The following is a 114,392-nucleotide window of genomic DNA, read 5'->3' on the forward strand; positions in this document are numbered from 1 at the left end:
CAGCTTCTTTCTGTCCCTCAACCATGAATTTGTTTCGAAGGTTCGGCTGCTGAATCAAGGTCGATACATCTCGAAACAAGTTATTTTCATGCCGGTAAGATAACAGGCAGTTCTCCCCGCTTCTGCAATAGTCCATGTTTCCACCAGAGTAAACCGTTGCAAGTGCCGCACCACACTTCATGGCTTCTAATCCTGGAAGAGAGGCGGTGTCGTAAGTAGACGAGCTCACGAATATGTCCGCTTGATTCAAGAATAGATTGAGCTGTTGATCATTTTGCGGAGTTAACGATTGAAACAGTTGATTTGCATGCATTTGCCTCAACCACCGTGATGAGTTTAATTCTGAAGGTGGTGTGATCAAATTGATTTTCAAATCAGGGTACGTTTGTTTCAACCGAGTGAAAACAGAAATCAAATACTCTTGCTCTCTATGCCAGGAATAGCCTCCTTCTGGGATTCGAAGGATGCCGCTCACCTCTAACTTCTTGTTGTTTCGGATGTTCATATTCCTGAACACATCACTGACTCCGACAGGTACAATTTTGCCTTCAATCCCATGATTTAAGTTGATGAGCTGTTTTTGCCAGTTTGAGAGAACAATAAGGTTCTTACTAATGTGATAGCTTTTAAAAGACGCTTCATGATCATCTAGAAAAACCGGTTCATAGCAGAGGCTAATCCGAACATGAATTCCTTTCCCTTCCTGACTCGCTTGCTGACACACGTTCGTAAGTGTGTAGAAGTTCGAAACGATCACGTCGCTTACTGGAAAATCATCTGATTTGATCCCTGTACCCTTTGTCCTGATAACCGTTACTTTGTTCGGATATTCGATAACGCCGCCAGGAGGCATAACAAAAGAAACGTCATGCCCCTTGTTTGCCAAACCATTGGCTAGTTCAACCAACATCCTTTGTGCCCCTCCCTTACAGAGAGTTAATGCAGCAAATGTAATTTTCATAGCATTGTTTTCCTTTCACTCAATTTGTCTTACAGCTTCTTTAAGCGATCAAAGCACTCTAGAAAACGCGTAAACTCTTTTTTGTTCCCCACTGTTTGAAGTTCTTCATGCAACGCTGCAACTTGTTCTTCACTCAGATGTTTAGGAATCAATTCTGTTAACGGTTCATTAAAAGCACGTCGCTTTCCGATACCTCTCAACATCTCATGAAACACTTTCTTCGTTAGCGAATAATCGTTCGGGTACGTTTCACATAGCTTGTGGTAATCTATCAATATTTGATTCACTTCATGCAAATTGAAAGGAACTGGTAAAAACGTAAGGCTAATGATCATACATTCGATCGACCGATACGTTTCTTGAAATCGGTAGTAGTTCTTTTTTGAATCGTCAGTATTATGAATCGAAACAGGATGTTCCTGGTGATAACTCACAAGCCTTGGATCCGTAACGTATTTAGCGCCTTTTTTATACAGTCTGAAGCCCATCTCGCAATCATCCCACCCATAGCCTGGGTATTCAGAGAACAGCCCTACCCGATCGAGCATTCCTTTAGACACAGAAACATGTCCGGTTCCAAATAACTGCCACGGAATACGGTAGTCTTGTAATTGATAACCGTAATTGTTGATTAAAATACGTTTATAAAATTCTTCGTAATGTGTAGGCATAGTCATGGATTGGTACGATTGATTTATGATATCTGCTCGAGTAATCAACGGTTTTCGTCCTTTGTTCACCTCAAACTCCTTAAACTTTTTTACCAGTGTTGGATTACATTTTGCTAGTTCATAACACTCTTCGATCTGTTCAGGTGTGAAGTCATTAAATAGTACAGAGTACAGTCGCTTTATAAAAATGATCCCTGTTACGACCGCATTTTTATTTTCTTTGTGATAGGTGTGATGGATCGTCAAAAAATCCGGTCTCACTAGTATTTCTGCGTCAAGAAAGATAATAACTTTTCCTTTCGCTTCTATAAGACCTTTATTTCGTGCAGCCGCTCTTCCGATATTTCCCCCACAATCGATGTACTTTAGATCGAATGTAAATGAATGACGATTCATGATTTGAGCTGTTTCATCTGTAGAACCATCATCGATCAAAATCACCTCGACCTTTGATAAATCAAACGTTTGATTCTGGAGGGAGTAAAGCGTGAATAAGTTTTGAGGGAATTTATTATAGGTCGGGATAATGATACTGATTTCTTTCTCAGTCTTGCTGCCATGCATGGAATCACCTCGCTCTCATAACCTTCATGTTTCTAGGATTCTTCTTTGCTCTTCTATAATCAGTTCATCGAGCATTCGTTCATACCGTTTTTTTAATGACGCGATTTCATTTTGTTGTTCATCACTATGGACAACGGATCCCATCTTCCTATGCTTTCGATAGTATAGTAAGGTTTCTTCCATACTTTCGATTCGTGCATATCTTGCCATCCTCATCCACATATCATAATCCTGGGTGTATTTCAGCTTCGGGTTAAACATTCCAGTTTTCTCGAATAACGCTTTCTTAACCAATACCGTACTTCCATTGATTGGACAGCTATTTTGTAAATGCTTTAAAAAGGCGAGCCTTGTTTTTAACCTTGTCCCTACATGCTCTCTAAAAACAACATTGTTCTCATCGATCAAGCTGAAGTTTGTATAGACGAGATCCGCTCCTGAGTGCTTCATATGCGAAACTTGTTTTGCTATCTTGTCTGGTAAAAACAGATCATCTGAGCTTAACCATGCGATGAACTCACCAGTAGCTAAACCGACCCCTCGATTAAGTGCAGTGGCTGTACCCCCGTTTCTTTTATAAACGTATTTTACAAGAGGGAGATAAGGGTCGATCAGCTGTTTGTGCATGGAAGAACCATCGTCTACCACAATGATTTCTATATGTTGATACGTTTGATTCAGTGCACTTTCAATCGCTTGATTAACGTACTCACAGTTATAAAATGGAATGATGATACTAATTTTCGGACGATCACTCACTGGATCCCTCCTCATATTTAAGTCGTTAACGTGTAAACTATCTTACCTATCACTAGTTTATGAATAAGACGAAACGCCGACTAGATACACACCCACAACTTTCCATAAACCAACTAAAAAACGGCACTTGTCTACCATGCCGTTTTCGATTACCAATCTGGAGTTTTTTCATAGCCTAACGATGTTAAAAGGTTACCACTCTCTTTTTTAAATAGACTCTTTAAATCAGAATCGAACTCTCCTTGCCAGCCGCCTATCGTACCTTTTCGGAACGTTGGTGATGTAGAAGGATCGATGTTCTTAAGCATATTTCCTACCATCCAAGAACGCGATTTAGGAACAGAATCGTCTTTCCATAGAAACTTAACGAGATGGTGAAGAACGAGAATTCGATTTCGTTCTGATGAAATTAAGTCTTCAAACCTGATCGTAAAAACATTCGGACGGTCCTTCCATTTTGAAAAACTTGTATACCATTCTTCAATGTTCGGCTGATAAGGCTTTTGAGGCGTAATCGGTTGACCGCCTTCAATTAAGAACTTCATGCGATCACGATGGGTAAATCCTTCTTGGGTAAATGTTTCGTACAGCGGGTGGATTGGTAAAGCCGGAATAAAATACGCATAAGAAACAACAACGTCTCGCGGGTCTCTCATGACAAATATCTTCTTCATATTCAACTTCGTAAAAAACGCATCCCATTCATCCGTACAGAACAAATGACCATTCACAAACTCATTTTTTTCTAGGTTCTCTGTTCTAGAAAGCTGTAGCTTCGGTTGATTATTGAAGTGACCAAACATCCCTTTATCAGGGAAGTGTTTCATTCCAGGGATGCCAAGCAGAATTTGCTTTACCAAATGTGTGCCGCTCTTTGGAATTGAAATCATGATAAAGGGATCCAATTCATTTGATTTAGACAATGTCGTTCCTCACTTTCTCGTAATAAAATACTAAGGCTCACGCCTGCTCATGGTTTCTATAGTACTCTAGAGAATCTTCTAGACTCTGCCGAAGGGAGTATGTCGGATTCCAACCAAGGTTTTTAATGTTCGACACATCCATCGGATTAACCGTTCCTTTCTCACCAAGTTTCTTGTCGACTACGAAATCGGAGACCTCTGTTAACGTCTCAAGCTCCCTCACTACCTCTTGCAGTGCGACAAGCCTTCCAGTAGCAAGATCATAAGTTCGTGTTCTTTCTCCGGTAACGAATAACTTCTCATAAGCACGTACTGCATCACGGACGTCAAGGAAATCCCGTTTCACCTGTAGATCCGAAATAGAAAACGCCTCGGACGTACGTTTTCGTTCCATATCAACGATGTGTTTGGTAAGCAGTGCACATATCCCAGAGGAATTTCCTGGACCTATTAGGTTTGTTGGCTTAGCTAATACAACGTGAAGGTTATACAATTCTGCCAAGTGAAGAGCGACCTGCGACTGCATCGTTTTACTCAGCGCATAGGGGTGGCTGGGTTTTCCATTAGCAGGAACATATTGAAGTGCAGAGCCAACCATCACGACTTTTGTCGAAGGAGTCGTAGTTCGTATCGCATCGAGCAAATAAACCGTCGATAACACATTTGCTTCCAACGTACTCACCGGATTTTCCCATGACGTCTGAACTGCGTTTACCCCTGCGAGGTGGAGCACATATGTTGGCTGTTCTTCTTTTATCAAACGATCGATAGCATTCTTGTCTGTTAAATCACACTGGACCGAACGCAAACCTTCTAAGCAAGTTTTTCGAACGACAGCAGTAACCTTCAGATCAGTCTTAAGAAAGTGTCTGCACGCATGCTGGCCCGTAAAACCAGACGCGCCCGTGATTAGAATGGAGTCATCACTCATCTTCCATCCAATCCTTAAGTTCCTTCAGCATCGTTTCATAATTAGGTGGTGTATAAATAAAGTCTTTCCGCGTATTCACGATCGTACGATCTAGCACGACTTCTTCATCAGGTGTGATGCGTACGTCATCTTTATTAAATGCATCTTTAAACAAGTGTAGGAGCTCGTATTTCGATACCTTCTCACCAACGCATAGGTGATAGAGTCCTGTTACGTTGTTTAAAAGCAAACAATCGATCGCCTTCGCTAGCTCAAGCGTTGTTACGCCATTCCACATCATGTTCTTATACCCTTTTATTTCTCCTTTTTGCTGCATAAACCACAGTAGCAATCCGATACCGTCCTTCTTCAGTTCTGGACCGACAATCGACGTTCGGATCGTTAACGCACTGTCATCGTTCACCTCGCCCATCGCTTTTGTTTTTGCGTAAACAGACGTTCCATCCTTGGAATCAAACTCTGTATAATCACCCTTCTCACCTGAAAATACACAGTCTGTGCTGATATGAACAAGCTTCCCGCCATACCGCTTCGTTAACTTTGCAAGCTGATGAGGGAGTAAGCTGTTGACTTGAAAGGCTTCTGTTTTATTTCGCTCGGCGTGCTGATTCAAAATTCCAATTGCGTTGATCACGATGTCCGGTTTCATCTGGTCGATCAACTCTTCTACCTGGCTCGGTATTAGTACGTCTAAATAGATTCCACCACTATTGCTGTCCCGGCAAGTATAGGAGACATCCCAGCCGTCTTTTCGCTGGAAATAATCCACGATCATATGCCCGGCCATTCCTTTTCCACCTAAGACAAGTAACTTCATGAGATGAATCCACCTTTTTGAAGGAGATTCTTCAACTCATCTCTCGACATCAAATTCTCACTAGAATTATAGTTTTCTAGTTCTACTTGCTTAAAGTCAGCGTAATATTCCTGAAGCCCGTCTACTGTAATTGATGGTAAGATCACGAAGTATTCTTTGTCATAATACACCGTGCTCTGACTTTCATACTCTGAAAATAGGAGCTCGTGCAACTTTTCCCCTGGTCGAATGCCAAGCACTTCGATGTCTACATTCTCCTTACCAGACGCTTCGATCAGCACATCTGCAAGGTCTACAATCTTACATGTAGGCATCTTCATAACGAAAATCTCGCCACCTTTGCTTTCGTACGTTGCTTTAAAAAGAAGCTTGATCGCATCTTCAAGCGTTAAGAAGAATCGTGTCATCCTCATATCTGTTATACCGATTTTACCGTGTTCTTCTATCTGGTTCTTGAATACATGGATAACGCTCCCGTTCGTGCCTAACACGTTCCCGCCACGCACGCATACGAACGTTGTATTCGATTTGAGAACATTCGCATGAATGATCAAACGCTCACCCATCGCTTTTGTGAATCCATAAAAATTCGATGGATTTGCTGCTTTATCCGTCGAAATATAAATCACTTTTTCAACATTATTAAGAATAGCCGCATCGATCACGTTTTGGGTCCCGATGACATTTGTCTTCATCGCTTCTAAAGGCTGATCCTCACATACCGGAACATGCTTAAGAGCTGCAAGATGAAAAACAAAGTCTACCCCTTTCGTTGCCTCGATCAGACCGTCCTTTTCTTTAATATCTCCAATAATAAATTTAAGCTTTTTCTCTTGATGAAAAGCTCGTTTCATCGCGACTTGACTGGACTCATTTCTCGAGAAAACTCTTATTTCGCTCGGCTGTTTTTCAAGCAATTGCTTTACAAGTTCATTTCCCCATGATCCAGTTCCCCCAGTTACCAGTATCGTTTTATTGTGGAACAACATGTAGCCCTCCCATTAAAAATTTCACCACTTTATCTGAAACTGCATCATCTGCATAGCCTTCTGGAAGATCCCATTCCGAAGGTTGATTCACCATCACGTTCACTGCTCGCAAAATATTCATCGCATTTAAACCTGAAACAATGTTGCTTCCACATGCAACGGTTTCTGGACGTTCCGTTGTTTTTCGTATCGTAACTGTAGGAATATAGAACAAACAACATTCTTCCTGGACAGTACCGCTATCTGTTAGAACACACTTTGCATTCTGTTCAAGCTTCACGAAGTCAAAAAATCCGAACGGTTCATGAAATTCAATGAGGGGATCTAATTCGATTCCATTCAATTGTGACAAACGTGATCTCGTACGCGGGTGAACACTACAGATCATCCGTTTACCATGTGTTTTAACAACATGATTCATTCCTTGAAGGATTTCCTTAAGGTTCTCATCATGATCAACGTTTTCAGCTCTATGAGCCGTAACTAGGAAATAATCCTTTTTTGTCAGGTTAAGATCCTCAAGAATCGAGCTTTCATTGATTTTAGTTTGATTATGTTTCAATACTTCATTGATCGGATTTCCAGAAACATAAACCCGATTGGTCGCAATGCCTTCCCGTAAGAGGTTTTCTTTACTTTGAGGCGTATACGGAAGATTGAATGTTGAGATCGCATCGATGACACGTCGGTTTTTCTCTTCAGGTACAGACCAATCAAAGCATCGGTTTCCAGCTTCCATGTGCACGACAGGAATTCCCATCCGCTCTGCTAAAATGGCACTTAACGCACTGTTTGTATCTCCTAACACAAGAACCTTATCAGGCATTTCTTTTTTAAATATGATTTCAAGCTCTCGATACATGGTCGCGAGCTGTTCTCCTAGCGATTGTTGCTGATTGAATAACATATAATCAGGCTCTCTTATACCGAGCTCCTTAAAAAAGATGCTGCTGAGGGTTTTCGTGAAGTTTTGTCCTGTATGGATAAGTACATGCTTATCTGCTAGATGATCGAGCTTATCGATGATCAAGCTCAACCGTATGATTTCAGGTCTAGTACCTAAAACGGTAATGATTTTCATGGTTCCTTCCCCTCCTGCTAGATTTCTAGGACAGCTTACTGATAGGTTATGTAAGTTATTAACAGTTTGATATGGTTAGCACACTATATTTGTAAAAAAACGGCATTCCGATTTGAATATTTATTTAAATAAATTGGAGGCTTGTCTATTCAAATTTTTTCCAAATACATAATATGAGTAATACAAGAAAGCAGGTGATAACTTGATCAAGCAAACAATATATGATTTTAAAAGAAGTATCCCAACTACAGGAAGTGGAACGTTAAATCGAAACATTCCGACGTCTCCTTCTTCAATAAGACTTGCACAATTTGGTTTGTATGTACCTGAACAAGCAGATTATGTTCAGCTTAATGCTACGGTCGGGGTACGAGCTACCGCGTTAAACCCAACTGTTCTATTTAAAGTTTTCAGAGATACAGGCGTAATCTTTTCTACTAGACAATCATTAGACTTAGATCTTTTCGACCTACAAACCGTTTCATTTCAAATCATTGATGATAATCCACCTGCAGGAGCCTATTCGTACTACGTTACTGCTGAACTAGATGAATCGATTGTTCTAGATAGTGCTTCTGTCGTCGGACCAATCACGTTCACTGGCTTTTCAATCGGCAAATCTTAACACAACAAAAAGACGCTGAAGCGGTCCTTACCTTCGCGTCTTTTCTTTATCTATGATCACTTTTTCGATGTGTTCGATCAGCTCATCTGCTCGTTTCGATGTAGAATGATTCGTAATCACCATCTGATGACCTGCTCTTGCTATTTGAAGTCGTTCTTTTTCATGTTTCAAATAATACGAAGCTTTCTGAAGCACATTCTGTTCATTAACAGCCACAAAGGTTTTCCCATCAACGAACCCGAGATCTGTTAATTCTTTCGATGATGAAGCTAAAAGGAGACTATTGCATGCTGGCACTTCAAAATATTTTAGTACTGGATAATGATAGATTGAGTCACACGTAAAAAACATTTTCGCACGATTTAATTCCATTGCGTAAGCTTCCCCTGCTAAATGACCTTTGCCAATTCGTTTATATCCAGGATGTTCATGGTATTTAAAATTCGTCGAAGCCTTCAATTGGTTGTACATACTCGCACGCAGTGGATAAAAGCTTGGAAAGAGTGCACCAAGCATTAAATAATCAGTACTTTTACCTAGCTTATAATCTTTGAAGACCGATGTGTCGACATGATGAGGAAACCAAATGAAGCGGTCCTGAAATTCCGGATACCATTTTAAAAACGCATCTCGATAGTGAGCAAAGATTACAGACACGTTCCCTTTCTCGATAAACCGTTTACGGTGCTGCTTTTTATAATGAAGGTCATGCATAAAGATTCCGACCGGTATGTCTGTTTCATTGATTCCTCTTATATATGGACAATATGTTGGGTGTTGATCATTCAGTAATATAAAATCTGGACGTACTTGAATCTTGGCCAGGATTTCAGGTAACAAGCCATGATCATACCAGAGGATGACGTTTGCTCGTTTTTGTAACTCTTTCACTAAAAAGTAACTGCTTCGCTCTACGTGATTCGATAAGTCTTTTGTAATAAACAGTATCGTTCGTTTACGCCTCATGCTCCCCCACCTTTCTTATAAGTAGAATATAAAAAAGGTTTCACACATGTGAAACCTTCCTTCATGAGAACAGTATTACATTTCGATTGATACAATCTGAGGAGTACAAACTAAAATTTCATTAGCCTGTCCTGAAGCTCCTACAGGAGTGAAGATCACATAGTCTGCACCAATTTCTTTGATTGTCACACCCGCAAGGTCTGGTGTCCCATCCCCGTTTTGAGAATTCTCAACATAAACCATCTCAAGAACTGCATTCGAATTTTTAAGCTGGTAAAGCTTAGAGATAAATGTTCGCATACCATAACTCCTCTCACAATATATTCTAGGTTTATTCAACCTACTTTAATATAAATATGTATCCAAAAAATGGTTGTTTGGACAAATATCATTTTTTATAAAAATTATTTATACAATCTATGAAAACGAGCAGTTAGATAACTATTTTGTAAAAAAATGGTTGTATTGCTCATACACTTTGTACCAACTTCTAATACATTATGGTAAGCCTGAAAAATGTCAGGTTGATCTTTTGATAAGGAGGAAATAATATGAGAAGAAGTCTTTTTGACGATTCTTGTTGTGGTAGCGTAAGACCTACTTCACATTGTAAAGGCTGCGTATGTCATGTATTGCAACGTCTGGCTAATGGCAACAACTGCGACATTTGGGAAGATACAATGACTGAAGTATATCTATTGCCTAAAGGGCAAACAGGATATTTGTTTGTGGATGGTCAAGACGATCCAACACCGTTTACTTTTATGGGGTTCGAATCACATAGTTGTTGTGCAAGGTTCCGATATGCTCCAGCAGACTCTACTATGCCACCTAGAACAATTATCATCGACTGCAGCACGCTTGCTGGTATTTCCCGCGTTACACCAAACGGACAATAATAGATTTTCTTCATCGATGAAGGTTGCTGAAAAGCAGCCTTTTTTAATTGAAAAAAGCCTCTAATCAATAGAAGCTTTTCATTCTTTTCACTCATGTTCGATAAATAGCCTGAATCAACTTGATATACTCCTCTTCTTTCCCAATATCAAACCGTTCACCTGAAGAAATTCTGGCGAGACATCGCTCTTCTGTAAGAATATCCTTTATTGCATCTGTCAGTTGAATTTCGCCCCCTTTACCAGGATTCAGCTTATTCAACTTTTCATAGATGTTCTTGGTAAATATATATCTTCCTGTTACTGCGAGGTTTGAAGGCGGATTGGAAGCAGGTTTTTCTACTAGATCTGAAATCTCGTAAATTCCTTCAGACGTTTGCTTTCCTTTTATTACTCCATAGTCTTTAAGGTGCTGTTCTGCTACCTCTTTCACTGCGATCACATTTGCTCGGCTCTTATTATATACCTCGATCAACTCAGATAGAGCTGGCGTTCCAAGGAAGATGTCATCTGGAAGTAGTACAGCAAATGGGTCTTCACCAGTAAACGACTTTGCGAGAGAGATCGCATCACCCAACCCCTTTGCATGAGACTGCCTTACATATTGGATGGAGACGTTTGGGACCTCCGTTTTCTTTAATAAGTGTGTTTTATTTACACGCTCTAGAAACGCTTCAAGTTCTAATGAGTGATCAAAGTAATCCATGATAAGGTTTTTTGTTCGTGAGATGATGATCAATATTTCTTCTATACCAGAAGCAACTGCTTCTTCTACTACATAGTGGATCGCCGGTTTACCACAGATTGGGAACATCTCTTTTGGTATTACTTTTGTGATCGGTAGGCTTCTTGTACCATAACCGGCTGCAGGAATCACTGCTTTCTTTATCATACGTGCTCCCCTTCCTCTGTTCTCTATTTTAATACTTTATTCAAGGGTTAAATCACAGTAACTTGTCTATTGAAAAACAGGCGAATAAGCATTACGGATGAATGCCTATTTATTACCAACTAATGCAATTTCATCACACCAACGCCTTCAAGCCTAATACGATATAAAGTAATGTGATTGTTATTGGAGGGAACACCGGATGGATATATGTATCGTTGGTGCAGGCTATGTTGGTCTAACGACAGCCGTTTTGCTTGCTGAACTTGGACACAACGTCCATTGCATCGATAAAGATATCGATAAGATCGAGAAATTAAACCAAGGGATTTGCCCTATACACGAGCCGGAGCTCGAGGATTTAATAAAAAAGAACACCAAGAATGGACGATTGATCTTCTCTGATGATCGTGAAGCATGTATGCTTCATTCTCCTACCATACTCATCGCTGTCGGTACCCCGCCGAAACCGAACGGCGATTCTGATTTAACAGCTTTTAAGAAAGTGTTCCAACACATCTCGCAAAAAATCTCCACACACAAAACGATCATTATTAAAAGCACCGTCCCTCCTGGTACAAATGAGTGGGCACACAACTACCTCATCGAGAAAGGAGTCGACCAAAACCTGTTCGATGTCGTCTCAAACCCTGAATTTTTAAGAGAGGGCTCTGCCATTTACGATTCGTTTCATCCGGATAAGATTGTGATCGGCTCACGATCTACAAAAGCAAGAAAACGGGTGAAAGAACTATACGCGCAGTTATCAGCTCCCGTTATCGAGACGACCTTAACAGGAGCAGAGATGATGAAATACGCTTCAAATGCATTTCTTGCTACAAAAATATCGTTCATCAATGAATTCGCAAGAGTTTGCGACAAGTATCACGTCGATGTTACTGACGTAGCCTCGTCACTAGGAATCGATCCGCGAATCGGACCGCACTTTTTACAGTCCGGACTTGGTTATGGCGGTTCGTGTTTTCCGAAAGACCTCGATGCACTTTGTTATGCTGCAAGAAAAAAGCGGATTTCAACTCAGCTATTAAAGGCTGTAAAGCAAGTTAACAGTGAACAAGTCGATTATTACATCAGGAAGTTAGAAAAGAAATTACGAGGACTAGAAGGAAAGCGTATTTCAGTATGGGGGCTTTCTTTTAAACCTAACACAGATGATATTCGTGATTCGCAGTCGATAAAACTCTGCGAAAAACTCATTAAAAGCGGGTGTTCAGTCTTTTCTTTCGATCCAGAAGCACATGCTGAAAACCTATTTATCCATCAAACGAACGATATGTATGATGCGCTATCAGGTTCCGACGCGTTGATCGTCGCAACCGACTGGGCACTATTCAAATCACCTGATTGGGAACGAGTGAGGAATGAATTGAAAGGAAGGATTGTATTGGATGGTCGGAACTTTCTTGATCCAGAAGAAGTAAAACATGCTGGTTTAACTTATCTTGGGGTTGGTCGAGCATGACGATTCTCGTAACGGGTGCTGCTGGCTTTGTTGGCTCGCACCTATGTGAGCAGCTTCTTAATACGTCCGAAACCGACGTGATTGGCATCGACCTCAACATCGAGGGAAATGAAACTAAAATAAGAAACATAAAGCAGCTGCTCAAACGGCCGAAATTCAAGCTCTACGACATTGACCTTTTAAAGCAAGACCTCTCTGGCTTGTTAAAAAATGTGGATGTGATCTACCACCTTGCTGGGATACCTGGTGTAAGATCAAGTTTCGGCAGCGACTTTGAACGCTACATCCTCAACAATGGCCTGGTCACTCAAAAACTACTAGAAGCAAGTAGAAATCACTCAATCACAAAATTCATCTATGTCTCCACCTCCTCAGTCTATGGGGAGAAGGTTGGAAAGGTTTCAGAAGATATGAAAACGGTTCCCCTCTCACCCTACGGAGTAACAAAGCTCACAGGAGAACAGCTTTGTCATATTTATCATCTTTATTTTGGGGTGCCTGTCGTCATTTTGCGTTACTTCACAGTGTATGGCCCAAGACAACGCCCTGATATGGCATTCCATCGATTCATCATGCAAATGCTTCAAAATAAACCGATAACGGTATATGGAGACGGGCTTCAATCAAGAGATTTCACCTATGTGAGCGACTGTGTTCAGGCGACGGCAGCTGTAAAAGATGCAGACAACGTCGTTGGGGAAACGATCAACATAGGTGGAAAAGAACGTGCTACCGTCCTAGATGTGATTTCCATACTAGAAGAACTTCTTTCTAAGGAAGCCAAAATCAATTTCGTACCGAAAGCAACAGGTGAGCCGATGCACACATGGGCTGATATTTCAAAAGCTGAAAACCTGTTAAACTATCGACCAAGCGTGTTGCTAAGGGAAGGGTTAATGAATGAAATTATAGATTTAACCAAGTTATACGGTAGAAAGGATTGAGGATAGTGAATATCGCCTACGTTTGCACAGAAAAACTTCCATCTCCCGCTGTAAAAGGTGGGGCGATTCAGATGATGATCGATGGGGTGCTTCCTTATCTCACAGAACACCACTCCATGACTGTATTCTCTGTTCAAGACCCAGAATTACCTGACTATGAAGAGATAGACTCAGTTACGTATATACGAGTCCCTCGTGAAAATTACAGCGAAAATGTTGCAGAAGTACTTACTGAGATGACACCTTTTGACCTCATCCATGTTTTTAACAGACCCAAAGCTGTCATTCTGTATAAGAGCGTCATGCCAGAAAGCCAGATTGTCCTGAGTCTTCATAACGATATGTTTAAAGAGCGAAAACTAAGTGATGAAGAAGGCATGAAAGCGATCGAGTGCGCATCCCAAATCATGACAGTTAGCAATTATATTAGAGGAACGATATTAAATCGGTTTCCAGAAGCCGATGAGAAGATTCAAGTCGTCTATTCTGGTGTCGATCTAACCCAGTTTCAACCTTCGTGGACGGATGAGGGAAACAAGGTCAAACAAAAGTTAAAACAGAAGTACCAACTAACGAACCGAAAAGTGATCCTGTTCATCGGAAGACTCAGTAAGACAAAAGGACCACATCTTTTGATCAAAGCGATGCCAGCCATTTTAAAAGAACACCCCGACGCGGTACTCGTTATTTGTGGAGGAAAATGGTTTAGCGACAACCGTTTGAATGAATACGTCTCATACCTCTACAAACTTGCTAAACCGTTAGGAGATCATGTGCTCTTTACAAAATACATTCCTCACGAGGACATACCAAGAACCTTCTTAATCGGTGATGTTTTTGTCTGCAGTTCACAGTGGCAAGAGCCCCTCGCTCGTGTCCATTATGAAGCGATGGCTGCTGGTGTTCCACTCATCACAACGAAACGAGGAGGAAACGCTGAGGTTGTAACGCATCTGCACAATGGTCTTGTGGTAGGAGCATACCGGCAGCCCTCATCTTTCGCAAGGGCAGTATGTGACTTGTTAAACCACCCTGAGAAAGCGATAGAATTGAGCTTAAATGGACGTAAAGTAGTAGAAGCGAATCATACGTTTCAACACGTCGCAAACCGCTTAGAACGCGTATATCGTAAGGCATGTCCTTTAGAAACCATTCTACCCGCCATAGAACAATCGCTTGAACCAGTTGAGGAAGTTGAAGATTTTGACGATGACACGTTTATATTTCCCGAACGTTCACCTACCCCGGTACAAGAAACGAGGCAGTCTAAATTAGAGGAACCCTGGATCTTCGATAGAACTTACAGACAAAAAAAGAAATAGAACCGGTCGTGACCGGTTCTATTTCTTTTTACTCGTCTTCTTCGTCCTCTTCGTCAAACTCTTCTTCCTCTTCATCATCAAGGATTTGAGTATCTTCAATAGCTGCTGCTTCCTCTTCTTCCTCTTCTTCCTCTGCTACTTCCTCTTCCTCTTCCTCGTCATCGTCTAAGTCAAACTCGAATGAGAGCTCTTCTCCACTCACCATTTCAAACGCTAGTTCCACTTCTTCGACTTCTCCTCCTGCAAGCATTTCTTGCAGCTTTTTCAATACTTCTTCGTGCTTATCGTGATGCGCCATCATAATTCCCCTTTTTCGTTAATTTGCATTGTATTCTCGTTAAAGAATTCTTTATAGGGTATGAACATTTTGATTTTTTGTATAGGACAAATGGTGCGATTTACCTTCCACTGATGAACCTATTTTTCGATCAAGCTGGTACCCAGATTGAAGAAGCCTTCATTGGGCGATCGATTACTCTCACTTTCTTTACGCATTTTTCATCTTCATCTTCATCTTCGTCCTCTTCATCTTCATCTTCATCTTCATCTTCGTCTTCATCTTCGTCTTCATCTTCTTTAATCACGTGTCCTTCTAATTTGACCTCTTCTTCAATCGGTAACTCATCCTCTACTTCTTCAACCTCTAGCTCATCGGTTACATCTTCAGTCGTTTCCTCAACCTCCAGCACGTCTTCAACTTCTAACTCCTCATCTTCTACAATAGGTTCTTCACAGCCACAATCTTCTTGGAAGAATGATTGCTGATTCATAACTGGGCAACGATATCTGCTTTTACCTAAATTACGAGGTCGACCGATCGTTCTCACCGTAAGTGCATACTTCTCTTCAAGTTCTCCATGTGTCTTTTCTGCTACCGGGGCTTCTTCAACGTTCTGTACAACTTCTTCTATCTCGCTTAATTCCATAGTCGGTTCTTCTATTGGAGCACTACTAGTTTCAGGCTCCTCACTAACACTTTCGGGGCTAAGCTCTTCTGAAGAAACAAGGGGTATGTTGACCGTTCCATCGCCTGGAGGCAATTCTTTCAAGTTTGTCGTTGGAATCGGAGGTGTATGAAGTGAAGATGTGGTGTCTACTTCTAACTCCGCTTGCCCATCAAGGATTTTTTCATATTCTGCATAACTCCACCCCATCGAACCAGGAGGAGAGAATCGAAACTCTTCAAGCTCTAACTTAGGAATCGCTTTCTGCTGTGAAACTTGTTCCATCGCTTATGACACCTCCTTTTATTCCTTTGAAAATTCCATCAAAATTCGATAGAAACTCTTCCTTTGAATTTTCTACAGCGATAATGTTCCGAATGTGCATCAAATATTTTTCATCTGACCAGGATCTTTTCTGACTGAGATAGTATTTATGAGCGATGGCACAGAATAAATGAGGAAATTTCAAATCTGTCCATAGAACCCGATATTGCCCTTCTGTTAGGGGATGGACCTGGTCATAATGGATGAGCATCTCCTCTGCTAGCTCATGATCCCAAACCGCAAGCTTCTTCATTACTTTATTCATCAGAATACGAATATCTCGAGATGGTAAATCAGCATTCACTGAATGAAGATCTCTCATGAAGGCAGCCCCATCTTTCTCGATCAAACGAGCCATCGTGAAATCTTGCTGACAGAACATTTTTGACTCAAAAACTTCATTCGTCCATGAAGAAAAGTTTGGATTGTCTAGTTCAGCTAAAGCTTCTTTTGCACGGGCGAGCATCAAATCGACCTGTTGTAAAAACAGAATTGAGAATTGATCCGTTGTGTAGTCGTTCGCAAGCTTTTTATAGCCTTCTAGCTCTTGAATCTTCCAGCGATATAGCTTATGCCACTTGTCTATTCGACTTCGCTTCTTGCTTCCTTCAGGTTGAACGTATCCTTTCGAGGCATTGTGGAATTGTCCGATAAACGCCATCGTTTTCTTCGTCTGTTCTTTATCGTAATACAGCATCGTTTCGCCTTCTACATCTTCATACAGAACATAAGCATGGTCTTCACCCGCAAGGATCAATCCATTGTTTCGAGTTCGAATCAACTTTGCGATCGGCATGCCTTTTTCTTGGAGATGCCAATGTGCACCTGCAATGTAAAGCATCCGATCGGGTCTGATGAACTCTTGCCTCAACATCATCGTTCCTTGCTTCGTATGCACACGCCATTTTGTTCGTCCTTGTCTACTGAAGATCAAATGAACCGCTGTCGGTTCAACGGGATAATAACGGAGTACTTGGTTCAATTCAGCAAGATTGGCTGTTTCATGCACAAGAGAATAATCTCCGTCGTCAGCTAGATCTTCCATGTCTTCATTCAAATCATCGATCTCTTCACCGTCTATGTCTTCACTTACGTCTTCAGCCTCTTCAGCATGTTCCAAATCTTCTAACTCCTGCTCAAGATTCCTTTCTTCTTCCACGATCGTTTCCCTCTCTTCCTCTACCGTCTAGAAGCAGCTTCATAAACGGATTTTAAGTTAGACGCTACTCGATTCCAGCCAAACTTCTCCTCGACATACGCACGGCCGAATTTACCGTAGCGATCTCGAGTTCCTTCACTTGAAAGAAACTTGCCAATCATATCTGCATAGGCAGTAGGCTCATCAAATTGATGGATCACGTTCCCGTTCTTTCCCTCTACAATCACTTCGGGGTTCCCTCCACGGTCACTTGTTAATACAGGTAATCCAGCAGCCATCGCTTCGTAATGAACGCGTGCGAGCGGCTCTTGCCACTGTGAACAACATACGAAAACATCCGCCATCGAGTAGAGCTTTGGAATGTCCTTCGGCTCAACAAATTTAATGAACGTAATGTTGTCAGGATACATGGCACCTAGTGTATAAAGGTGCTTTACATAGTTGTTTACATCGTTCTCACCAAACCATTTAGATCCAATGAAAACCATGTGTGCATCTGGATGTTGTTCGATAATTTTTGGCAGCGCATGAAGCAGAATATGAGGCCCTTTTACTTTACTCAGTCTTCCAACGAACAAGATGACCTTCTTATTTTCAATATTCAATTGAGACTTGATCGAATTTCGTAGTTCTCTGCCTTTCGATGTCCATCTCGGATGATAGGTGTTTAAGTCCACACCAGAATAAACCGTTTGCACTTTTCCTCGCGCTGAAGGAAAACGATCTGTGATCGTTCGCCCGATATAATCACTCACCGTAACGATTTTCGAAACGAGGGAGATACACGTCTCTCCTTCTTCGTCCTCCATCTTTCCTTGTGCGAACATTTCGTTATGGACGCTCAAGATAAACTTACTCGTAGGTGACGCCTTCTTTAATGGTTCGATCCAAGCTGGACGATTACAAACATGGATAACGTCGAACCTGTTATCACTGATCTCTTGGATAAGCCCTTCTAAATAATCTTCTTGATTGATGCGAATGTACTGCACTCCATTGCTTCTTTCTCTTGATTCCAAATTTGGATCATCAATCGATATGACAGTCACATCATGATGATTTGCTAGAAGTTTTGAAACGGCTTCTAAATAAATTTGAATCGCACCGCCCCGTATTGCTGGAACAGGCAACTTCTCTGTTGCGACTAAGGCAATTTTCATGTTCACCCTCCTTTAATTCTTTAAGACTCCGTATGCGAACGCCGTATGACGTTGATAAATTTTAGAACGTTAAGCAGAATACCACTTAAAATTCTGTTTATAAGCATGATACGGAGGAAAAGGAAGGTTGTGCGAAATCCTATACTTAAAACATAAAAAGGGCTTTACCACCTGTTAAATATACCTATTTTTGAATAGATTGGTCGAAAATGGTGACATGACTATCTCATTCTCCATAACGTATTAGGAACAGATATGATAGGTAGGTGAACTTATGGAAACTTGGCACAATAAAGATGGAGCCTCAGAAGAATTCAGAGGATCCAATCAGGTAGTGTTTCGCTCTTCAGACATTGCCGATGAAAGTGATGTTGAGGTAACCATCGACGCGCCCGTAAGCGATTCGTTTCACAGCATGGATTTAAGCAACCTTGTTGACCCGGAAGAGGAAGAAGCCGGTACAGAACTTACACCAGAAATGCAGGAAAAGCTAACGAAGCTTGCGGAACTTTTACTCCCTAATTGGGAATTTAACGTATTAAGTATCGAAGTCATACAAGGTGGCCAAATGGCTCTTGTATGGAAGTTTATGACTGACGAAGGACCTAAGTGTTTAAAGAGGATACATCGTCCGGAAAAGAAAGCACTCTTTTCCATTCATGCGCAGGATTATTTAGCAAAGAAGGGTATGCGCGTGCCTGGAATTATTCCGAACAAAGATGGCAGTCTTTATACGAAGCATGGTCCATTCCTGTTTGTTGTCTATGAATGGATTGAAGGAAGACCGTTTAACTTGACCGTTCCAGAAGACTTGCAGTGGATGATGAGAGGCCTTGGGGACTATCATACACAGTCAGTTGGCTATGTTCCTCCTCCAGCCACACCAATTTTCTCAAAACTTGGTAAATGGCCTAAGCACTACATTAAGAGATGCCAGCAGATGGAAACTTGGAAACTGATCGCAAAACGTTTTCCAGAAGACCCTTTTTGCCAGCTATATTTAGCAGAAATCGATCCATTCATCGTGAAAGGAAGAGAAATTCTAGACCAACTTCGTGCTTCTCATTATCCAGAATGGGTAGCGGCTTGTAAGAAGAGACCAAGTCTTTGTCACCAAGATTATGGAACTGGAAACACACTTCTTTCAGAAGAACAGATCTGGATCATTGACCTTGATACTACTACTTTCGACTTGCCGATTCGTGATTTGCGTAAGGTAATCATTCCCTTGATGGGTGATACGGGTGTATGGGACCATCAGCTGTTTGAACTGATGTTATCCGCTTATGAAGAAGTTGCACCGTTAACGCCAGAACAAAAGAATGTGATGTACATCGACATGCTATTCCCTTATGAACTTTACGAAACGGTCAGCGAGCGGTTTGGAAGAAAGAATGACATTATGCCAGAGGAATTGATGGCAGCGTTTGAATATGAAAAACGCAAAACAGAACAGCTTTCTCAGCTGCTATAAGAAAAACGCCCCGGCATGTGCCGAGGCGTTTCCCTTATGTTGCGATAATGTTGTAGCCGCTATCGACGTGAATCATTTCTCCGGTGATACCACCTGAAAGATCACTCATCAAGAAGAGTGCAGTATTTCCTACATCTTCTTTCGTTACTGTTCGACGAAGAGGTGATTTCTCTTCAATTTCTTTTAAGACAGAGTTGAAGTCTCCTATGCCTTTTGCAGCAAGGGTACGAATTGGTCCAGCTGAAATGGCATTTACGCGAATGCCATCTTTTCCAAGGTCATTCGCAAGGTACTTCATGCTTGCGTCTAGTGAGGCTTTTGCAACACCCATCACATTATAGTTGTTCACGACACGTTCTCCACCAAGATACGTCATCGTTAAGATGCTTCCACCTTCTGTCATCAACGGACGAGCAGCCTTTGATACAGCTGTCAGTGAGTATGAGCTGATGTTGTGAGCAAGCATAAAGCCTTCTCTCGTTGTTTCAAGGTACTCTCCCTTTAGCTCCTCTGTTTTCGCAAACGCAATACAATGCGCTAGTCCATGAATCACACCGACTTCTTCTTTGATCTTTGCAAAAGTCGACTCGATCTCATGATCGTCTGTTATGTCACAAGGTAAAATAACAGAATCATCACGATCAAGCGTAGCAGCAAGATCGCGTACGTTTTTCTCTAAACGGTCGCCAGCATATGTAAAAACAAGTCTTGCTCCAGCGTTACTTAGTGCTTGAGCAATTCCCCAAGCGATGCTGCGTTTATTCGCAACACCCATTACGACGTATGTACGATTTTCAAGAGACAGGTTCATATCCATGCTCCTCCTCGATTTTTTATTATTAGTTCTTAGCACCACGTGCTAATTATAACATGATTGATGGAACCTGTACCATGTAGAATTCATTACCCTTTGCTCGTTTCGATATTTCTTTTTTCATAACCGCAATGAGGGCATACAAAGATAATGTTCTGATTAGATTGAGCGGTAATCGTATGTTCTAGTTCACTCTTCTTATGACAAGCCGGACACACAACTTCAAGTTCAGGGTTCAAATCCATGACCTCCTTCAACTGCTAGTAGTATCACCTCGAAGGAATTTTCTATACGAAAAAAGGCCCCGGCATGATGCCGGGAGCCTTTCCTAATAACTCAATAATGTTCTTACTTCTTCTACACTCTCACTGCTACCTGTTACGATCAAACGATCACCAATCCGTAGTTCCGTGTCTCCGTGTGGTACGATCGAGTCTTTACCGCGGAAAATACGAACGATGATCGTATCTCCTAAGTAAGGGAAGTTGCGGAGTGGCACGCCGTTATATTCAACATTGTTCATATTGATCTGGTAGAGCGCATTTTCTTCTTTAGTGAAGATATTTACGACTCCAGGTGATTCGATCAGAGCTTTGAGTAACGCTTTTGTAGAGAAGAATACTGAGAACACATCGATGTTCAGATCACGTAATTGATCAGCGACTTCAGTTAATTCAATTCTCGCAATGACACGTTCAGTTCCATACTCTCTAGCGAATACAGCGATATCTGCGTTCGTTTCATCGTCACCTGTTGAAATCAATAGGATATCTGCATCGAATACTTCACTGTTTCGGAGCGTATCGATTCGATAATCAGAAAGTTCAGTAACGCTGAAGTGACTACTTTGCTTATCTGAGTCAACCTTCTCTTGCTTCGTATGATAAATCGACGTTTGGTAATTCGCAGGATTCAGCTCTAAGGAAATCGGTAGCGTGATCTGGTTTGCACCAATAATCGCAAGCTTTTTAGCGTTGGATCGTTCTTCAGGTTTCGGCATTACTTTCCTAAACAAGATCGGTGCAACGATACAGCTGATGACGGCTACTAATATCAAAGCAGATGACAATTGTTCATCGATGATATCGATTCGTTCCCCGATTTCTGCTGCTGCGATCACGAGAGAAAGCGTTGACGTTAATAGAATTCCACTTCCGAGGACCGTTTTGATGTCATACCATCTTTTTAGCACTAATACTGGAACTAGCTTTGAAATAAATAGTGCAAGCAATAGTAATGGAATCAAGACAAGTACTCTAGGGTCTTGGAACAATGACCAAACATCTAGCTCGACCCCTACCATCACAAAGAAGATCGGGATCAAAAAGCCATATCCAAATGAGTCGAGCTTTTGTACAAGTTCTGTATTTGGTGATAGAAGCGATACGAGCGCTCCTGCCAAGAATGCACCAAGGATATTTTCCGCTCCAACCGTTTCTGAAATACCAACAAGTACGATGATCAGTGTAAATACTGCTCTCGTACCAATCTGTATCGTCCCTTTTGACATCGTTTCAATAAAGGAAAGATGTCTGAAATAAGCACCCATGAAATACAGAAGGATACCCGCTCCAAAAAGAACTAACAAGAGCCACATGTTTCCTTCTCCACCTGAATGAAGAGAAACAAAGATCGCTAACAAGATCATCGTAGCAAGGTCAGCGATAACAGCTATCAAAAGAATCGTTTGTCCGATACTCGTTTTAAGCACATTTGCATCTTTTAATGTTGGCACAACGACGCCAAGTGAGATCGTCGAGATGATTAACGTCATGAAAAAGGCATTGTCTGTATAGCCGAGTACGACGAATAATATGGATAATCCATACGACACAAGAAATACGAAGACGAAGACGATGAATGAAACCAGAACACGGTTCGGTTCGATTTTTCCAGTCGGCAGCTTCACTTTCTTCTTTTTACTGGCAAACACAGAGAAATCGATCTCAAGTCCACTTAGGAACATTAAAAAGATGAACCCAAGCGTTGAAAGTGTGTCTAGCCAGGTATCAGCTTCGACCAAATTGAATCCACTCTGCCCGATAATGATACCAGCGATAATCTCAGCTACTACCACAGGAAGAATGTTCAACTTAAATCTGTGTAGAATGAATGGAATTAAAAATGCAATAACAACTACAATAACTAAGGATGATACTGATGCGCCGTGTTCCATGTCTTTCCTCCTTCAAACCCCAACGATATCCTACTAAATGAGATAGCTCATAAATGCAGTAGCCATACCAAAGTAGATGAGAATACTGATAATATCGTTGATCGTCGTAATGAACGGCCCTGAGGCCACTGCAGGGTCAATGTTTAATTTATGCATAAGTAGTGGTACAAGCGCACCTGCAAGCGTTGCGACTATCAGAGTACATAATAGCGAAAATCCAACTAAAATTCCAAGAAAAAAGGTTCCTTGCCATAAGAAAATAATAATTGTCACAAGGATCCCGCATGTTGCTCCCGTTATTAATCCTGTACCAGCTTCTCGTAAAATTAAGTTCCATTTACTATGTTCTTCAAAATCCCCTGTTGCAATCCCTCGGACGACAACTGCTAGTGCCTGTGTACCTGTATTTCCCGCCATCCCTGCGATCAACGGGATAAATACGGCAAGGAGAGCCACTTTATCGAGGGTTTCTTCAAATTGTCCGATTAAACTAGCGGTCATCATACCAAGAAACAATAAGATAACGAGCCAGGGCAATCGTTTTCGTGCTGAAGCAAATGGGTTTCGATCAAGCGTCCCATCGTCTGAGATTGCGGCAAGCTTGGAGTAGTCTTCTGAAGCTTCTTCTTCAATAACATCAACGATATCATCGTGCGTGATGATTCCAAGTAGGTGCTGTTGAAAATCCAGTACGGGTAGCGCCAGGAAGTCATAATCTCTCATCAACCTAGCCGCTTCTTCCTGGTCTTCTCCAACTGAAATCGATACAACACGTTCATTCATGATGTCTTCGATCAGGACATCTTCTTCAGCTATGATCAAATCTCTTAAAGATATGACGCCTACCAGCCTTTTTTGCTGGTCCACTACGAATACATAGTAGATGGTTTCTGCCTCGGGGGCTTCACGTCTAAGAATTTGCATCGCACGTTTCACCGTTTGGTGAGCTCGTATCGACACAAATTCAGTCGTCATGATACTTCCGGCAGTCTTCTCTTCATAATGAAGCAGTTCTTTGATCTCGTCAGCTGCATCATCGTCCATGATTGTTAAATAACTTGCAATCTGTTCTGGGTTAAGCTCGTTCAAGACGTCAACAGCATCATCGGCATACATCTCAGCAAGCATTTCAGCAGCATATGGAGGTTCCATTTCAGAAATAAAATCTTCCTGCTCTTCTATTTCAAAGTTTTGAAAGATCTCTGCCATTTCTTTTGGAGACAAATACGTATATACCAATAGTCGAACGTCTTCTTCAACAGTAAGGAAGAATTTTGCCTGGTCATAAGGATGTATATCGAGAAATAGGTCACGAAATGCCTCTATTTTTTCTTCAGATAAAGATTCGATAAGGGCATCGTAAATAAGTTGGATCTCTTGTTCTGGATGTGCCACCAAGCACTCCCTCCTTCCTACTCTTTACTAAGCGCGTCATGCGTTATCGTAATAAAATAGACATAAATTGCATGTGAGGTCTTGTTTATTTCTTTAAGTAGCGTACAATCTCATTTATAATATAATAAGTAAAATTACCTTCCTATCTTAGTCGGAACATAGTAATTTTGTCAAAACAAATTCCTTTTTCAGATTTGCAAAAAGAGTTTTTTCAGATAAGATAGGTGATGTGCTTTGAGCACGTCTCCAACGCTTTTCTTTAGAAAGGATTATATCATGAACAATGACAATCAAACACCTTGGCAGCAGATCGATTATACGCTTCTGTTCTTTATCTTTTTACTGATGTGTGTCAGTACAGTTGCCATTTATTCTGCACAAGCTTCACTTCCTGGAGAGTTAAAAAACGTAAACTTCGCTGGAAAACAGCTAACTTGGTATTTCATTGGAACGTTTGTATTATCACTCACGATGGTCATCGACTTTGATCGCTTCAAACAGCTCTCGTGGTACCTTTACGGTTTCGGTATTTTCCTTTTACTACTGCTCATGATCATGCCAGAATACATAGGAAGCTATCAGATTGCCCCAATTCGAAACGGAGCAAAAAGTTGGTTCGTATTACCTGGGCTTGGAAGCGTGCAGCCATCAGAGTTTATGAAGATCTTTATGATCATCACAATCAGTTCTTCTGTCGTGAAGCACCATGAAAAATACGGAGAAAAAACGATTCAAACCGATTTGATCTTACTAGGTAAAATCTTTGCGATCGCTGCTCTTCCACTTGCGATCGTTATGAAACAGCCCGATCTAGGTACCGCGATGGTTTTTACCGCGATCGTCGTAAGTATTACGCTCGTATCAGGCGTTCGATGGCGTTTGCTCGCATTGCTCACGCTAACGGGAGTTGCAGGTATTGCTGCAGTAGTATTCACATTCTTTAAATTCCCAACCTTTTTCAAAAGTTACATTCTAGATGAATACCAGCTTGCCCGTTTTTATGGCTGGCTCGCACCAGAAGAATATACGGATGCAGGCTATCAAGCAACGAAAGCAATCCTAGCCATCGGGTCAGGAAAGCTTGAAGGAAAAGGCTATGCAGATGGTACCGTCTACTTCCCTGAAGCCCATACCGACTTCATTTTTGCAGTGATCGGTGAAGAGTTTGGTTTCATTGGAGCGAGTATCACCATCTCGATCTTCTTCCTTCTCATTTACCGCATGATTCATACTGCATTAGAAAGCAATGAATCGTTCGGTAGCTATTTATGTGCCGGTGTAATCGGTATGTTGACTTTCCAAGTATTTCAAAACATCGGTATGACCGTACGATTATTACCGATTACTGGAATCCCTCTTCCTTTTGTAAGTTACGGAGGAAGTGCCTTGCTCACATATATGATTGCAGTTGGACTTGTATTGAACGTTAGATCACGAACAAAAACATACATGTTTGAATAACCTGCCCAAGCGGCAGGTTATTTTTACATCACTTTCAAGAATGTGAACCATGAAAGTAGGGAATGGATAATCGCATAAAGGAGGAAGTACAATGTTCGATATTATTGGTGACATACACGGCTGTTATGATGAATTCGTATCCCTTACTCATCAGTTAGGCTACGAATGGAAAAACGAGACCCCTATTCATCCTGAAAACAGAAAGCTTGTCTTCCTCGGAGACCTTACGGATAGAGGTCCACAATCCCTAAACGTTATTGAAGTCGTTGCAAAGCTCGTTGAAAAACGAGAAGCCTATTATTGCCCCGGCAATCATTGTAATAAGCTCTACCGCTACATGATCGGTAGAAACGTCCAGCAAAAGCATGGGTTAGAAACAACCGTAGAGGAACTTTCACAGCTATCAAGTGCAAAGAGAGAAGACATCATCGACAAGTTTACTACTCTCTATGAAGAGTCTCCTCTCTATTTAACACTCGATAATGGAAGTCTCATTGTCGCGCACGCAGGGCTGCCAGAAAAGTATATCGGCCAATCAGGAAAGAAGGTTAAAACCTTTGTCTTATATGGAGATGTGACGGGAGAAACCCACGCGAACGGCATGCCTGTAAGAAGAGATTGGGCAGCTACTTACAAGGCTTCCCCTCTCATCGTGTATGGTCATACGCCTGTCGAGGAGCCACGACGGATCAACAGAACCGTCAATATCGATACAGGTTGCGTGTTTGGAGGTAAGTTAACAGCACTTCAATATCCTGAACTCACAACCGTTTCCGTTCCTTCTTCCTTACCACTTGTTAAAGAGAAGTTCCGCGCATTTCCATAACATTTCTCATATCTTCTTCCAATTCAGCAGTAAACGTAAGTGTTTTTTCAAGAAAGGGGTGATAGAACGCAATGCTCTTACTATGAAGAGCTTGTCGGTTTATCTCTCCTTTTTCTCCGCCGTAAAGATCATCTCCTAATAAAGGATGACCGATCGAAGACAAGTGGACTCGGATTTGATGTGTCCTTCCGGTTAATAACTTGATTTCAAGGAGGCTTTTGGTAGAACTCGCTCGAATCGTTCGATAGTGAGTAACGGCTTTCTGTCCACCCTCTCTTACAGCCCTCTCGATGATGCTGCCTTCTTTTCGACCAATCGGTTGATCGATCACACCCTCTTTTTGTTCAATAACCCCATGAATGATTGCATAATACGTTCGCTTCATCGTTTTGTTTTTTTGTTGTCGCGAAAGCAGGTCGTGCGCGTAGCGATGTTTTGCAAAGAGAACGAGACCGGATGTGTCACGATCGAGTCGATTGACCGCGTGTACGGTTCTGTTTAAATCATGCTTTTGATAGTAAGCGAGTACACCTTGAGCAAGGGAGCTTTCTGAATGCCTAGATGGAATCGTAGGCAGGTTTGACGGCTTATTGATAAGTAAGAAATGGTCATCTTCAAACGTAATCCTTAAATTCATCTCGATAGGCTTCATAGTCTCACTAACCTTTTCTTCTGGAAACGTTAATGAAACGAGATCTCCTGTATGCAAAGTCGTCCGAACATTCCTAATTTCTCCGTTCACCCGAATGCTGCCACCTTTAAACTTAATATCCGTCAGCATACTTCTTGAAAGGCTTTTCTCTCTTAACAAAAATTCTCTCACTAAAGTTCCGTCGTTGCGTTCTTCTACCTTCCAGTTAAACTGTAAGCCGCTCATGATGCACCACCTCCTTTACTAGATAGAAAAGCAGTCCAGCTCTTCAGATGAACTGGACTGCTTCTGTACTTATTCATCATCGACGAACGATTCCTTCACGCGCTTCCAGAATGGGAAAGGTCTAAACCTAGCAAACCGGATCTTTTCTTCTGCAACACGATATTGAATCGATTTGACATCTTTTTGAAGTAAGAAAAGGTGGTCGACCGTAATCTGAAAATCCACGTCATTAACAGGTCTTAATAAACAAGTGTGATGCTGCGGCAAAACGAGCGGTGAGCCAACCGTTCGAAATACCCGATTATTGATCGATGCCATCTCGGAGAGCTGAATCGACGGCAGGGCTGGATGAATAATCGCTCCACCAAGCGCTTTGTTATAAGCTGTGCTCCCTGAAGGAGTAGAAATACAAAGGCCGTCTCCTCTAAATGTTTCAAAAAGATCACCTTTGATATCAACATTCATTACTAGTGAGCCCTCGACGCTTTTTACCGTACATTCGTTCAAAGCGAGATACCTATTTTCTTTCGAGCTATCAAGGTAACGAACCGTTACTTCAAGAAGAGGGTATTCAACGATTTGGAATGGCGTCCTCGCAATATGAATCACAAGTTTCTCAACTTCCTCAGGCACCCAATCTGCATAAAACCCAAGGTGTCCAGTATGTACACCGACAAATGCGGTATCGTCCAATCGATCTTGATAATGATGAAAAGCATGCAGCAACGTACCATCGCCACCAACAGAGATCACGATATCTGGTTCTGCTTCATCGTACTCTAGATCAAAATCACGCAAATAGTTCTTTATGCGCTGCTGTAGCTGATTCGACGTTTGATCCCCTTTCGACTTTATAGCAAATTTCACTTTCGGCACCTCATCTACTTTAGTTTTCTTTCTCTTCCTTTTCTTTCTTTTGCATAAACACTTTTTGGGCTTCTTTTATTTCTCCCCTAATCTCCGACATTTCATCATCTAACCTTGAGGCGGCTTCTGCTGCTCGTTGAAGTCGCCTTTGGATGTTGCTCGGAATCTTCTTATTATATTTGTAGTTAAGGGAGTGCTCGATCGTTGCCCAAAAGTTCATTGCGAGCGTACGGATCTGAATTTCAACGAGAAGCATCTGTTCACCGTGAATCGTTTGAACAGGGTAACGGACAACGACATGATAAGAGCGGTACCCGCTCTCTTTTTGATTCGTTACATAATCACGCTCTTCAACGATTTCAAAATCTTTTCTGTTGCGTAAATGCTGAATCACACGGTTAATATCTTCAACGAACTGACACATCACGCGTAACCCAGCGATATCATGCATCTCTTCCTGTAGCTTATTCGTTGGAATATCTTTTCTTTTCGCTTTATCCATAATACTTGGAATCGGCTTTACTCTTCCTGTAACAAATTCTACAGGCGTATGATCATCCGCCTTTTCAAACTGATCTCTGATGCCTTTAAGCTTCACCTTCAGCTCGTTTACAGCCTGCTTATATGGCGCCAAAAACTCTTCCCAATTCATCCTACCACCACCAACGACAATATCTATGAAGTAGCTGTTAGAAATACGCTCTCAACAGCTTCATTCATTTCATTTCCATAGTTAGAATTCCCTTTGATATTCTCAACTAAATAAGCGAGCTCTTCTTTTATTTCGACAAGCTCGAGCTTATCCCCTGTCTCATCGACTAGCAAAACAGGTAAACCTTTATCTAGAATGCCTTTTAAAGAAGACCACACGTCCTTGTTAAAACGAATATATGTATACCCTTCATCACCATCAAGTAGATAAACAAATGAGAGGTTGTCTGAATCTACAAGCATATTCCCAGTTGCAGAATAACTAGTTAGATCCACTTTCTCATCGATATAAAAGATTGTATTCTCCTCGTTCATTTCTCCTCTTGTTACCTGGTATTGTAATGCCACAAATACCTCTCCTTCCTTGCAAATGCTATATGTACCACCATATAGTTTATCATATTGAATGGGGTGATTTCAGTTGTGTTGTCCTAAAAACCTACTTATGACATAATTTCGATAGATAAGATATTTCCTTAATGGAGGCTCAACAAATGGCTCAAGAAATCGAGATCGAATTTAAAAATATGCTAACTGAAGAAGAATATGACGCATTATTAGCTTCTTATGAGCTATCACATGACGATATAAATACACAAACAAACGATTACTTTGATTCTGATCAATTTATTCTTCGGGACAAAGGCGCAGCCCTACGTGTAAGGAAAAAGAAAAATAGGCTTGTACTTACCTTGAAAGAGCCAGCACAACAGGGATTATTAGAGACACATCAAAATATCACTGAAGAAACATTCCAATCGATCAAAGAAACTGGACAATTACCAAACGGAGACGTGTACCAACAAGTAGCGAAGCTCGGTCTTGCTGAAAACCTTTTCCATCTCGGGTCATTAACGACTCATCGTGCAGAAGTGAAGCTTCCTACTGGCCTCCTCGTTCTAGATCACAGTGAATATCTTGGATGTGAAGATTACGAATTGGAATTTGAAGTGACCGACTTTGAAGAAGGAGAACGTGCTTTCTACCAATTATTAGATAAACATGGAATTGAAATTAGAAAAGCTAAGAACAAAATACAGCGATTCTTCATTGAAAAACAGAAGCAACTGTAGCGCTTCTGTTTTTTTATGGGAATCATTGCAAACCAGATTATTTGCTGTTACATATAGAGGTTGCTAAAATAAAACTGTAATAAGGTTCTAATTTCCAAAGGGGAAGAGCAATATGAAACAAAACATGTATGATTTAATTGGACGTTCAAAGTTAGATGAACTTGTGAACGCGTTCTATAACAGAGTTTCACAACATCCGAAACTTAAACCGATCTTTCCTGCTGACTTGGACGAGACAGCACGAAAGCAAAAACAATTTTTAACACAATTTCTAGGAGGTCCTCCTCTATATTCTGAAGAACATGGGCATCCTATGTTAAGAGCAAGACATCTACCATTTGAAATCACACCAGAACGAGCTACAGCCTGGCTAACTTGTATGGAAGATGCTATGGACGAAGTTGAATTAGAGATTGAACTTAAAGAACATTTATTAAACAGACTTACATTCACAGCCCACCATATGGTCAACACGGGTAATCCGGAAGAGAAAGGAGAATCGAATTGACACCGAAAGAGACAGGTTCCTTTTGCGATTCTTACAATCCAAACGGAGATACCGACACTTGTTCAACGCTATCCCAGAAAAGCAAGCCGATCGAGATCTACTCTTTCGTCGATCCGTTATGCCCTGATTGCTGGGGTCTTGAACCCGTCATAAAAAAGCTCCATCTTGAATATGGACATACATTTCGAATAAGGCACCTTGTGGGTGGTAATGTTGAAACGTTCAATTCCTTTAAAAGGAAAACAGAAGGCATTAAAACCCACGCAGATGTTGCGAAACGCTGGGAGCGCACTGCTACACGATCTGGCATGTCATGCGATGGGGACCTCTGGTTTGAGGATCCGATCGATACACCTTACATCGCTTCGATCGCGATCAAAGCAGCAGAGCTTCAAGGAAAGCTGCAGGGTCTTCGATTCCTTCGTAAAATGAGAGAACTTCTCTTCATCGAAAAGCAGAACATGACGAAAGAAGAGAACCTCGTCAATGCAGCTAAAGATACTGGCCTAGATGTGGAAGAGTTTAAAAAAGACCTCCACTCTCAAGCATCGATCAGAGCCTTTCAATGTGACTTGAAGATATCAGCTGAAATGGAAGTGAATGAACTTCCAACGCTCGTTTTCTTTAACGAAAACATTGAAGAAGAAGGGCTGAAGATTACGGGTCTTTACGATTACGAAGTGTACGTTAGCATTTTACATGAAATGCTGAAAAAAGAACCGGAACCTGAGCCTCTACCTTCCATCGAACATTTCTTGCAGCGTTATCAGTTCGTTGCAACGAAAGAGGTTGCAGTTGTTTATGATTTGAGCCTTGAAGAAGCAAATGCCGAAATGAAAAAACTCGCACTGAAACAAAAAGCCGCACAAGTACCAGTGAAACATGGTTGCTTCTGGCGATCGACTTCTCAATCTTAAGGAACGGGGAAAATTCCCCCGTTCCTTTTTTACGGTCTAAAAACAAAAAGGTTTCATATTTATTTTATTGAGGAGGAGAAAGTATGTCTTATACTGTACTATTCGGTCTGATACTAGTGGCTTTGAGTTTTGGAGTTTTTTTAATGGGGCTTCTTAAGTTCATCCCTTCTATCGTAGGGATTCTTCTTCTGTTCTTCTCAATTTTATTTACAGTAAGCATGTTCAACAAGCGCAACCAATTTAAAGGCTTTCACTAAAAAACCCGCCTGTAGTTAGGCGGGTTTAGTACTGATAAAGTGGGGATTTCCGCTCCAGGATACTCGCTTTCCGCGGGGCGGGAAGTGAGCCTCCTCGGCTTCGCCTGTGGGGTCTCACCTGTCCTGCTGATCCCACAGGAGTCGAGTATCCTTCCGCTCCAATCCTAATATAAATTTTATTGGAAGCGTAAACCTCCTAAAGAAGCCGGAAAGAAAAACCTTTTTTTCACAATAGATTCAAATGTTTCATTCGATTTGAAATTAATTTTGTGAAGTGAATAACTCTTCCTTCATATGATTAACGGAGTTCATCCATAGAAAGACAGACCATAATACACTAGATTTTTGAACAAGCAAAAACCCGCCTGTAGTTAGGCGGGTTTGCATTGTTATGAGAAGAGCAGGTTTTCCATTTCATCTAGGATGGATTCAAACACATCTAAAGCGTCGCTGATCGGTTTTGATGATGTCATATCTACACCAGCTTTTTTCAATACTTCGATCGGATAGTCAGAGCTTCCCGCTTTTAAGAAGTCAATATAGCGTGAAACAGCTGGCTCGCCTTCATCAAGGATTTGCTTTGATAAGGATGCCGCTGCACTAAATCCTGTGGCATATTGGAATACATAATAGTTGTAGTAGAAATGTGGGATCCTTGCCCATTCAAGTGCAATATCTTCATCGATCACTAGGTTTTCACCGAAATACTTTTTGTTCAACTCATAATACAACTTTGAAAGCAGGTCTGGAGTCAATGGCTCGCCTTCTTGAGCTTTCTTATGGATCATGTGCTCGAATTCAGCAAACATCGTTTGACGGAACACAGTTCCACGGAATCCTTCAAGATAATGATTTAACAAATACAGCTTTTCTTGCTTATCTGTTGTATTTTTTAATAAGTAGTCATTCAGAAGAGATTCATTCGTCGTCGACGCCACTTCTGCTACAAAGATCGAATAATTAGCGTATGGATATGGCTGGTTCTCTCTCGTGTAATAAGAGTGTACGGAATGACCAAACTCATGTGCAAGCGTGAAAAGATTGTTCACGTTATCTTGCCAGTTCATCAAAATATATGGTCGCGTACCATAGCTGCCTGATGAATACGCTCCGCTGCGCTTCCCAACGTTTTCTTGAACGTCTACCCAGCGATTTTCAAATCCTTCTTTTAAGATGTTTTCATATTCTTCGCCTAGTGGCGTTAATCCCTTTAGAATATAATCCTTCGCTTCCTCATACTTCACTTCCATCTTTACATCTGGAACTAAAGGTGTATAGAGATCATACATATGAAGTTCATCTAATCCTAACGCTTTTTTACGAATATCTACGTAACGATGCAACAAATCTAAGCGACTATTTACGGTTTTGACGAGATTATCATACACTTCTTCAGGAATATTGTTATTGTCGAGTGCTGCTTGACGAGCAGAATCGTAGTTACGAACGGATGCATAGTAGTTATCACGCTTGACCGTTCCACTCAGCGTACTCGCGAATGTGTTTTTAAATTTATCATACGTATCATAGACGGCTTTAAAGGCATCCTTCCTTACTCTACGGTCACTGCTTTCAAGGAAACGGATCAATCTACCATGAGTGACTTCAACCTCATCACCGTTCTCATCTTCAATCGTAGGGAATTTCATATCAGCATTGTTTAACATCCCGAACGTGTTGCTCGAACTATTCGTAACATCACTAATGCCAGCGAGAATCGCTTCTTCTTCTTTTGAAAGAACATGTGGACGCTGACGGTTAATTTCGTCGAGTGCTTGAGCATACAACTGAAGATCTTTGTTTTCTTTCAAATAAGTTTCGATTTCCTTCTCAGGGATACTTAAGATTTCTGGTACTACGAACGCAAGCGCGCTGCTGACTTGTGTCGCAAGATTTGATGCTCGATCATTCAAACCTTGATACGTTGAGTTTGTCGTATCCTGGTCGTATCTCATGTGTGCGTATGTAAAAAGCTTTCCTAGTTTTTTGGTAATTTCATCTTGCTTTTGTAGTCCAGCATAAAGCGTATCAGCTGATTCGCTCAGTTTCCCTTTATACGTTTCCATCTCAGGGATTAGCGCTTTAATTTCTTTGAATTCTTCTTCCCATTTCTGATCATTCTCATAAATCGCTTCTAAATCCCACGTATCTTCTACCGGAATATCTTCACGTTTTGGTAATGCATTTTTTGTTTTGTTCTCCATCTATCAGACACCTCCATCATATTTTCATATACATTAATTATCCTATCATATTTCTCTTATTATTCTTACATTTTCGCTCGACAATACTCGCATGTTAGCTAAGATTTGAAAGTACTCTTTCATCTGATTTTAAAGCGATTTCGACAGAATGATGCATGGCGGGTTGATGTATTTTTTCATACCGATCTCCTCTTTTTTTGAGGACGGATAACGTGATGAGTTGCGAGAGGTAACCTCTTAAAGAGAGTTCGATCCCTTCTTCGAATGATTGGGTTCGTACTTTGATAATGCCACGAGAAATGAGTTCTTTAAAGGAAGTAGAAAGATGATGAAGTGTAAACGTTGATTTGGGACGTAGGTTTTGAAGGAAAACTAACGAAATCCAAGATTGCCATAAATACGCTGGGGTTTCGATCCAATAATTTGAGGATGAGGGGATGCCTGCTTCTGAAGGGAACAGTCTGAGTGTCCCTCCTTTTTTGTATAAAAGTTTCCTCATATAAAAATAGGCATAACTTTTTTCGCCATGAGGATTCATTCGCCAGATTCGTTTTTGTTTAAGCCAGATCCAATTGAGGTGAGAGTGAGAGAGTGTTGTTACGTGAGGCTGAAAAAGAGAAGTGATCGAAGTGGTTTCAAGAGAGATTACGTGTGAAGTACAAACGATTTTTGTAGGGGTCAAACTATACTGGGGTGCAACGAGGGAAAATAGTTTTTCAAATGGACAGTAATAAAAGAGAACTGGTGTATGGTTTATCAGTTTAACAGCTGCCCACTCCATGGAACTTACCGAGTGGATAAAAGGATACTTACTTCTGAGCCGACTCTTACCTAAGATCCACCATACGTCGAGCCCACTTTGATAATAACTGTCTGAGCGGTGCTGTAAGAGTGTTTCTTCTATGGGAGAGCATTGGTATTCGATAGCAAGATTACGTGACTTTAAAAAGAGATCTGGCCGTTTTCTAGGCTCTGATAAGTATGTTTCTACTTCAACGTCAGCGTGCTCATTTCTTAACCAGCGGTAAAGCTGCTCTTTGCCCGAAAGATGATAGCTAGACTCAACCTCCCACGGATCAACACAAGGGGCATGGGCACGGTGGGCAAAATGCCAAACTTTTTTCTGACCGAGTCTCATGACGACTGATCCATTACAACTTGGGCAGTAAAAGTCAGTAGTCTTACGAAGCTTTATCAGAGAATCTAACCCCTCTTTATTCTCAGCAAAATTCAAGATTGATCCAACGCTTGATACAGCTTTTAACATCTGTTCACCTCGATTTTAATTAGATGCGATAGTATTCTCTTCTCTCTCACAATTTTCCTCTTTTTATAAAAATAAAAAAAGCCGATTTCCTATTGAAATCGGCAATGGTTTATAAGAGTGGGAAGTGAACACGGAGCTGTTCAAGAGCCTGTTCAGAGAGAATTTCCTTACCGTATTCTTGCATCCTGTGAACTGTTAGATCTGACTCATATCCGTACTCTAACAACTGGCTCAAGCGGTTATCCTGATCATCTTCGCTCAATGCTTCGTCAAAAACAACGTGGAGGTAATATCTGTCTTCGAAATTGTACAGCCCGTTTTCAACTCCATCTGCATCAAATCCATGAGCTAAAGAGATAACATCTTCAAAATCTTTAAATCCAATTGTGAAGGTGAGTTCTTCTTCTTCAAGCTGTTCTGCTTCCTCTGTCTCATGACTACTTTGAATCGTGAATTTGTCGTCTAAAATTTTATCAATATTCTCATCGATTGGAAGATCCAATTGTTTATCTTCAGAGATCGGTAATTCAAGTTTAGAGCCGTCGTTAGACATCTGCGCACGTGTAACGATGATTTCCAAACCTTTTTCTAAGGCCTGTACTTGTATCCAGAGCGGACCTTCCAGTGAAAATTGCTCTCGTTGATGCGCTTCATCCATCATTTCCCAGAACAGCTCTTCTCCTCTTTCTCGATCGTACCAAATTTCTTCTCGATCAAATCCTCTATTTTCAATGTCCCTATACGTGATAAAGAATTTTAATGTATTAGCGTTGACTCGTTCTATTTCCATCCGTTTTCTCTCCCTCCTGTTTGTTTAACCGGAAGGCTATTCCCTCTGGGATACTCCTTATTGTTTCATTCCCTCAAGCGATTAAACCAAACCGCTTTTCTCTTGTAATACCATTCTATGATAAAACTTCAAAGAATGGAAATAAAAAAACGTTTGTTTTTCACTCATATTACAGCATATACACGATATAAATATTTATGTGTATAGCTTGCCCCTGTATGCTCCTGTCATGATTGTAAAATTTAACTAAATCCGGGAGTTGGCGCCATTGTTCGAAACAGAAATCATCACTTCGATTTTGTTCATTATCGGTATCGATATCGTACTCGGAGGTGATAATGCAGTCGTCATTGCTCTTGCCTGTCGAAATTTGCCTGAATCCAACAGAGGTAAAGCGATTTTAATCGGTACAGCACTCGCTGTAGGTCTAAGAATAGCACTAACCATTGTTGCCGTCTATTTATTGACTCTTCCTTACTTGTTGATCATCGGAAGTCTGTTCTTACTTCTGATATCACTCAAGCTTCTGAAGGATGATGAGAGTACAGAAACGATCGATTCTAAGTTTTCCTTCTGGGGTGCGATCAGGACGATTGTCATTGCTGACCTGATCATGGGGCTTGATAATGTTCTCGCTATTGCAGGAGCAGCCCACGGAAAGCTGTATCTGGTCGTCTTCGGCTTACTGATCTCTATCCCCATCATCGTATGGGGGAGCAGAATGATTCTACATGCACTAAACCGCTTCCCTTTTCTCATTTACGTTGGAGCAGGGATACTCGCATTAACTGCAGGAAAAATGCTAACGAATGCTCCTGAACTCAAAGCATTTTATTACACGTACCCGTCATTAGAATATCCTACCCACTGGTTATTCTTATTAATAATTATCATCGGAGGATGGTATTATAAAAGGAAAGCTAACAAAACAGTTCGTAACTAAAAAAACTTCTACAGGAATCTCCTGTAGAAGTTTTTATTAATTTACAAGACGCTGTGTAGCTTCTTGAAGTTGAAATGTACGAACTTTACGTGGAAGGAATCGACGAATTTCATCTTCGTTGTAACCCACTTGTAGACGCTTCTCATCTAAGATGATCGGACGACGAAGCAATCCAGGGTATTCACTAATTAGCTCAAACAATTCCTGAAGTGAAACGTTGTCTAAATTCAAGCCCAATTCCTGGAATGTTTTTGAGCGAGTTGATATAATTTCATCTGTTCCGTCCTCAGTCATACGAAGAATTTCTTTAACCTCTTCAATCGTGAGGGGTTCAGCAAATATGTTACGTTCTGTGAATGGAATGTCGTGCTCCTGTAGCCATGCTTTTGCTTTTCGACAAGATGTGCAGCTTGGAGATGTATAGAGTGTTACCATAAGGATTGGCTCCTTTCTATAAATGAACATTATTCTTTATTTAGAAACATTATCTTCTCACAATTTATATTATACTACACTGTGAAAAAAATAACTAGGGTGATGACAAAAGTTACAATTTAGTTGTACAATTCTTATACATGTAATCCTGATTCTATCTTCTACTTCCCCCATCGTTGCCCTTCTAAACATAAATTGTTTCAAAATGTTTTATTTTATTTAAGCACCACACTTTTCCACATGATAGTATTCGTACAAGAGACACTACTTTTGAGGTGAACATAATGAAGAAAGCGATTTATTTAGCAGGAGTGCTTGTACTCACAAGCGCATGTACCACTCCTGAAATAACGAGTACCGAAACAAAGGATCAACCGATCCCTGTAGAGGTTGCAGACGTTAAGAAGACCGAATTATCTGATGAGCTCGAATTAACAGGACAAGCTATCCCTGGCACTACGATTCCACTCGTAGCTCCTTCTCCTTTAGAAATCGTCGAACTGAACGTTAAAGTAGGAAGTTCTGTTGAAAAAGGAGATCTCATCGCAACGTTGGATGATACAGCTGCAAGGCGAAACGTTGCCAACCTTTCAAATGCAGTCGATGAACTTGAAAAAGCAGTTGCTCAAGCAAAACAATTATCAAGTGAAGCAGAGAAAAATGCGAAAGAGTTAAAAGCGATGCAAGAAGAATTGAACGCATCGTTAGAGCGATCTCAAACGCTACTTAACCAAATCGATACGGAAGAAGTAACTGCTTCAGACGTTTTGAAAGAAAGTTTAGAAGTCGCGATTAAGCAAGCGGAGCTATCGCAAGCTGCAGCCTCTCTCCCGTCTATGTCGGCTGGAAACGTCACTCAGCTCGAGTCTCAGCTTGCCGAAACACGCGCAAGTCTGAACCAGGCTAGAGATGTTCTTAATGCCACAACGATCGAGTCACCGATCACAGGCGTTATCTCTCAAATCAACGCAGAGGAAAATGCCACTGCAGTCCCTAACTCTCCACTCGCTGTCGTGGTCAATATGGACCCGGTCGTGGCATCATTTCAAGTAAACAGCTTTCAAATCAGCAAACTTTCTAAAGGGCAGAAAGTCTCCATTACTTTCGATGGAATCGATGGTTCCTTTTCTGGAGAACTTAGCGAAATTCCACCGACAGCAAATGAACAAACCGGCTCGTTTGTGATCGATATCGAACTTGAAAACAAAGACAATAAAATCAAAGGCGGCATGAAAGCAACGGCTTTTATTAAAACGGATGTGGTCGAAGATGCGCTGGTCGTACCAAAAGAATCGATTGTATATGGAGAAGACGACACCTACGTCTTTGTCTCACAAGGAAAGAAAGTGAAAAAAGTTTCGGTCAAATTAGGTGCAGAATCTAATGAGGCTATCCAAATAACAGATGGGCTAACAACTGAAGATGATGTCGTTACGAATGGTAAAGACCGTCTATCCGAATCATCTGAAATACAGGTACAGAATTGAGTTGAAACGAAATGAATATTGCTAAACTTTCTGTTTTTCGTCCGATCGCTATGGGAATGGTCATCGTTTTCATTCTCATCATCGGTACGGTTTCCTTACGAAATATGCCTGTTGACCTTTTTCCGGATTTAACTTTCCCCGTTGCAGCCGTAACGGTTACATATGAAGGCGCAGGACCTGAAGAAGTAGAAAACCTACTCGCATCTCCTTTAGAAAACGTGATGGGTACGCTTCCAAACGTTGAAAGCATCTCATCCATCTCCCGAAACGGCGGCGCATTGATATTGGTCTCGTTTGAATGGGGGACAGATATGGATTTTGCCACCCTCAATATGCGTGAGCAAATCGATGCTGTCCGGGACTCTCTTCCTTCAGATGTTCCGATTCCGAAAGTGTTACGGTTCAATCCTAGTGACATCCCTATCATGCAGTTAGGTGTTGCAGGATCTGAAGAAGAACTAACCGATATCAAACAAACGATTGAAGATCAGATTAAGCCTGCACTCGATTCCGTACCTGGCGTTGCAGCCGTTACGATAGAAGGGCAGTTAGAAAAAGAAATTCGTCTTACAGCTGATCCAGACAGACTCAGTCAATATGGCGTTACGCTAACGAACCTTCAACAGCTCATCGGGTCAGAAAACCTGAATATCCCGAGTGGCTCGATCGAAACTGAGAATAAGAACCTGCCGCTTCGGGTCACCGGGGAATTTGAATCGGTCGATGACTTGAAAAATTTATCGGTCCCAACTGAAAGTGGTCCGGTCAAATTGAATCAACTCGTAACGATTGAAGAAACAATGAAGCCTTCCGCACAGGAAAGCTATTTAAACGGAGAACCAGCGATAGGCTTTTCCATACAGAAACAGTCTGGCTCTAACACGGTTCAAGTTGTTAGTCAGATCAATGAAAAGATAGAGGAAATCGAGCCTTCCCTTCCTTCTGATATGGAGATCAAGACCGTTTTTGACCAGGCAAAATTTATTAATCAATCCATTCGCGCCGTTGTTTGGAACATCATCATCGGGAGTATTCTTGCAGCAGCTGTGCTCTATCTCTTCTTAAGAAACATACGAAGCACGCTGATCATCGGCCTCTCGATTCCAATCTCCATCGTAGGCGCATTCATCTTGATGTATTTTTCAGGTCAAACGATCAACTTACTTACACTCGGTGGATTAGCCCTTGGGGTCGGTATGATGGTGGATAACTCGATCGTCATACTCGAGAATATTTACAGGTTAAGGCAAGAAGGAAAATCGATAAAAGATGCAGCTGTAGAAGGTACGAAAGAAGTAGGAAGTGCGATCATAGCATCAACGACCACCACTGTTGTCGTATTTTTACCGATCGTATTCGTTACTGGCCTAGCAGCGCAGCTCTTTAAGCCATTAGCACTCGCAGTGACGTTCTCTCTTCTTGCGTCGTTGTTTACAGCATTGATCATCGTACCGTTACTATCGTCTCTCTTAATGAACCGAAACTCATCAAAATCAGGGTTTCAACTGAGATTCGAACGATTGAACGGATGGTACAAACGCTTGTTAGATAAATCTCTAAGGCATCCAAAGAAAACTGTTGGGTTAACGATTGGCTTATTGGTCTTATCTACTGCAGGAACACCGTTTATCGGCACAGAATTCTTACCTGCTCAAGACCAGAGCTTCGTGAATATTTCTGCAAAACTACCAGCAGGAAGTTCATTAGATGCGACAACCAATGTGACAGAAGAAATCGATAACGTATTAGAAGAAATACCAGAAGTAAATCTTTCATACCTTACAGCTGGTGGTACAGATAATTTCAGCGTAGGCGCAGGCAGCCAAACGAACCGGGCCACATACAGTGTATTGCTCGTCCCGATCAGTGAACGAAACTCGTCTGACCTCGAGGTTGCTGAAAAGATTCGAACTCAGCTGAAAGACATTCCGAACGCAGAAATTATGGTTTCGGCAAGTGATTCTGGTTTCAATGCGGATCCGATCGCGATCAACATCATCGGACCAGACCTAGATGTCTTGAAAGAACTATCAGAAGATGTCGTCAAGAGTATCTCAGAAGTTGACGGCGTCAGGGAGCCTACCTCTAGTATCGAGTCGAACAACCCTGAAGTACAAATCTTGATCGATCGCGAAAAAGCGGCGAGCTATGGTGTAGGAAGCACTCAAATCTCAACTGCCATTTCGAACGCAACTCAAGGGTTAGTAGCAAGTAACCTTGCAAGAGATGGAAAACAGCTTGATATCCGGTTAACGGTAGAAGAAAAGTATACCGATTCTCTAGATTCGCTTTCGAGCTTATTGATCGAAACGCAAACAGGGCAAAAGATTCCTTTATCTGCAGTGGCTGAGATCAAGCGAGGATTGGGCCCATCTGAAATTACTCGAAGTGATCGGTTACGCCAGGTCGAGATAACGGCAAGCCTCCTAAACCGAGATCTAGGGACCGTAACAGACGAGATCCGGGAGAAGCTAGTCGAAGACGTGCCTCTTCCAAGCAATGCGTACAAAATTACCTTTGGTGGACAGGACGAACAGATGAACGATGCTTTCTTCAAGCTTTCAGGGGCACTAGCGCTCGCCATTTTGCTCGTCTATATGGTAATGGCAGGTCAGTTTGAATCATTCCTTTACCCATTTATCATCATGTTCTCCGTTCCTTTAACGGCAATTGGAATCATCGTAGGCTTGCTCATTACGTTCCAGCCCCTTGGAGTCGGTTCACTCGTCGGAATGCTGATATTAACCGGGATCGTCGTAAACAACGCGATCGTACTAGTGGATTACATCAACCAGCTGCGCGCAACTGGGATGGACACGAAGTCAGCTATCCTAGAAGCTGGTCCTGTTCGACTACGACCGATTCTAATGACGGCTCTCACAACGATACTTGGTCTCGTACCACTCTCTCTTGGATTTGGAGAAGGTACTGAGATTCAACAACCAATGGCGATCGTCATCGTATTTGGATTAACTGTTGCAACATTTATTACATTGATTTTCATACCTGTCGTTTATTACTTGATCGATATGAGAAAACAAAAACGTATTGATAAAAAGCGAGAAATAGCAGAATAATAAAAAAGGAAAGCCGGGTGGCTTTCCTTTTTTGGTGTTCAATTCTTTATCTCTAAATATCAAACTCTCAACCCCAGTTTTGCACTCAAGTCCAATCAAAAACAATTTTTATGATTAGAATATTCTATAATTACTAGTTTATAGTATGAAAAGGGGGTTTTCTGATATGGAAGATACATTCTTAAGAATTCGTCTACTGAACTATTTAGAGGAAAATAATATGTCTGACTTAATTTATCTATTAGATAGTGAAAATAAACTTCAAGAAATTATCCCTCTAATTGAACAGAGAATTTTAAAGGAAAATAAGTTTTATATAGATGTTTTAAAGAGAGCAATAATGTCTAGATTCAATGAGACATTGGTGCAAGAGACTCAATTTTTTAAAGAACGAGCTTTGATGCAGTTTCGCTTTATTATTAATGCAGACAATATTGAAAATCAAAATATGGTTCAAACAGACTGTGGATGTAACTAAACTAAATAGGTGGCGTTAAAATGGGTAATACAAAAGTTAATGTTAATTGTGATAATCAGCAATCTTGTTTAAATAATCAAACAGGTATTTTTTCTAATATCATTCAACCCTGTGATGGTACTACAAGAATATATTATGAAGACCTTTCATCTACTAAAGGTGAATATCAGTTAAGAATTAATAGCAACACTAGTCCTCCTTGCATTATGACTGCAATACTTGAATTTGATAGTGGAGAAATAATTGAACGTGTCATTCCTTTAAATACAGATTACAATATTTTTACAGACGATATCAAAAGAATTTCTATTAGATGTGAAGGAGATTCTGCTGGAACATGCAGAGGTTTTATATCTGGAACTAAGTTCTTTTGCTTTTGTTGCTCTGATAACAATGATAAGAAGAAGTGCAGAAATTGTTCCGATAAGAGTTATGATCCATGCTACAAAAATTGTAAATGTCAAAAATGTAGTTCATCAAGGAGTTTATTTTATTAATCCTTAGGATTAGTAAAATAAATGGAAAATATTACAGGAAGCGAAAAGCAACAATTTACCTCTCAAGATAAACAAGAATCTTTTACTACTTCTCAATCTATTTTTGAAAGTATTTTTGAACCCTGTTCTGTAATACAAGAGCTTACATCGATAATTTCAAAAATGAATAAAGTGAATTTTTGTTAAAAATTATAAATTTTACAAACCTTCCTTGTTTAATGACAGCAATCATTCAGCTACAAGATGGTAATACATTCGAGGGAAAATAGGTGTTAACTCTGAGTGATTCTCGCTCACTTCTATGAAAAAAGACCGAAAGCACTTAGCTTTTCGGTCCTTTCTTTTTATGCAGACGTTTTTGTATTTGAGGCAGGTGACTTTGCAGGACGTGGATTCCATTTATTCACACGTTTTTTCAACATATCCTTAAGCATCTCACGCTTCTTTTTCTTTTTCTTATCCCGGTTTTTCATAGAAGCTTCCTCCTCGTTGAAAAACAGTCTTCTCAGTCCTCTACAAGCTCTTTGTCAACTTTCAAACTTAGTACTTCATCTACTGGCATGTACGATTCGCCGTATAATTGCTTGTCCTTATAAGTATGAATTTCTTGGTACGTATGCTTCATCGCTTCAAATATTTCTTTCTCACCTGCTTCTTCAGGTGACCAGTACAGTATTTCCATTTCATTAATTTCGTTTGTTGCGAGTGAACGTCTCCGGTAACCGATCGATTTAGCGTGTTTAAATCCTTCACGTTTATAAAAGCGCTGTCTTTTCTCTGTATCGGTATCTTCGTAATCTACAGGTTCAACTTCTAGAATAATCGGCTTCTTCTTTTCTTTTAATCCATTGATCAGCTTTTTCCCAAGTCCCTGACCTCTGGCATCACCGGAAACAAAGATATAATCCACAAAGATGAAATCTGGCAAGTTGGCATACATTAGTACGTGATTTGGCCCCTCATCCTTGATGTAAGTGTCGCTTTTTTCTTCAAGCAACAGGTCCATATGTTCCTTTGATTTCATTTCTTGAATTGGAAAATATTGCTTCAATTTCTCATACCAGTTCATTGATCTACTCCTTTTAGTAAATTGATCACTATTAGTATAACATATTTATACAGTTGTGGCTGAGACTTGACAGGGCTTGCAAACAATAATATTCCCTCTTTTCAAAAAACTAAACATTCGCTAAACTGATAGAAACGGGACTTGGAGGGATTGAAATGCCTCTTTTGGTAGAGTTCACATTGTTCGCTTTGTCCATTATTGGATTAACCGCCTTCCTCGCCGTCATCATGCATGCATTCGGAACAAACTTTTCTAAACAAAGCAAATCATTCAGTCAGCACCTGAATAAAAGTAAGAGCACCTGGCGCGGAATCGAACGAGATAACCTTTAAAATGAAACAAGACCGCCAATGTGAGGCGGTCTTGTTTTTATGGTGTGTAATCAACGTTATTCGTATACGTGTTTCCTGCATTCCAAAGCAAGAATTCGTTGATATTGTTCTTTTTAAGTGCTTTTATTTGTGCTTCTACTTCAGCTTTACCATAATTTAAGTAATTTCCGCTTCCAAGGTAACTCGCAGTGAAGTCTTGAATCCATGGTCTGCTCGTAGGTGGTGTGTCTAATGCAGCTAGCACTTTATTCTCCACTTGAGCATACTCATCGATGAGCTTGAATGGCTCTAGGTCCGGTTTAGAAATACCGAAGTATGGACCCCAATGACTCGGATAGATCATGGATGAGATTACGTCAACGTTCTCAGAGATCTTCGAGAAGTTTTGCCCAATGCCAGGCGCTTCTGGAATCGTTGCAGAATAGCCAAAGATATCGACAGACACATCCACTCCATAAGGCTCTAGCTTAGAGTTTGCGTATGCTACGAAGTCTGTAACTGCAGCAACTCGTTTCTGAACGTTTTCCATTTCGAGATCTTTGTAATCGCCCATTGTGTACGTAAGAGAAGTGTCACGCTTTTCGAACCCTTCAGGGAATCGAACATAATCAAACTGAATTTCCTTAAAGCCCATTTTCGCAGCTTCGATCGCGATCTCCACATTGTAATCCCATACCTCTTTACTGAATGGGTTTACGAATGCTTCTCCTCTTCCATTCTTCCAAATAGCGTTACCATCTTTATAGGAGAGCTCCGGACGTGCTTCTGCTAGTACACTATCTTTAAAAACTACTACTCTAGCAATCGGATAGATTTCATTCTTCTCTAGCTCTTCAAGTACCTTACGCGGTTCTTTCATGAAAGGTTTGCCGATATCCAACTTAGCTAGTGGAGAATCTTCCTTTGGTTCATATGTAAGATTACCAAAATCATCTTTAATATCGATAACCATCGAATTCAATTCGGTCGAATTCACAAAATCGATCAGCTTATCGAATTTTGCTCCACCGGCTGAATGTCCTGTAAGATAAATACCTCTTACAGCATCAGGATATTCAAAACTTAATCCTGAATCATACACGAATCGAGGAAGTGTATCTGGAAGCTTCAACACTTTCCCTTCAACTTTGATTCCATCATGATCTTTAGCTTCTAGAGCTGATTCTTCTGCGAGAGCTGGTTGCCCAATAACAGAAAAAATCAAAACCGTTGCCACTAGGTTTCTCAACCCAACTTTGAAAATACGCACAGCTTCTCTCTCCTTTATTGTTATGCCTCCTCTATTATAAGACGTTTATTAACACTTTGAAAGAACTTCCAGTAAATTTCACGAAGTCTTTTTTTGTCTTTTTAGTGAACGGTATCAGTTGCGTTCATTTTGAGTACATGGTATGATTTTTAGAAAAACATTTAGGATAGCGAGGAGGCAGTTAACCATGAGAAACGTTACACTTACAGATATTTTTCAATTACCATTTGCTAGAAAGTACTTGAAAAGAGCTGGACTAGCTCATGCGGTTACAGTCGCTCAAAAGGCTTACGACCTTGCCTGCCAGAAGGGAGTTAATGCAGATTTAGCTACAAAAGCTGCACTTCTACACGATATCGGACATTATACTTGGTATCGAAATGGAGAATGGGACTTTGAGCTTTATAAACAAAATGACATCCATGCGATCAAAGGCGCAGAACGTGCACACAAGATGCTCATTCGATTAGGAGAAGATCCAGAGGCAGCAAAAGAAATTGCAGTTGCAATCTTGTTTCACACGGACTCTTACTTTAAGGGAACTGTACAACGTACTTCTCTTCAAGAAGTGGTCGCAATGGCAGATGAAGCTGATGAAGAACCAAACGGAAATCACCATTACAAAGTTATCTCAGAGGCAGAAGCTGCAGAACGTTTATCAGAATTAGATGATTTGATCGCACAGGATTCTCGCCTTCAGCAAAGTGGCTAACTCATGTATTAATTTGGAAAGGAATCTTCACAATGCTCTCTTCTTTCTTCCTTTCCATCACCTTCCCTCCCCACTTCATCATAAATTCTTCTTGTCTTTCTCCACTAGGAAGCTTCATAATTAAACTTGTCTTTCCTTGTTTTTTTGATGTGCGAACAACGAAATCGTATAGTGCCCACTTCTTTTCATGATGACCATTAAAGTAAAATTCAAAAAGCTCAGCTTGATCATCCTTTATTTCAATCCAAATATAACCAACAGGGGCATCGTTTGCTTCGAGGATATAAATAATCGAATCATTAGATGGTTCACCTGAACACGCTTCTTGATTATGACTTCTTAATGATTGTAATGACTCTTTATCGAACTCGGGATTATACGAATAAAAAATCATCTTCATCCCCCTTTTATCTTTTACATAAGGAGTTTTAAACCATGGCAATAAGACTCATACTGCTAGGCTCTACACTAATACTCATAACAGCGATTTTAATAGACTATTCTACTTCATTGAACTTATCCCTTTTTATTCAAGCAATCCTTTTCGTAACAATTGCGATTTATCTAATCTACATTGTAAAATACAAGATTAAAAACAAAAAATAAAAGGCTGCATTTCAAATGAAATGCAGCCTTTTTCTAATTATACCGTTACGGTTTTCTTTAGTTTGTTGTACTCTTCTTCCGTACAAGCAACCCAGTGGCCATCTGATACCTCACGAAGAATTCTTTCTTCGCCGTTCTCAGGCAAATTCTTCTCTGGATCGTACACCATACGCTGTCTTGAACGCTCATACTCAGGATCCGGTAGTGGAATCGCAGATAGAAGCGATTGCGTATAAGAATGAAGAGGATTACGATAAAGCTCTTCACTCTCTGCCAACTCAACGATTTGTCCACGATACATTACACCGATACGATCACTAATGTATTTAACCATGGAAAGATCGTGTGCGATGAAAAGGTATGTTAAGCCTTTTTCACGCTGAAGCTTTTTCATCAAGTTAACAACCTGTGCCTGAATCGAAACGTCAAGAGCTGAAATCGGCTCATCGGCAATGATAAATTCAGGATCTACGGCTAGTGCGCGAGCGATACCGATACGCTGTCTTTGTCCACCACTAAATTCGTGAGGGTAACGGTTAGCGTGCTCTTTGTTAAGACCTACCGTTTCAAGCAGCTCATGTACTTTATCCATTCTAGCTTGCTTTGATTCTGCTAGGTTATGAATATCGATTCCTTCTGCAATGATATCAGCTACTGTCATTCTTGGGTTAAGTGACGCGTACGGATCTTGGAAGATCATCTGCATCTTACGATTGAATTTCTTCAGATCTTTAGCAGACTTTTTGCCGTGAACGTCTTCCCCTTTAAAGATAACTTCGCCGTCAGTTGCATCATATAGACGGATGATCGTACGACCTGTTGTTGATTTACCACAACCAGACTCTCCAACAAGGCCGAACGTTTCACCTTTTTTAATATCAAATGTTAATCCATCAACAGCTTTCACAGTACTCTTACCCACTTTGAAATGCTGTTTTAGGTTTTTAATTTCGAGTAGTTTTTCTTGGTTAGACATTTCTTTCACCATCTTTCGTGGCAATGATCGGCTCGTCTGGAGCCATGCCGCGTAGGCGTTTCTTAATCGCTGCTGGCGGTTCTACTTTTGGTGCTTTTTCGTGCAACAACCACGTTGCTGCGTAATGAGTATCAGATACTTTGAAAAGAGGTGGCTCCATCTCAGTATCGATTTTCATCGCGTATGGGTTACGAGGAGCGAATGCGTCTCCTTTCGGTGGATCTAGTAAGTCTGGAGGAGACCCAGGAATTGCGATCAAGTCCTCTTCAGTAGCTTCTAGACTTGGCATTGAACCAAGAAGACCCCATGTATATGGATGTTGAGGGTTGTAGAAGATCTCATCTACTGTACCTGTCTCAACGATTTTACCAGCATACATAACTGCTACGCGATCAGCGATGTTTGCTACAACGCCTAGATCGTGAGTGATAAAGATGATAGAAGTTCCCATCTTTTCTTGAAGATCTTTCAAAAGCTCAAGAATTTGAGCTTGAATCGTTACATCAAGTGCCGTAGTAGGCTCATCGGCAATAAGAACTCTTGGGTTACAAGCAAGTGCGATTGCGATAACAACACGCTGACGCATACCACCAGAGAATTGGTGAGGGTACTGTGTTACTCGACCCTCGGCATCTGGGATACCTACTAGTTTCAGTAACTCAATCGCACGTTCCTTTGCTTCAGATTTGTTCATGTTTTGGTGCTTGATCAAACCTTCCATGATCTGCTTACCTACTGTCATCGTAGGATTAAGAGATGTCATCGGATCCTGGAAGATCATCGAAATTTCTGAACCGCGGATCTTTTGCATTTCCCTCTCAGAAAGCTTAGAAAGGTCACGGTCACCGAATTTAATTTCACCTTGCTTAATTCGTCCAGGAGGATCAGGAATCAAACGCATTACGGCTTTTGATGTTACGGACTTACCAGAGCCTGATTCTCCTACAATTGCTAATGTTTCACCTTTATTTAAATGGAAGTTTACTCCTCGAACTGCTTTAACTTCTCCAGCAAACGTATCAAAGGAGACATGCAGATCATTTACGTCTAGAATTCTTTCCATCATAATCCCCCCTATTTACGTAGCTTTGGATCAAATGCATCTCGAAGCCCATCACCTACAAGGTTAAAGGCAATCATGATCAATGAAATGATGATCGATGGCCATAACACTAAGTGAGGATAAATCTGTAGGCTTGAGAAACCGTTGTTAATGATTGAACCTAGTGAAGCTTCTGGTGGTCTGATACCTAGACCGATAAAGCTTAAGAATGCTTCAAAGAATATTGCTCCAGGGATCGTAAACATCGTCGTGATGATAATCTGACCAAGTACGTTTGGAATCAAGTGCTTACCGATAACACGACCACTTGTCGCTCCAAGAGTACGTGAAGCTAGAACGAATTCTTGTGTTTTTAACTTTAGAACCTGTCCACGAACGATACGCGACATTCCGACCCACCCTGTTATCGATAGGGCAACGATGATCGAGAATATGCCAGGCTCAAATATTAGAATCGCTAAGATGATCAAAATCAAGTTTGGAATTCCTACAAGCACCTCGATGATACGCTGTAGAACGTTATCTACTCGTCCACCGTAGTATGCTGAGATACCTCCGTAAGCAACCCCAATTACAAAGTCAATGAATGCTGCCGCTGCAGCAATGAATAGTGAAATACGTGTACCTTGCCAAACACGAGTCCACTGGTCACGACCGAATTCATCCGTACCGAACCAGAAATATTCATTCTCATAGCCTTTCGCTTCATATTGATCAACGCCACGAATATCGACTCCATTTAATCCAAGGAACCCTACATTTTCTAACACGGGTACTTTAGCAGGCAACTTTGCTCTAGTTAGCTCCTGCGTACGATAGTCATGTTCGTTCATATAGGGCCCAAAGATAGCCAAGAAAGTGATTACAAAGATAATTACCAACCCAATGATTGCACCTGGGTTTTTCTTCAAACGTCTCCAAGCATCTTTCCAAAAGCCAGTACTCTCACCGGCAATCAATTCATTCTCAGAATCATCGATATTAGCGGGCTGAAACATGTCATCTGTAAGGTCGTGTAGTTTTTCTTGTTTCATACTCATTACTCTTTCCCTCCCGCTAAACGAATTCGAGGGTCAACAATTCCATATAAGATGTCAACCAACAAGATAACAAGGATAAATAACAAACTAAAGAACAATGTCGTTCCCATGATAATTGGGAAATCATTTGTCAAAATTGAGTTAACAAATTTCTCACCGAGACCAGGAATAACAAAAATCTTCTCAATAACGAGAGTACCTGTCATTAGACCTACAACCAGTGGTCCCATAATTGTAATGATAGGTATTGAAGCATTACGGATTGTATGTCTAATAACAACCGCTGTACTGCTCAAGCCCTTTGCTTTCGCTGTTACGATATAATCTTGCCCAAGAACCTCTAGCATCTCTGTTCTCATGAAACGAGCGATCGTCGCAACAACAATTGAAGCAATCGCAATTGTTGGCATGATGGTATATGCGAAGCCATCCCAGTATGCTACTGGTAGAAGCTGCCATTTAACACCTAACCAATACTGCATAAGGCCAGCGATAACAAAGCTTGGTATTGAGATACCGAGTACTGCTATAACCATTGTTCCATAATCTAAGAATGAATTATGTCTTAGTGCTGCGATTATGCCTAGGAATAATCCAATAATTGTACCAACAACTAACGACTGGAATCCTAAGTATGCTGATGGCCCAATACGTTCACCAATGATAGTAGATACTTGACGGCCGTCCTGCTGGAAGGAGACACCAAGATCACCTTTGAATAAGTTTGTCATGTAAGTAAAGTACTGAACTGCTACAGGGTCATTAAGTCCATATTTTTCATTAAGCTGTACGATTTGTGCATCACTTAGCTTTTCCTGGTTATTAAAAGGTGTACCAGGGAGAAGCTTCATTAGGAAAAACGTTAGTGAAGCAATAATTAGAAAGGTAATGATCATTGAAACTACCCTTCCACCGATATAACGTCCCACTACAACCAACCTCCTCGAGAAATACCTGCTTTTTAATTATAAGTCGAAAAACAGTGAATAACCAGATATTATTTTTATCTTTCTGATAATTTAGCTATCATTCGACATTTTTTTTAATACAGGTAAAAAGAGAGTATATGTCAGGATGACATATACTCTCCTGAAAAGCTTTAATTATTTTTCAATCTTAATCCACTTGTAAGATGCGTCAGCACCGAATGGGTGTACATAGTAGTTCTTAACGTAATCCTGTTGAAGGATTGCAAGACCACGTTGGTAAGTAGGAACGATCGCAACGTCCTCTTCCATTAGTACAGTTTCAGCTTCTTGCATCATTTCCCAACGCTTAGCAGCGTCAGTTTCAGTTTTAGCGTTTGAAACTAGCTCATCATACTTCTCGCTTGAGTAAGCCATACGGTTGTAAGCACCGTCAGTTTCAAACATGTAAAGGAATGTCATTGGATCTGGATAGTCAGGACCCCAACCACCAGTTGAGATATCAAAGTCTCCGCTATCTTCAAGCTCAAGGAATTGCTTCCATGGCTGCTTGTTGATTGTAAGAGTAAGTCCGTCAAGCTTAGACTCATACTGCTCTTTTGCATATTCTGCAATCTTAGAAGCAAGCTCAGAGTCAGTTGTTAAGAATTCAAGTTCTACAGAATCCATACCAAGCTCTTCAAGTCCAGTTTTCCAAGCTTCTTTCGCTTCTTCTTCACCCATGTCAGCGTGGAAACCATCCGGAGCGTGATCACGGAAGTCGTCGCCATTTGGTCCGCTTACAAAGTCTGAAGGTACGAAGTATTTAGCAGCAATTGAACCGTTGTTAAGAAGAACGTTTACAAGTCCTTCACGGTCATATGCAAGGAATAGTGCTTTACGTACGTTTTTGTTAGCAAGAGCTTCGTTCTCCTGGTTCATACGAAGGAAGAACATTGTTGGCTCAAGGATAGTAGAGAAATCTTCTCTATCTTGGAACTGATCTACGAAGTCAGAGCTAAGACCAGCGCGGTCAATCTTTCCAGTTTCATAAAGGTTTACTGCAGTAGCAACGTCTTGTACTACTTTTACAGAGATGTTTTCAAGACTTACAACATCTGCATCCCAGTATTCAGTGTTCTTCTTGTAGTTCCAGCCTTCACCGTGGTTCCACTCAGAGAATACGAATGGTCCGTTGTAAAGCATAGTGTCTGCTTCAAGAGCGTACTTGTCGCCTTGCTCTTCAGCAAAACCTTTAGGTTGTGGATAGAATGTTGCGAATGTTAAAAGAGACTTGAAGTAAGGAGTCTTGCTTTCAACTGTGATTTCAAGAGTTTTTTCGTCAACAGCTTTAGCACCTAGTTCTTCAACCTTACCGTACATAGGATCGCCTTCAGTAACGATAGCGTTACCGTTCTTGATTCCTGCAGTTCCAAACATGGAAGCGTAAGGAGAAAGAGTGTCTGGGTGTAGAGCTTTGTGCCAAGCGTAGATGAAGTCTTCTGCAGTTACTTGAGAACCGTCAGACCATTTTGCATCTTCGCGAAGTGTAAAAGTATAAACAGTTTCACCGTCTTTTTCTTCTACTTCTGGCTCATCAGCCGCAACACCAAGTGTTGGTTCATTGTTTTTGTCTAGGCGGTATAGGCCTTCAAAAACTTGGTTCATTGCTTTGAATGAAGTTGTATCTGTTGCCTGAGTAGTGTCCATTGAAGGAATTTCTGCACTATCAGTTAGATTCAGCTCTTGTTTAGCTGATTCAGATCCGCTGTCGTCTCCTCCAGCATTTCCATTACCTTCGTTTGAGCCGCCACCGCCGCAAGCGGAAAGGAACATGCTCAAAACTAGCACAAGAGATAGGACAAGAGTCCATCTTGATTTCTTCATGCTGTGTGACCTCCCTTAAATTATGTAGCTATAAAAGCCATTTTCTTGTGAAACGAAATTCATCAAATTATCTAAAAATTTGACTCGTTCCTTCCCACAACTCGTATTATACAAGTTTTCTAACTATTTTGCATATGTAATTTTAACGAGAATTTACAAAAACCGCGTCAGCATTACGTTTGCATAACAAAAGATAGTCCAAAAGGCCTAGTATGTAATTGGGGGTTTTGGGTATATATTTGTACTTTTGCATGCTTCTGCATGAAAATCTAACTAGTGCCATGTATCTAAAAGTATGTAGTGCTTTAAAGTGAATAACCTATGCATGAAACATAATTTTCTAACAAATTACTTTTGTGTAATTAACTATAAGTTATTGTTCTTATCGTTTACATTTTTTATACTTATGAATGACAAACAAAGACGGGGGTTCCAATGAAATCACTATTAAAACGTACTGTAGTATTAATCGTAATTGCTTTACTCGCTGCAGTCATCACTTCTATCCTATCCGATGATGGGTTTTCTTTCCAGGGTGCATCTGATATTTTATTTATGATATCTCTCGCGATGCTATTGATCGGTGCTGCACTTCATGTCATACAAACTGGATTTTTTGATGGCATTGTTTATTCCTTCAAGAGGTTTTTAAGAACAACAACGAAACATCAAATGATTGAAGAGGACAATTCAGAGATTTCATATAAGCTAGAATATGATAATCCCATCACGTACCCGATATTGATTGCAGGTGGTTTTTGGATGATCATCACCATTATTATCGCTGTGATTATCACAAGTAGTTGAATTGTTGCATGAGTAGGTATCGTTAAGATATACTTATTGTACGAATAGGATACGGAAAACCGCTATGACAAAGAGTAGTACATTCAGCCGTGATATATAGAGAGCCTGTGGATGGTGTAAACAGGCATCACACTGTTTGGAATGGACTTTCGAGCACCTTTACTGAATGGTTCAGTAGGTAAAGGCGTGAGCATTCACGTTATCACCAGGTTTAATGATTAAACCAACAAGTGATCCATTAATATGGATAAGCAGGGTGGCACCACGGTCCATTCGTCCCTAGCAATAAGGGATGAATGGGCCTTTTTTGTATTCTATCGATAAAGAACTTTTTTGGAGGGAAAACAATGAGCGTTATTTTTTCAGGTATACAACCGAGTGGAACATTAACAATTGGAAACTATCTTGGAGCAATGAAGCATTTCACAGAGTTGCAAGAAGATAACGAATGTTACTTTTGTGTCGTTAACCAGCATGCGATTACAGTACCACAGGAAAAGAAAGCTTTAAAAACAAACACGAAAAGCTTGGCAGCTCTCTACCTAGCATCTGGAATCGATCCAGAAAAATCTACCTTGTTCATTCAATCTGAAGTGCCAGCGCACGCGCAGTTAGGCTGGATGTTACAATGCGTCTCTTATATAGGAGAACTAGAGAGAATGACGCAATTTAAAGATAAATCGTCTGGAAAAGATGCAGTTAGTGCAGGTCTACTCACGTATCCTCCACTTATGGCTGCTGACATTTTGCTTTATGGAACAGAGATCGTACCGGTTGGGGACGATCAAAAGCAGCATATCGAGCTCACACGAAATCTCGCTGAACGATTTAACCGCAAATATAACGATATCTTTGCAATGCCAGAACCACGCATTCCAAAAGTTGGCGCACGGATCATGTCTCTTCAAGACCCAACGAGAAAGATGAGCAAATCTGACGAAAATAAGAATGCATTCATCTCTATGTTGGATGAACCGAATACAATCATTAAGAAAATCAAGCGCGCTGTGAGTGATTCTGATGGTGTCGTTCGATTCGATAAAGAAAATAAACCAGCCATTTCGAACTTGCTGACCATCTACTCCCTATGTTCTGGAAAATCGATCGAAGAAATTGAAACAATGTATGAAGGTAAAGGATACGGAGATTTCAAAGCAGAACTTGGTGAAGTCGTCGCCGAAACACTACGTCCGATCCAAGAACGCTACAACGACTTGATCAGCTCAGAAGAACTGGATAACATCCTCGACCTCGGAGCTGAAAAAGCAAACCGCAAAGCAAATAAAATGCTAGCAAAAGCGGAAAGAGCGATGGGACTGGAAAGAAGAAAGAGGTAGACATGAAAGGCGTAGGTGGCCGGGTAGGCTCGACAAGCGCTGGAAGAAGTATAGATGAACACGCTCTTTGTGTTCAACTATACTTCTGAAGCAACTCGAGAGCCTGGCCACCGCAGCTAGACATGAAAGGCGAAGATGAGCGTTTAGAAACGGCGATATTGGAAGCATTTCAATTGAACACGCTTTTTGTGTTCGGTTGAAATGGTGAAATATCAGAGTTTCTGCGAGCTGCAGCTAGACAAGAAAGGCGGAGGTGGCCGGGTAGGCTCGACAAGCGCTGGAACCATTACGAATGAACACGCTTTTTGTGTTCAATCGTAATGGTAAGCGACTCGAGAGCCTGGCCACCGCTGCTAGACAAGAAAGGCGGAAGTAAGCCGCTCAGAATTCCTTTTCGCAGATATATTCTCATTTTCGCGGATAAGTAGTACAATTTCGCGGATAAATTAAAATTTCCGCGGATATCTAGAACCTTTTCGCGGATATCCATCATCTAGCAACTGAAACAGCCCTCTCCAATACCCGGAGAGGGCTATTTTATTATCCAAAATTCACTTTTATTAGCTAAATTCTTATTTTATTGTCCAAAATAGCTAGTTTATTATCCAAAATCTCATTTTATTGTCTAACAGAAGACTCACATCTACGCAACCACCTCAGCATATCGAAACACAAAAAAGACTGCCTCCCTGGCAGCCTTCTTCTTAATTCACATGAGTACCCTTCTCAAGCTCCCATATCTTTTCAAAATAGGGTTGGCCTTTGATGATTCGTTCGCAGATCTGTTCATGCTTAGGGGACCAGCCTGCTTTTACTTCACGATAAAGCCCTTCCCAGGCCTCGTCCATTTCCATATGTTGAATCGCCATGTATTTCTTTGGCTGGCATTCTGTTAACCAGTATCTGATTTCTGCTGAATTTCCAGTTGTGTAGAGCTGATCGAGTGCCATGAATAAAAGCTGCTTAAGCTGACGTTCTTTCCTGGTCAAGCCTCTCATGACATCAGGACCTGGTGATAGAATGTGATGCTCTTTCACTGGGTTATCTGCTGTAAACGGATAGATCGTTGCTTCTACGTCCGCTACCATTTCGTAGACGGCTTTTTCTTGTCTTGGAATGACTCTGCTTTTTCGAATCGGGATTTTATATCCAAGCGTGTCAATGATGATTACGCCTCTTCCGTCAGTTGCAAGAAAACAATATTCTAATGGAGATCGCTCGTTATTTTTACGAATGTAGCTCTTCTGAAATACGTCACTAAGTAGACTTTCAGGAAGCTCTGCTAGGTCGTTCTCGATGTAGTGATATAAAAGTGATTCTACTCTAATGACTGGGACTTGATCTAATAACTCAATAAAGTCGTCTTTTCTCCATTCGTGAAAATCACAAACGTTATATCCGTTTTCTTCACCTTCAAACCAATTCACCCACACATCTCGCAAATATAACATTCGGTTACCCCTCACTTCGCTACTGTTTGTAAAATCAGTATAGTCAGGAGTAAGTCAAAATATTCCATGATGAGCATATTCTTAAGAAAAGAGTTTTATGACAAAGAAATACCCCCGGTTTCCCGGAGGTATCTTGTTTATTTTACAAATTTCTTGAAGATCAATGTTGCATTGTGTCCACCGAATCCAAGGGAGTTATTTAAGATCGCTTGTACATCTGATTTGCGCGCTTTATTCGGCACATAATCGAGATCACAGTCTGGATCTGGTGTTTCATAATTGATTGTTGGAGGCAGGACGCCTTCTTCAATTGCCTTCGCACAGAAAATACTTTCTACTGCACCAGCAGCTCCTAATAAGTGGCCCGTCATAGACTTCGTAGAGCTTACTGCTAGCTTGTAAGCATGATCTCCAAACACCGATTTGATCGCTGCTGTTTCATACTTATCGTTATATTCCGTACTTGTACCGTGTGCGTTGATGTAGTCGATGTCTTCTGGCTTTAAGCCGGCATCTTCTATCGCTTGCTTCATCGATCTAGCACCGCCTTCACCTTCTGGTGCAGGTTGTGTGACGTGATAAGCATCTCCAGTAGAACCGTATCCAACGATTTCACCGTAGATTTTTGCACCACGAGCTTCAGCAGATTCTAGACTTTCGATTACGAGAATTCCGGCACCTTCTCCGATAACGAAGCCGTTACGGTTCGCATCGAAAGGTCTGCTTGCTGAGCTAGGATCTGGGTTCGTTGATAAAGCCTTCATCGAACTGAAACCTGCAACGCTCATGTTCGTGATCGGTGCTTCAGATCCACCCGTGATCATGACATCTGCATCACCACGCTGAATGACTTTAAACGCATCTCCGATGGAGTTCGTTCCGGAGGCACATGCTGTCACAGTACATGAATTGATGCCTTTAGCGCCAAGCATGATCGATACTTGTCCTGATGCCATATCAGGAATCATCATCGGAACAAAGAATGGGCTGACGCGACGTGCACCTTTACTCATGAACGTACGGAACTGAGACTCGTATGTCTCCATTCCACCGATTCCTGAACCGATCCAAACGCCAACACGTTCAGCATTATCGTCAGTGATCTTAAAGTTTGCATCTTCAACTGCCATTTGAGAAGCAGCTACAGCAAACTGTGTAAAACGGTCCATCTTTCTTGCTTCTTTTCTGTCCATGAACTGTTCTGGATCGAATTCAAGTGCTTCTGCTGAAACTTTCGCAGGAAATTCATTCACGTCTAAACGTTGTAGAGGGTTCACACCAGATACACCGTTTAAAACGTTAGTCCACGTTTCTGAAACAGAATTTCCTAAAGGTGAAATCGTTCCTAAACCAGTTATTACAACTCTTCTATTCATTTCAAACAACTCTCCTTTTCCAAAACTACAAGTTCACTTACTTACCTAATTTAAGTGCTACAGCACCCCAGGTCAATCCTCCGCCGAATCCAACGAGAACGACGATATCATCATCTTTTACACGACCTTCTTGAATCGCTTCAGAAAGTGCGATCGGAATTGTTGAAGAAGACGTGTTTCCATATTTCTTCACCGTCGTCGCCATGTTTTCCTCTGGTAATTCAAGCTTCTGACGAGCAGCTTCCATGATTCTGATGTTTGCCTGGTGCGGAATGAGGTAATCGACGTCTGCTTTTGTGAGACCTGCTTTGTCAATGACGTTAACTGCAGATTGTCCCATTTGCCTTACAGCAAACTTAAATACTTCTCTTCCGTTCATCTCCATAAATCCTTGTGGTTCTTGATATAAGTACTTTGAACCTGAACCATCTGAACCTAATTCAAAGGATAGAATCCCTCTTCCTTCAGAAACAGGACCGATTACGGCAGCTCCTGCACCATCACCGAATAGGACAGCCGTATTACGGTCTTCCCAGTTCGTGATTTTCGAAAGCTTTTCTACACCTACAACTAAGATATTCTTATATGTGTCATTATTAATAAATTGAGACGCTGTAATCATACCATACATAAATCCTGCACACGCAGCACTCACATCCATCGCTGCAGCTTTCGTTGCTCCTAGCTTATCTTGCAGGAGGCAGCCTACAGAAGGGAATGGAAAATCTGGTGTTACAGTAGCGACTAGAATAAGATCGAGATCTTCAGCTTTTATATTTGCATCTTCTAGAGCTTTAATAGATGCTTCATAAGCCATATCGGATGTACTCGTATTATCATCAGCAATTCTTCGCTCTTCGATTCCTGTTCTCGTGCGAATCCATTCGTCTGATGTGTCCACCATCTTTTCTAGATCATGGTTCGTTAAAATACGTTCTGGTACATAATGGCCAATACCCATTAAACCTGCATTCATATTAATTGCTCCTTTATAGGAAATTTTCTAACCTGGATTACCACCAATCTTTAGTAGCTGGTACTAATTTTAATTGAAACTCACCGATTTGTCTACACTATTGCTCGACCGTTTCAACACCAATCATGAGTTGCTACATAAAATAATCATAACGAATGAGTGAAGGAGGTCTATGGATGTATAATCCGTATCAACAGCCGTATCAACATCAGTACTACCCTCAACAGCAAGCTCCCTACCAGTCGTTTCAACAACCTATGGCTCCAGGATACCAACCATACTATTCCCAGCAATCTCCTGCCCCTCAACATTTTTCTGGGTATCCCGGAAGCTCGCCATATCCTAGTCAACCTGGTTACCATAGTCAATTTGGATATCAAGGGCCACCCGGTTATCATGGACACCCCGGCTTCCCTGGAGCACCGCCTTACCCTGGATATCCTGGAGGGCCTGGAGGATTTTTAAATAAGTATAAGAAACCTAATGGAAATTATGATATGCCTAAGATGATTAATTCTGCCAACCAGGTGATGAACACCTTCAAACAAGTTAGTCCGATGGTAAAACAGATGGGTTCTCTCATGAATTTATTTATTAAATAATGGAAAAGACGTGAATCATCACGTCTTTTCATGTTATTTAGAGTACAACAGCAAGCTTCCCACCGTAACGACTAAAAGGACACCGGAAATGACCATAAGACCAAAACTTCCTATTAAGATCCCCAATAATAGTCCAATCAGCGGGATGAACCAGATCCAGTACGATTTCTTGGTCATTTCGCTCTCTCCCTTATTCCTGTGCGTCCTGCTTTCCTAGCTCGTATGCATCTTCCATCGCTTTTAAGAATAGTTCGAGCAGCGGTTGCATCTTTTCTAGATCTAACTCGATATCTTGTTCGCTAAGAGACTGCTTCGCCTCTGGAAAATACTTCATTGCAATCTGCATAAATCTCATGTTTTGTTCCAATACATTCACCCCTATTATTCTTTCGCCTCATTAGGCTCGTTTCTATTATAACGACAAATAGGGTGTATTGAAATGCTCCCATTGTTCTCGCTGCCCCGAAACCATCTTAAGTACCATTGCAGCCTGTCCTCTATGGTAGGCTTCGTGATCGATGAGGTGGCTGATCACCCATTCGGGAGAATAAGCATGGACCTCACCGTTTATTTCAACCGGAGGACCAGGCTTCCGGTAATCGACATCCGATAAATTGTTATAAAATTTACGGCTCATCTCTCTCACTTCTGCGAGTCTTGCTAGAAACCAGGATAGCTCCTTATTCTCTGGTGCTGTAATCACCTGTTCTTCTTTAAAGTAAAACCGTTCCTTCTCATCCTTTGTTACTTCCTCACCCATCAGAGCATTCTTAACCCACCATAGTTCGATCTGTGCAATGTGAAGCAGGTAGCCAGCCACTGTTGGGAACTTTGAATAATGGTAATGAAGCTCTTGATCTTCAATTTTACTAACCATATAAAGCAATTTCTCTCTCGTTTCTTTCAGAGCCTTCATACCGTGTGAAGAATCATGAACATCATAATTTCCTAGCGTTTTTTCCAACATATCGATCGCCCCTTCCTACTCATTCAAGCTGCTGTGAATAATAATCAGGATAAAGCTGCTGTAATTTCATAAAGTGATTGCGCTGCTCTTCTAGCCCTTTTTCAATCGGGGTAAGTTTAGTGAACGAGAGCTTCTTGACACTTTCCTTATTCGACACAGTACAGGTTAATACTGACCCTTTACGTACATCCACTTTATCTCCTATTAACCATTCGACTCCTTTTTGCCATTCTCCTTCTCTTCCACTAGACAGATTAAATGTTTCAGAGCGTTCCTTCCTCTCAGCTGCTTTCACTAGGGCTTCACATACGTCTTTTACATAAAGGGCGTCAAAATGAAACCTTTCTCCTTCTAACAAAAACGAGTTCGTCAGTGCTCCGGTTTGCAAATAATGTTGGAAAACATGACGATCACGTTGCCAAGGGCCATATACAAGAGGCAATCGTATCTTCTTTACGATCGTGGTTTCATCAGAGCAATCAAGGACGACTTCTTCAGCTGCCTTTAACTTTCCTATTACAGTAGACGGATTCAAAGGTGTGCGTTCTGTAATCCTCCCATAGCGTCTCCCGAATACTTCAAACGAAGACGTGTAGATCAGCCGCTTTCCAGAACACGCAGAGAGCAGTTTTTTTGTTATCAACGTACCTTCTTCAAGAACTCGAGCAGATCGCTGCCCTTCAATATTAGAAGGAACACTCAGATGAAATACCGCATCGCATTCACTCACTAACGAATCGAGCGAAGCGTCGTCGATTCGTTCGTCTACAAACGTATAGTTTGCGTTTCTAGCGAAAAAAAGCTCTTTCTCGCTGTATTCAACTTTACGACTGTCGTCGACCTTTCCATCGACTGCCACAACTTCAATTCCTTCATCTAACAGTAATTCGCTCAAGTGAAACCCAATGAATCCAAGTGCACCGGTAATAAGCACTTTCTTCATATTCCTCATCCTCCAAACCTGAATAATTGACACAATCAGAACGCAGTCTAAGAAAACCAACTTAAAACGGAAGGAAAATGGACTATGGACCTTCACAATGGGAAACCATTTTGGCCAACATTACAACAGCATAAAACACTCTTTCCTAAGCTAAAATCTTCTATCTCATGTGATGTGTTGATCATCGGTGGCGGTATTGCGGGTACCATCATGGCTCGCATGCTTTCAGACTATCAATTGAAGACAGTGTTACTTGAAAAAGATGAAATCGGCTCTGGTAGTACTGCTGCTAACACAGGTTTATTGCAATTTTCGAATGATGAGTTTCTTGTTGACCTTATCGACTCCATCGGAGAAGAAAAAGCCGTTTATTTTTATAAACTTTGCTTAAAGGCCCTTGATGAACTCGATAAGTACCATTCCTACTTACCATCGCCTGCAGATTTCAATCGGGTGGACAGCCTTTACTATGCGAGTTCTGATCGACATGCTAAAAAACTTAAAAATGAGTTCGAAGCGTTACAAAAACACGGATTTGCTGCGGATTTTTTAGATCAACGAGCGATTGAGAGTCTATATTCCTTTCGTGCTCCATGTGGCATCTATACGAAAAATGAAGTGGAGGTCAACCCGTATAAATTTGCTCATGCTCTTGCAGCCCATTCACATGATCTAGGTGTTGATCTTTACGAACACACGGAAGTGTTATCACATAGATTTACTGACAACGAGCTTTATTTTGAGACAGAATATGGACAGGTCAAAGCGAAACACGTTATCTATGCAACAGGTTATGCAACTCAAGAGTTTGCAAAAACAAAAGGCGCTCTACTTGAGCGCACTTATACAATTGCGACTGAACCTATTGAAAGCTTTGATGGTTGGCACAATCGTTCTTTAATATGGGAAACCAATCGTCCTTACTACTACTTACGCACCACAGCAGACAGAAGAATTCTGATTGGAGGTCTCGATACCTCATTCAATAAGGAGGATATGCTCGAAACGACTAGTACGAAGTTGCTAGATAAGCTTCATTCGATGTTTCCAAACATCCCGACTTCGATCGCCTATGAATGGAGCTCCGTCTTTGCCTCTAGTAAAGATGGTTTGCCATTTATTGGACAACACCCAAAATACAAGGGCGTGTATTTCATGCTAGGATACGGAGGCAATGGAACCGTTTATAATATGGTGGCGGCTGACATCTTGAAGGACCTCATTCTGTACAACTACCATCCTGCGATGATGATCACTTCATTAAAACGGTAAGGTTAAAGACTACTTTCTTCCGACTGAAAAAACTGAACGATCTTTCTACCCAATGATTGATAACTATCACTTAACAATGTTAGTTGTATTGGAGAGCCAGCAGTTTCTTGCAACTGCTCATACTTTCTGATCTGTTCGAGCGAGTAGGGACTTTTGATGGAATGATGCCATATCTTAACTGGACAACGAGCGATCGCAATTTCTTTCCCATCTAGAGTTTCTAATACATCTTCACGCTCGACTCCATATGCAAGACCGATTTCTTTTATCAATCGTTTATAAAACAATTTGTGCTTCTGTTCTTGCAAAATGAGATCTTTCACATTTAAACACGGATTCAAGTAAGCAGCTGAACGAATACGGCTGCTTTTATTATGTTGAAAGGCGTTTGCTGCAAGCACTCCCATTCCTTCAGCTAAAATATGAATTTTCCCATTCAAAATTTCCTGTTTATGAACGAGCTTATAAATCCGCTCTGCTAATCTAACAGCTTTATCTGAACCCCAGTGGCGCCGATATAAATTGCTCGTATAAACGGTATAGCCTGCATTCAGGAGTTCTTCAACGATACTCGCTCTTGTATAGTTTTGAAGCCAAAAACTTGTATCGGCATCAACAAAATGTGAGACGTCTCCGAAAATGAACACGCCGAATCCGTTAGGCTTTTCAGGGACAAGAACGATCGTCCACTCCCCGTCTAATCGATAGACTCGTTTACGAATACACATACTCTCCCCTCGCCCTTTTACATCTTTCTGTATACACTATGCAGGATAAGCTTAGAAGAAAGGGAGATGTGCCTATTTTATAGTCTTTTTCTATGGAGTGAACCACTATTTTCAAACGATGCCCCCTTACAACATCGTATGCCACCCCGAATCGATTCATGATAGAGCTTATTATTACAACAAAAAGGGTAAAAGGTTTGTGGTGGTGATAATATGAAAAAATCAACAGTAATAGTATTTTTTTCTACATATGGATTATTTAGCCTTTCAGGGTTTCTGTTTCCTTACGACGCAGATTGGTACACCAGTCTTGCGAAACCTGAATGGACACCAAACGGAGCATTGATCGGTGGAATATGGGCAGTATTATTCGGTCTTATCTCCCTTTCCGTTGCTATCGTTTATCAGACGAACGGGTTTGGAAGACCAAATAGTGAATACCTTTCCCTCTTATCGATAAACTATTTATTGAACCAAGCGTTCAGCTTTTTTCAATTTCAACAGCATCAGCTGTTCACATCATTTCTCGATGCATTTTTTTTAGCATTAACATCCCTAGCTCTGATTTTTCTTGCCGGTAGACAGAACAAGCTTGCAGGCTGGCTACTCGTTCCGTATTTCTTATGGACGAGCTTTGCAACCTATCTTTCATGGATTATTTATGTCATGAATCGTTAAAATTGATAGGTGTCGAAAGCCTGTCTTTATGGTATGATGTTCGGTAGAATACGTTTACAAATGGGGTGAAATACTGTGCGCTATATCTGGGCAATTATTTGGGGATTCCTGCTTAGCAACATGATCTTCTACGTACTTGCATCCATGCAGGGCGGCCAATTCAATTTTGCGGCTGCAATTATCTTTGGGCTTATCATCTCAGCAGCTTCGATCGTTTTAGGTGATGGACTCATCACTGATTCAGCTGAACAATAGAAACAAGCGCCTGCCTGGCGCTTGTTTTTTTAGTGGTGTGGTTTTGGCTCACGTGCCCACTTACGATTTTGATTCGAACATTGAGGGAAAGCCTCACCAGCTTTGAGTTCAATCTGTTTAGGGTCTTTTACCATCGTTCCGGTCTCACCTATTTCAATATATACCCCATTGTTCGGAGCTTTTTGCCCTGGCGTATATTGACGATTTTCTCCACCCATCTGACAGCCTCCTTCCTCTTATTCACACCGCCCCCTTTAACAGCATTCAACACCGAATAGTTTTTTATGTAGAAACAAGGTCTTTACAAAACTGGAAAGCCTGGTGTTTAATGGATACATGTGTCAGATAGACGTTTAATTATTGGAGGAAAGAAATCATGGAATTGTGGGTACTTCTAAAGTACGCATTACTTGGACTGCTTCAAGGTTTCACGGAACCGATTCCAATCTCTTCGAGCGGTCACTTAGTTATTGCAAAAGAATATTTCAACTTAGAAACAAAGGGGTTAAGCTTTGAGGTTCTTATGAACTTCGCTTCTCTCATCGCAGTACTGATCATTTACCGACGTGACCTTATAAGGTTAACGACGAATGGCTTGAGTTACATGACGTCAAAGAACAAAGCCGCGAAAGACGACTTTATGTTCATCGTGTACTTGGTCATCGGTACGATTCCTGCTGCTGTACTCGGAATTCTGTTTGGGGACCTGATCGGTGAAAACTTAAGTCATTACAAAACGGTTGGCGTCACTCTCTTGATCACAGGTGTTGCGCTCTGGTTAATTAGAAACCTTCGTGGAGGAAAAGGAGATCAAGATCTTAACTTAAAGGATGCACTCATCGTTGGTTTCGCTCAAGCAATCGCACTTATTCCTGGAATCAGCCGCTCTGGAGCAACGATCGTTGCCGCAATGGGTGTTGGGATGAAGCAAGAGACTGCATTACGTTTCTCATTTTTGTTGTTCATTCCGGTTAGTGTAGGAACGATGGTCTTTGGTATCGGTGACATTCTAGCCGACCAGCGTCTACGTTTAGATGATCTGCTCATCCCGTATATCGTCGCTTTCCTGCTTTCCTTAATCGCTTCTTATTTCTCCTTAAAATGGTTCATGAATATCATGGCAAGAGGAAACCTCATTTATTTTGCGATCTACTGTTTTATTGCAGGTGCACTTGTACTTATTTTCTAAAACAAAAACACCCATTTAGGGTGTTCAGCTATCGAGAAACCTATATCTTTATTCGGTTCTCGCTATGCCGTAGTCGATGACGATCGCATGCTTTCCGCGGACGAACGTCCAAGCCCGAGGTGAAACCCACACCCCGGTCTCGGCCGCCCGTTCTACCGCAGGAGTCCGCGATCGTCTCTCCTACTTGATAAGAATTAGTCCAAAACGAACTTTCCGCCCCAATGGTTTAGAAATATGGGGTTTATGACCTTTCGTTGTTAACGTTAGTACGAACGGTAATGACTAACTATTTTCATCGTAACATGTAGACTTTCACTACACTCAAAACACCCAGTTCGGGTGTTTTTTTATTATCCTCCGCTAACTGGAGGAATAAATGCGATTACGTCATTCTTCTCCATTAAACGGTTCTCTTCTTCTTCATATTCCTCGTTGACCGCTGTCATTGTACGGTCAAGTGCTAAAGCAGGGTATTTCTCCTCTAAATAGGTCTTAACAGCGTGGATGTTCATCCCTTCACCATCAAACTCCAATTGATCTTTTCCCACTTTTTCTCGTTGATCTGCAAAAAACAATACCTTAATCATGCCGTTCCTCCTCTGGTCGACCGTTTGGATAAGAGGTTTGTTCGAGTTGATCACCGATCCACTCTTCCCCATCAACCCAGTATTCTTTCTTCCAAATAGGTACGATTTCTTTTATACGCTCAATCGCATACCGACTCGCTTCATAACTTTCTGCTCTATGTGGAGAAGCGACGGCGATGACGACGGCTATATCGCTAATCGCAAGCTTACCTGTTCGGTGGACGATCGATGTTTTTACACCAGGCCATCGATCAGAAATTTCACTCCCTATTCTACAAAGCTGCTTCTCTGCCATAGATGGATAAGCTTCATATTGTAAGGAGACAGTCTGTTTTTGACCAGTAAACTCACGAACAGTTCCAATAAACGTATTCACAGCACCTGACTCAGGGTGAATGACGCTTGAAACAACTTCATTAACGTCGATTTCTTGAGATGTGATTTTATAATACTCCATTTTGTAACTCCTCTAGTAAATGATCGATGCATTTATTGATATCTTGCACGTGATAGCTTTGAGTGTTAGGTAATTGCGACCCCTGTGTGACAATAGCTTTTATCATAGAACCAACGAGCAATCCATCATCACGATGGTCTCTTAGCATCACGACGCGTGGAAAGTGATGGCGTTTGTATCCTTCGATCATAATGAGGTCGAGCTCAAAAGAAGAATAAAGGGATATGATTTTTTCAAGCTCCCACTCCTTTTCGTTCATAGCATTGATCGACAAAAGCCCATCTCCACTTACACCTGTTACAACTGCTCCTGCATGTCGGTGTCGGCCGGTGTCCTTTTTACGATCATATACGTCCGGCTTTCCATGACCGTGGTGTTTGATGACGCCTATCTTTAGCCCTCGGTTCTTTGCTTCTTTAATGAAGGTTTCAATAAAAAGCGTTTTACCACTGTTTTGGTACCCAACGACTTGTAGAATCGCAGCACTCATGAATGGCTGGATCCTCCCTCACGAAGATGGAGGATTTCGACTACATCTCCTGCTTTAAACCCTCGTGTCCCACCAGGGAGAACGGTAAGCGCGTTTGCTTCAGCAAGCGATGTGACGCTACCGGATTTATCTAAACCGGTTGGTTTCACATGGACGGTTCCTTCTACTTCTTCTGTTTTACTGCGAACAAACCTTGTAAAAGGGTTCGGTTTAGGGAAATCCTTTTGTAGCACTGCTTTGCTTCTTAGACGGTATGGTGTATTCGACAGAAGTGCTCGCTTAAGAATCGGTCTTACGAACAGTTCGAATCCAACGAAACAAGCTGAAGGATTTCCAGATAGTCCGAATAAAATTTTCCCGTTCCACTCGGCAACCGTCGTTACGCTGCCGGGTCTCATGCCTACTTTATTAAAGAGAACCGTCGCTCCTAACTTCTCATAGATAGCCGGTAAATAATCATAGTCCCCTACAGATACTCCGCCTGTTGTTATAAGAATATCAACTTCTTCAAGAACTCTCTTCACGGAAGAGAAACATTTCTCAAAGTCATCTGCTAGCACCCCATAATATGTTGGTAGCCCGCCTGCAACTTTGATCTGTCCTTCGACCATCGGGGCGTTGCTGTTTCTGATTTTTCCAGGCTGTAATGCTTCATTCGGATCAAGGAGCTCAGTACCCGTTGCATAAATCCCTACTTCAGGCTTTTTTACTACCGGTACGTCTGCATAACCGAACGTAGCGAGTAGTGCTTTAACACCAGGAGATATGACTGTTCCACGTTCTAAAAGTACTTCTCCCTTCGATGCATCTTCACCTTGTTTAGATATGTTATCGCCTTTGTTAACGTTTCGCTTTATGTAAATGTACGGGGCATCTTCACGAACGAGTTCGAACATGATCACTGCTGTAGCACCGTTCGGTATCGGTGCACCCGTCATGATTCGAATTGCTTCACCACGATTAAGAGTTTTCTTCGCAACTGTTCCTGCACCGATCTCTTCGACCACTTTTAATCGAACAGGATTTTCCTGACTCGCTTCATTGGTATCCTCAGCTCGAATGGCAAAACCATCGTAGGGAGAGCGATCGAACGGAGGCACATCATGATCTGCCTTTAAATCAACACCTAGATGCCTTGCGTCACTCTCAGAAAGGGGGACCGTCTCAATTTGACTTTCGTAAGATAAAGCCATGACTTTTTCTATGGCATCTTGTACTGGTAGTGGTTTTCTTCTTTCAACCATCTTGATCTCCACTCCTTTATTATCAATTGATTTCATTGTAACAAAGAACTCATCCATCCATTGGAATAAACGTTGAATGATTGCCCATCGAACTGAATAGAGTGATAGTGATGCTACTTATATGTGAATGGAAAGGAGTGATGAATATGCCTGAGAGCCACTATATGGTTAAGCCCGGCGATACGTTGTTGTCGATTGCTGATTCTCATAATCGGCCCGTGAGTGAAATTAAAGAACGTAACGGACTTCCTTCGAACATCATTTACGTCGGACAGATGCTCCGGATTCCTACAGATTCTACGCCGTATGAAGTCCAAAGAGGAGACACACTTTTAACAATCGCCGATCGATTCAGCGTCCCTGTCGACGAAATCAAGCAAGAAAACCAGCTACGAACCAATATTATTTATGTTGGTCAGCAGCTTGACATTCCTGAAGGACGCAGCCGCTCATACCGATTGGATTATACGGTGAAAGCTGGAGATAGCCTCTACCAGATTGCGAACGAATACAATACGACGGTGAAAAGTCTCCTTACATTAAATAACCTTGAAGCGGATTCATTGACCATTGGCCAAAAGTTGAAGATTCCTATGTATACCGAAGTTGTTACACGAACTGATCGTGCAAATGTAAGAACGGGACCTGGGAAAGGGTATAACGTCATTACTCAAATGCGTTCTGGCGCAAGACTTGCTGTTAACGGGATTCGTGACAAGTGGTACAAAGTTGAGCTTTATGATGGGACGGAAGGTTGGATTTCTGATGGTGTCGTTGAGTTTAAAGTGTATGGCGATGATAAGCCAGTCTCTCGTATCATAGGCTATTATACACTTGAAGAAGGTCCTCAGCTTCCTTCTTCTTATAAATCGTTTGTGTCTCATCGTCCTTCCCTATCTCAACTCGCGCTGTTTCTGTTTCGAATCAGTCAGGAAAACCCAACGAAGATAGAAAAGTTTGGTAAGTTCACAGATAAAGAAATCGCTAAACTCGTGCAGCTCGCTCATGAGCAAAACATTAAGATCATGCCCGTCGTTCATAATCTTCTATATAAAAAGGGAGATACTGAACCGAGTAAAAAAGTGGTTCAGAAGCTCGTTGCAAGCGAAGAAAATAGAAGAGCTTTTGCGCTAAATCTCGTAAAGCTTGTGGAAAAATATAACTTTGATGGTGTTGACATCGATATTGAAGATGTGTACATCGAAGACTCAGAAAAGCTTTCACTTCTTTATAAAACGATCGGAGAGGAGATGAATAAGAAAGGCTACTTCTTCTCAGCGAGCGTACCTTCACGCGCATCTGACGAACCTGCAAATCCATTCTCTGACCCGTTCGATTATGCGGAGATCGGAAGTGCTGTTGACCAATTTATCGTTATGCTCTATAACGAATTCGGATGGCCAGGAAGTCCTGCTGGACCTGCGGTAACTGCAGGATGGATGGATAAAGTGATGAAGTATGCCAAAACGAGAATTCCTCCTGAAAAACTCGTGGCTGCAGTTTCTGTATTTGGATTTGACTTTAATCTTGATAAAGATAAAAGCACTTATGTAACGTATGATATGGCAATGAAATTAAAGAAGAAATATAATGCAGAATTAAAGTTTGATGAGGAGCGTAAAACGCCTTACTTCACATATACGGACGATGAAGGGAATAAGCATGAGGTGTGGTTTGAAAACGAAGAAAGCATCAGGGCGAAGATTAATCTCGCAGACCAACTCGGCATTCAAGGAGTAGCGCTTTGGAGACTCGGCATGGAGGATCCGGCGATGTGGACGATGGTCAGCGATGAAGTCGTTGTAGAAAGAACTGAATAAATAAAGGAAGAGGGTGAGCCCTCTTCCTTCTTCATGTTATCACGTAATGCCAAGTGCAATCTTAGCATAACGGGACATTTTGTCTTTTGTCCAAGGTGGATTCCACACGATATCAACCTCTGCGTCATTCACTTCTTCAACATCTGAAAGACAACGTTTTACGTCGTTGACAATCGTACCTGCTAGTGGGCATCCCATTGCAGTCAACGTCATCGTAACGTGCGCATTGCCTTCTTCATCTAAATCTACATCGTAGACGAGACCTAGATTTACAATATCAATTCCAAGCTCAGGGTCGATTACGTTCTCAAGAGCTTCGAGCAATTTATCTTTCGTTGCTTGATCTGCCATCTTCATTCTCCTTTCATACGTCATCCACATACTATTATAACAAACTGAGTTTTAACTTAAACCGAAAAGCACTTATTGCTACAAATGAGTTTTAAACCACTCCACTAATTCGAGCACAGCTTCGCGCGAAACTTTATGACCAGAAGTTTCATCTTTTACAAACTTTAAGTTTTGCTCGTTGCCCTCGTAATGCGTTTTAATTTGATGATAGAAATCATACGTAAGGGTGTAAGGCACTACTTTGTCCACTGTACTATGCCACATCAATAGCGGGCGACCACGCAATGTTTCTTCTTTTAGAGAAAGGTCATATTCTTGCAGTCCTTCGATCTGTCTCTTCATCTCTTCTTCAGAAATCGGGAGACTGAACCCTTCTTCTTTCAAATAATGAATCTGTGCATTTGCTAACTTAAAATAAGAAGGTGACCCCATCAATGAAACAGCTGCTTTAATCCAGGAGTACTGTGTCAAAGCACCAAAGGTAAGGATTCCTCCCATGGATGTACCTGACATACCGATTCTCTCTTCTTGTACGAGGTTTCGGCTAATGAGATGCTGCCTTATGTAATCGAGTTCATTCAAACTCTGAATAACAATATCCCAAAATACATACTGCCTCTTTTCTTCTGAGAGGTTTTTTTCACGTTCTCCGTGATGGACAGCATCAGGAAGTACGACCCTGAACCCTTCCTCAGCTAACAAGTATGCAATGTGGAGATTGTGTTCCTTTGCACTTGTAAAACCGTGCTGAAACATCACGAGCGGCAGCTTTTCTTTAGAGAGTTTCGCATCGACTATATGTAACACTGGGATATTTTCCATCAACTCATTTTGTATCGTAATCATGTACATAGCCCCTTTATCGTTCATCTCTATTAATCCTACCATTCAAGGAAAGTATTAGTAAATTTTTTGCTCCATTTTCAAAAAAAAACACGCAGGCATTTGCCTGCATGTTCAATCTTATTTATTGAGTTGCTTTTCGTTGCTCTCTTCTACCGATTTCATGTTTTCAAGTTTGTTGTAGTACTGCGTAGGAAACTGGGACCCTTCATAAACCATCTTGCTATCTCCACTATCGTATGCTTTATCTGGAGGCGTTGGATTTCCTGCTTTTTCAACAGGAAGACCATCACTGAATTTTTTGGATACTTGATGGCGAATATCTTTGGCTTTCGTTTTCAACTTTGCTCTCTTCTCCTTATCTTTCAATAAGTAAGAAGAAATGCCGATTGTACTAGCTGCTGCAATACTTGAAAGAAGTAACGTTTGTTTTTTCGTCATAATCGACTGCACCTCCAATAAAATGTTAGTAATGGTTTACCCTCGTAATTCTATTCTCAAACAGGCATACCCTTCTTTTTAATTTATTGTAAATTTTGTAATATAGTTAGACACTTGTTTTGGAGCGATGTACAATATTCAGTATAGCCAGAAAGGCTTAAACTAACGACACTTTTCAAAGGAGCTTCTATGACAACAAAACCGCATCTTATCGCCATTGATCTTGATGGAACGTTGTTAAACGGAGAGAAAAACATTTCTGAACGCTCAAAAGCGGCGATCCGCGAAGCACGAAACCAGGGACATCACGTTGCCATCGCAACGGGAAGACCGTATCGAGCTAGCGCCCGCTATTACGATGAGCTTTCACTCGATAGCCCGATGATTAACTTTAATGGTGCATTTGTTCATCACCCGCTCGATTCATCATTCGGTACGTATCACACACCGCTTGATCTCAAGACTGCGCATTCGATCGTTTCTTCTTGCAATGAAATAAAGGTGAAAAATATTATGGCAGAAGTAATCGACGATGTATATCTTCATCAGCATGATGATCAAATCATTCAAAATATGATAATGAATGAGTCCTCCATCGTTACTGGAGAGATTCTTAAGAATTTAAATCATGATCCAACGTCTCTTCTGATTCTGCCTCACGATGAGCAGCTCACACAGCTTAGAGAAACGTTACACACTCATCATGCAGAAGCAATTGAGCATCGTGTTTGGGGAGCACCGTGGAACGTGATCGAAATCGTACGCATAGGACTTAACAAAGCGGTTGGCCTAAAGCGACTTGCCGAACACTTCAATGTCCCTCAAGAGCGCGTTATCGCATTCGGTGATGAAGATAACGATTTTGAGATGATCGAATATGCCGGGACAGGTGTTGCCATGGGCAATGCAATCGATTCACTTAAAAATATTGCGAATGAAATCACCGTAACAAATGAAGAAGACGGAATCGCGGTCTATCTAGAAGAACGTCTCAACTTATCTTCACACCGTACAGGACAGCTTTTATAAAAGCTGTCTTTTTTTATGCTCTATATCAAGAAATCACGCAGGTGATGACTGCATAATTACTACAAAAAGGACTCATCCTAGTGACAAAGGGAGGGATTTCTTTTGGGTAAGAACAGCAAACAAAAGCAAAGAATGGCAAGAGCAGGAGCAGATCGAGCGGTTGCACATGACGACCAGCGTGATCTGACGAGCATGAGCAGTCAGGAACGTAAAAAGGTAGAACAAGAACGTCTATCGGGTGGTGAGTAAATGGGCAACCGATACTTTCAACTTGCTAGAGAAGCAGTTGAAAACGCTGAGCAGCTTGCATCAAGCGGTCAACAAGGTCTCCAGCAGCAAATCGAAGTAGCCAAAAATAATTTATCTGCTGCTTTCCATCAATCGACATCAGCAGAGAAAGAACAGCTTACTGCATACCAACAAACCATTCAAGAACTTAGTCAAGAATCTTCCAACAAACCCTTTTAAAAGCAAAAAGAACCCGGCTGCTGCCGGGTTTTCTTCGTTAAAATAATTTCAGCGCTCTCCTAAAAGAAGATCGAACGCCTAGTGCTTTATACAGTTCACTCGTTAACAGCTTATATCCTTTTCTGTTTAACTGAACACCGTCTTTCTCATACAGGGATTCCTGCGCTTTGTGTTCTTTCATGATCGACCATAGATCGATGTGTTTCGTATTAAACTTTTGTGAAAGGGACTTAATCTTATCTGCGTATCCTTCGATCTTATGATTGGTCACAGAAGCGTTCTCCTCTTCTTGAATCGGTGAAGGCGATATCAGAATGACGCGCTCTCTCGGCAAATTGTTCAGCATATACCCGATGTTTTTCTCATATTCAAGGAGATTACTTTCCTTATTTATGCAAGCTTCCTGTGTTCCAAAGAAGATCGTGACAAAATCAGGCTGATAGCTTAATACATCTGTTTGAAATCGTGAAACTCCTTCTCGAGTCGTTGAAGAAGAACCAGCATTGATCACGATCCATTCCTCTAATTCGTTTCTTATGAGAGATGTAAGCCGTTCATTTCCTTTTTCATCAACTTCCCTTGCTGTTAAACAGTCCCCAAAACAGACGAGTACTGGCAATGATACCGCCCCTTTCTTTATTGATTTTTAATCTTACTCCCCTTGAAGTCGTGCAGTTATGTATGGATCGTTGTCGATCATGCCTTCAATCGAAAACGATACCGCATTTGCAAAGATCGGTCCATCATATACAAACGTATGAAATTCCCCATTTTCACCGCAAGGATCAACTTCATCACACAAACTAGAAAGAAAGGTGTGATCGAAAGGTCTCCCTATCCAAATGGGATCTATCTTCGTATGATCTACTGTAGTGATAACCGCTTTAAATCCGCTCTCTATAAAACGTTCTGCCGTATCTATGGTTGAATTTCGCCATAAAGGGAACACCCCCATTAGGCCACTTTTCTTTAAAAGCTGTTCCCGATAGTTTCGGATCTCTTCTACATATAGATCAGCGTATGCAATCCCTTCGATTCCCCTATGGATAAACCGCTCGAAGGATTGCTTCATGATCATTTCATACTGGTTGTTTGAACAATTATCTGGTAGATTTGTAATCGTTAGTGGAAGTTGTAGCGCTTCGGCCTGTTTCTTTAGTAAATTCACAGGTACCCCATGAAACGAGATCATTTCTTTTGGAGCAGTGATCGTGGTCCACAGGCCATCAAGATGGATCTTTTCATTTGTCATGATGTCATAAAGAGCTAATGCGCTATCTTTTCCAGAACTCCAAGAAAAAAGAAGATTCATTCGTCATTCTCCTTTCCTCTATATAGACGAATGAGAATGCCATAATGTTTCAATTATTTAGAAATTATTAGAAATAATATTAATTTACTTTAACAAGGGTTCTTCCATGAAAGAGTCGAAACAATTACACGGAGGTGGAGCGGGAATGAACGTTTACCAGTTGTCTAGCCAAGTCGAGGATGATGTGATCGAAAAAGTAGCGAAACTACTCATGAAGCAGATCACGCATGCCGATCGCGAAGGAAGTTATGAGAAATTAATCAAAGGAGCAAAACTTGCGATAAGCGAAGATACGGCTTCTAGAATCGTCGTTGCAGAAGATGATAACGAGATACTTGGCGTTGCGTTTTTTAATATGGGAGTGAGTGTCGCAAATGGCGGTCCTTACTTATGGTTGAATGAATTATTCGTGGATCCAGAAGCAAGAAATCAGGGTATCGGTCGAAGGCTTTTATTACATGTGATCTACTGGGCTGAACGCGAAGGAATCACGGGCATTGAACTTGAAACCGGAATAAATAATGCTGTTACGAAACATCTTTATAATTCACTTGGGTTTCACGATATTATTTCTAAGCGATATGGTTTCACTTTCTCGTCATAATTGATTTATGCTAAGAGAGAATTTTGGTACACTAGTAGAAGTTAAGAAAAGGAGGCTTATTATGCAATTACGAGTAGATCATACACCAAACCCAAATGCGATTAAAATCACAGCTGACAAGAACCTTTTTGAAGGCTCATCCAGTCATTCTTTTAAGAAGAATGATACTCCTGATCATCCAGTAGCTGCTGAACTACTGAAATTAGATGGTGTCGACAATGTATTTGGCTATCAAGATTTCATCACGATCAACAAAATGCCTGAGGCAGAATGGGACAGCTTGCTTCCAGAAGTAAAAGAAATCATTACGAATAACGCATAAAGAAATTCCCCGGGACATCCCGGGGAATTTTATTTAGTCGTCTTTTCGGAAAAAACCAAAAATACCTGCAGTATTGACAATGTTCGTAAACGCATGAGGGTCGATATCATTAATGATATGTTCGAGATCATAAAGTTCATAACGTGTAACGACCATCATAAGCATTTCTTTATCTTCGCCTCGATAAGCGCCTTTTGCAGGAAGCTTTGTGATTCCTCGTACAAGCCTGTCATGGATTGCTTTTTGCAACTCATTCCCTTTAGAAGTGACGATCATCGCCGTTAGTTTTTCATGACGAGTATGGATGACATCGATCACACGAGAAGAAACATACAAGGTAACGAGCGTATAGAGTGCTTTCTCCCAACCATACAGCATACCTGCTGTTAAAATGATCAAAGCATTCAAACTAAAAAAGTAAGTACCGATTGGACGGTCGTTCATTCTAGAAAGAATCATAGCGACGATATCCATTCCCCCGGTCGAAGCACCCCACTTTAACGTAAAGCCGATTCCGATCGCGGCTAGCGCTCCTCCGAATACTGCGTTAAGAAGAATGTCTTCTGATAGAGCTTGAACAGGAATAATTTCAAGAAACAATGTTGTAAGGCCAACACTGATCAAACTGTATAGCGTAAACGCTTTTCCTACCTTCTTCCAACCTAGAATGCCAACAGGAATATTTAATAAGAATAGCAAGATACCCGTTGAGATATGGATCGGCGTATAATCGTTCAACACGCTCGAAATCAACTGGGCAAGACCGGTAAAACCACTAGCATATACGTTTGCTGGGATAAGAAATAAATTTAGTGATACTGCTCCTAGAATTGCTCCTAATAAGATAATAATTATTTTCTTTACTTCTTCCATGTTAACACCCTTTTCTGTAACTGCCTCTTCTTGATGAAAAAGGACGATTGATTTTATTTCATTAGCAAGATTTATTGTAAGGCTTTCGGCACAGTTCGACAACATCAAATTTAAGTGTTATTCAAGTAAAGCCGATCAAGCACTTACTTTACGATATAATCATTGATTTTAAACGATTCTAGGGATAAACTTTAAGAAACTAGCCTGTATCATAATTATGAAAGGACGGTTCTTAATGAGTGTACAAATCATTACAGATAGTGCCTCTGATCTTCCAGAGGAGTTAGTGCAAAAGCACAACCTCGAAATCATGCCTCTCATTGTTATTTTAGAAGAGAAAGAGTATTTCGACCGCGAAGAAATCAAATCGAAAGAGCTATACACTGCGTTACGAGATGGAAAATTAGCGAAGACCTCTCAAATCCCTCCGGCTCGCATCAAAGAAACATTTACAAAGTTCGCGAATGAAGGTCAACCGTTCATCTATATCGGCCTCTCATCAGGTATATCTGGAACGTACCAATCAGCAGCCGTAATCAAAAATGAAGTTCAAGAAGAATACCCTGATGTCAAAATGGAAGTCGTTGACTCAAGAGGCGCATCTCTTGGATATGGGCTGATGGCGATCCACGCTTCAGAACTTTCAGCACAAGGAAAGAACGTTGAAGAGATACTCGAAAGCCTTAACGAATCATACATCGATCATATGGAACACATCTTTACTGTAGATGATCTCGACTTCCTACAAAGAGGTGGCAGAGTGAGTAAAGCATCTGCTTTCTTTGGCGGCATGTTAAAAATAAAGCCGATCCTCCATGTGGAAGATGGAAAACTCGTTCCGATCGAAAAAGTCCGTGGAAAGAGCAAGGTGTACAAGCGGATGGTTGAAATCATGGAAGAACGCGGTGTGAACCTTCAATCTCAGGTGATCGGTATCTCACATGGTGATGACCTTGAAAGTGCTGAAAAACTAAAAGAAGCGATTCAAGAAAAGTACGGCGGACAAGACTTCATCATCACTGAAGTTGGTGCCACGATCGGTTCTCACTCAGGCCCAGGTACACTTGCCTTATTTTTCCTAAATAAGTAAATTGTATGCTACATAGTATCTCCTTCAACTGTGTACCCTAAAAGTAGTGATTTAAACTATGGGTCCAGGGAGGGAATATCGTGCCTAATACGACAGACAATAATAAAAAGCCAGTGGATCATAATGCGAAGCGAATGCTGAAAAATGATCAAAAAGAAATAAACCGTGAAAAAGGGAAACATCAGTATTCAAAGAGCAGTGATCATCTATAAAAATCAAGCAGGCTGAACGATCAGCCTGCTTTTTTTGATCAAAAAAACAAAACTGCCATTGCTCGGCAGTTTTGTTTTTCATTCTGAATTTCTCACATCTGTAATTTCATATGTGGGGACTTCTAACCCTAACCAGACCATGGTCACTACTCCTAGGACGATGTACAGAACAAACAGTCCATCGAATTTTGATAAGCTGGTCTCATAATAATACGTTCGTTTTCCATTGTGGAACTGCTTCGATTCCATCGCCACTGCTATTCGATGTGCTCTCCGAATACTTTGGGATAAAAGCGGTACAGCATACAACGTGATGGATTGCGTAATCCTTTTCCACCCTTTCTCTTTCTTTACTCCACGAACTAACAGCGCATTCTTAAGCTGTTGAAACTCTTCCACCATCATCGGTAGGATTCGAACTGCCGCCATAAAGCTATATGCAAACCGAGGCGGGACTTTCAGCTGCTGAGTCAATGAGTAAAATAGCAGGACAGGTCTTGTCGTAAGAGCAAAGATCAAACCGAGCAATGCAAAGTTAAGTGCTCGGAATCCAATATGAAGACCTCTGTAAAAGCTCTCTTCCGTAATATGAATGAGTCCCCACTTCCACCACGTCGTCGTACCCTGTCCAAAAAAGATCATGCTTGATGAGCTAGATACAAACAAAAGAAGAAACGGAATCATCAAAATCAACAATAGCTTTCTTTTATGTCCTGTAAAGAACGCCACAAGAATGAGCGGGAGCAGCGTTACATACGTGATGATGTTCGGATTATGAATAAACAACAGCCCTAAAAACAAGAAAAGGAAAAAGACGAGCTTAAACGCAGGATTCATGCGATGTAACCACGTTTCATTGTAATCAAGAGTCAACTGCATGAACGACAGCCTCCTCTCCTCGATTCACGTTACGATCAGATACCCTTCTCCCTTTCGAGATGATCCACTCTCTCGTCGCGTACGTTTCTACGATGTTTTGGTCATGAGTAACCATCATGATGGTGATCCCTTTTGACCGTAAATCCTCGAAATACTCCAGTAGTTTGAAGGTATTCTTTGCATCCTGTCCAAAGGTTGGCTCGTCTAACAATAGGACCCGTTGATTTCCAAACAATGCCGTTCCAACACTCAGCTTGCGCTTTTGTCCCGTCGAGAGCTGATAAGGATGCTGATGTTGATGGTTTAACAACTCATAGTTCTGAAGCCAGGTCGTGACTCGATTCTGTACGTCCTCAGACATCGAGTATGCTAACTCATCGTATACCGAATTCGTAACAAATTGAAATTCTGGATTTTGAAATACAAACGCTAGTTTTTCTCTAGCTTCTTTTATAGATTGCAACGCTTTACCGTCAACATGTACATCTCCTGTTGTTTTCAACACTTGCATGATACTTAGGAGAAGGGAACTTTTCCCGGCTCCATTCTCGCCAGTGACGACGATCCACTCACCTTCATGGATCACGGCTTCAGGAAGTTCAACAAGACACTTCTTCCCTTTGAAGCCTTTTAAATCCTTAATGGTCATAACAGAGAGGGCGTTTTTCGTCTCCCTTTTCAAGCCATGCTCGTGTTCTTTCCAAATACCAGGGTACCAAATTCCGAATTCCTTCATCTTATGTTTATAAAAAGAAAGAATCGTTTCAGGGTCACTATCTGCAAGTATCGTTCCGCTATCGTCGAAAAGAACAACGCGATCTACAAAATCGATGACATGATCAACCTTATGTTCTACGATTACCATCGTTTGATGCTGTTCGATCTTTTTTATCGTCTCCCATACGTCCTTCGTCCCTTCAGGATCTAGAAGAGCGGTAGGCTCATCCAAATAAAGGACATCTGGTTCTAAAGATAAAACGGATGCAATAGCAAGCCTTTGCTTCATTCCTTGAGAGAGCGTAGCGATTTCAACATGAGGATCATCAAAATGTAACCCAACCTTATCGAGGTACGTATTGATCAATCCCTTCATCTCGCTTCTAGGGATAGCACGGTTCTCTAAAACAAAAGCCATTTCCTCATCAACGTAAGGCATACAAAATTGTGCGTCAGGATCTTGAAACACATACCCTGTCGATTCAGGAATCATCTTCTCCTCCACTTTCATTGGGACTGGTACTGCCGCTGGGATGAGTCCCGATAATACTTGAAGCAACGTTGATTTTCCACAGCCACTAGGACCTAGTAAAAGCACCTTTTCCCCTTTTTCGATATGAAGTGTAAGGTCATTAAAAAGGAGCTCAGATGCTCCTGCATATTTCACTCTAAGATTCGTCACTCCTACTCTCATAAGCTGCCTCCTTACTTATCCAATGCTTTGAAGTCCTCATGACTAGCAGGTCTTACAAGGCTTGTCACCCCTGTTTTTTCAAGAGCTTCCACAAGGAAGTAAGCAAAGATTCCGGCGATCAGTATACCACCAAGAACTCGAGCTGAGATCAATAATAGCAAGTTCCACAGTGCGAGATCTAAAATGTAACCGTAAGCTACATCCATGATCAAGGAACCTGCAGCTGCTGCAATTCCACTAAGAGCAGCTACAAATGCCGTGTAGCGCTTATATCTAAACAGCGCAAAGACAAGTTCAGTTCCAAGACCTTGAACGATTCCATATAGAAGAACAGAGAGACCATACTCTGAGCCGACTAGAAATTCACCTGAAGCCGCTGCTGTTTCGGCAAGCAGTGCTACACCTGGCTTTCGTAAGATCAACATTGCGACTGTTCCTGCTATAAACCACATGCCATATACAATGTCCCCAACATGAAGGCCAAATGGTTTCACAAGGTTATAAACGGGGCCCCAGAGTTTATAAATGATACCAAAAACAAGTGCGATGACGATGGTGATCAGAATATCTGAAAGTTTCAACCTTTTCATATCCGCTCCTCCTCCAGGATTGGAACAGGCCACTGTTCAATCGTATATGCCATCTCCCAAAAACCATACTCAAGTTGACAGCTTTGAATATAAAGGTCTCTCATCCTCTTAAGCTCAGCCTCCGTAGCTGATTTAGCTCTTTCGTCCACAATTTCCCTCAGCTGATCTGTTACGGACACCATCTCTTTTTCACCGTAAAATGTGATCCAATCGTAAAATGGATGATCTTTCCTTGGAGAAAGGTCTTCAATCAGTCGCTGTCCAATCTCTTGATACGTCCATGGACAAGGAAGTAGAGCAGCAGCAATATCACCTAATGATCCAGAATGAGCTGCATCGAGCATGTGTCTCGTATAATGATGGGCAGTTGGGGCGAGCGGAAATCCTTGCAATTCATCGTACGTCACGCCTGCCACGTTACAGAAGTTCGTATGAGGGTGGACTTCACTGTTTAAGACAAATGAGATTTGTTCATTGAAGAATTCCATCTCCTCTCTCTTTTCACATTTCGATAGTGCAATCCCATAAATACGAGCAAACGTATTCAAGTACTCGAAATCCTGCTTCACATAATGAATAAGCTGCTCTTTTCCCAACTTGCCTTCAGCGATGCCTCTCACGAACGGATGTTGGTAAATGGCCTCAAAAATTGGTTCTGCTTCTCTTCTAATTTGATCAGTAAACAACATAAAAAACTCCTTTCCGCTTATCATCCGCCTGATGAAGAGGAAAGGAGCTCACATGCACGAACATCAACATTTTTGAAGCAAAACAAAAACCGCTCCAAAAATGGAGCGGTTGCGTTATGCATCCGTCTCCACTTTCCTCCGCTGGCGCTAACCAGATCAGGTTCAAAGGGTCCAGGTATTCCTGTCTCAGTCATGTGAATGACTCCCCTAGTGGACTATAAGCATTTCATATTATAATCTTAAAGCTACTATTCATTTCTTCCTCTGTCAACAATTTTCTGGTAGTTTAATTACGAATGTTGTTTCATCTTCATTGGAACGTACAGAGATGGTTCCATTGTGTTTTTCAATAATTTGTTTACAAACCGAGAGCCCAAGGCCTGTTCCGAGCTCCTTCGTACTAATAAAAGGCTCAAATATACTTTCAACGAGATGAGAAGGGATCGGCTCGCCGTTGTTCGTAATTTGAGTGATAACCCACTCACCCTCCTTAAACCCCTCGACCACTATCTTTCGTGACTCTTGATCGTTCTCACTCAATTCTTCTATCGAGTTTATCATGATATTTAGAACAACTTGTTTAAGCTGTTCCTCAACGCCGCAAACGAACAATTCTTTAGAAACCGTTGTGATCACTTCAATATTAGATTCAAGGAACCTCGGGTATAACACTTCGACAGAGTACTCGAGCAAACTAGTCATGTTCACCTTCGACGGCGTATCGTCAATTCCACGCATCTTTGAAAGGAATAAAAATTGACGAACTTTTTCTTCAAGATTGTTCATTTCTTCATTGATAATTTCAAAATAGTGGTTCCTCAGCGTCTCATGCTGCTGTCCTTCTAAAAGTTTGAGAAACCCTTTTATCGATGTGAGAGGGTTACGAAATTCATGAGCGAAGCTAGCCCCTAACTGTCCAAGAATCGTAAGTCGATCGCTGTGCATCTCTTTAATAAACAAATTCTTATCTTGAATGATACTATCTTTTTGCTTCGTATATTCGGTCACTGAATGGTAAAGGTAAGAATTAAAATAATCATTGACCTTATCTAATGCTCTCGATAGATCATCGCGATTGAATTCCGATTCATTCAATACAGAAATCACCACTGAACGACCTGAATTAATATTCGCTACGAATTCACCTATATTCACATTCGCTTGAATACGCTCCGTTGCGATTTTCTTGGTTAGCGTGACGATCCAACTTTCATCTTCTGTCAAAATAAAATGAGAAATCAATTCTACCGTTCGTTTCCCGTTGTTTATGATTTCTTCATAGTAAGGATCTTCTTTCGAGAGCTTTGCGATGTTTAGCCACTTTTGAACAATTTTTGGCTGGCTATCTTTTAAAAATCCTGCGAGTTGTTGTTCAAACTGTTTATCATTTTCCATGGCGTTCCCTCACTGACTACTTATGCTTGTTCTAGTTTATCATGAAATACTGATTCCTACATGATAGAAGCAATGTTTGAAAACTAACAGGAATGGTAATCACTACCATAGGTAAAATTATTCTTGAGGAGATGATCTGATTATGCGACCAGATTTTAAACAAACGGATGGTCAACCAGCTCAACATCAAAACCATCAACCAGGCTCACAAGAAGAAATGAATCCAAAGCCATTGATTGAAAACTGGGATTACAAAGGGTCTGGCAAGCTTACGAATAAAGTTGCTCTCATTACGGGTGGTGACAGTGGGATCGGTGAAGCTGCCGCTCTCGCCTATGCGAAAGAAGGAGCTAAACTCGCAATCGTTTACTTAGATGAAGAAGAAGATGCTCAAAACACGAAAAAACTCATCGAGGAGCATGGCGCTGAATGCCTCCTGCTCTCGGGTGATATCGGTGATGAAGCATTTTGTCAAAGCGTGGTCAACCAAGTGATCGAAGCTTATGGCACCCTTGATATCCTGATAAACAACGCAGCCGAACAGCATCCTCAGAAAGGGTTAGAGGATATTACTGCAGAACAGCTTGAGAAAACGTACCGAACGAACGTGTTTTCCATGTTCCATCTAACAAAAGCCGCTCTCCCTCATTTGAAAAAGGGTAGTGCAATCATCAACACGTCTTCCATAACAGCTTACGAAGGAAACGAACAGCTGATAGACTATGCGAGTACGAAAGGTGCGATCACGTCCTTTACAAGGAGCATGGCAAAATCGCTCGTAGGAAAAGGTATCCGTGTGAATAGCGTTGCTCCCGGGCCAATTTGGACACCATTGATTCCATCCACTTTTTCAGCAGATAAGGTGAAGAACTTTGGAACGAATACACCGATGGGACGCCCTGGACAGCCAGAAGAACTCGCTGCTGCTTATGTGCTTCTTGGTTCCGACGACTCTTCCTATATGACGGGGCAAACCATCCACATTAACGGCGGACAGTATATGACTTCATAGTTCCAAACCAATCCTCCCTTTTTTGGGAGGTTTTTTCTTTCGCTAATAAAAAGGATATTCGGACAATAAAACGAGATTCTGGACAATAAAAAGGATTTTTGGCTAATAAATTTGTCTTTTAGACAATAAAGCTCTCTTACGGGCAAATCCCACTCCTCTTTCTCTCCAAATGATGCCCGATCACCTCCTTTTCTCTGCATGCTTTATCGTTCATGAGACATTCTAACAGTATAGAGAAGCTGAAAGGATTGAATATCATGCATACGATGTGGAAAGGCTCGATAAGCTTCGGTTTGGTTAATATTCCGATAAAGCTATATTCCGCTACAGAAAATAAAGATATCAAAATGCGCTACCTTCACGAGAAGTGTCATACGCCGATCAAATATGAGAAAACATGTCCTCACTGTGAAGAAGCACTTGAATCAGATGAAATCGTGAGAGGCTACGAGTATGAAGACGGTAAGTTCGTGATCATCGAAAGAGACGAGATCGAAGCGCTCGCTCAAGAAAAAAACAAGTCTGTCGAAATTGTGGACTTTGTTGAACTAGATGACATCGACCCTGTGTATTTCAACCGCTCCTATTTTATAGGACCGAACGAAAATGGCAGCAAGCCCTATACTCTACTGAAAAAAGCAATGGAAGCGTCGGGAAGAATCGGTATTGCAAAAATTACGATACGTTCAAAGGAACACCTCGCTGCCGTTCGTGTATACAAAAATGGATTGATGATGGAAACGATGTATTTTCCTGATGAAGTGCGTGAATTAGATCATGTACCTGATTTACCAGAAGAAATGGATTTAAGTAAGAAAGAATTAACGATGGCGCAGCAGTTAATCGAACAGCTAACAACTGAATTCGATCCTTCTCAATACAAAGACGAGCGACGAGAAGCTATCATGGCTCTGATTCAGAGTAAGATATCTGGTGATGATATTAAAGTCGTGAAAGAAAAACCAAAGAAGAATGTTGTTGATCTGATGGATGCCCTTCAGGCTAGTTTAGAGCCGGCGGATACTGGCTCAAAGGCAAAGTCAGAGCAAAAGAAGAAAAAAGTATCTGTGAAGAAAAAGAAAGAAAAAGAAGCGAACTAGCATGCTCGCATAGGCACGTGAAATGAGGACTTAAAATGAAACCGATCAAACCATTTGAACCAGTATCTTCTACCACGATTCCACCTTCTTATCTTGCTCAGGTGAAGTGGGATGGCGTGCGGGTTTTAGCCTATTTCGAACAAGAGTTAACGCTTTTTAACCGCTCTCTTAACGAACGTACTAATACGTACCCCGAGCTACACGATCTGCCGGATTTAGTAAAGGCGAAGTCATTTATTTTTGATGGTGAAATCGTAGCTCTAAACGAAAAAGGTGAACCTTCTTTTCATGATGTCATGCGCAGAGACCGACTAAAAAAAGACCACCAAATCGCAAGAGGTGTTGTATCGAACCCGATCTTCTATATGATTTTTGATGTTGTCTATTGGGATGGTGAATGGGTTAACGAACGTCCATTGTTTGAACGGCTCGCTCTTTTAAAGAATGGTCTCGAAGAAAACAATTCGATAAGAATCGTTCAAAATCACGAGGATGGTAACAAGCTCTACGAGGTGATCAAAGAAAAAGGAATGGAAGGCATCGTATGTAAAGATGTTAACAGCCCTTATGTAATCAATGGAAAAAGTGCAAATTGGATGAAGATCAAGAATTACAAAGACATTTATGCTCTTGTGTGCGGTGTCACGTTTCGAGGGAAATCAGTCAATACGTTGTTGTTGTGTTTGTACGACTCTGATAAGAAATTACGCTATATCGGAAGTGCTGGGACGGGGAAGCTGAAGAGCGATGAGATCGCAGACTTTTCTTCAACAATCGAATCACTACAAGAAGCGACGCCACAAGTTATTGATGGCCCTCAACAATCAGGTGTCACTTGGGTTTCTCCTAAGATCATTGTAAAAGTTACCTACCTTGAATGGACGAGTGATCATCGCCTGCGTCAACCTGTCGTTCAAACAATTGTCGAAGGTGATCCTACTGATTGTACGCTTCAACAAACTTAGGAGGGGCGTTAATGGAACAGGTATTGAAGGAAACCCTCTCTCATGGTGGTAGAGGAGTCGTTATTGTTACTGGGTATCACGAGATACGCGCGGAATTTATCGCATCGATTATGAAAGATGATGTGGTTACATTCATCGGATTTTTTTCGCAAGGTCTTACGAAACAAGAGTTTGAGAGCTTGCTTAAGACCATCGAATCAAACCAATCGCACCGTGATGGAGAAAGCATTTCAGTAGCTCCTGGAATATGCGTTGAACTTTCTTTCAAGGGTATGAAAAATGGCGAACTCACCGATACTTCATTTCTTTCTTTTACACTCGACACTGATTATCAAACGTGTACGATCGAGAAACTGATCCTAGACAACTTGCCTCATAGAGAAGACGTTTCCATCACACACCCTTCGAAACAATACTGGTCTCATGTAACGAAGAGTGATTATATTTCTTATCTAATGCATGTCTCCCCTTTTCTACTACCGATGCTGAAAGAGAAGCAATTGACTGTTATCCGTTACCCTGACGGTGTGGATGGAGAGTCGTTCTATCAAAAGAACTGTCCTGACTATGCTCCCGACTTTATTCAAACAAGTAGACATGATGACATCGACTACATTGTGTGCAATGATTTATCAACGTTAGTTTGGCTAGGAAATCAGGGGACCATTGAGTTTCATATCCCCTTCCACACACGCAGGTCATCGAAGCCCGTTGAAATTGTGTTTGATTTAGATCCACCTGACGAAGAATCCTTTCATCTCGTCATTTTAGCTGCGAAGGAGATCCATGCTATCCTCTCCTCTTTAAAAATCGTGAGTTTTCCTAAGCTCACAGGAAGCAAAGGCATACAGATCCACATTCCGATAAAAGGGTTAACCTATGAGGAAACAAGGGTGTTCACTTCGTTTGTCGCAGATTACCTTGTCGAAGAGCACCCTTCCTCATTTACTGTGGAACGGTTGAAACGAAACCGTCATGGAAGACTGTACGTAGACTTCCTTCAGCATGCGGAAGGTAAAACGATGATCTGTCCTTATTCAACAAGAGGAAAACAAAACCCAACCGTCGCAGCACCTCTTTTTTGGGAGGAGGTTACTGATTCTTTATCTCCTACTTCGTTTACTATCGAGACTGTCCTTGAACGAATACAGGAGAAGCCTTGTCCATTTGATAAGTACTATGGTGAAAAGAACGAACCACTTAACGTGATCATCGATAAACTCCGTGAACGATAAAAAAACCTGCTGAGAAATTCTCAGCAGGCTTCGTAACCTAAAGCGTTTTTACAGACCATCGTTCAACGAGCTTATGCGGGACACAAACACGCTTGTTGCTCGACTCTGCATCTTCAATCTTTTCAAGTAAACAAGTAACAGCCTGATAGCCTAGTTGAAAAATATTAATATCAACTGACGTTAGTGGCGGACTTGCATATTCTGCAAGCATCACATTATTAAAGCTGATGATGGAAATATCATCTGGGACCGATAGTCCGATCTCATCTAACTTGCTCATGATTCCAAGCGCCATTAAATCATCCGCTACGACTAGTGCCGTTGGAGGCTCTTCAAGTGAGCACAGTTCCATCACGGCTTCATGTCCGCCTTCCTTCAGAAACTCCACATGCACGATATACTCATCGCGGTACGTTAAATTTGCCTCACGCAATGCTTTTTCATAGCCACTCAACCGATCTACCGTCACAACTAAGTCGAGCTGGCCACCTACGAACGCTACTCGTTCATGCCCTCTTTCGATCAGATGTTCCGTCACGTCTTTTGCGGCCCTGAAGTTGTCGTTATCCACATGTGTTACTTCGTCAGGATACTTGAACGGCTTTCCAATCACTGTAAACGGAAACTGTTCCTCTTTTAAAAACTTCATGATCGAGTCATCGATTCTAGAATAAAGTAAGACGATTCCATCTACTCTTCTTCCATGAACCATCCCTTTCACAGCATCCAGAATCTCTTCTTCCTTGGAACCGGTCGACATGTAAAGCGTAAATTCATTTTCATGTGCTTTTGTGCTGATTCCCCTTAAGACTTCTGGAAAGAAAGGGTTTTGAAACACTTTATCTGCTGAACTAGGCATGACGACACCTAGCGTTTGTGTGCTTCTGTTCGCTAAGCTACGAGCGTTATAGTTCGGGTGATAACCGAGTTCTTCCATCGCTTCACGAACGCGGCGCTTTGTTTTTTCACTGATTCTCGGATTATTTGCAATGACACGAGAAACAGTGGATGGGGCGACATTTGCTAACTTTGCTACATCTTTAATCGTTACTGCCACTGGTTTCCCTCCTGAACAACAGGCAAGTCGCTGCCAGTCACACCGGTCAAGCTTCTTCCGTTGTTTGTTACTTTCTTATTGTAAACGATTCCACTTTTAAAGTACAAAATGAATTAAGAAAGGAGAAAGAAGATGGCATTCACCTAATTCCTCTTCCCCCTTTATGACTTACCCTTTTGTTCCTCCTGCTGTTAGACCGGAGATAAAGTAACGCTGTAGCGATAGGAATAGAATGGAGATCGGGATTGCAATGAGAACAGAGCCCGCTGCGAAGGTTGTAAACTCATTTCCGAACTGATCAGAAATCATTCGATATAATCCCACTGCTAGTGTAAATTTCTCTTCACTTCTCAAAATAATCTGTGCAAGGATAAAATCAGTAAATGGTGTGATGAAGCTAAATAGTGCTACAACTGCTAGGATCGGCTTTGCAAGTGGCAAGATGATCTGCCAAAAAATTCGGAAGTGTCCTGCACCGTCGATACGAGCCGACTCATCGAGCTCTTTCGGAATCGTATCGAGATACCCTTTCGCAAGCCACGTATTCATCGGCAACAAGCCACCAGCATAAACAAGGATCAACGCAAAGTGTGTATCAAGGAATCCTGTGATATAAGCAAGGACATAGATCGCGATTAATGCTGCGAAGTTAGGAATCATCTGCAAGATCAAGAATGTCATCAGACCATTTTTACGTCCAACGAAACGATAGCGTGAAAACGCATATGCCATGCAAGAAATCATAGCGACCGCAATGACCATCGTTATGATACAGATCTTCAGTGTATTCCAATACCAAAGTAAGTAATCACTTTCAGCAGTATTGAAAAGATCTTTGTAGTGCTGAAGCGTTGCATTTTCAGGAATGATCGATGAACCAGACAAACTATCACCCGGATTGAAGGAAGAACCGACAATCCATGCTACTGGGTATAGGATGATGATACAAGCGATAGCAATAACAATATAGGACAGTGTTAAACGGATGGTGTTCTGCATTTTTGTACTCATATTACATCATATCCTCTTCTTGGAATGATTTCGTTCTTCTAAACTGCCACAATGCAACCGCGATAACGATCACGGAAAGGATCATGGTAATTGCTGCAGCTTTACCATACTGTGCTGAAGTAAACGTCAATTTATAGATCCATGAGATCAAAATATCAGTCGAACCAGCAGTTTGACCTGAAACAGCAGGTCCACCTCCATTGAACAGATAGATCACGTTAAAGTTGTTAAAGTTAAACGTATACTGTGTGATCAGAATCGGTGCGATCGCGAAAAGAATCATTGGGAGCGTAATCGCTCTGAACTTTTGCCAGATCGAAGCACCATCGACTGTTGCAGCTTCGTATAATTCGTTTGGAATCGACTGAAGTACACCCGTAACCATCGCAAAGATGAACGGGAAGCCTAACCAAAATTGTATGAGTATTAAAGCTACTTTGGTCCAGAAAGGATCCGTTAACCACGGAATACTATCTACTCCAAATGCAGCTAAGATGTCATTGTTGATGGCACCGAACGTTTCGTTGAACATTCCTGCAAAAACAAGGATCGATACGAAAGCCGGTACTGCCCATGGCAAAATGAAAATTGTTCGAATGATGCCTTTGAATTTAAGGTCTTTCTGGTTCATCAAGACGGCTAGGAAAATACCGATTGCGATTTGACCAGTTGTTGCGACGAACGTCCAGACGATCGTCCATGAGAATACGTCTAAGAACGTATTACGCCAAATATCCATACTAAAGATGTCGATGTAGTTTTGGATGCCAATCCAGTCTACTAGATTAGCAGGTGGCGAGTGATAAAGATCATAGTTTGTAAACGATAGTAGAATTACGAAAAGAATTGGAAAAATAACAACAAAGATTAATAGAAAGAATCCAGGTGCAAGCATTAAATAAGGAAAACCTTGCTCAGAAACATTTCGATACTGTTCTCTTACTGAGTTAAGTGGAATGCCAAGGTCACGATTTCTTCCGTTCAAGTAAGCATCCCGAAGGTTCAAGAAGTAGATCAACAACCCGATCGCAATGACGAGAATCGCGATGATCCCTTGCGTTAAAAGGAAAATGGAGTGATCTCTTGGTAACTTTTCTCCTAGCGTAACGATTCCCCATAGGCCGATATTGATTAGATCAGCAAAAGCAACCGCAAATGAAATGGTTAGAATAAAGAACATTAACCCTTTCAAAAGCTGCTTGTTATAAAATTGACCCAACCCTGGTATGAGGGACAATGCTAATGCAATTTTTCGATGTTTAGTTTGACTTCCATTTGCCTCCATCGTGATGGCAATCCCCTTTCTCCCCTCACTTTGTCACCCTTTAAAGTGAGAAGCAGCACTCCGTTTCCGGAGTACCGCTTTTAGTTTTCTTTACCTTAATTGCTGTGGTTTTGTTCGATTTGAGACTTGATTGTTTTCGTAGCTTCTTCAAGTGCAGGCTTAGGATCTTGTTTTCCAGTCGCTACTAATTGAAGTGCAGATGCTGCTGGTCCCCAAACTTCTGCCATTTCAGGAATGTTAGGCATTGGAGTACCATACTGAGATTGAATTGCAACTGCGCTAGCAGCTTCATTGTCAGCGATTACAGGATCTTCGATAAGAGATTTAACTGGAGGAATTTCACCAGTTTCTTCATAACGAATCTTACCGTTTTCTGCATTTGCTACCCATTCGACTAGCTTAGTAGCCCACTCTTTGTTCTCAGAGAAGTTACTTACATGCCAGCCTTTAACACCGATAAACGTCTTGAAGTTTTCACCGTTAGGAAGTTTAGGCATCGGTGCTACACCGATCTCGATTCCAGCATCTTTGTATCCTTGGAAGGACCATGGACCGTTCATTACAGATGCAGCTTTTCCTTCGTTAAAGAGACCATCCATCGTAGATCCACCGTTTTCACCGATAAGACCTTTAGGGAACAGACCTTCTGTGTACCATTTCTCGATATATTCTGTACCTTCAACAGCACCTTCGTTTGCTAAACCAATATCTTCTGGGTTCAGACCTTCATCAGAACGATCGAATACATAACCGCCGTATCCAGCTAGGACTGCGTTTGCGAAGTAGAAGTTATCCCAAAGTGCAAGGAAACCATACTGCTTGTCCTTTGTGTAATCTTTTGCGAAAGTGTAAACATCATCCATTGTTTCTGGAGCTTCGTCCATGATTGCTTTGTTATAAATAAATACTGGTGTTTCAGTCGCTTTTGGAAGTCCATAAAGCTTACCATCGTATGTTTGTGCTTGAATAGAAGATTCAGTGTAACGATCAACAACTTCTTGATCCACTTCGATTGGTGAGATCAATCCTTCTACAGCAACTTGTCCAATTTGGTCATGAGGTAGAGTTAGAACGTCTGGACCAGTACCCGCTGGGCCATCAAGACGAATTTGCTCTCTGATTTCATCAGCCATTCCTAGTTCTTTAAATTCAACTTTAATACCATATTCTTCTTCGAAACTCTTAATTGCTGGTTCAAGCGCAATGCCTTTATCTTTATCTTCCCATACAACTAGTTTCTCAGGTTTGTTAGCATCAGCGTCTCCTTCAGAACCTCCGCCTTCGTTCGTAGAAGCGCTTTCATTGTTTTGCGGACCACAAGCAGCGAGTACGCCGATTGCTAAGACCAGTGTTAGAAATAAGGCAAAAAACCTTTTCATTTCCTAAACCCCCTCTAATTTTTACGATAGTTATGCTGAACCGTGAAAACGATTGCACTAACTTTCTATAACTAATTATACATGTAGCGGAATTTTTAGCAACCGTTTGCACAAACTTTTTTGAAATTTTTTTATTCTACATTTCTTTCGTTTATAAAGGGATTTGACTAGTTCTCTATAATCTTCTACATTTAATCTAAGAGTGCGTATCAGACTTCGTTTCGTTCGATAGGTACTTTTATACTAACAATTCATGCAAGCGATTGCATTCAGGAGGGGACAATTTGCAAAAAGAAGCGATCTATCATCGACCTAAAAACAACTTCGCTTATCCTTATGACGATGAAACGCTACACATCAAACTACAAACGAAGAAAAATGATGTAACAGCTGTATCACTCATACATGGGGATCCTTATGATTGGAAACAAGATGGCTGGCAATCTAAGAAGCAACCTATGACCCTATCAGGTTCAGACGCTCTCTATGATTATTGGGATGTTGCGATCAAGCCTCCATATCGCAGGCTTCGATATGGGTTTCACTTAGAGGACGATCAAGAATCTTTCGTCTTCACTGAAAAAGGTTTTTACACAGAACAACCAGCTGATACGAACGATTACTTCAGCTTTCCCTTCTTGAATAGTAAAGACGTATTCCGTGCACCTGAATGGGTCAAGGACACGATCTGGTATCAAATCTTCCCTGAGCGGTTTGCGAATGGAGATCCTTCCATCGACCCAGATGACAGTTTACCGTGGGGAGAAGCCGCACCAACACCAACAAACTTTTTTGGCGGAGATTTTCAAGGCATCATCGATCACCTCGATCACCTTGTTGAACTTGGCATTAACGGGATCTACTTCACCCCTATCTTTAAAGCTCAATCTAATCACAAGTACGATACAATCGATTACATGGAGATCGATCCACAGTTTGGTGATAAAGAAACGTTTAAAGAACTAGTAAGACTCTGTCACGAAAAAGGAATAAAAATTATGCTCGATGCCGTATTCAACCACAGCGGCTATTACTTTGAACCGTTTCAAGACTTACTGAAGAACGGAGAAAAATCCCGCTATCGTGATTGGTTTCACGTTCGCTCGTTCCCAATCGAAACAGATCCGTTACCTTCATATGATACGTTTGCATTTCAACCAGCGATGCCTAAACTCAATACGGAGAACCCGGAAGTACGTGACTACCTTTTACAAGTTGGTCGTTACTGGGTTGAAGAATTCGACATCGATGGATGGCGTCTTGATGTTGCGAATGAAGTGGACCATGCTTTTTGGCGTGAGTTTAGAAACGAAGTGAAAAAAGTGAAGCCAGAACTCTATATATTAGGTGAAATTTGGCATGATTCGATGCCATGGCTCCAGGGGGATCAGTTCGATGCTGTCATGAATTATCCTTTCACGGCTGCAATTCTTGATCATTTTGCACATCAAAAAATTTCAGCTACAACGATGGCAAACAGACTCACTTCACTGATTCATTCTTATCCAGCGAATGTGAATGACGTTGCATTCAACCTTCTTGGGAGCCATGACACTCCGAGGTTGTTAACGCTCGCGGGTGAAAACAAAGACCTCGTAAAGCTCATGTATTTGATGCAGCTATCGTTCCCCGGTACACCTTGTATCTACTATGGAGACGAAGTCGGTATGACGGGAGGGGCTGACCCTGGCTGCCGATACTGTATGGTATGGGATGAAAAAACACAAGACAAAGATCTATTTGTATTCCTTCAAAAGCTCATCTCTTTAAGGAAAACGCACGATGCATTCGGGAGTGCTGGGTCATTTGAGTTGTTAACAGATCATGAGAAGATTACGCAATATGTGAAGCGAACAGAAAAAGAAACGTTACTGTTCCTATTGAACAATGACGACTCTTCTTCTACCCTTTCCACTTCAAACTTTGGTAGCCATGCGAAGAGTTTGTTAAGTCATGAAGAAATCGATGTGAATCATGTAGAGCTCAAACCTTATGGCTATGAGATCATCTCACTAACCTAATCGCAAAAAGCTTCTGGATTTTATTCCAGGAGCTTTTTTGTGTTCAAAAAACACTTCCATATTGTGAAAGCGCAACCACCTATACCCAGCCTGCACTTATACGAATTTAGAATTCCATCCATGTCAGATTATCTTACAGAGTATTTTAAATTTTCTAAAAATAAGCTTGAACTTATACGCTGTTCAGCATAATATAAGCATATAGAAAAATTAGTTTGTTAGATTAACTCACATGGAGGTGCCGAAAAGGTGAAAAAAATCGAAGCGATTATTCGTCCTGAATCATTTCAGGACTTAAGAGATCGGTTACGTGATGAAGGGATTACAGGGATGACTGTTTCAGAAGTAGCGGGTTGTGGTCTCCAAAAAAAGCAAACTGGATTATTCAGAGGAAGTCATTTCGAAGTCGATCTCCAGCCGAAAGTGAAAGTTGAACTTATTTTTGAAGATTATCTTCTCGATCATGTTGTCAAAACAATTCGCGATGTTTGTTCCACTGGACAGGTAGGAGACGGAAAGATCTTCGTTTATCCCGTAGAAGATGTCATTCGTATCCGGTCTGGTGAACACGGTCTAACTGCTTTTAAATAAAACAGTAAAGGATGGTTACGTCATGAAAAAAGTATCAGTTCTCTTTGCAGCTATTATTCTCTTATCGAGTGGAAAGGCTTTTGCTGCCACAGATGCATCTGCGGTTACAGCACTCAGTCAGTCCATCGACACGGTTTGGGTTATGATCGCAGCATTCCTCGTGTTTTTCATGCATGCAGGGTTTGCGATGGTAGAAACAGGTTTCACCCGCTCGAAAAACGCACTGAATATTTTGATGAAAAACTTGATGACGATGTCGATCGGAGCAGTATTATACTTTGTAATCGGATATGCATTTATGTTCGGTGAATCTGCTTCTGGCTTTATTGGCAGTAATGGATTCTTTCTCGCCGGTCAGTCTGATCAAATTGGGTTCTTCGTTTTCCAGGCCGTGTTTGCTGCAACGTGTGCGACGATCATATCAGGTGCTGTTGCTGAACGTATGAAGCTTATAAGCTATATTGCGATCACCGTTGCAATGGTAGGCTTCGTTTACCCAGTAGTTGGTCACTGGATCTGGGGTGGCGGATGGTTAGCAGAACTCGGATTTACTGATTTTGCAGGATCAACGGTCGTCCACCTTACAGGCGCGCTTGGTGCAGTCGTAGCGGTCACGTTCCTAGGTGGACGTATTGGGAAATATTCAAACGGTAAAGTAAACGTTATTCAAGGTCACAATATTCCACTTGGTGCTCTAGGCGTATTTATTCTTTGGTTCGGATGGTTTGGCTTCAATGCTGGTAGTACATTATCTGCTAGTGACGCACTCATTCCTTCTATCGTCGCAACGACTCTATTAGCCGCTTCTGGTGGCGTTATCTCAAGTGCCCTTTATTCCTATATCAAATACAAACAGATCGATGCTTCACTAACGCTTAACGGTGCACTGGCAGGTCTTGTTGGTATCACTGCTGGTACCGCGAGCGTTTCACCGATCGGAGCGATTGCAATCGGTCTTATCGCAGGGGTTATCTTGATCGAAGCTGTTCAGTTGATCGACCGTCGTGTGAAGCTCGATGATCCAGTTGGTGCCATCGCGGTTCACGGTGTATGTGGTGTGTGGGGTACGCTCGCAGTTGGGCTCTTCGCAATAGACGGCGGCCTCTTCTATGCAGGCGGCGCAGCTCTTCTAGGTGTTCAAGCAATTGGAATTCTAGCTGTTATGGCATGGACGTTCTCTACAGTTGGATTGTTCCTCTTCGTTTACACACGCTTCTCATCGATCCGCGTTTCAAGAGAAGAAGAAATTCAAGGACTCGACTTCTCAGAGCATGGATCAACAGCTTATGAAGTTCGTGGAGCGATCAACTCAAGCAATAGTCTTTCCACTGGCGCTGGCTTTGGCCATGGACTTGTCGATCGATTGAACCGGTTAGAATCTCCGAAAGTAAAAGAGTCTCAAACCCAATAAAGTAGGAAAACCGCTCGTAACCTGAGCGGTTTTTTCTTTTTATGATGAGGCCGTACTTGAATAATAGTCCACTTTGGAAGGCATCACACTCAAAACTATCAGTGGAAGCGATAAGAGGAACATGACAACCGAGCCTCCAACAACAGCAAACTGAATTGAAATCACTTCTGCCGTTAGTCCAACTATTCCCATCACGATAATAATGAGAAGTGATTCGATAAAACCAAATAAACTCCCGATTCTTCCCATTATTTCGACTGGAACGTTCGTTTGATAAAATGTATCGAACCCTGTGTTTGCAAAAGCAAGTGCGAACGATAACGTAAAGAACCCAACACTCGCCATACCAAAGCCATCTGATAAAGCATAGACGATATAGCCTATCGAGAGAACGACCGTCCCCCCTCCTAATAACCATGATGTTGTTAGCTTTTTGATGAGAAGGGTATTAACGGTCGCACCGATTAGGATTCCTACGCCTGAAATACTTACAAGATAACCATACGTACTATTCGTTAAGTGCAACACTTCTTTTGAAAACGCAGCTTCTAGTGAATCCGTCCCCCACGTCATGATCGTGACTGCACTGAACAAGAAATAGATCGCGACAATGTAAGATGCCTTCCTAGAATAGTTAAAAACAACCTTCCAATCTTCCACCATCACACGGAATGACAGGTTTAGCTTTGCCTTAACACTTCGTTCAACATCAGGGAGGGCCATCATAATGACAGCAGAAACTGCGAGGGCAAGAGCGTTTATATAGATCGCATACGTAGGCGTTCCTACGATAAACAGAAATCCCGCTATAGCCGGCCCAATAATAAAGGCACCAGAATCAACGAGACTTCTGATCGAATTGAAAGCCTTCCTATTTTTAGCCGGAATGAACTTTGTAAGGTATACCATCGATGTTGGCTGATAAATGGAACCTGTCATGTTGATTAAAAGAACCATACAGAAGATCCAACCAATCGAACTTAGTGAAGGTAGAAATCCTATAACGACAGATTGAAAAAGAGCTAATCCAATCATTAACGCTCGTTTGTTCAAGCGGTCGATCAAGGTACCACACCATCCGTTCGTAAGAAGCGATGCGAGCGGCTTTAAAGTATATAGAGCTGTGATTGCTAGCACTGATTTTGTCATGTCGAGGATGATCAAGTTAAGTGCGATATGATAAATCCACCCTCCAACGTTGGATAATCCGATGCTGACCAATAAGATAACATGATCCTTAGTAATTCCCTTCATCATACCCACCCCGTTACATATTTTTTATTGAAACAATAAAAAAATCTCACCCCCAAGACTTTTGTCTTGAGGGCGAGAAGTATCGCGGTGCCACCTCAGTTTATCGATATGTCACCATACCAAACTTATCAGGTACGGCAATTTAACATTGCGTATACCCTATCTCGATAACGGGAGCTCCCGTTACACCATCACCAGTCGGATCCGATGTAAAGCTCAGAGGTTTGGTTCGATCACGTATCCTTCCTCCTTTTCAGCAACCGGAGTTCTCTGTAAAAAGATAGCATGATCTACTCTTCTCTTCATCGCAGCTTATTTGTGAAGATATTACCAAATCTCTTAACAATTGTAAATCACTATTTTTCACTTATTGATTTAAGTCAATGTGTGAAATACATTCGTTCAGTTATGATAGGTGTAAAGTAAGGAGGCTTATTATGAAACGTGTAAACACTCAAGAAGTGAACCCGCGACCAGCCATGATTGCTGGAGTCAGCTTAATCGTTATGACGCTAGCCGCTTTCTTTTCATATGGATTTGCTCATACTTCTTTGGTAATGAATGATGATGCAATGGGTACTTTGAATAAGTTACAAAGCTCTCTTTTGTTATTTCATTTTGAACTTGTGGGATGGGGAATCATTATCCTCACTGACATCATCGTTTCATGGGCATTTTACATGGTTTTAAAACCCGTCCACCGTTCATTTGCACTAGTCGCTGGGGGGATTCGGCTTTTATATACCTCGATTCTTGCCGTAGCAGTTTTTCAGTTAGGTAGAGTCACCACCCTCATACAGAACGATTCGACTGTAACACGAGATCTAGCAGCACAAGTCATGGGACAGATTGAAAGTTTTGAAACAACGTGGTCCATTGGATTAATCGTATTTGGTATTCACTTATTGGCCGTAGGTACTGTTGCGATGAAGGCGGCATTTATTCCGAAGGTGATCAGTTTATTGTTACTTATCGCTGGAGGAAGCTACATGCTGATTCACTCGATGTATAACCTCACTCCTCAATATGAAGAGATCACAGGTACGATCGAGATGTTCCTTAGTCTGCCTATGATAATCGGTGAATTAGGGTTCGGTATGTGGCTATTGTTTAAAGGAATCAAACCAAAAGTTAACCGCTCATCCCTTCAAACTCCCTAATCGTTTTTTTATTCTACTAAATGATTCAGGCGTCATTCCTAGATAACTAGCAAGCTGATGCTGTGGAATCCTTTTTAAAAGCTCCGGCCTTTTCGCAAGGAGAGCTTTGTACCGCTCTGCAGGAGAAGAAGACATAAAACTAGCAAATTCATCATGCATTTCTCCTAAGTCACCTTGAACCATATTTAGGATCATCGCTTCAAGACCAGGATTCTCTTCATATGCAGCACGCTCTTCTGAAAGGTCTCCAACAACAAGGACACAATCCTCCACACATTCTAAACGATACCGTGATGACTTGTCCGCTGCATGCTGATTAAAGATGGTTACGCTTTGCTCCTCTGTGTAAAGATTGAAAGTCGTTTCTTTTCCACATTCACTAACTGAATATTTACGAATACAGCCTTTTAAAATAAAGTAACATTTCTCAGGAATTTCTCCTTGCTGTAGCAAAACGGTCCCTTTTGAAAACTCTTCAATAGGCACATTGGATGCAATTTTGTTCAATTCTTCTTCAGTACGATCAGAGTATCTTTTCATATAGTTGATAAGGATGTGTTTCATAAGAGTCCTCCCTTCAGTCTCTTAGCAATGGATCACGATTCTACTGAAGGAGATCCATTACCTTCTACAAATTGTTTCTCTGAAATGACTGTAAAACCGTTTCGTTTTAATAGCGCAGACGTAACGCCGTCCCCTACAACCTTTTTGCCGTTAAATTCCCCATTATAAATCATTGAACTTCCACAGGATGGACTATTCTCTTTCAAAATTATGGTAGTGGCACCTACTCGCTTCGCTATTTCCAATGCCTGTTCCGCACCTTCAATATATGAAGCGGTCACATCCTTTCCTGTTTTATCAACGACTCTAGCATTACCGTCTAAAACGTCTTCTCCGCTCCCTCCTATGATTTCAGCGGGCTCTCTTGGCGTTCCGAACCCGCCTAGTAATTCAGGACATACTGTAACGGCTTTCTTATGTTCTACTAATCTCCTGACTTTTGAATGTAAACTATGGTTTCCATCATATCTTACTTCTAACCCAGCTAAACAAGAACTCACTAGGATCATCAGCTGCACCTCTTCCGTTTTTTCGCTGCTCGACGCATCTATAGAACACTTTCTTTTATTACTTTATCATTTTTCGATTCTTCGCATATCAGAATTTTGTTGGTAGTAAGAATCATGAAGAAACCACACCTGTTCTCAAAGGTGTGGTTTCAATGATGTTATTCTGAGCGATCAATCGACAAGATTAATCTTATTATGCTCTAACCAAAAATTAATCTGTGCAAGATGGGCGATGAGCTGCGGCCCTGCCATAAGCTGGCCAAACCATGGAACTTTGAAAGCTTTTCCATCCGTATCTAAGATATCCTGAACGACTTTTCGGTCGATCAGATCGAGGATTGGCGCCTGTTTATCTGCAAGCGTCTCTGTTAGCCACGTCTTCACCGCTTTCGTGTAAGCAGGGTTATACGTTTTTGGGTAGGGACTTTTTTTACGATAAAGGACGTCATGTGACAATGCTCCTGTCATCGCTTTTCTAAGAAGACCTTTCTCTCTTCCATCGAGCATCTTCATTTCCCAGGGAACGTTCCACACATACTCGATGATTCTGTGATCAGAAAAAGGTACACGCACCTCAAGACTTGCGCCCATACTCATTCTGTCTTTTCTTTCGAGGAGAGTGGTCATGAACCAATTCAAATTCAAATAGAAGAGTGCTCTTCGTTTCGCCTCAAGTTCACTTTCACCATCGAGCGTTGGCGTTTCTTTGACCGTATCTCTGTACCGTTCAGTAACATAGCTTTCGAGCTTTAACTTGTTTCTAATATCTTCTTTTAAAATTGCCTGGCGTTCAAGAGTAGAACGCATCCAAGGAAACTGTTCTTGGTCGAGCAGCTCTGGCTTATGAAACCATGGATACCCGCCAAAGATTTCATCTGCACACTCACCGGATAACGCAACCGTTGCTTGCTGTTTGATTTGTTTTGAAAACCATAATAACGATGAATCAACATCAGCCATACCAGGCAGGTCACGGCAGATGACCGCTTCTTTTAAATGGTGCACGAGCTGATCGGTATCGATGACGCAGTTACTATGGTCCGTACCAAGCTCCGATGAAACTTTCCGAATCCAAGGCGCGTCTGAATTCGGCTGAAACTCACTGCTTTTAAAGTATTTATCGTTATCTACATAATCGACAGAAAATGAACGAAGGATGCCTTTTCCGTCATCTTTAAACGCCGATTGCGCGACAGACGTTATCGCACTCGAGTCAACTCCACCTGATAAGAATGTACATACGGGGACATCGGCGACAAGCTGGCGTTTTATGGAGTCCTTTAAGAGATTCCCAACCGTTTCGACGGTTGTATCAAGGTCATCAGTATGTTCCGCACTCTTAACGTCCCAATAGCGCCACGTTTTCAACCCGCTTTGATTAAAGACCATGGCAAATCCAGGTCGAAGCTCATTGATTCCACGAAAGACGCCGTGGCCAGGGGTACGCGATGGTCCGAGTCCAAATATTTCTTGTAACCCTTCTCGATCGATTTCTGTTTTCACATCTGGGTGCGCAAGAATCGCTTTAAGCTCTGAACCAAACTGTAAGGATGGTCCGCTAGATCGATAGAAAAGAGGTTTTACCCCAAGACGGTCTCTTGCAAGGAACAGTTGTTTTCTAAGTTCATCCCAAATGGCGAATGCGAAGATTCCGTTCAAATGATCGACACAGTCTTCACCCCATTCGATATAGGATGTTAATAACACTTCTGTATCAGAATGAGAGCGAAACGTATAGCCTTTTGTAAGCAATACACTGCGTAAATCTTCTGTGTTATAAAGCTCTCCATTATAACAAATCGTATATTTCTGATTAAGATGTTCCCGTGACATCGGCTGGCTTCCGCCGGACGGGTCTACTACGATAAGACGCGTGTGACCGAAACCACAGTGTCTATTCACGAAACAGTTCGTATCGTCTGGTCCACGCTTTGACAGGGTGCTAGCCATCTGTTGAAGTACGCTTTCTTTATGTGTCAGGTCCTGCTTCCAATCTACCCACCCGGTTATTCCACACAAAGGCTTCCCCTCCAATCCATACTCTCTTTAACGTATGCTGGAGCCCAGGTTTTGTGATTGAAAATCATAAAAAAAGAAACCCTCTACAGGGTTCCCTTATGACGCTTTTTGGAACGTTAAACAGTACCAAGCCCCTTCTTTCACGATCGGTTTCATGTGCTTCAGTCCAAAACCAGCACGCGCTGCCATCTCGATCATTTCGGTGCTAGTTGGGAGCTGGTGTAAGTTACTATGAGCACTCATAAAACTATTGAATGCTGCTGAGAAAGCATGCCCGTGATCTGATTCATGAAGAGGTGAAATAATGATAAGCGATCCGCTATCATTCGTGACCTCACTTGCTTTTTGAAAGAGATGAGACCTTTCATCTGGTGCAAAGTAGTATAGAAGATTATTCATCATCGCAACGTCAAAACGTTCGCCATCCCATTTCCAACTCATCATATCTTCAGGATAAAGATCGATCGATGATTTTAATCGGTACGGAATATGTGATTCAGCATCTAAACACACTTGCCGATTCTTCTCGATTCCTACGAGTCTCATATTTTCTTCTTTAGCACCGATTCTAGAAAGGTAGCCTGCATACCCAGCTCCGAAATCAACGACAGACTTTGCATCTACCTTTTGTAGCCATTGATAAACCTTCGGAAATGCGAAACGTTCGATAAAGCTTGAAGTAGCCGCTACTGTGCCTGCGTAATCATCGTCTTTGTATGAAGCATAGTCATCTCCTATCAATAGATCAGAGTAAGAGAGGAGAATCGGAATATGTAACTCCATCATCTCTTTTAACAATACGCCAACATCCTGGTCACTGCTTTTCGACATGGATTCAACCATGTTTTTCTTTGAGCGAATCGTGCCATCTTTCTCTTTCTTCAAGTGTCCGATCGCAACTCCTACTTCTGCCCATCTCGTTAGAAGCAGCTCGTTCATACCACGGTTCCTCGCTACGTCTCTGACTGTAGCGCCATGTTCGAATTCATCGAAAAGATCATGCACATAGCCTACGTGCGCATGCCAGGCGTAAAGGAAAGGCTCGTTGCTTTTCATCCATTTTCTTGCACGCCAGATCTTTTTAATTTCATTCATCCTATCTCCTCCTCATTCATTAACCAACGTTCCATGGATAATCATCTTTTTTGTTAAAAATCACGCTATGTTCCTTGGCTGAAATTTTCTTCGTATTGCTCCTAGCCGGAAGGAGACCAGCTTGCTTCATCCGATCCCAAATAGTAAACTTCCAAATTCCTAAGCCAGAAGTATTGAGCATCTGCTTGTAGTGTAGAACGGACGAATGTTCCGTTTGCTGCACGCCTTTTATTCTAAGCCTTTGCCATGTGCGGTACGGAAATGAATATAGTAATGCCGCCTGATGGCTGAGACGAGAAACAAATTCCGCTCTTGGCTTTCTTACTTTTTCGTACCATTCAAGGTGCTTCCAATCCGTTTGGTTCGTCTTAAACATCCAGCAAAGGAGCTCCCCAAGAACGTCAGAGTCTTGAATAGCAAGGTTCATTCCTTCACCAGCCATAGGATGAACACTATGCGCGGCGTCTCCAGTCAAAATAATATTCTCTTTCACATACTGTGAGACATTGTGTCTTACTGGGATCATGAGCTGTATCTTTTTCCAAGAATCGATCTGTTGCACATACCCATCTAATTCAGGGATGAGTTCACAATATGCACGATAAAACGAATCGAGCCCTTCTTTACGCATCGTCTTAAACTCCCCGGGCTTTATCAACAATACGCTGCGCACCTCGTTATTGGGTAAAGGAAATAGCCCAAGGAAACGATTCTGCGTCGTAATGATCGTCGATTGATCAAGGCTATCTGGACGAGGAAACGATACCGTTAGAAATTGATGGTTGTAGGTTGTTTTCTTCATCTCTACGTTCATGGCAGTTCTGGTCGGTGACGCTCTTCCTTCAGCACCTATATAAAATTTCGCTTGAACTTCAAGACTGCCCTCTTTCGTCTCGATCAGCGCTTTTTTCTTTTCAGGATCCTCATCTGTAAATCCTGTAAACTTAGCTGGTTGAATGTGCTCGACCGAGTCGTACTTCGATGCCTCTTCAAACAAAAGCTCCTTTAACTTTTCATGCGGGATCATCAAGGAAGTGTTATAAGGTGAATCGATCACGTCATAGCGAAATTCATTTTCACTTAACTTCTTAAGAGAAGAATCATCGAGTCGTTCAAATTCATGAAATTGAATGGATGGAAGAACAACTCCGTTTGCTTTCACCTTCTCAAGCAGGCCGATTCGATCTAAGATATCAAGACTCTTCGGCTGTAAAAGTTCTCCTTTATAAATCAAGCCGCTTTTCTTATCTTTTTCTACGAGCAGGGTCTTCACATTGCTCTGACCAAGTTTCACAGCAAGGGTCAGGCCTGCGATTCCTCCTCCAATAATCAAGACATCGTATCGCATCTCTATCACCTCGTTAATACCCTTCTCTTCCCTTCAATTGAGGGGAATAAACAGCTTGAGGCTCTTGTGTGCGTTAACATAAAAAACCACCTATTGAACCAATTCGATTCAATAGGTGGTTAGATTCCGTTACGTTGCGAGCGGGAATTTACGAGACGTAAGTAATTTCTCAAAGTGTTCTTTGTTTAAAGGTTTACTATAAAAGAACCCTTGCGCGAAATTACATCCAAATCGTTTGACGATTTCGCCCTGTTCCTCTGTTTCGATCCCTTCCGCGACGATCGATAAATTCAGCCCTTCACACATTGTGATCACCGCTTTTACAATCGCTGCGTCCGCACTATTTTCCTTCAAGTTGCGAATAAACGATTGATCGATCTTTAAAATATCGAGCGGAAAGTCCTTTAGATAACTAAGTGAAGAGTAGCCAGTGCCAAAGTCATCGATCGAGACTTTGATCCCCATCTTCCTCAACTGCTTTAGCATCGAAATACTATAGTCTGTGTTCACGAGCGTTGTGCTTTCCGTTACTTCTAAATGTAGTGAATGAGGCGATAGCTGAGACTTGTTAAGCGCGTCACGAACAGATTCCACAAATTGTTCGCTCTGGAATTGCCTACCGGAGACGTTCACAGAGATCGAAAGGTGCTCATATCCGAGATCCTGCCACATTTTCGTTTGCATACAAGCTTCATTTAATACCCAGATACCGATCTCTTCAATAAGACCCGTATCTTCAGCAAGCGGGATGAACTGTGCAGGTGATACTAAGCCCAACTTTGGATGATTCCACCTGATCAAGGCTTCACAGGCATAAATCTTCTGTTCATCTAAATTCACTTGAGGCTGATAGAATAGCGTGAGTTCTTCCTTCTCGATGGCTCTGCGTAAATAGCTTTCTAGCTCCAGCCTCTCAAACGCCTGGTCATTCATCTCATCTGTGTAAAATTCAATATGATTTGCGCCCTGCTTTTTCGCTCGGTCTAATGCGATATAAGCATTTCGCATCAATTCATCCATATCGACACCATCATGAGGGAACATACTTATTCCGATTCCTACCGTCATGAAGTATTCCACATCGTTAAACACGATCGGCTCTTTAAGTTCATCGATGATTTTCTTTGCTAAACACAAGGCTTCATTCTCGGCTTTTATACCTGAAAGAATCAACGTGAATTCATCGCCACCGAACCGTGCTAACACGGCATCATCTTGAACGGCTTCTTTCAACTTCGCTGTAAAGAGTTTTAATATGTGGTCTCCTTGGTGGTGACCAAGACTATCATTGATAAGCTTGAAACGATCTAAATCTACAAACATAACAGCTACCATCTCATCAGGTGCTTTAAGAGATTCTTGTAATAGATTCTCAAATAAGAGACGATTAGGTAGTTCGGTAAGGACATCATAATAAGCAAGGTGTGCGATTTTTTCTTCTGCTCTAAGCTGCCTCATGATATTTTTACCGATTCCATATGCGCCAACGACTTCCCCATTCTCGATAATAGGAATATTCGTTATGGTAAAAAGAACGCTTTCGCCAGACTTGTGGATTAAATGCACATCATATGACTGAGCATTTCCGTTCAAAGCGAGTTCAAACTTTTCTCTTGTTTTTGAATAATCATTTTGACTTACGAAATCTAGAGAGTATTTGCTCATCACCTCATCGGGCCTATAGCCTAACAATGGTTTAAGAGCAGGGTTCACGCTGGTAATCTTACCGAAAACATCAACAGAATAAACGAGGTTCGGATTTTGTTCAAATAAGGAGTTATAACGTTGCTCAGACTGCTGCAAACTCGCTGCCAACGATTCCAACTCTTCTGTTGATGCCTTTATCAAGTGAGATAATGCCTTTGTTCCTCCATCCAATTCGTTCATCTCCTGCATGTTAAATGATAGTATACGTTCGATTTCCGTCTCTATGTAAAATAATGACGTTTAGTTACGTCCATAATAACAAAAAGTATAGGGGCCCGAATACCTTTAAAGCAAAAATATGTCTATTACCCTATTCCTTATATCGGAAGAAAAAACCATTTGTTTAATAAAAAAACCGCCGTATTGGCGGTTTTTGTCTACAGCTGATATAGATGTAGTACAGAATACCCATAAAAAAAGACAAGAAAGAATGCAAATAGAAATTGCAGCCAAAACGGCCAGATCGATTTCCCCTTCTTTCCTCTTACGAGTATCATTTCCATAGATGAAAGCAACCAGATCGCTAGGACTGCTTTTACGATGGAAGGTCCCCAAAAATTATATCCAGAAACTAGTATAATTCCGGAGATCAATGTTAAGACGTACAACGTTCGGAGCACCATATGAGTGATCTTTTGCCCTTTCGCCTTCCCTTTTCTCATAAGAAAGTAGCTAATGATAAAGACCAATAGCGTTAATCCGAATGCAGTATAATGAGCATGAAGCATAGTGATGTTCCTCCTCAGAATGATTACAACGCTTCTATCTTATCATGAAGATGGATTCTCTTGGAAACTATCAGATTATTTTGACTCAAACGATATGAAGGATGCGATTTCATTGTTATAATAATGGAGTGTGACATGAATAAATAGACGGGAGTGACGGAGTATCATGGTACAAACACAAGACATTATTCAAATGACAGAGCAATACGGAGCTAATAACTATCATCCATTACCAATCGTCATCGCAGAAGCAGAGGGAGTTTGGGTTAAGGATCCAGAAGGGAATCGCTACATGGATATGCTCAGTGCGTATTCAGCAGTGAACCAGGGGCATAGACACCCTAAGATCATCCAGGCTCTTAAAGACCAAGCCGATCGCGTCACATTAACTTCTAGAGCATTTCACAATGACCAGCTCGGACCATTTTATCGTAAGATTTCAGAATTTACGAACAAGGACATGGTGTTGCCGATGAATACAGGTGCTGAAGCTGTAGAAACAGCTGTGAAAGCGATGCGCCGCTGGGCTTACGAAGTAAAAGGTGTAGAAAAGGACAAAGCAGAAATTATCGCTTGCGAAGGAAACTTCCACGGTCGTACGATGACAGCTGTTTCTCTATCTTCTGAAGAAGAATATCAGCGCGGATATGGACCGATGCTTCCTGGTATCAAACTCGTTCCATACGGAGACATCGAAGCATTGAAGAAAGCGATCACACCGAATACGGCTGGTTTCTTATTTGAACCGATTCAAGGTGAAGCAGGGATCAACATCCCGCCTGAAGGTTTCCTAAAAGAAGCTTATGAATATTGTAAAAAACATGACGTTCTCTTCGTTGCTGATGAGATTCAAGCGGGCCTTTGCCGCTCAGGGAAAAAGTTCGCTTGTGATTGGGATGACGTAGAGCCTGATATGTACATCCTTGGTAAAGCACTTGGAGGCGGGGTCTTCCCTATTTCTTGTGTTGCAGCAAACAGTAACGTCCTCGGTGTATTCACTCCGGGATCTCACGGTTCTACGTTTGGAGGTAATCCTCTAGCTTGTGCTGTTTCAATCGCTTCGATCGAAGTGCTTGAAAATGAAAAGCTTGCCGATTGCTCTCTTGAGCTCGGAAACTATTTTCAACAGAAACTAAAAGAAATCAATAATCCGGTGATCAAAGAAGTTCGTGGCCGTGGCCTGTTCATAGGCGTTGAACTTCATGAAGCTGCACGCCCTTACTGTGAAAAGTTGAAAGAAAGAGGCCTTCTCTGTAAAGAGACGCATGAGACGGTAATCCGTTTCGCACCTCCTCTTATCATCAGTGAAGAAGACCTAAACTGGGCGATCGATCAAATTAAAGACGTACTTTCAGCATAAAATTAAAGCCCCGCTTAGCCAGCGGGGCTTTTTTCAATGTTATAATCCGATTGAAACATATTTTGTTTCTAGATACGCTTCGATTCCCTCATGTCCACCTTCACGTCCAAGTCCACTTTGTTTCATTCCACCGAACGGTGCTTGCGCAGCAGACGGAACGCCGTCATTCCATCCAACGATTCCATAATCGAGACCGTTAACGACCGCATTGCCTCTTCGCACGCTTTCACTGAATACGTAAGCTGCAAGTCCAAAAGGTGTTTGATTTGCATACTTGATCGCTTCTTCATCAGTAGACACTTTTTGAATCGGCGCCACTGGACCAAACGTTTCTTCGTTCATGATCAGCATACCAGGTTTAACGTCCTTCAAGATCGTAGGTCGATAGAAGTAGCATCCGTTCTCTTCGTATCCTTCGCCTCCAAGTGCAACTGTTGCTCCCTGGCTCGTAGCGTTCTTCACATGTTTATCAACTTTGTCATATCCATCTTTATCGATCATCGGTCCGATATCAGTTCCAGATTCAAGACCATTACCGACTTTTAACGCTTTCGTTTTCTCTACGAACCGTTCGACGAACTCGTCGTGAATCTTTTCTTGTACATAAACCCTGTTACCACAAATACACGTTTGCCCACCGTTTCTAAATTTTGAAGCGATGACACCGTCAACAGCTTTTTCGATATCAGCATCATCGAGTACGATGATCGGCGCATGGCCACCAAGCTCGAGCGAAATGTTTTTAACCGTTTCAGAAGCTTGCTCCATCAGCTTCTTCCCGACTTCAGTTGAACCTGTGAACGTCATCTTTCTCACGTGAGGATTACTCATCAGTTCTCCAGCAACTTCTGAAGATTTCCCTGAAACAAGGTTCACAACGCCTTTTGGAATTCCTGCCTCTTCACAAAGTTCAACGAGTCGAACTGCAGTTAGCGGCGTTGCAGAAGGTGGCTTGACCACAAACGTACACCCTGCAGCAAGCGCCGGTGCAAGCTTTCTCGCGATCATCGCTGCTGGAAAATTCCACGGTGTGATCGCACCGACAACACCGACAGGCTGCTTTCGGACTTCCATCATTCTACCTTCTTTATGTGGAGGGATCGTGCGCCCATATACGCGCTTCCCTTCTTCTGCAAACCATTCGACGAATGAAGCCGAATAAGCGACTTCACCCTTCGATTCATGAAGAGGTTTCCCCATCTCCTTCGTCATTAGTTCTGCTAACTCTTCTTCATGCTCCATCATGAGAGCGTGAAGTTTCTTTAAGTATGAAGCTCGTTCGTATGCAGTAAGATTAGACCATGCAGGAAAAGCATCATGTGCAGCTTCGATTGCTTTTTTCGTTTCAGACTTCCCACCGAGTGGAACTGATCCAACCACTTCATTTGTTGCTGGGTTTCTTACTTCGATCTTTTCTAAATCGTGACCTGTCCATTCTCCGTTAATGTAATGCAACTTCTCCATTTGCTAACCCTCCTGATAAACTGGAATCTCGCCATACATTTCCTTTTTTAACGAGCTGTTAAACGCTCACCCTATACTTATTTCATTTTGAAGGGAACCAATTCCTTCAATAGTAATCGTAATCTTATCCCCATCTCTTAAGAACTTAGGAGGTTTGAACCCTTTTCCAACCCCCGAAGGCGTCCCCGTTGCGATAATGTCACCTGCTTCGAGCGTCATTCCTTTTGAAAGTACAGATATGAGCTCTGGAATATCAAAGATAAGATCGCTTGTATTTCCGTTTTGCCTCACCTCATCATTAATCGCTGTAAGGATATTCAGCTGATGAGGGTCTTCGATCGTACTTCGGTGAAGAATGGCTGGTCCCATCGGACATGACTGATCAAGACTTTTACCGATAAAGAACTGTCCGTGTTTTTTCTGAAGATCACGAGCCGTGATGTCATTCACGATGGTATATCCGAAGACATGCTCCATCGCATCTTCACGAGAAATCCTCTTTCCATCCTTTCCAATAACAATCGCTAGTTCACCTTCATAATCTAGCTGCTCCGAAACGTCTTGTGAGAAAGACAACACCTCATTCGGATTCGAGATGGTTGTCGGTGCTTTTGTAAAAATCATAGGGTCAGATGGAATATCCTTTTCACTGCCCATCTCGATCGCATGGTCTCTGTAGTTTTTTCCGACACACAACACATTCTTATTCACCTTCGGGATTGGAGCCAAAAGTGTAATCGCGTTTATTGAGATGCTATACTGATCATTTTTTTCAAGAAGGTTTATCATCTCATCATGCATATCGTTCTTGATCAAATCGACTAAGGTTGAAATGTGTTTTCCTTTATCTTTGAAATACTGGAAGCAATCGATAACCTTTTCCTCTTCTTCTAACCAAACACCAAACCGCTGTTGTTCCTCATAATGAAATGATACGTATTTCAAATTTTCATTCTCCCTTCGCGATATGTTTAAAAAAGACCTGCAGGTTGCAGGTCTTCTCTCTATCCTTTTGTTTCAGGATCGTTTTCTTTTTTCTCAGATAGTAGCTCAGTAAACTCTTCTCTTGGTCGTTTTAACACGTTCTCTTCAACATTAAGACCAGCTAACACTTCAACTGCGTTTTCTTTACTTCTTCCAGTTTCAATCGTTCTTAGCTCGAGCTTATCCTTTTCTACGACAACTACATACGATTTATCATCTTTCATGATGATGCTCTCCTCAGGAACGACCGGGGCATCTACGTTTTGATGAAGCGGTACTTCTATCATTACGTGCGTGCCTGCTTTCATTTCGTTTGTTCCTTCCATCAAGACAGTAAAGTTAAAATAGCTAGATCCCTCTTCGATGGCGTAAGGACGGTTTTCAATCAGTGTGATACGCCCAGTTAGTGATTGGCCAGGATACGCAGGCGCTTTGATCGTCACTTCTTGATCGACAGATAGTAAGGGAAGATCGAGTTCAGAAACAGACCCTTGAACAGCAAGCTCGTTCGACAATACTTTCGCTACAGCTTCTCCATTTTCAGGTGTTCGGTTTAACTCAGCAACAGTCCCTTTAAGAGATGACTCTACTTCTCGTTCAACGTCACTGCTCTCGGCTTCCTGGATTTTACGATCGAGCTCTTTCCCTTCTAACTCTGCTAAACGCTTTTTATACTCGGTCTCTCGTATTTGTTCATCGATCCCGAGTAGGAGTTGAATCCTTTCTTCCTCATTCAACTCAGAATTAAGTTGTATGGTTGAAGCCTGTGAAGAAAGGTCATCAAGTTGATCATCCAACACATCGATCTCTGTTTCTACTTTGTTTTCTTCTGCTTTAAGATCTGATACATTCACATCGTTCTCTGCTTCATATTCAAACAGTGCGGTTCCTACTGAAACTTCTTCTCCTTCACTTACCAAAAATGCTGAGATATCGCCCTTCGACTTTTCATAGTAGACTACTTCTTCATCTTGGGGAACAAGGAGACCTTCATAGCTATGTAAATCTTCAAACGTTTCTTTTTTGACCGATACCGTTTCGAGCTTCTTCTCACCTGCAAGAACACGATGGATAACAAAAGTGTTTACAGTTACGAAGATCACAAGAAGCAGACCGACACTTATACTGACTAAGACCGACTTACGGTTCAAGACGAAATCCACCTCTCATTTAAAATGCCGTTCGTATATATGCCATCGCGAAAGCAAGCACAATGTCTAGAATGATGATCCAGGTAACAATGTATCCTCTTCTTCGAGAGGTCGATTGGTATATGGCAGCATACTGTACGATGATGAGCCATACAAAAAACAACGATAGACTATAGCTAAAATAGAGCCAGAATGAATCATCCACGAAAAGATCGATATAAACACCGATACTAAAAGGTGAGATATATGAAGGTTCATGGAGAAACATAATAAATGGCAGCTGCAAGATCATGCCGATCAACAAAATAAACACGCCATAACTATGTATAAACGCTAATCTTTTATACCCCACATCCTGAAAGAACGGCCAAAACAAGAGAGCGCCTACAAGAATGATAGATAAAAAGACAAGTATTGCTAAAATGCCGTCTGAGATCACTTCACTCAATACGAATAGCAGCTTCTCACTTGAGGCTAGCCCCGCATACTCTGGCAGCTCACCAGCGTATTTGATATTCAAAAATGTTGTCGCTGCCGTTACGAGAAACGCAAGTAACGCAAGTAAAAAAAGACGCCACCACGAGCCTTTTAAACGGTAAGCCGAACGTAATGTTCGAAAGTGAGTAAAAGGTCTCACAATTCCTTTTCCTAATTTCATAGAGTGCAACATCCATGTTCCTCCTACATTAATTACCTCAACTACTAATCATATTTTTACATAAAATGCGTTAATTTGACAGTCTCTTTCTTCAATTCTTTACATTTATTGTCTCTGTCTAAACAACAAGCCGCCAAGAATACTCTCAGCAGCTCGCTTAACCTTATAAAGTTTCTAGTTCGATTCTACTTCCTTTACCTGAAGGCTCAGACGGGGTGACGATCAGCTTCCTAGGAAGTCTCGCTCGTAATTCAGGTACATGACTGATCACGCCAACTGAAAGGCTTTCTGTTTGCAGCTTCTCAAGCGATGTGATCACCGTATCGAGTAAGCCTTCATCAAGCGTACCGAACCCTTCATCCAGAAAGAAGAACTGTAGCGGATGTGCGCCTCTCAACTGAATTTGACCCGATAATGCGAGGGCTAATGAAAGTGAGGTTAAAAATGTTTCTCCACCTGATAGCGTTGAAACAGGTCTCTTTACTCCTCCGTTCGCATCATCTCTGATCAGGAATCCACCAGAAGAATCAACTTCAAGCGCATACCGTTGACCCGTTAAATCTCCTAGTTTCTGTGAAGCGTCGAGGCTTACCTGCTCGAGCTGTTCTGATGCGATAAACTCTACAAAGCTATTGCCTCGGAATACAGCTTGAAGTTTGCCTAGCTTTTCAAGCTCATTACTCGTTTTCTTTCGATCGCTTTCTAACTCCATGAAGCGTTCATGGCGCTTCGTAACATCGTCTAGATGATGTCGACTTGCCGCCACATGCGAGTGGGCATCGTCCCTCGCTTTCTGCTTTTGCTTCAGAACATCCTCCGCTTCTTTCCATTCTTCTTCTGTAATCTTCTCTCCACCGAGTCTTGCTTCGAGTTCTTCAATTCCATGGATCACGCGATTCCATTCTCTATCGTGCGATTCCACCTCTTCTTCCCACTTTTCTCGAGAGTGTTTCGAAACGTCTGCTTCTCTCACACTCTCGCGATCTTGGAAGATCGATTCCTTTTGTTCTTCCTCGTAAGCAGATCTCGCTTTTTCCAAACGTTCACGTACGTCCTTAACATAGTGGTCATCAGATGCAGCCTGTCTTTCTGCGCTTTGGTAGTGTTCACTCTTTTTCGTTAATTCTTCTTGAGCCGCCTTTTCTGCAGCACGTAGATCCGTTAATCTCTGTTCAACTTGAATATAAGAATCATGCGCTGATCCTTCACCTACTAGTTCTTGAAGGTCGCGTTCAAGTCTTTCTAACTGTTCTTTATTTTGCTGAAGTGTACTCTTGATTTCCGCTTTTTGAATAGAGAGAGCTTGAACGTTTTCTTGTAAACTAGCAAAGCGTTCTTCTTTCTTCTCGATGTATGGAATGCTTTTTGAAAGGCGTTCTCGAATGACTTCGGCTTCGCCATCCATCTGCTGAAGCTTTGTTACTTTCTCTTCAACATCATCAATCGTAAGGGAAAGCTCTTCTATCATGCGTTTCTTTATTTCATCCGCTCTTACAGAAAGCGTATGCTTCTTTTCTAAGATGGCGGACAGGTTATGATTGACCTGATCGAGTCTGTAGGTATTTTTTGATACAGCCGTGTTGTACTCCTGAAGTTCTTTCCCTAGTTTTCTGATGTACTCTTCAAGCTCACGTACATCTTGAGTGAATGATTTCATTTCGGTGAGGAGATCGTCCGACAACTCGACAGGCTGATCGGAAGTGATTTCTTTCACACCCTCATCAAGGTCGAGCATTTGATCAGAGAGCTGTTCGAGCTTGTATTGCAACTGCTTTCCATGTAAAAGGCTATCCTTAAAAGCCTCTCTCTGCTGCTCCGTTTGCTCGATTTTATGCTGCCATTCAAGTGTCTCATCTTCTCCATCTGCAAGTTCCATATGCTCGGTTGCTCCACAAACAGGGCACGCATCTCCATCCTGCAGTTCTGAAGCAAGCTTGATCGCGATCGCATGAGTCCGACTGTTCTCAAGCTTTTGATAAGCGTCATGAATCTCTTTACTCAATCTTGCTATACGTTGGTCTACCGCTGTTTTGCATGCAGATACACCTTCATAGCTTCTCAACACCCTTTTGAAAAAGGTACGATAGCTTTCTTTCGCTTTTGTGAGCTTCATATTCATATCTGACTGCGAAGCTTCTAAAGAGTTTTTTTCTTCGATGATTTTCCGTTCTTCCTCTATCACTTCATCGATCTGCTTCTTAGCACCTTCGTACTCATGCTTTAATTGCTGTGCTGTCGAAAGACGCTTTCGTTCATCATTCGGAACCTGAAGACCGTCGAGCTTGCGATTTAAATCCTCTTGTAAGTTTCTCGCAACGTTTAAATCGTGCTCAGCCTGTGTCATGGCTTTGTTCGTTTCGTCATCGTCTTCTTTGATCTTGTTCCATTTTACAAGATTTCTTTCTCGTATCGTTTTAAGCTCATCTACTTCTTTCTCAAGCTTTATTCCACGTTCGAGGTCATTCAACCTTTTAATCAGTTGTGGTTCTTCACTTTGTTGTCTTGCTCTACTATCATCATGCTTTTTCTTCGCATCTTCATAGTACGTTTTCGCTTCAGTTAAAATTGCTTTCGTACGCTCGTAACGGAGACGCGCTTCTTTTTCTTCCTTTTCGGTCGATTCTAGCGTATCCAGATATGGCTTTAGTGCGGAAGCCGCAAACGACCGCTTGATCTTCTTCTTAAGACGATCCATTTCTTCACTTTTCAATAGGAGTTTCGATTTCTTATTCGATAATTCCGTATGTTCTTTCTGAAGTGACCAAGTTCTCTCTGCATCGTTTCTTTGTTTCTTCGATGCCTCAAGCTCTTCATTCGCTTTTTCAGCTGCTAGCTCAGCGCTTTTTAACGATTCC

Annotated in this window: 122 protein-coding genes, 1 riboswitch and 2 other annotated features (2 of these 125 running past the window's edge); of the genes, 44 read left to right on the plus strand and 78 right to left on the minus strand. The window is 41.5% G+C overall.

All coding sequences use genetic code 11. The features are described from left to right. The 8 genes from ACXAEY_RS12565 to wecB form a co-directional block, all read right to left on the minus strand. Positions 1-910 carry the 5' portion of a glycosyltransferase gene (locus tag ACXAEY_RS12565; protein ID WP_270181675.1) on the minus strand. It extends 65 nt beyond the left edge of the window, so the window shows 910 of its 975 coding nt (coding positions 1-910); its start codon is at positions 908-910; its stop codon lies beyond the left edge, outside the window. A gap of 80 nt (positions 911-990) precedes the next feature. Next, positions 991-2,196: a glycosyltransferase family 2 protein gene (locus ACXAEY_RS12570; RefSeq protein WP_474812303.1), complete on the minus strand. Its 1,206-nt coding sequence runs from the start codon at positions 2,194-2,196 to the stop codon at positions 991-993. Positions 2,197-2,220: 24 nt separating this feature from the next. Further along, entirely contained in the window at positions 2,221-2,955 is a 735-nt protein-coding gene (locus ACXAEY_RS12575; protein ID WP_474812305.1) for a glycosyltransferase, read from the minus strand. 149 nt (positions 2,956-3,104) lie between these two features. Then, positions 3,105-3,878, minus strand: coding sequence for a sulfotransferase domain-containing protein (locus ACXAEY_RS12580; protein ID WP_474812307.1), 774 nt, complete (start codon positions 3,876-3,878; stop codon positions 3,105-3,107). 37 nt (positions 3,879-3,915) lie between these two features. After that, positions 3,916-4,809, minus strand: a complete 894-nt coding sequence (locus ACXAEY_RS12585; RefSeq protein WP_474812309.1) for an NAD-dependent epimerase/dehydratase family protein — start codon at positions 4,807-4,809, stop codon at positions 3,916-3,918. Continuing rightward, complete coding sequence (locus ACXAEY_RS12590) at positions 4,802-5,626, minus strand: dTDP-4-dehydrorhamnose reductase family protein (protein ID WP_474812311.1); 825 nt, start codon at positions 5,624-5,626, stop codon at positions 4,802-4,804. The genes ACXAEY_RS12585 and ACXAEY_RS12590 overlap by 8 nt, the downstream gene beginning before the upstream one ends. Further along, entirely contained in the window at positions 5,623-6,612 is a 990-nt protein-coding gene (locus tag ACXAEY_RS12595; protein WP_270182050.1) for a polysaccharide biosynthesis protein, read from the minus strand. Before ACXAEY_RS12595 ends, ACXAEY_RS12590 begins: the two co-directional genes overlap by 4 nt. Continuing rightward, positions 6,599-7,696 (minus strand): non-hydrolyzing UDP-N-acetylglucosamine 2-epimerase, encoded by a 1,098-nt coding sequence (gene wecB / locus ACXAEY_RS12600; RefSeq protein WP_474812313.1) that lies wholly within the window; start codon positions 7,694-7,696, stop codon positions 6,599-6,601. The genes ACXAEY_RS12595 and wecB overlap by 14 nt, the downstream gene beginning before the upstream one ends. A 202-nt stretch (positions 7,697-7,898) precedes the next feature. Between wecB and ACXAEY_RS12605 the strand changes: the two genes are divergently transcribed. After that, positions 7,899-8,321: an exosporium protein C gene (locus ACXAEY_RS12605; protein WP_474812315.1), complete on the plus strand. Its 423-nt coding sequence runs from the start codon at positions 7,899-7,901 to the stop codon at positions 8,319-8,321. A 27-nt stretch (positions 8,322-8,348) separates the two neighbouring features. Here the strand turns inward: ACXAEY_RS12605 and ACXAEY_RS12610 are convergent, their stop codons facing one another. From ACXAEY_RS12610 to ACXAEY_RS12625, 4 genes are all read right to left on the minus strand, one after another. After that, positions 8,349-9,287: a glycosyltransferase gene (locus ACXAEY_RS12610; protein WP_474812317.1), complete on the minus strand. Its 939-nt coding sequence runs from the start codon at positions 9,285-9,287 to the stop codon at positions 8,349-8,351. Positions 9,288-9,362: 75 nt separating this feature from the next. Next, entirely contained in the window at positions 9,363-9,587 is a 225-nt protein-coding gene (locus ACXAEY_RS12615) for a hypothetical protein (RefSeq protein WP_474812318.1), read from the minus strand. A 436-nt stretch (positions 9,588-10,023) separates the two neighbouring features. Then, the gene (locus ACXAEY_RS12620; protein ID WP_474812320.1) at positions 10,024-10,281 is read right to left on the minus strand and encodes a hypothetical protein; all 258 of its coding nucleotides are present in this window, start codon (positions 10,279-10,281) and stop codon (positions 10,024-10,026) included. Then, positions 10,278-11,075 carry a UTP--glucose-1-phosphate uridylyltransferase gene (locus ACXAEY_RS12625; protein WP_270181665.1) on the minus strand — a complete coding sequence of 266 codons (798 nt, stop codon included), beginning with the start codon at positions 11,073-11,075 and terminating at the stop codon, positions 10,278-10,280. Before ACXAEY_RS12625 ends, ACXAEY_RS12620 begins: the two co-directional genes overlap by 4 nt. A gap of 199 nt (positions 11,076-11,274) precedes the next feature. Here ACXAEY_RS12625 and ACXAEY_RS12630 point away from each other — a divergent pair, with 199 nt between their 5' ends. The 3 genes from ACXAEY_RS12630 to ACXAEY_RS12640 are packed head-to-tail and all read left to right on the plus strand — an operon-like array spanning position 11,275 to position 14,821. Next, entirely contained in the window at positions 11,275-12,555 is a 1,281-nt protein-coding gene (locus ACXAEY_RS12630) for a UDP-glucose dehydrogenase family protein (protein WP_474812323.1), read from the plus strand. Then, a complete protein-coding gene (locus tag ACXAEY_RS12635) occupies positions 12,552-13,499 on the plus strand; it encodes an NAD-dependent epimerase/dehydratase family protein (RefSeq protein WP_474812326.1) in 948 nt (315 codons plus the stop codon). Before ACXAEY_RS12630 ends, ACXAEY_RS12635 begins: the two co-directional genes overlap by 4 nt. A gap of 5 nt (positions 13,500-13,504) precedes the next feature. Beyond that, positions 13,505-14,821 carry a glycosyltransferase family 4 protein gene (locus ACXAEY_RS12640; protein WP_474812328.1) on the plus strand — a complete coding sequence of 439 codons (1,317 nt, stop codon included), beginning with the start codon at positions 13,505-13,507 and terminating at the stop codon, positions 14,819-14,821. 28 nt (positions 14,822-14,849) lie between these two features. On the opposite strand, the gene ACXAEY_RS12645 is transcribed toward ACXAEY_RS12640, so the two are convergent. The 4 genes from ACXAEY_RS12645 to ACXAEY_RS12660 all read right to left on the minus strand — a co-directional run bounded on the left by ACXAEY_RS12645 (position 14,850) and on the right by ACXAEY_RS12660 (position 18,408). Further along, the gene (locus tag ACXAEY_RS12645; RefSeq protein ID WP_270181661.1) at positions 14,850-15,119 is read right to left on the minus strand and encodes a hypothetical protein; all 270 of its coding nucleotides are present in this window, start codon (positions 15,117-15,119) and stop codon (positions 14,850-14,852) included. A gap of 130 nt (positions 15,120-15,249) precedes the next feature. Then, positions 15,250-16,050: a hypothetical protein gene (locus ACXAEY_RS12650; protein ID WP_474812330.1), complete on the minus strand. Its 801-nt coding sequence runs from the start codon at positions 16,048-16,050 to the stop codon at positions 15,250-15,252. Then, the gene (locus tag ACXAEY_RS12655) at positions 16,016-17,098 is read right to left on the minus strand and encodes a CotS family spore coat protein (RefSeq protein WP_474814810.1); all 1,083 of its coding nucleotides are present in this window, start codon (positions 17,096-17,098) and stop codon (positions 16,016-16,018) included. The genes ACXAEY_RS12650 and ACXAEY_RS12655 overlap by 35 nt, the downstream gene beginning before the upstream one ends. Before the next feature lie 170 nt (positions 17,099-17,268). After that, positions 17,269-18,408: a glycosyltransferase family 4 protein gene (locus ACXAEY_RS12660; protein WP_474812332.1), complete on the minus strand. Its 1,140-nt coding sequence runs from the start codon at positions 18,406-18,408 to the stop codon at positions 17,269-17,271. A gap of 415 nt (positions 18,409-18,823) precedes the next feature. Here ACXAEY_RS12660 and ACXAEY_RS12665 point away from each other — a divergent pair, with 415 nt between their 5' ends. Then, positions 18,824-19,882, plus strand: coding sequence for a CotS family spore coat protein (locus ACXAEY_RS12665; protein WP_474814812.1), 1,059 nt, complete (start codon positions 18,824-18,826; stop codon positions 19,880-19,882). Between the two features lie 34 nt (positions 19,883-19,916). On the opposite strand, the gene fabI is transcribed toward ACXAEY_RS12665, so the two are convergent. The 4 genes from fabI to mgtE all read right to left on the minus strand — a co-directional run bounded on the left by fabI (position 19,917) and on the right by mgtE (position 24,246). After that, positions 19,917-20,693, minus strand: a complete 777-nt coding sequence (fabI, locus tag ACXAEY_RS12670; protein ID WP_270181657.1) for an enoyl-ACP reductase FabI — start codon at positions 20,691-20,693, stop codon at positions 19,917-19,919. 92 nt (positions 20,694-20,785) lie between these two features. Then, on the minus strand, positions 20,786-20,935 hold the full coding sequence (locus ACXAEY_RS12675) for a hypothetical protein (protein WP_270182071.1): 150 nt from the start codon (positions 20,933-20,935) through the stop codon (positions 20,786-20,788). A gap of 89 nt (positions 20,936-21,024) precedes the next feature. After that, positions 21,025-22,872 carry a monovalent cation:proton antiporter family protein gene (locus ACXAEY_RS12680; RefSeq protein ID WP_270181656.1) on the minus strand — a complete coding sequence of 616 codons (1,848 nt, stop codon included), beginning with the start codon at positions 22,870-22,872 and terminating at the stop codon, positions 21,025-21,027. A 33-nt stretch (positions 22,873-22,905) separates the two neighbouring features. After that, on the minus strand, positions 22,906-24,246 hold the full coding sequence (gene mgtE, locus ACXAEY_RS12685) for a magnesium transporter (protein ID WP_442865185.1): 1,341 nt from the start codon (positions 24,244-24,246) through the stop codon (positions 22,906-22,908). A gap of 297 nt (positions 24,247-24,543) precedes the next feature. On the opposite strand from mgtE, the gene ACXAEY_RS12690 reads away from it, so the two are divergent. Together ACXAEY_RS12690 and prpE are read left to right on the plus strand one after the other, a co-directional pair. Continuing rightward, on the plus strand, positions 24,544-25,728 hold the full coding sequence (locus tag ACXAEY_RS12690) for an FtsW/RodA/SpoVE family cell cycle protein (protein ID WP_474812335.1): 1,185 nt from the start codon (positions 24,544-24,546) through the stop codon (positions 25,726-25,728). A gap of 91 nt (positions 25,729-25,819) precedes the next feature. Beyond that, positions 25,820-26,554 (plus strand): bis(5'-nucleosyl)-tetraphosphatase PrpE, encoded by a 735-nt coding sequence (gene prpE / locus ACXAEY_RS12695; protein ID WP_474812337.1) that lies wholly within the window; start codon positions 25,820-25,822, stop codon positions 26,552-26,554. Here the strand turns inward: prpE and ACXAEY_RS12700 are convergent. From ACXAEY_RS12700 to ACXAEY_RS12715, 4 genes are all read right to left on the minus strand, one after another. Beyond that, the gene (locus ACXAEY_RS12700; RefSeq protein WP_474812338.1) at positions 26,526-27,431 is read right to left on the minus strand and encodes an RluA family pseudouridine synthase; all 906 of its coding nucleotides are present in this window, start codon (positions 27,429-27,431) and stop codon (positions 26,526-26,528) included. The genes prpE and ACXAEY_RS12700 overlap by 29 nt on opposite strands. A gap of 69 nt (positions 27,432-27,500) precedes the next feature. Then, the gene (locus tag ACXAEY_RS12705) at positions 27,501-28,298 is read right to left on the minus strand and encodes an NAD kinase (protein WP_270181651.1); all 798 of its coding nucleotides are present in this window, start codon (positions 28,296-28,298) and stop codon (positions 27,501-27,503) included. Positions 28,299-28,317: 19 nt separating this feature from the next. Continuing rightward, positions 28,318-28,950 (minus strand): GTP diphosphokinase, encoded by a 633-nt coding sequence (gene yjbM, locus ACXAEY_RS12710; RefSeq protein ID WP_270181650.1) that lies wholly within the window; start codon positions 28,948-28,950, stop codon positions 28,318-28,320. 23 nt (positions 28,951-28,973) lie between these two features. After that, on the minus strand, positions 28,974-29,357 hold the full coding sequence (locus ACXAEY_RS12715) for a UPF0738 family protein (protein WP_474812341.1): 384 nt from the start codon (positions 29,355-29,357) through the stop codon (positions 28,974-28,976). A gap of 146 nt (positions 29,358-29,503) precedes the next feature. On the opposite strand from ACXAEY_RS12715, the gene ACXAEY_RS12720 reads away from it, so the two are divergent. The 4 genes from ACXAEY_RS12720 (at position 29,504) to ACXAEY_RS12735 (ending at position 31,764) form a co-directional block, all read left to right on the plus strand. Continuing rightward, positions 29,504-30,082, plus strand: coding sequence for a CYTH domain-containing protein (locus ACXAEY_RS12720; RefSeq protein ID WP_474812343.1), 579 nt, complete (start codon positions 29,504-29,506; stop codon positions 30,080-30,082). A 112-nt stretch (positions 30,083-30,194) separates the two neighbouring features. Then, positions 30,195-30,590: a globin domain-containing protein gene (locus tag ACXAEY_RS12725; protein ID WP_270181647.1), complete on the plus strand. Its 396-nt coding sequence runs from the start codon at positions 30,195-30,197 to the stop codon at positions 30,588-30,590. A gap of 89 nt (positions 30,591-30,679) precedes the next feature. After that, positions 30,680-31,507 carry a ClpXP adapter SpxH family protein gene (locus ACXAEY_RS12730; RefSeq protein WP_270182048.1) on the plus strand — a complete coding sequence of 276 codons (828 nt, stop codon included), beginning with the start codon at positions 30,680-30,682 and terminating at the stop codon, positions 31,505-31,507. An 83-nt stretch (positions 31,508-31,590) separates the two neighbouring features. Next, on the plus strand, positions 31,591-31,764 hold the full coding sequence (locus tag ACXAEY_RS12735) for a hypothetical protein (RefSeq protein WP_270181646.1): 174 nt from the start codon (positions 31,591-31,593) through the stop codon (positions 31,762-31,764). A gap of 389 nt (positions 31,765-32,153) precedes the next feature. Here ACXAEY_RS12735 and pepF read toward each other — a convergent pair whose 3' ends face one another. From pepF to mecA, 3 genes are all read right to left on the minus strand, one after another. Continuing rightward, a complete protein-coding gene (gene pepF / locus ACXAEY_RS12740; protein WP_474812345.1) occupies positions 32,154-33,968 on the minus strand; it encodes an oligoendopeptidase F in 1,815 nt (604 codons plus the stop codon). 94 nt (positions 33,969-34,062) lie between these two features. Continuing rightward, the gene (locus tag ACXAEY_RS12745; protein ID WP_474812347.1) at positions 34,063-35,235 is read right to left on the minus strand and encodes a competence protein CoiA; all 1,173 of its coding nucleotides are present in this window, start codon (positions 35,233-35,235) and stop codon (positions 34,063-34,065) included. Positions 35,236-35,344: 109 nt separating this feature from the next. After that, positions 35,345-36,025 carry an adaptor protein MecA gene (mecA, locus tag ACXAEY_RS12750; RefSeq protein ID WP_270181643.1) on the minus strand — a complete coding sequence of 227 codons (681 nt, stop codon included), beginning with the start codon at positions 36,023-36,025 and terminating at the stop codon, positions 35,345-35,347. 268 nt (positions 36,026-36,293) lie between these two features. Here mecA and ACXAEY_RS12755 point away from each other — a divergent pair, with 268 nt between their 5' ends. Beyond that, complete coding sequence (locus ACXAEY_RS12755) at positions 36,294-36,968, plus strand: TerC family protein (protein WP_333489742.1); 675 nt, start codon at positions 36,294-36,296, stop codon at positions 36,966-36,968. A 36-nt stretch (positions 36,969-37,004) separates the two neighbouring features. Here the strand turns inward: ACXAEY_RS12755 and spxA are convergent, their stop codons facing one another. Further along, a complete protein-coding gene (spxA, locus tag ACXAEY_RS12760; protein WP_474812350.1) occupies positions 37,005-37,403 on the minus strand; it encodes a transcriptional regulator SpxA in 399 nt (132 codons plus the stop codon). Between the two features lie 284 nt (positions 37,404-37,687). Here spxA and ACXAEY_RS12765 point away from each other — a divergent pair, with 284 nt between their 5' ends. The 5 genes from ACXAEY_RS12765 (at position 37,688) to ACXAEY_RS12785 (ending at position 43,128) form a co-directional block, all read left to right on the plus strand. Continuing rightward, the gene (locus ACXAEY_RS12765; RefSeq protein ID WP_474812352.1) at positions 37,688-38,890 is read left to right on the plus strand and encodes an efflux RND transporter periplasmic adaptor subunit; all 1,203 of its coding nucleotides are present in this window, start codon (positions 37,688-37,690) and stop codon (positions 38,888-38,890) included. Between the two features lie 11 nt (positions 38,891-38,901). Then, the gene (locus tag ACXAEY_RS12770; protein WP_474812354.1) at positions 38,902-41,967 is read left to right on the plus strand and encodes an efflux RND transporter permease subunit; all 3,066 of its coding nucleotides are present in this window, start codon (positions 38,902-38,904) and stop codon (positions 41,965-41,967) included. Positions 41,968-42,133: 166 nt separating this feature from the next. Next, on the plus strand, positions 42,134-42,445 hold the full coding sequence (locus ACXAEY_RS12775) for a hypothetical protein (RefSeq protein ID WP_474812356.1): 312 nt from the start codon (positions 42,134-42,136) through the stop codon (positions 42,443-42,445). Between the two features lie 20 nt (positions 42,446-42,465). Continuing rightward, positions 42,466-42,942 (plus strand): hypothetical protein, encoded by a 477-nt coding sequence (locus tag ACXAEY_RS12780; protein ID WP_474812359.1) that lies wholly within the window; start codon positions 42,466-42,468, stop codon positions 42,940-42,942. A 21-nt stretch (positions 42,943-42,963) separates the two neighbouring features. Further along, the gene (locus ACXAEY_RS12785) at positions 42,964-43,128 is read left to right on the plus strand and encodes a hypothetical protein (RefSeq protein WP_474812360.1); all 165 of its coding nucleotides are present in this window, start codon (positions 42,964-42,966) and stop codon (positions 43,126-43,128) included. Between the two features lie 158 nt (positions 43,129-43,286). On the opposite strand, the gene ACXAEY_RS12790 is transcribed toward ACXAEY_RS12785, so the two are convergent. After that, positions 43,287-43,415, minus strand: coding sequence for a hypothetical protein (locus ACXAEY_RS12790; protein ID WP_270181639.1), 129 nt, complete (start codon positions 43,413-43,415; stop codon positions 43,287-43,289). Between the two features lie 32 nt (positions 43,416-43,447). Continuing rightward, complete coding sequence (locus ACXAEY_RS12795) at positions 43,448-44,011, minus strand: GNAT family N-acetyltransferase (RefSeq protein WP_474812362.1); 564 nt, start codon at positions 44,009-44,011, stop codon at positions 43,448-43,450. Between the two features lie 155 nt (positions 44,012-44,166). Between ACXAEY_RS12795 and ACXAEY_RS12800 the strand changes: the two genes are divergently transcribed. After that, positions 44,167-44,343, plus strand: a complete 177-nt coding sequence (locus ACXAEY_RS12800) for a hypothetical protein (protein WP_474812364.1) — start codon at positions 44,167-44,169, stop codon at positions 44,341-44,343. Between the two features lie 37 nt (positions 44,344-44,380). Here ACXAEY_RS12800 and ACXAEY_RS12805 read toward each other — a convergent pair whose 3' ends face one another. Then, positions 44,381-45,586, minus strand: a complete 1,206-nt coding sequence (locus ACXAEY_RS12805) for a putative glycoside hydrolase (RefSeq protein WP_474814815.1) — start codon at positions 45,584-45,586, stop codon at positions 44,381-44,383. Between the two features lie 193 nt (positions 45,587-45,779). On the opposite strand from ACXAEY_RS12805, the gene ACXAEY_RS12810 reads away from it, so the two are divergent. Then, positions 45,780-46,304 (plus strand): HD domain-containing protein, encoded by a 525-nt coding sequence (locus ACXAEY_RS12810; protein WP_474812366.1) that lies wholly within the window; start codon positions 45,780-45,782, stop codon positions 46,302-46,304. 1 nt (position 46,305) lies between these two features. Here ACXAEY_RS12810 and ACXAEY_RS12815 read toward each other — a convergent pair whose 3' ends face one another. Then, positions 46,306-46,698 (minus strand): hypothetical protein, encoded by a 393-nt coding sequence (locus ACXAEY_RS12815; RefSeq protein WP_474812368.1) that lies wholly within the window; start codon positions 46,696-46,698, stop codon positions 46,306-46,308. A gap of 41 nt (positions 46,699-46,739) precedes the next feature. Here ACXAEY_RS12815 and ACXAEY_RS12820 point away from each other — a divergent pair, with 41 nt between their 5' ends. Further along, on the plus strand, positions 46,740-46,910 hold the full coding sequence (locus ACXAEY_RS12820; protein ID WP_474812369.1) for a hypothetical protein: 171 nt from the start codon (positions 46,740-46,742) through the stop codon (positions 46,908-46,910). Positions 46,911-46,947: 37 nt separating this feature from the next. Here ACXAEY_RS12820 and ACXAEY_RS12825 read toward each other — a convergent pair whose 3' ends face one another. From ACXAEY_RS12825 to ACXAEY_RS12845, 5 genes are all read right to left on the minus strand, one after another. Continuing rightward, positions 46,948-47,886: an ABC transporter ATP-binding protein gene (locus ACXAEY_RS12825; RefSeq protein WP_270181634.1), complete on the minus strand. Its 939-nt coding sequence runs from the start codon at positions 47,884-47,886 to the stop codon at positions 46,948-46,950. After that, a complete protein-coding gene (locus ACXAEY_RS12830) occupies positions 47,879-48,949 on the minus strand; it encodes an ABC transporter ATP-binding protein (RefSeq protein ID WP_474812371.1) in 1,071 nt (356 codons plus the stop codon). The genes ACXAEY_RS12825 and ACXAEY_RS12830 overlap by 8 nt, the downstream gene beginning before the upstream one ends. 11 nt (positions 48,950-48,960) lie before the next feature. Further along, positions 48,961-49,983, minus strand: a complete 1,023-nt coding sequence (opp3C, locus tag ACXAEY_RS12835; RefSeq protein ID WP_474814817.1) for an oligopeptide ABC transporter permease — start codon at positions 49,981-49,983, stop codon at positions 48,961-48,963. Positions 49,984-49,988: 5 nt separating this feature from the next. Next, complete coding sequence (gene opp3b, locus ACXAEY_RS12840) at positions 49,989-50,918, minus strand: oligopeptide ABC transporter permease (protein ID WP_474812373.1); 930 nt, start codon at positions 50,916-50,918, stop codon at positions 49,989-49,991. 174 nt (positions 50,919-51,092) lie between these two features. Next, positions 51,093-52,781, minus strand: coding sequence for a peptide ABC transporter substrate-binding protein (locus ACXAEY_RS12845; protein WP_474812375.1), 1,689 nt, complete (start codon positions 52,779-52,781; stop codon positions 51,093-51,095). A gap of 435 nt (positions 52,782-53,216) precedes the next feature. On the opposite strand from ACXAEY_RS12845, the gene ACXAEY_RS12850 reads away from it, so the two are divergent. Both ACXAEY_RS12850 and trpS read left to right on the plus strand, forming a co-directional pair. Then, positions 53,217-53,588 (plus strand): DUF3899 domain-containing protein, encoded by a 372-nt coding sequence (locus ACXAEY_RS12850; protein WP_474812377.1) that lies wholly within the window; start codon positions 53,217-53,219, stop codon positions 53,586-53,588. A 55-nt stretch (positions 53,589-53,643) separates the two neighbouring features. After that, positions 53,644-53,872, plus strand: a binding site (T-box leader). A 63-nt stretch (positions 53,873-53,935) separates the two neighbouring features. Continuing rightward, positions 53,936-54,925 carry a tryptophan--tRNA ligase gene (gene trpS, locus ACXAEY_RS12855; RefSeq protein WP_474812379.1) on the plus strand — a complete coding sequence of 330 codons (990 nt, stop codon included), beginning with the start codon at positions 53,936-53,938 and terminating at the stop codon, positions 54,923-54,925. Positions 54,926-55,629: 704 nt separating this feature from the next. On the opposite strand, the gene ACXAEY_RS12860 is transcribed toward trpS, so the two are convergent. The 3 genes from ACXAEY_RS12860 to ACXAEY_RS12870 form a co-directional block, all read right to left on the minus strand. Continuing rightward, positions 55,630-56,376: a DUF3603 family protein gene (locus ACXAEY_RS12860; protein WP_474812381.1), complete on the minus strand. Its 747-nt coding sequence runs from the start codon at positions 56,374-56,376 to the stop codon at positions 55,630-55,632. Positions 56,377-56,513: 137 nt separating this feature from the next. Further along, entirely contained in the window at positions 56,514-57,752 is a 1,239-nt protein-coding gene (fabF, locus tag ACXAEY_RS12865; protein ID WP_474812382.1) for a beta-ketoacyl-ACP synthase II, read from the minus strand. A 37-nt stretch (positions 57,753-57,789) separates the two neighbouring features. Beyond that, the gene (locus tag ACXAEY_RS12870; protein WP_270181627.1) at positions 57,790-58,728 is read right to left on the minus strand and encodes a beta-ketoacyl-ACP synthase III; all 939 of its coding nucleotides are present in this window, start codon (positions 58,726-58,728) and stop codon (positions 57,790-57,792) included. Between the two features lie 176 nt (positions 58,729-58,904). On the opposite strand from ACXAEY_RS12870, the gene ACXAEY_RS12875 reads away from it, so the two are divergent. After that, positions 58,905-59,330, plus strand: a complete 426-nt coding sequence (locus ACXAEY_RS12875) for a YppG family protein (RefSeq protein ID WP_270181626.1) — start codon at positions 58,905-58,907, stop codon at positions 59,328-59,330. 33 nt (positions 59,331-59,363) lie between these two features. Here ACXAEY_RS12875 and ACXAEY_RS12880 read toward each other — a convergent pair whose 3' ends face one another. From ACXAEY_RS12880 to ACXAEY_RS12895, 4 genes are read right to left on the minus strand one after another with little or no spacing between them, the layout of a single operon-like run. Continuing rightward, complete coding sequence (locus tag ACXAEY_RS12880) at positions 59,364-59,507, minus strand: hypothetical protein (protein ID WP_270181625.1); 144 nt, start codon at positions 59,505-59,507, stop codon at positions 59,364-59,366. 13 nt (positions 59,508-59,520) lie between these two features. Then, positions 59,521-59,685, minus strand: a complete 165-nt coding sequence (locus ACXAEY_RS12885; protein WP_270182044.1) for a ComZ family protein — start codon at positions 59,683-59,685, stop codon at positions 59,521-59,523. 57 nt (positions 59,686-59,742) lie between these two features. Continuing rightward, positions 59,743-60,297 (minus strand): DinB family protein, encoded by a 555-nt coding sequence (locus ACXAEY_RS12890; protein WP_270181624.1) that lies wholly within the window; start codon positions 60,295-60,297, stop codon positions 59,743-59,745. A gap of 19 nt (positions 60,298-60,316) precedes the next feature. Continuing rightward, complete coding sequence (locus tag ACXAEY_RS12895) at positions 60,317-61,240, minus strand: NAD-dependent epimerase/dehydratase family protein (protein ID WP_474812385.1); 924 nt, start codon at positions 61,238-61,240, stop codon at positions 60,317-60,319. 84 nt (positions 61,241-61,324) lie between these two features. Here ACXAEY_RS12895 and ACXAEY_RS12900 point away from each other — a divergent pair, with 84 nt between their 5' ends. Continuing rightward, complete coding sequence (locus ACXAEY_RS12900) at positions 61,325-62,512, plus strand: NAD(P)/FAD-dependent oxidoreductase (protein ID WP_474812387.1); 1,188 nt, start codon at positions 61,325-61,327, stop codon at positions 62,510-62,512. A 2-nt stretch (positions 62,513-62,514) separates the two neighbouring features. Here ACXAEY_RS12900 and ACXAEY_RS12905 read toward each other — a convergent pair whose 3' ends face one another. Continuing rightward, the gene (locus ACXAEY_RS12905; RefSeq protein ID WP_474812388.1) at positions 62,515-63,240 is read right to left on the minus strand and encodes a hypothetical protein; all 726 of its coding nucleotides are present in this window, start codon (positions 63,238-63,240) and stop codon (positions 62,515-62,517) included. 213 nt (positions 63,241-63,453) lie between these two features. Between ACXAEY_RS12905 and ACXAEY_RS12910 the strand changes: the two genes are divergently transcribed. Further along, the gene (locus ACXAEY_RS12910) at positions 63,454-63,918 is read left to right on the plus strand and encodes a TspO/MBR family protein (RefSeq protein WP_474812391.1); all 465 of its coding nucleotides are present in this window, start codon (positions 63,454-63,456) and stop codon (positions 63,916-63,918) included. A gap of 75 nt (positions 63,919-63,993) precedes the next feature. Beyond that, a complete protein-coding gene (locus tag ACXAEY_RS12915; RefSeq protein WP_270181619.1) occupies positions 63,994-64,173 on the plus strand; it encodes a YjzD family protein in 180 nt (59 codons plus the stop codon). 29 nt (positions 64,174-64,202) lie between these two features. On the opposite strand, the gene ACXAEY_RS12920 is transcribed toward ACXAEY_RS12915, so the two are convergent. Continuing rightward, positions 64,203-64,391, minus strand: a complete 189-nt coding sequence (locus ACXAEY_RS12920; RefSeq protein WP_270181618.1) for a YjzC family protein — start codon at positions 64,389-64,391, stop codon at positions 64,203-64,205. 158 nt (positions 64,392-64,549) lie between these two features. Here ACXAEY_RS12920 and ACXAEY_RS12925 point away from each other — a divergent pair, with 158 nt between their 5' ends. Continuing rightward, a complete protein-coding gene (locus ACXAEY_RS12925) occupies positions 64,550-65,362 on the plus strand; it encodes an undecaprenyl-diphosphate phosphatase (RefSeq protein ID WP_270181617.1) in 813 nt (270 codons plus the stop codon). 350 nt (positions 65,363-65,712) lie between these two features. Here the strand turns inward: ACXAEY_RS12925 and moaD are convergent, their stop codons facing one another. Genes moaD through ACXAEY_RS12945 form a run of 4 tightly spaced genes read right to left on the minus strand, consistent with a single transcriptional unit; the run spans position 65,713 to position 68,140 of the window. Beyond that, positions 65,713-65,949, minus strand: coding sequence for a molybdopterin converting factor subunit 1 (gene moaD / locus ACXAEY_RS12930; protein ID WP_474812394.1), 237 nt, complete (start codon positions 65,947-65,949; stop codon positions 65,713-65,715). Beyond that, positions 65,942-66,406, minus strand: coding sequence for a molybdenum cofactor biosynthesis protein MoaE (locus ACXAEY_RS12935; RefSeq protein ID WP_270181615.1), 465 nt, complete (start codon positions 66,404-66,406; stop codon positions 65,942-65,944). The genes moaD and ACXAEY_RS12935 overlap by 8 nt, the downstream gene beginning before the upstream one ends. Next, positions 66,393-66,896 (minus strand): molybdopterin-guanine dinucleotide biosynthesis protein B, encoded by a 504-nt coding sequence (gene mobB, locus ACXAEY_RS12940; RefSeq protein ID WP_474812396.1) that lies wholly within the window; start codon positions 66,894-66,896, stop codon positions 66,393-66,395. Before mobB ends, ACXAEY_RS12935 begins: the two co-directional genes overlap by 14 nt. Then, positions 66,893-68,140, minus strand: coding sequence for a molybdopterin molybdotransferase MoeA (locus tag ACXAEY_RS12945; RefSeq protein ID WP_474814820.1), 1,248 nt, complete (start codon positions 68,138-68,140; stop codon positions 66,893-66,895). Before ACXAEY_RS12945 ends, mobB begins: the two co-directional genes overlap by 4 nt. Before the next feature lie 146 nt (positions 68,141-68,286). Between ACXAEY_RS12945 and ACXAEY_RS12950 the strand changes: the two genes are divergently transcribed. Continuing rightward, on the plus strand, positions 68,287-69,960 hold the full coding sequence (locus ACXAEY_RS12950) for a LysM peptidoglycan-binding domain-containing protein (RefSeq protein WP_474812398.1): 1,674 nt from the start codon (positions 68,287-68,289) through the stop codon (positions 69,958-69,960). A gap of 39 nt (positions 69,961-69,999) precedes the next feature. Here the strand turns inward: ACXAEY_RS12950 and ACXAEY_RS12955 are convergent, their stop codons facing one another. From ACXAEY_RS12955 to ACXAEY_RS12965, 3 genes are all read right to left on the minus strand, one after another. Continuing rightward, the gene (locus ACXAEY_RS12955) at positions 70,000-70,311 is read right to left on the minus strand and encodes a metal-sulfur cluster assembly factor (protein WP_270181612.1); all 312 of its coding nucleotides are present in this window, start codon (positions 70,309-70,311) and stop codon (positions 70,000-70,002) included. Between the two features lie 78 nt (positions 70,312-70,389). Next, entirely contained in the window at positions 70,390-71,157 is a 768-nt protein-coding gene (locus ACXAEY_RS12960; protein WP_474814823.1) for an alpha/beta fold hydrolase, read from the minus strand. 117 nt (positions 71,158-71,274) lie between these two features. Further along, complete coding sequence (locus ACXAEY_RS12965) at positions 71,275-71,595, minus strand: hypothetical protein (RefSeq protein ID WP_270181611.1); 321 nt, start codon at positions 71,593-71,595, stop codon at positions 71,275-71,277. 189 nt (positions 71,596-71,784) lie between these two features. On the opposite strand from ACXAEY_RS12965, the gene ACXAEY_RS12970 reads away from it, so the two are divergent. The 3 genes from ACXAEY_RS12970 to ACXAEY_RS12980 all read left to right on the plus strand — a co-directional run bounded on the left by ACXAEY_RS12970 (position 71,785) and on the right by ACXAEY_RS12980 (position 73,092). Next, positions 71,785-72,624 carry a Cof-type HAD-IIB family hydrolase gene (locus ACXAEY_RS12970; protein ID WP_474812400.1) on the plus strand — a complete coding sequence of 280 codons (840 nt, stop codon included), beginning with the start codon at positions 71,785-71,787 and terminating at the stop codon, positions 72,622-72,624. Positions 72,625-72,726: 102 nt separating this feature from the next. After that, positions 72,727-72,873: a hypothetical protein gene (locus ACXAEY_RS12975; RefSeq protein ID WP_474812402.1), complete on the plus strand. Its 147-nt coding sequence runs from the start codon at positions 72,727-72,729 to the stop codon at positions 72,871-72,873. Further along, entirely contained in the window at positions 72,874-73,092 is a 219-nt protein-coding gene (locus ACXAEY_RS12980) for a DUF3813 domain-containing protein (protein WP_270181608.1), read from the plus strand. Positions 73,093-73,129: 37 nt separating this feature from the next. Here ACXAEY_RS12980 and ACXAEY_RS12985 read toward each other — a convergent pair whose 3' ends face one another. After that, positions 73,130-73,711 (minus strand): GDSL-type esterase/lipase family protein, encoded by a 582-nt coding sequence (locus ACXAEY_RS12985; protein ID WP_474812404.1) that lies wholly within the window; start codon positions 73,709-73,711, stop codon positions 73,130-73,132. Between the two features lie 33 nt (positions 73,712-73,744). Next, positions 73,745-74,404: a Dph6-related ATP pyrophosphatase gene (locus ACXAEY_RS12990; protein WP_474812406.1), complete on the minus strand. Its 660-nt coding sequence runs from the start codon at positions 74,402-74,404 to the stop codon at positions 73,745-73,747. Between the two features lie 145 nt (positions 74,405-74,549). On the opposite strand from ACXAEY_RS12990, the gene ACXAEY_RS12995 reads away from it, so the two are divergent. After that, positions 74,550-75,008 (plus strand): GNAT family N-acetyltransferase, encoded by a 459-nt coding sequence (locus ACXAEY_RS12995; RefSeq protein WP_270181605.1) that lies wholly within the window; start codon positions 74,550-74,552, stop codon positions 75,006-75,008. 61 nt (positions 75,009-75,069) lie between these two features. Beyond that, a complete protein-coding gene (locus tag ACXAEY_RS13000) occupies positions 75,070-75,330 on the plus strand; it encodes a NifU N-terminal domain-containing protein (protein ID WP_270181604.1) in 261 nt (86 codons plus the stop codon). 33 nt (positions 75,331-75,363) lie between these two features. On the opposite strand, the gene ACXAEY_RS13005 is transcribed toward ACXAEY_RS13000, so the two are convergent. Beyond that, positions 75,364-76,203: a YitT family protein gene (locus ACXAEY_RS13005; protein ID WP_474812408.1), complete on the minus strand. Its 840-nt coding sequence runs from the start codon at positions 76,201-76,203 to the stop codon at positions 75,364-75,366. Positions 76,204-76,438: 235 nt separating this feature from the next. On the opposite strand from ACXAEY_RS13005, the gene ACXAEY_RS13010 reads away from it, so the two are divergent. Beyond that, complete coding sequence (locus tag ACXAEY_RS13010; RefSeq protein ID WP_474812410.1) at positions 76,439-77,293, plus strand: DegV family protein; 855 nt, start codon at positions 76,439-76,441, stop codon at positions 77,291-77,293. An 80-nt stretch (positions 77,294-77,373) separates the two neighbouring features. Then, positions 77,374-77,505: a DUF3941 domain-containing protein gene (locus ACXAEY_RS13015; RefSeq protein ID WP_270181601.1), complete on the plus strand. Its 132-nt coding sequence runs from the start codon at positions 77,374-77,376 to the stop codon at positions 77,503-77,505. 78 nt (positions 77,506-77,583) lie between these two features. Here the strand turns inward: ACXAEY_RS13015 and ACXAEY_RS13020 are convergent, their stop codons facing one another. The 5 genes from ACXAEY_RS13020 to ACXAEY_RS13040 form a co-directional block, all read right to left on the minus strand. After that, on the minus strand, positions 77,584-78,384 hold the full coding sequence (locus ACXAEY_RS13020) for an energy-coupling factor transporter transmembrane component T family protein (protein ID WP_474812412.1): 801 nt from the start codon (positions 78,382-78,384) through the stop codon (positions 77,584-77,586). Continuing rightward, the gene (locus ACXAEY_RS13025) at positions 78,368-79,795 is read right to left on the minus strand and encodes an ABC transporter ATP-binding protein (RefSeq protein ID WP_474812414.1); all 1,428 of its coding nucleotides are present in this window, start codon (positions 79,793-79,795) and stop codon (positions 78,368-78,370) included. Before ACXAEY_RS13025 ends, ACXAEY_RS13020 begins: the two co-directional genes overlap by 17 nt. Before the next feature lie 11 nt (positions 79,796-79,806). Beyond that, entirely contained in the window at positions 79,807-80,385 is a 579-nt protein-coding gene (locus ACXAEY_RS13030; RefSeq protein WP_270181598.1) for an ECF transporter S component, read from the minus strand. Next, on the minus strand, positions 80,382-81,074 hold the full coding sequence (tenA, locus tag ACXAEY_RS13035) for a thiaminase II (RefSeq protein WP_270181597.1): 693 nt from the start codon (positions 81,072-81,074) through the stop codon (positions 80,382-80,384). Before tenA ends, ACXAEY_RS13030 begins: the two co-directional genes overlap by 4 nt. A 116-nt stretch (positions 81,075-81,190) precedes the next feature. Then, positions 81,191-81,293, minus strand: a riboswitch (TPP riboswitch). A gap of 48 nt (positions 81,294-81,341) precedes the next feature. Then, positions 81,342-82,469 carry a histidine kinase N-terminal domain-containing protein gene (locus ACXAEY_RS13040; protein ID WP_474812417.1) on the minus strand — a complete coding sequence of 376 codons (1,128 nt, stop codon included), beginning with the start codon at positions 82,467-82,469 and terminating at the stop codon, positions 81,342-81,344. Positions 82,470-82,611: 142 nt separating this feature from the next. Between ACXAEY_RS13040 and ACXAEY_RS13045 the strand changes: the two genes are divergently transcribed. From ACXAEY_RS13045 to ligD, 4 genes are all read left to right on the plus strand, one after another. Beyond that, positions 82,612-83,481: an SDR family oxidoreductase gene (locus ACXAEY_RS13045; protein WP_474812419.1), complete on the plus strand. Its 870-nt coding sequence runs from the start codon at positions 82,612-82,614 to the stop codon at positions 83,479-83,481. 257 nt (positions 83,482-83,738) lie between these two features. Then, a complete protein-coding gene (gene ku, locus ACXAEY_RS13050; RefSeq protein ID WP_474812420.1) occupies positions 83,739-84,581 on the plus strand; it encodes a non-homologous end joining protein Ku in 843 nt (280 codons plus the stop codon). 35 nt (positions 84,582-84,616) lie between these two features. Continuing rightward, positions 84,617-85,546 (plus strand): ATP-dependent DNA ligase, encoded by a 930-nt coding sequence (locus tag ACXAEY_RS13055; RefSeq protein WP_474812422.1) that lies wholly within the window; start codon positions 84,617-84,619, stop codon positions 85,544-85,546. Between the two features lie 11 nt (positions 85,547-85,557). Further along, complete coding sequence (ligD, locus tag ACXAEY_RS13060; protein WP_474812423.1) at positions 85,558-86,781, plus strand: DNA ligase D; 1,224 nt, start codon at positions 85,558-85,560, stop codon at positions 86,779-86,781. A 37-nt stretch (positions 86,782-86,818) separates the two neighbouring features. Here ligD and ACXAEY_RS13065 read toward each other — a convergent pair whose 3' ends face one another. From ACXAEY_RS13065 to ACXAEY_RS13080, 4 genes are all read right to left on the minus strand, one after another. Beyond that, on the minus strand, positions 86,819-87,838 hold the full coding sequence (locus ACXAEY_RS13065) for a LacI family DNA-binding transcriptional regulator (RefSeq protein ID WP_270181591.1): 1,020 nt from the start codon (positions 87,836-87,838) through the stop codon (positions 86,819-86,821). A gap of 168 nt (positions 87,839-88,006) precedes the next feature. Beyond that, positions 88,007-88,849: a sugar ABC transporter permease gene (locus ACXAEY_RS13070; protein ID WP_270181590.1), complete on the minus strand. Its 843-nt coding sequence runs from the start codon at positions 88,847-88,849 to the stop codon at positions 88,007-88,009. 1 nt (position 88,850) lies between these two features. Beyond that, positions 88,851-90,134 carry a carbohydrate ABC transporter permease gene (locus ACXAEY_RS13075; protein WP_474812426.1) on the minus strand — a complete coding sequence of 428 codons (1,284 nt, stop codon included), beginning with the start codon at positions 90,132-90,134 and terminating at the stop codon, positions 88,851-88,853. Positions 90,135-90,229: 95 nt separating this feature from the next. Then, on the minus strand, positions 90,230-91,513 hold the full coding sequence (locus ACXAEY_RS13080) for an extracellular solute-binding protein (RefSeq protein WP_270181588.1): 1,284 nt from the start codon (positions 91,511-91,513) through the stop codon (positions 90,230-90,232). A gap of 284 nt (positions 91,514-91,797) precedes the next feature. Here ACXAEY_RS13080 and ACXAEY_RS13085 point away from each other — a divergent pair, with 284 nt between their 5' ends. The 3 genes from ACXAEY_RS13085 to ACXAEY_RS13095 all read left to right on the plus strand — a co-directional run bounded on the left by ACXAEY_RS13085 (position 91,798) and on the right by ACXAEY_RS13095 (position 95,536). Further along, the gene (locus ACXAEY_RS13085; protein WP_474812428.1) at positions 91,798-93,534 is read left to right on the plus strand and encodes a glycoside hydrolase family 13 protein; all 1,737 of its coding nucleotides are present in this window, start codon (positions 91,798-91,800) and stop codon (positions 93,532-93,534) included. 249 nt (positions 93,535-93,783) lie between these two features. After that, positions 93,784-94,125, plus strand: a complete 342-nt coding sequence (locus tag ACXAEY_RS13090) for a P-II family nitrogen regulator (protein WP_474812430.1) — start codon at positions 93,784-93,786, stop codon at positions 94,123-94,125. Between the two features lie 22 nt (positions 94,126-94,147). Continuing rightward, entirely contained in the window at positions 94,148-95,536 is a 1,389-nt protein-coding gene (locus tag ACXAEY_RS13095; protein ID WP_474812432.1) for an ammonium transporter, read from the plus strand. 39 nt (positions 95,537-95,575) lie between these two features. Here the strand turns inward: ACXAEY_RS13095 and ACXAEY_RS13100 are convergent, their stop codons facing one another. Continuing rightward, the gene (locus ACXAEY_RS13100; protein ID WP_474812433.1) at positions 95,576-96,790 is read right to left on the minus strand and encodes an MFS transporter; all 1,215 of its coding nucleotides are present in this window, start codon (positions 96,788-96,790) and stop codon (positions 95,576-95,578) included. Between the two features lie 65 nt (positions 96,791-96,855). Further along, positions 96,856-97,105 (minus strand) — a binding site (T-box leader). A 122-nt stretch (positions 97,106-97,227) separates the two neighbouring features. Between ACXAEY_RS13100 and ACXAEY_RS13105 the strand changes: the two genes are divergently transcribed. Beyond that, complete coding sequence (locus ACXAEY_RS13105) at positions 97,228-97,950, plus strand: DUF4386 domain-containing protein (protein WP_474812434.1); 723 nt, start codon at positions 97,228-97,230, stop codon at positions 97,948-97,950. On the opposite strand, the gene ACXAEY_RS13110 is transcribed toward ACXAEY_RS13105, so the two are convergent. From ACXAEY_RS13110 to ACXAEY_RS13140, 7 genes are all read right to left on the minus strand, one after another. Continuing rightward, positions 97,930-98,514: a Crp/Fnr family transcriptional regulator gene (locus ACXAEY_RS13110; protein ID WP_474812436.1), complete on the minus strand. Its 585-nt coding sequence runs from the start codon at positions 98,512-98,514 to the stop codon at positions 97,930-97,932. The two genes, ACXAEY_RS13105 and ACXAEY_RS13110, sit on opposite strands and share 21 nt — an antisense overlap. A gap of 32 nt (positions 98,515-98,546) precedes the next feature. After that, positions 98,547-99,023 carry a 2-thiouracil desulfurase family protein gene (locus tag ACXAEY_RS13115; protein WP_474812438.1) on the minus strand — a complete coding sequence of 159 codons (477 nt, stop codon included), beginning with the start codon at positions 99,021-99,023 and terminating at the stop codon, positions 98,547-98,549. Between the two features lie 171 nt (positions 99,024-99,194). After that, positions 99,195-101,042 (minus strand): asparagine synthase (glutamine-hydrolyzing), encoded by a 1,848-nt coding sequence (gene asnB, locus ACXAEY_RS13120; RefSeq protein ID WP_474812440.1) that lies wholly within the window; start codon positions 101,040-101,042, stop codon positions 99,195-99,197. 96 nt (positions 101,043-101,138) lie between these two features. Further along, complete coding sequence (locus ACXAEY_RS13125; RefSeq protein ID WP_474812442.1) at positions 101,139-102,137, minus strand: class I SAM-dependent methyltransferase; 999 nt, start codon at positions 102,135-102,137, stop codon at positions 101,139-101,141. A gap of 19 nt (positions 102,138-102,156) precedes the next feature. Beyond that, on the minus strand, positions 102,157-103,485 hold the full coding sequence (locus tag ACXAEY_RS13130; RefSeq protein WP_474812444.1) for an FAD-dependent oxidoreductase: 1,329 nt from the start codon (positions 103,483-103,485) through the stop codon (positions 102,157-102,159). Between the two features lie 129 nt (positions 103,486-103,614). Next, complete coding sequence (locus tag ACXAEY_RS13135) at positions 103,615-105,363, minus strand: sensor domain-containing protein (RefSeq protein WP_474812446.1); 1,749 nt, start codon at positions 105,361-105,363, stop codon at positions 103,615-103,617. 206 nt (positions 105,364-105,569) lie between these two features. Next, positions 105,570-105,920: a DUF1516 family protein gene (locus ACXAEY_RS13140; RefSeq protein WP_270181577.1), complete on the minus strand. Its 351-nt coding sequence runs from the start codon at positions 105,918-105,920 to the stop codon at positions 105,570-105,572. 166 nt (positions 105,921-106,086) lie between these two features. On the opposite strand from ACXAEY_RS13140, the gene ACXAEY_RS13145 reads away from it, so the two are divergent. Next, on the plus strand, positions 106,087-107,280 hold the full coding sequence (locus ACXAEY_RS13145) for an ornithine--oxo-acid transaminase (RefSeq protein WP_474812448.1): 1,194 nt from the start codon (positions 106,087-106,089) through the stop codon (positions 107,278-107,280). A gap of 39 nt (positions 107,281-107,319) precedes the next feature. On the opposite strand, the gene ACXAEY_RS13150 is transcribed toward ACXAEY_RS13145, so the two are convergent. The 5 genes from ACXAEY_RS13150 to ACXAEY_RS13170 all read right to left on the minus strand — a co-directional run. Next, positions 107,320-108,744 carry an NAD-dependent succinate-semialdehyde dehydrogenase gene (locus ACXAEY_RS13150; RefSeq protein ID WP_474812450.1) on the minus strand — a complete coding sequence of 475 codons (1,425 nt, stop codon included), beginning with the start codon at positions 108,742-108,744 and terminating at the stop codon, positions 107,320-107,322. A 66-nt stretch (positions 108,745-108,810) separates the two neighbouring features. Next, complete coding sequence (locus tag ACXAEY_RS13155) at positions 108,811-109,689, minus strand: fumarylacetoacetate hydrolase family protein (protein ID WP_474812452.1); 879 nt, start codon at positions 109,687-109,689, stop codon at positions 108,811-108,813. 59 nt (positions 109,690-109,748) lie between these two features. After that, positions 109,749-110,879, minus strand: coding sequence for an efflux RND transporter periplasmic adaptor subunit (locus tag ACXAEY_RS13160; RefSeq protein ID WP_474812454.1), 1,131 nt, complete (start codon positions 110,877-110,879; stop codon positions 109,749-109,751). Positions 110,880-110,898: 19 nt separating this feature from the next. Then, positions 110,899-111,549 (minus strand): hypothetical protein, encoded by a 651-nt coding sequence (locus ACXAEY_RS13165; protein WP_474812456.1) that lies wholly within the window; start codon positions 111,547-111,549, stop codon positions 110,899-110,901. A 151-nt stretch (positions 111,550-111,700) separates the two neighbouring features. Then, positions 111,701-114,392 carry the 3' portion of an AAA family ATPase gene (locus tag ACXAEY_RS13170; protein WP_474812458.1) on the minus strand. It continues 650 nt past the right edge of the window, so the window shows 2,692 of its 3,342 coding nt (coding positions 651-3,342); the start codon falls outside the window, past its right edge; it ends in the stop codon at positions 111,701-111,703.

This window comes from Anaerobacillus sp. ABA4_114, assembly GCF_056159065.1.

Coding starts and splice junctions, on each gene's coding strand:
- ACXAEY_RS12845 (WP_474812375.1), bottom strand. CDS start 52,781: ATGAAGAAATCAAGATGGACTCTTGTCCTATCTCTTGTGCTAGTTTTG.
- ACXAEY_RS13020 (WP_474812412.1), bottom strand. CDS start 78,384: ATGCAGTTGACTCTTGATTACAATGAAACGTGGTTACATCGCATGAAT.
- fabI (WP_270181657.1), bottom strand. CDS start 20,693: ATGAACCTGTCTCTTGAAAATCGTACATACGTCGTAATGGGTGTTGCG.
- fabF (WP_474812382.1), bottom strand. CDS start 57,752: ATGAATAGAAGAGTTGTAATAACTGGTTTAGGAACGATTTCACCTTTA.
- ACXAEY_RS13105 (WP_474812434.1), top strand. CDS start 97,228: ATGAAACGTGTAAACACTCAAGAAGTGAACCCGCGACCAGCCATGATT.
- mecA (WP_270181643.1), bottom strand. CDS start 36,025: ATGGAAATAGAACGAGTCAACGCTAATACATTAAAATTCTTTATCACG.
- ACXAEY_RS12765 (WP_474812352.1), top strand. CDS start 37,688: ATGAAGAAAGCGATTTATTTAGCAGGAGTGCTTGTACTCACAAGCGCA.
- ACXAEY_RS12785 (WP_474812360.1), top strand. CDS start 42,964: ATGGAAAATATTACAGGAAGCGAAAAGCAACAATTTACCTCTCAAGAT.
- ACXAEY_RS12970 (WP_474812400.1), top strand. CDS start 71,785: ATGACAACAAAACCGCATCTTATCGCCATTGATCTTGATGGAACGTTG.
- ACXAEY_RS12635 (WP_474812326.1), top strand. CDS start 12,552: ATGACGATTCTCGTAACGGGTGCTGCTGGCTTTGTTGGCTCGCACCTA.
- ACXAEY_RS13095 (WP_474812432.1), top strand. CDS start 94,148: ATGAAAAAAGTATCAGTTCTCTTTGCAGCTATTATTCTCTTATCGAGT.
- ACXAEY_RS12795 (WP_474812362.1), bottom strand. CDS start 44,011: ATGAACTGGTATGAGAAATTGAAGCAATATTTTCCAATTCAAGAAATG.
- ACXAEY_RS12990 (WP_474812406.1), bottom strand. CDS start 74,404: ATGAATCTTCTTTTTTCTTGGAGTTCTGGAAAAGATAGCGCATTAGCT.
- ACXAEY_RS13025 (WP_474812414.1), bottom strand. CDS start 79,795: ATGAGAGTAGGAGTGACGAATCTTAGAGTGAAATATGCAGGAGCATCT.
- ACXAEY_RS12690 (WP_474812335.1), top strand. CDS start 24,544: ATGAACAATGACAATCAAACACCTTGGCAGCAGATCGATTATACGCTT.
- ACXAEY_RS12830 (WP_474812371.1), bottom strand. CDS start 48,949: ATGGAAAGAATTCTAGACGTAAATGATCTGCATGTCTCCTTTGATACG.
- tenA (WP_270181597.1), bottom strand. CDS start 81,074: ATGTTGTTTACTGATCAAATTAGAAGAGAAGCAGAACCAATTTTTGAG.
- ACXAEY_RS12650 (WP_474812330.1), bottom strand. CDS start 16,050: ATGGAACAAGTTTCACAGCAGAAAGCGATTCCTAAGTTAGAGCTTGAA.
- ACXAEY_RS12965 (WP_270181611.1), bottom strand. CDS start 71,595: ATGACGAAAAAACAAACGTTACTTCTTTCAAGTATTGCAGCAGCTAGT.
- ACXAEY_RS12665 (WP_474814812.1), top strand. CDS start 18,824: ATGGATTTAAGCAACCTTGTTGACCCGGAAGAGGAAGAAGCCGGTACA.
- ACXAEY_RS12790 (WP_270181639.1), bottom strand. CDS start 43,415: ATGAAAAACCGGGATAAGAAAAAGAAAAAGAAGCGTGAGATGCTTAAG.
- ACXAEY_RS12890 (WP_270181624.1), bottom strand. CDS start 60,297: ATGTTGGAAAAAACGCTAGGAAATTATGATGTTCATGATTCTTCACAC.
- ACXAEY_RS13045 (WP_474812419.1), top strand. CDS start 82,612: ATGCGACCAGATTTTAAACAAACGGATGGTCAACCAGCTCAACATCAA.
- ACXAEY_RS12870 (WP_270181627.1), bottom strand. CDS start 58,728: ATGAATGCAGGTTTAATGGGTATTGGCCATTATGTACCAGAACGTATT.
- ACXAEY_RS13070 (WP_270181590.1), bottom strand. CDS start 88,849: ATGAGTACAAAAATGCAGAACACCATCCGTTTAACACTGTCCTATATT.
- ACXAEY_RS12680 (WP_270181656.1), bottom strand. CDS start 22,872: ATGGAACACGGCGCATCAGTATCATCCTTAGTTATTGTAGTTGTTATT.
- ACXAEY_RS12615 (WP_474812318.1), bottom strand. CDS start 9,587: ATGCGAACATTTATCTCTAAGCTTTACCAGCTTAAAAATTCGAATGCA.
- ACXAEY_RS12810 (WP_474812366.1), top strand. CDS start 45,780: ATGAGAAACGTTACACTTACAGATATTTTTCAATTACCATTTGCTAGA.
- ACXAEY_RS13125 (WP_474812442.1), bottom strand. CDS start 102,137: ATGAATGAAATTAAAAAGATCTGGCGTGCAAGAAAATGGATGAAAAGC.
- ACXAEY_RS12880 (WP_270181625.1), bottom strand. CDS start 59,507: ATGACCAAGAAATCGTACTGGATCTGGTTCATCCCGCTGATTGGACTA.
- ACXAEY_RS12625 (WP_270181665.1), bottom strand. CDS start 11,075: ATGATAAAGAAAGCAGTGATTCCTGCAGCCGGTTATGGTACAAGAAGC.
- ACXAEY_RS12720 (WP_474812343.1), top strand. CDS start 29,504: ATGGCTCAAGAAATCGAGATCGAATTTAAAAATATGCTAACTGAAGAA.
- ACXAEY_RS12995 (WP_270181605.1), top strand. CDS start 74,550: ATGAACGTTTACCAGTTGTCTAGCCAAGTCGAGGATGATGTGATCGAA.
- ACXAEY_RS12725 (WP_270181647.1), top strand. CDS start 30,195: ATGAAACAAAACATGTATGATTTAATTGGACGTTCAAAGTTAGATGAA.
- pepF (WP_474812345.1), bottom strand. CDS start 33,968: ATGGAGAACAAAACAAAAAATGCATTACCAAAACGTGAAGATATTCCG.
- ACXAEY_RS12860 (WP_474812381.1), bottom strand. CDS start 56,376: ATGTTATATTTGCGAGATGTGTGGGTGAATTGGTTTGAAGGTGAAGAA.
- ACXAEY_RS13005 (WP_474812408.1), bottom strand. CDS start 76,203: ATGGAAGAAGTAAAGAAAATAATTATTATCTTATTAGGAGCAATTCTA.
- yjbM (WP_270181650.1), bottom strand. CDS start 28,950: ATGAATTGGGAAGAGTTTTTGGCGCCATATAAGCAGGCTGTAAACGAG.
- ACXAEY_RS12620 (WP_474812320.1), bottom strand. CDS start 10,281: ATGAGTGAAAAGAATGAAAAGCTTCTATTGATTAGAGGCTTTTTTCAA.
- ACXAEY_RS13040 (WP_474812417.1), bottom strand. CDS start 82,469: ATGGAAAATGATAAACAGTTTGAACAACAACTCGCAGGATTTTTAAAA.
- wecB (WP_474812313.1), bottom strand. CDS start 7,696: ATGAAAATCATTACCGTTTTAGGTACTAGACCTGAAATCATACGGTTG.
- ACXAEY_RS12775 (WP_474812356.1), top strand. CDS start 42,134: ATGGAAGATACATTCTTAAGAATTCGTCTACTGAACTATTTAGAGGAA.
- ACXAEY_RS12945 (WP_474814820.1), bottom strand. CDS start 68,140: ATGGTTGAAAGAAGAAAACCACTACCAGTACAAGATGCCATAGAAAAA.
- ACXAEY_RS12745 (WP_474812347.1), bottom strand. CDS start 35,235: ATGTTAAAAGCTGTATCAAGCGTTGGATCAATCTTGAATTTTGCTGAG.
- opp3C (WP_474814817.1), bottom strand. CDS start 49,983: ATGAAACAAGAAAAACTACACGACCTTACAGATGACATGTTTCAGCCC.
- ACXAEY_RS13150 (WP_474812450.1), bottom strand. CDS start 108,744: ATGGAGAAGTTGCATTACATTAACGGAGAATGGACAGGTCACGATTTA.
- ACXAEY_RS12770 (WP_474812354.1), top strand. CDS start 38,902: ATGAATATTGCTAAACTTTCTGTTTTTCGTCCGATCGCTATGGGAATG.
- ACXAEY_RS12925 (WP_270181617.1), top strand. CDS start 64,550: ATGGAATTGTGGGTACTTCTAAAGTACGCATTACTTGGACTGCTTCAA.
- ACXAEY_RS12885 (WP_270182044.1), bottom strand. CDS start 59,685: ATGAGATTTATGCAGATTGCAATGAAGTATTTTCCAGAGGCGAAGCAG.
- ACXAEY_RS12815 (WP_474812368.1), bottom strand. CDS start 46,698: ATGATTTTTTATTCGTATAATCCCGAGTTCGATAAAGAGTCATTACAA.
- ACXAEY_RS12825 (WP_270181634.1), bottom strand. CDS start 47,886: ATGTCTAACCAAGAAAAACTACTCGAAATTAAAAACCTAAAACAGCAT.
- ACXAEY_RS13145 (WP_474812448.1), top strand. CDS start 106,087: ATGGTACAAACACAAGACATTATTCAAATGACAGAGCAATACGGAGCT.
- ACXAEY_RS13080 (WP_270181588.1), bottom strand. CDS start 91,513: ATGAAAAGGTTTTTTGCCTTATTTCTAACACTGGTCTTAGCAATCGGC.
- ligD (WP_474812423.1), top strand. CDS start 85,558: ATGGAACAGGTATTGAAGGAAACCCTCTCTCATGGTGGTAGAGGAGTC.
- ACXAEY_RS12980 (WP_270181608.1), top strand. CDS start 72,874: ATGGGCAACCGATACTTTCAACTTGCTAGAGAAGCAGTTGAAAACGCT.
- ACXAEY_RS12955 (WP_270181612.1), bottom strand. CDS start 70,311: ATGGCAGATCAAGCAACGAAAGATAAATTGCTCGAAGCTCTTGAGAAC.
- ACXAEY_RS12610 (WP_474812317.1), bottom strand. CDS start 9,287: ATGAGGCGTAAACGAACGATACTGTTTATTACAAAAGACTTATCGAAT.
- ACXAEY_RS12935 (WP_270181615.1), bottom strand. CDS start 66,406: ATGGAGTATTATAAAATCACATCTCAAGAAATCGACGTTAATGAAGTT.
- ku (WP_474812420.1), top strand. CDS start 83,739: ATGCATACGATGTGGAAAGGCTCGATAAGCTTCGGTTTGGTTAATATT.
- ACXAEY_RS13110 (WP_474812436.1), bottom strand. CDS start 98,514: ATGAAACACATCCTTATCAACTATATGAAAAGATACTCTGATCGTACT.
- ACXAEY_RS12590 (WP_474812311.1), bottom strand. CDS start 5,626: ATGAAGTTACTTGTCTTAGGTGGAAAAGGAATGGCCGGGCATATGATC.
- ACXAEY_RS13115 (WP_474812438.1), bottom strand. CDS start 99,023: ATGATCCTAGTGAGTTCTTGTTTAGCTGGGTTAGAAGTAAGATATGAT.
- ACXAEY_RS12660 (WP_474812332.1), bottom strand. CDS start 18,408: ATGAAAATTGCCTTAGTCGCAACAGAGAAGTTGCCTGTTCCAGCAATA.
- ACXAEY_RS12780 (WP_474812359.1), top strand. CDS start 42,466: ATGGGTAATACAAAAGTTAATGTTAATTGTGATAATCAGCAATCTTGT.
- ACXAEY_RS13100 (WP_474812433.1), bottom strand. CDS start 96,790: ATGAAGGGAATTACTAAGGATCATGTTATCTTATTGGTCAGCATCGGA.
- ACXAEY_RS12905 (WP_474812388.1), bottom strand. CDS start 63,240: ATGTGTATTCGTAAACGAGTCTATCGATTAGACGGGGAGTGGACGATC.
- ACXAEY_RS12950 (WP_474812398.1), top strand. CDS start 68,287: ATGCCTGAGAGCCACTATATGGTTAAGCCCGGCGATACGTTGTTGTCG.
- ACXAEY_RS12850 (WP_474812377.1), top strand. CDS start 53,217: ATGAAATCACTATTAAAACGTACTGTAGTATTAATCGTAATTGCTTTA.
- trpS (WP_474812379.1), top strand. CDS start 53,936: ATGAGCGTTATTTTTTCAGGTATACAACCGAGTGGAACATTAACAATT.
- spxA (WP_474812350.1), bottom strand. CDS start 37,403: ATGGTAACACTCTATACATCTCCAAGCTGCACATCTTGTCGAAAAGCA.
- ACXAEY_RS13000 (WP_270181604.1), top strand. CDS start 75,070: ATGCAATTACGAGTAGATCATACACCAAACCCAAATGCGATTAAAATC.
- ACXAEY_RS12800 (WP_474812364.1), top strand. CDS start 44,167: ATGCCTCTTTTGGTAGAGTTCACATTGTTCGCTTTGTCCATTATTGGA.
- prpE (WP_474812337.1), top strand. CDS start 25,820: ATGTTCGATATTATTGGTGACATACACGGCTGTTATGATGAATTCGTA.
- ACXAEY_RS12570 (WP_474812303.1), bottom strand. CDS start 2,196: ATGCATGGCAGCAAGACTGAGAAAGAAATCAGTATCATTATCCCGACC.
- ACXAEY_RS12900 (WP_474812387.1), top strand. CDS start 61,325: ATGGACCTTCACAATGGGAAACCATTTTGGCCAACATTACAACAGCAT.
- ACXAEY_RS12700 (WP_474812338.1), bottom strand. CDS start 27,431: ATGAGCGGCTTACAGTTTAACTGGAAGGTAGAAGAACGCAACGACGGA.
- ACXAEY_RS12875 (WP_270181626.1), top strand. CDS start 58,905: ATGTATAATCCGTATCAACAGCCGTATCAACATCAGTACTACCCTCAA.
- ACXAEY_RS13130 (WP_474812444.1), bottom strand. CDS start 103,485: ATGCGATACGATGTCTTGATTATTGGAGGAGGAATCGCAGGCCTGACC.
- ACXAEY_RS12895 (WP_474812385.1), bottom strand. CDS start 61,240: ATGAAGAAAGTGCTTATTACCGGTGCACTTGGATTCATTGGGTTTCAC.
- ACXAEY_RS13075 (WP_474812426.1), bottom strand. CDS start 90,134: ATGGAGGCAAATGGAAGTCAAACTAAACATCGAAAAATTGCATTAGCA.
- ACXAEY_RS13165 (WP_474812456.1), bottom strand. CDS start 111,549: ATGTTGCACTCTATGAAATTAGGAAAAGGAATTGTGAGACCTTTTACT.
- ACXAEY_RS13055 (WP_474812422.1), top strand. CDS start 84,617: ATGAAACCGATCAAACCATTTGAACCAGTATCTTCTACCACGATTCCA.
- ACXAEY_RS12960 (WP_474814823.1), bottom strand. CDS start 71,157: ATGATTACGATACAAAATGAGTTGATGGAAAATATCCCAGTGTTACAT.
- ACXAEY_RS12735 (WP_270181646.1), top strand. CDS start 31,591: ATGTCTTATACTGTACTATTCGGTCTGATACTAGTGGCTTTGAGTTTT.
- ACXAEY_RS12630 (WP_474812323.1), top strand. CDS start 11,275: ATGGATATATGTATCGTTGGTGCAGGCTATGTTGGTCTAACGACAGCC.
- ACXAEY_RS12585 (WP_474812309.1), bottom strand. CDS start 4,809: ATGAGTGATGACTCCATTCTAATCACGGGCGCGTCTGGTTTTACGGGC.
- moaD (WP_474812394.1), bottom strand. CDS start 65,949: ATGATTAAGGTATTGTTTTTTGCAGATCAACGAGAAAAAGTGGGAAAA.
- ACXAEY_RS13030 (WP_270181598.1), bottom strand. CDS start 80,385: ATGAAAAGGTTGAAACTTTCAGATATTCTGATCACCATCGTCATCGCA.
- mobB (WP_474812396.1), bottom strand. CDS start 66,896: ATGAGTGCTGCGATTCTACAAGTCGTTGGGTACCAAAACAGTGGTAAA.
- ACXAEY_RS12645 (WP_270181661.1), bottom strand. CDS start 15,119: ATGGCGCATCACGATAAGCACGAAGAAGTATTGAAAAAGCTGCAAGAA.
- ACXAEY_RS13140 (WP_270181577.1), bottom strand. CDS start 105,920: ATGCTTCATGCTCATTATACTGCATTCGGATTAACGCTATTGGTCTTT.
- ACXAEY_RS12910 (WP_474812391.1), top strand. CDS start 63,454: ATGAAAAAATCAACAGTAATAGTATTTTTTTCTACATATGGATTATTT.
- ACXAEY_RS13010 (WP_474812410.1), top strand. CDS start 76,439: ATGAGTGTACAAATCATTACAGATAGTGCCTCTGATCTTCCAGAGGAG.
- ACXAEY_RS12920 (WP_270181618.1), bottom strand. CDS start 64,391: ATGGGTGGAGAAAATCGTCAATATACGCCAGGGCAAAAAGCTCCGAAC.
- ACXAEY_RS12820 (WP_474812369.1), top strand. CDS start 46,740: ATGGCAATAAGACTCATACTGCTAGGCTCTACACTAATACTCATAACA.